This is a genomic window from Nocardia blacklockiae (genome assembly GCF_015477355.1).
Lineage (GTDB): Bacteria > Actinomycetota > Actinomycetes > Mycobacteriales > Mycobacteriaceae > Nocardia > Nocardia blacklockiae.
The window spans coordinates 115,344-230,686 of the sequence record NZ_JADLRJ010000009.1; the positions used below are offsets into that span (position 1 = coordinate 115,344).

Genomic DNA, 115,343 nt, shown 5'->3' on the forward strand with positions numbered 1-115,343 from the left:
CGCTGGGGGAGCGGGTGGCCTTGGTCTGCAGCGCGAACGGGTCGAACAGCGGCCGCGGCTCGCTGATCACGACCGACGCCTGCGGCACGTTCTCGCCGGTGAAGGCGCCCAGGTAGGTCTTCTGCTGCGCGTCGGTGCCCCACTGCGACAGCGCGACCGCGACACCCGAGGGCGCCAGGATCGGCAGGGCCAGGCCCATGTCGCCGTGCGCGAGCGCCTCGGCCACCATCGAGTTGGTGACCGCGCCGCGCTCGGCGGCCGCGCCCTCCAGCTCCTCGGGCACGTTGATCAGCGTGATGCCGAGCTCGGCGGCGCGCTCGAGCAGGTCGCGCGGGGCCTTGGCGGCGCTGTCGGCCTCGTAGGCGGCCGGGCGCAGGATCTCCTCGGCGAACTCGCGGACCGTCTCGACGATCATCTTCTGCTCGTCGCTCGGGGTGAGGTCGAAGTAGTCCTTGGTGCGGGACTCGTTGGCGGGCAGCCGCTTCGGCTGGCCGCCCCCGGCGACCTTGTTGAACGCGCGGGTGGCCTTGCCGAGCGTGCGGAAGCCGGTCTTGGTGCCTTCGTAGGTGAGCCGGTTGATCGGCTCGCGCAGCTTGTACTTCTCGGCGAGCTCGGACCCGGTGAGGGTCGTCATGACTCGCATGGCCGCGCCCATCCAGTCGCGCTTCTGCGGATTCAGGCCCACGGCGGAATCCGGACGTCGCTTCGTTGCGGTGTCTCGAGTGCTCATAATCACCAGTTTTCTCGGAGTGGGGGTGGGTGATCGGTCCCAGCATCTTACTGTCGAGTAAGGCTATCTTACTCCAGAGTAAGAAAGACGTCGAGCGGCAGCATACGGAGAGCGATCTCCGCCACAGCCACGGGTCGGCCGGCGTGCCCCGCCGTAGGGGTTCCGTGCCGATAGTGTCGGTTGATGGGCCAGTTTCATTTCGATCCCGACTCCTACGCCGAACTGATGGCCGCGGAGGTCCCCGCCTACGCGCGCCTGCAGGCCGCGGTGCGCGACGCGACCATCGGGGTGAGCCGGGTCGGCCGGATTCTGGACCTGGGCACCGGCACGGGCGTGACGGCACGCGGCGTGCTGCAGGTGCATGCCGGGGCGACGCTGGTCGGCGTCGACGCGAGCGCGCCGATGCTCGAGCGGGCCCGCGCGGCACTGCCCGTGGACGCTGAACTGCGGGTGGGCCGCCTGCAGGACCCGCTGCCGCCCGGCCCGTTCGAGCTGGTGGTCTCGACGCTGGCGGTGCACCACCTCGACGGTCCCGGCAAGGCCGACCTGTTCCGTCGCGTGGCTCGCGAACTGGTGCCCGGCGGGCGATTCGTCCTGGGGGACTTGGTGATTCCCGACGACCCCGCCGACGCCGTCACTCCCATCGATGGCGACTACGACACTCCCAGCACCGCCGCTGAGCAGGCGCGGTGGCTGCACGAGGCGGGCTTCACGGTCGAGACCGCCTGGGAGTACAAGGATCTCGCGGTGTTCGTAGGCGACCTGCGAAACTGACGCGGGCCGGGCTCCGACGCGGGCCGGGCTCCACAGCGGCCGGGCTCCACTGCGGCCGGTTCCCGGTGCGGAACGGCGGCACGTGTGGTGTGGCAGGGTTGCCAGATGTACTACGTCGCGGTGATCTTCGCGGTGGTGCTGGTGGCCGTGGCGGGCCGGTACGGCTATCACCGCGACGAGTTGTATTTTCTGGCCGCCGGGCGGCATCTGGACTGGGGATACCCCGATCAGCCGCCGCTCGTGCCCGCGCTCGCCCGTGTCATGTCGGCGATCGACCCTGATTCGCTTGTGCTCCTGCGATTCCCGGCAGTCGTGGCGGCGACGGTCGTGGTGCTCGTCACCGGTCTGATGGCGCGGGAATTGGGTGGCGGGCGGTTGGCAGGTGGGCTGGCGGCCGGTGCGGCGGCGATCTCGACCCTGGTTGTCGCGACCGGTCATCTGTTGAGCACCACCACGTTCGATCTGGCGCTGTGGTCCTCGATCGTGCTGCTGGTGGTGCGGCTCGCCGGTGGGAGAGCGGATCGACGGTTGTGGCTCGCCGTCGGTGTGCTCGTCGGGCTCGGGCTGCAGACCAAGGCGCTGCTGGTGATCCCGGTGCTCGCGCTGGTTGCCGCCCTGCTTCTCATGGGGCCGCGAAAGGTGTTCGCTACCAGATATTTTCCGCTCGGAGTGGTGTTGGCCGCGCTGACCTGGCTGCCGTACCTGTGGTGGCAGGCGCGCAACGGGTGGCCGCAATGGGAGTTGAGTCGAGCGATCGCGGGCGGGTCGTCGGGGACGTCGAATTCGCGAGGTGAGTTCGTGGCCTTGCAGTTCGTGCTGATCGGGCTGTTCCTGGTGCCGCTGTGGGGGTTCGGGTGGTGGCGGTTGTGGCGCGACCGGCGTTACCGCGCCTTCCCGGTCGCCTACGTGCTGTTGTTCGCGGTGTACCTGGTTCTCGGCGGCAAGGCCTACTACCTGGGCGGGATGTATCGGGTGCTGCTGGCGGCCGGGTCGGTGCCGCTGGCCGGGTTGGTGAGTCGGCACCGGAAGGCTTGGGCCGCAGTGGTTCCCGTGGCTATGGTGCAGGCGGCGGTGTCGGTGGTGGTGTTTCTCCCGGTGCTTCCGGTTGCCACGTTGTCCGAGTCTCCCGTTCCGGCAATCAATTACGATGTCGGTGAAACCGTGGGCTGGCCGGAGTTCGTGCGTCAGGTCGCCGCTGCCCGCCACCGCGACGCCTCGGACGCGCCGATCCTCACTGCCAATTACGGCGAGGCCGGGGCCATCGAACGCTTCGGTGCCCCATACGATTTGCCCACCCCGCACAGCGGCCACAATGCCTACTGGTGGTGGGGTCCGCCACCCGCCGCCGTCCCCGTGCTGACCGTCGGCATCCCACGCGACGAGCTCGAATCCCTCTGCGCGGACCTACATTTCGTCGCCAACCTCGACAACGGCCTGAACATCGCCAACGACGAACAACACGCCCCACTCTTCACCTGCACACCTCGCTCCTCATGGCAGCAGCTCTGGCCCCGACTACGCCGATCGGGTTGATGCGGCGTTGCGAAGCGCGCCGCTGCCCGCCGGAGTACCGCGTCGGCCTCGGGTCAGGGACGCAGGCGGGCGAGGACTTCGTCGTGGAGCGCGCTGTTGGTGGCCACGGCGCTGCCGCCGTGCGGGCCGGGAGTGCCGTCGAGGGCGGTAAAACTGCCGCCGGCCTCGCGGATCAGGACGTCCAGGGGCGCCAGGTCCCACAGCGAGACCTCGGGTTCGGTGGCGATGTCGACCGCGCCCTCGGCGAGCAGGCAGTAGCCGAAGAAGTCGCCGTAGCCGCGGGTGCGCCACACGGTGTCGGTCAGATCGATCAGCTGGTCGCGCAGGCCGAGGTCGCGCCAGCCGGAGAGACTGGAGATGGCCAGGCTGGCGGCACCGAGTTCGCGGACCGCCGACACCGCGATCGCCTTCGGCGGCTCGGCCTCGAACCGGGTCCACGCGCCGGAACCCGTTGCCGCCCACCACCGCCGGGCCAGCGCGGGGGCGCTCACCACACCCACCACCGGGACGCCGTCCGCGAGCAGCGCGATCAGCGACGCCCAGACCGGCACCCCGCGCACGAAGTTCTTGGTGCCGTCGATCGGGTCGAGCACCCACTGCCGTCCGGTGAACTCGGCGTCGCCGCCGAACTCCTCGCCGAGTACGGCATCGCCGGGACGTGCGCGCTCGAGTTCGGCGCGCAGCGCGCGCTCCACCGCCAGATCCGCGTCCGAGACCGGCGTCAGGTCCGGCTTGCTGTCGACCTTCAGATCCAAGGCGCCGAAGCGGGCGCGGGTGATCGCGTCGGCCGCGTCGGCCAAGCGCAGGGCGAGCTCGAGGTCCGCGGAATGGTCGGTCACGCGGCACACGTTAGCCGTTACCGCGGGATCTCCCAGACCGCGGGCCAGTCCTTGCCGCGGAAGGCGGCGTCGATGCCGCCGTCGCAGAACACCACCGAGCCGACGAAGAATCCGGCCTTGTCCGACATCAGGAAGCCCACCAGATCCGCGATCTCCTCGGGTCGCCCGGCCCGGCCGATCGGGGTGGCGGCGAGGAAGCCTTTCATGCCTTCGCCGATGAGGGCGTCGTCGGTGCCCTCCTGCGTCATCGGCGTATCGATCAGCCCCGGCGCGATGGCATTGAGCCGGATGCCTTCCTTGATGTACTCGGCCGACCGGGTGCGCGCGTACCAGGCCAGCGCCGCCTTGGTGGCCGGGTAGGCCTGGATCGCGCCGAGATCGCCGAACGACTCGGCGATCTCGCGCGCCCGCTGTTCCTCCCCGGCCAGGCAGGCCTCGGCGAGCTCGACGGGCCAACCCGGTTGCGTCGTAGTGGAATTCGACGACACCAGCACCACCGACGCGCTCCCGGCCGCCCGCAGCAGCGGACGCACGCCCGCGAGGACTTCGATCGCACCGAAGTAATTGACCGACACCACGAGGCCGCCCGGACGGCCGGTCGCCGCGGCCACCCCGGCGAAGGGCAGGAAACCGTCGAGCCGCCCCTCGCCGAGCCGGGTGATCTCGGCGACCGCGTGCGCGCGTCCGTCCCGAGTCCCGAGATCGGCGGTCACCTCGGCATCGCGCAGATCCACCCCGATCACCCGATGTCCGGCCTGCTCCAGCTGCGCACACACCGCCGCCCCGATCCCCGACGCGCTCCCGGTCACAGCGACAGTGCCCATCACACCCTCCTCATCGACGGCCGAACCGCCATCACACCACGCCCACCCGCCGCCCTGCGACACCGTGTCCGGTCAGCGGGTGCCACGCTTGCGACGCCCGCGCAGGCGCGCTACTCCGTGCGCATGGCGCTTCAGGCGGCGACCCGGGCCGCGGCCAATGCGCTTGCCCACCACTGCAACTGGTCGAGCATCGCGGTAGCGGCCTCGGCGGGGCCGGTGGGTTCGGTCAGGTTGCCCTCGGTGTCGAACAGCAGGTAGTAGCGGGGGAACGAGACGTAGTTGCGGACGGTGTGGGCGTTGAGTTCGTTGAACACCGAGCGCAGATGCTCGATGGCGAGCAGGCCGCCGGTGAGACCGCTGTAGCCGACGAAGCCGATCGCCTTCCGATCCCACTGCGTGAAGTGCCAGTCGATGGCGGTCTTCAACGACGCCGGGTAACTGCGGTTGATGTCCGGAGTCACGATCACGACGGCGTCGGCCCGGTCGAGACTCTCGGTGAGACCGGCCATCCCCGCCGGACGGATCGGATTCGGCTCGATCATCGGCGAGGTCGCGGGCAGCGCCAGCGGCAGCTCCGCGTCGGCGAGATCGACCACGTCGACCTCGAAACCGCCGTGCTCGCGGGCCCGCTCGGCGAACCAGTTCGCCACCACCGGGCCGAACCGCCCGTCGCGAACGCTGGCGATGATCACGGCGAGCCGCAGGGTGTTGTCGGACATTTCCCTCTCCTTCACAGGTCGTATCGCTTGGTACGACTCTGCTGCCCGCCGCGACGGTGAGGGAGCCCGCTGTGAGGGTGGTAGTGGCAGGGATACCCTTCGGGCCGCCGCCGCTGTTAACGTCGAACAGGCCATGAGTGACAACGAACTCGGCCTGTTCCTGCGCACCCGGCGCGAGGCCGTGACACCCGCCGAGGTCGGGCTCGCACCCGGCGCGCGTCGACGCACCCCGGGCCTGCGCCGCGCCGAACTGGCCACCCTGGCCGGAGTCAGCGTCGAGTACCTGATCCGCCTGGAACAGGGTCGCGACCGTCACCCGTCCTCGGCCGTCCTGTCCGCGCTCGCCGACGCCCTGCGCATGACACCCAGCCAGCGCGTGCACCTGTACCGCCTGGTCAAAGGCGCTGACCCGGGATTCCACTGCTTGGGCGGCGCCACCCCGAACCGTGTGGTGCGCCCGGCCGTGCAAGCCGTGCTCGACCAACTCGAACCCGCGCCCGCCGCCGTGCTCAACCGGCTCGGCGAGGTGCTGGCCTGCACCGACGGCTACCACCGGGTGATGGGCCCGCTCGGCCTGCTCGACGGCGGCCTGCCCGCCAGCATTCCGCGCTACCTGTTCACCGACGAGCGGGCCCGCACCGCCTACCCGGACTGGGAGCACTGGGCCGACAAGGCCGTCGCGAACCTCAAAGAGGGCCCGTTCCAATCGGATCCGCAGGTCGCCGCCTTGGTCGAAGAGTTGACCGTCACCGTCGGCGCGGAGTTCACCGGCCGCATGGAGCGCGTTCCGGGCTTCGCCGACGCCAACGGCATCGCCCGCCTGAACCACCCGGAAGCGGGTTCCCTGCGCTTCGCCTACGAGCGCCTGGACCTGTCCGCCGACGACGATCAGCACATCCTGATCAGCCTCCCCGCCGACGACGCCACCGCCGCCGCCCTGGACACGCTGATCGGCCGCCGCCCGGGAGGATTGCGGGCGGTCTCCGGCTGACCGCCGCGCGCCGCCCTGACCTGCGCGTCGCCTGCGTCCTACGCGAGTCCCGCACCGCGCCGGGCGAGTTCGCGCGCCACATCCGCGCTGACCTCGGCGTATTTCGCGCCGCTGAGCGCGACCGGTAGATTGGACAATCGTGCATCCTGACGTTTCCGCTGATCTCGCCGAACTCGACACCACCCTGAAGACCGTCGAGTCGGTGCTCGACGTCGACGAGCTGCGACGCCGGATCGACGAACTCGAGCACCAGGCCGCCGACCCGGACCTGTGGAACGACCAGGAGCACGCGCAGAGGGTCACCAGCGAACTGTCGCACTCCCAGGGCGAACTGCGGCGCGTCACCGAACTGCGCCAGCGCCTCGAGGACCTGCCGGTGCTCTACGAACTCGCCGAGGGCGAGGAGGGCGAGGCCCGCACCGCCGCCCTCGCCGAGGCCGACGCCGAACGCGCCGCCCTGCACACCGACGTGGAGGCGATGGAGGTCCGCACCCTGCTGTCGGGCGAATACGACAAGCGCGAGGCGCTGGTCAACATCCGTTCCGGCGCCGGCGGTGTCGACGCCGCCGACTGGGCCCAGATGCTGATGCGCATGTACGTGCGCTGGGCGGAGCGGCACAAGTACCCGGTCGAGCTGTACGACACGTCCTACGCCGAAGAGGCCGGGATCAAGAGCGCGACCTTCGCGGTCAAGGTGCCCTATGCCTACGGCACGCTGTCGGTGGAGATGGGCACGCACCGCCTGGTCCGCATCAGCCCGTTCGACAACCAGGGCCGCCGCCAGACCTCCTTCGCCGAGGTCGAGGTGCTGCCCGTGGTGGAGACCACCGACCACATCGACATTCCCGAGGGCGACATCCGCGTCGACGTCTACCGCTCGTCTGGCCCCGGCGGCCAGAGCGTCAACACCACCGACTCCGCGGTCCGGATCACCCACCTCCCGACCGGCATCGTCGTCACCTGTCAGAACGAGAAGTCGCAGCTGCAGAACAAGATCTCGGCGATGCGCGTGCTGCAGGCCAAGCTGCTCGAGCGCAAACGCCTGGAGGAGCGCGCGGAGATGGACGCGCTCAAGACCACCGAGGGCGCGTCGTGGGGCAACCAGATGCGCTCCTACGTGCTGCACCCGTACCAGATGGTCAAGGATCTGCGCACCAACTACGAGGTGAACAACCCCACCGCCGTCCTCGACGGGGATATCGACGGTTTCATCGAGGAGGGCATCCGCTGGCGGATGCGCCAGGGGGACGAACAGTAGCGCCGGAATTTCCACGGACCGCGCTATCACGGCGCAATCACGACGTTTCGAGCCGCGCGAACACCGTAGTAGCCTGTCTGGCGTGTATTTCGGTGGCAGCGTGATTCGTGGCGGTTTCCGGTGCACGCCGGAGAGGACGGACGGATGATCACGAATCTCGCCGCCGGCTCGGACATCACCAGCTGGTTGCGCAGCAGCGGTCTGGAGATCGTGCTGCTGGTCGTGGGCGCGATGCTGTTCAGCCGGTTCGCGACGTTCGTGCGCGACCGGATCACCCGGCGCATCGACGCCGGTTTCCAGAGCAGCGATTCGCTGGTGCGCTCGGAGGCGGCCAAGCACCGGCACGCGCTGGCGCAGGTCGTCACCTGGGTGCTGCTGTCGGTCGTCTACTTCCTGGTGGCGCTGTCGGTGTTGCAGCGCTTCGGGTTTCCGCTCACCGGCCTGGTCGCGCCGGCCGCTGTGATCGGTGCCGCCGTAGGTTTCGGTGCCCAGCGCATCGTGCAGGACCTGCTGGCCGGATTCTTCCTGATCACCGAGCGGCAGTACGGATTCGGCGATGTGGTGAGCATCGCGGTCACCGGGCAGACGGTGCCCGCGGAGGGTACGGTCGAGGACGTCACGTTGCGGATCACCACCCTGCGCAACGTCGACGGCGAGGTGATCACGGTGCCCAACGGCCAGATCGTGAAAGTGACCAACCTGTCCAAGGATTGGGCGCGCGCCGCGATCGACGTGCCGGTGCCGGCCACCGCCGACATCACCAGGGTCAACGAGATCCTGCACGAGGTGGGCACGAAGGCCTTCCAGGACCGCCGGCTCAAGACGCTGCTGCTCGACGAGCCGACGGTGATGGGCCTCGAGGATCTCACGGTCGACCAGATGAACATCAGAATGGTTGCCAGAACTTTGCCAGGTAAGCAATTCGAGGTCGGGCGGGAGCTGCGGGTGCGGGTGGCCGCGGCCCTGCGCCGGGAGGGTATGAGTGAAACCGCGTAAGTCCACCGCGATCCTCGTCACCGTCTGGGTCGCGACGTTCGTCCTGTACGTGTTCGTCAAGCCGGCTACTCCGGAGCACCCCGAGTTCACGCCGATCGCGAATACCATTCCGAAATCGGTCGTTTCGTCGTCCACCGAGCACTGACGCGAATGTGACACCGCGCGGGAATGCCGGTTCTTCGCTGGCTACACTGGCTGCTCGTGATAACCCTGCGGAACGTCACCAAGTCCTTCCCGACCTCCACCAGGCCGGCGTTGGACAATGTGTCCGTCGAGATCGACAAGGGCGAGTTCGTCTTCATCATCGGGCCATCCGGTTCGGGCAAGTCGACGTTCATGCAGTTACTGCTCAAGGATGTGAAGCCGACCTCCGGTGAGGTGCACGTCGCCGATTTCCGCGTCGACCGGCTGCCCGGCCGCCGGGTGCCCAAGCTGCGCCAGCGCCTCGGGTGCGTGTTCCAGGATTTCCGGCTGCTGCAGCAGAAGACGGTGGAGCAGAACGTGGCCTTCGCCCTGGAGGTGATCGGCAAGAACCGCAAGTTCATCCAGCGCGCGGTCCCGGAGGCGCTGGATCTGGTGGGCCTGTCGGGCAAGGCCGACCGGCTGCCCAGTGAGCTGTCCGGCGGCGAACAGCAGCGGGTCGCGATCGCGCGGGCGTTCGTGAACCGGCCGCTGGTGCTGCTGGCCGACGAGCCCACCGGCAACCTCGACCCGGAGACCAGTCAGGACATCATGATGCTGCTGGAACGCATCAACCGCGTCGGCACCACGGTGCTGATGGCCACCCACGACAACCACATCGTCGACGCCATGCGCCGGCGGGTGGTCGAGCTGGATCGCGGCCGCCTGGTGCGCGACGAGGCGACCGGCGTGTACGGGGTGGGCCGGTAATGCGCGCGAGCTTCCTGTTCGGCGAGGTCTTCAACGGCCTGCGCCGCAACGTGACCATGACCATCGCGATGATTCTCACCACCGCGGTCTCGCTGACCATGCTCGGCGGCGGCCTGCTGGCGGTGCGGATGGCCGACAAGACCGAGCAGTACTTCCTGGACCGGCTCGAGGTCCGGCTGTACATGACCGACGAGGTGTCCGCAGGCGACCAGGACTGCTCCAAGGATCCGTGCCGGACGCTGATGGCCGACCTGAAGCAGACCTCCGGCGTGGTGTCGGTGCAGTACCTGAGCCGCGAGGACGCGATCCGCGAGGCCAAGGAGAAGACCTTCAAGGACCAGCCCGAGCTGGCGGCCTACGTCAGCGAGTCGCCGCTGCCGGCCTCGCTGCGGGTGAAGATGCAGGACGCGGGGGAGTACCCGCGCATCTTCCAGGAGTTCCAGGGTCGCGAGGGCGTCGGTTTCGTCCGCAACGACAAGGATATCGTCGACCGGTTGGTGAGCCTGTTCGATGGCCTGCGCAACGCGGCGTTCGGCCTGGCGGTGCTGCAGGCGCTGGCGGCGCTGCTGCTGATCGCGAACATGGTGCAGATCGCGGCGTTCACCCGCCGCACCGAGGTCGGCATCATGCGCCTGGTCGGCGCCACCCGCTGGTACACCCAGCTGCCGTTCCTGCTGGAGGCGGTGGCGGCCGCGCTGGCCGGCTCGGTGCTCGCGGTGATCGGCCTGCTCATCGCCCGCCCCCTGGTCATCGACCGGGCGCTCGGTGACCTGTTCGCCTCCAAGGTCTTTCCCCGCCTCACCGGCGACGACATCGCGATGGTCGTGATGACGATCGTTCCGGTGGGCATCGTGTTCGCGGCGCTGACGGCCTACGGGACACTGCGGTACTACGTGCGGGAGTGAGGCGGGACCTCCGTCCTCCGGAGTGGGGCACAACCTATCCGGGTTGAGGCAGATGACGTAGGTGGCGTGCTGGGATGGCCAATTCGGCTGTAGGGGGTGCGGGAACGGGTAAAGGGTGCGGGAATTCGCGTGGGGGTCGCGCTGTCGGCGGAGATCCGTAGGATGGCCTGCGTGAGTTCCCCCGAGACGCTCGAGACGGTGGTCGACCAGCCCGGTGCGGGCGCGAAATCCGATGCGGCGCACGAGGTTCTGCGTCGCGTGTTCGGGTACGAGAGCTTCCGGGGGCTACAGGCCGACATCGTCGAGCAGGTCGTCTCCGGCGGCGACGCCCTGGTGCTGATGCCCACCGGCGGCGGCAAATCGCTGTGCTACCAGATCCCCGCGCTGGTGCGTCCGGGTGTGGGCGTGGTGATATCACCGCTCATCGCGCTGATGCAGGACCAGGTGGACGCGCTGAACGCGCTCGGGGTGCGCGCCGGCTTCCTCAACTCCACCCAATTCCCCGACGAGCGCCGCACGGTCGAGGCGCAGTTCGTCGCCGGTGAGCTGGATCTGCTGTACCTCGCGCCCGAGCGCCTGCGCATCGACTCCACACTGCAACTACTGGATCGGGCGAAGGTGTCGGTCTTCGCCATCGACGAGGCCCACTGTGTCTCCCAGTGGGGCCACGACTTCCGCCCCGACTATCTGTCGCTGTCGATCCTGCACGAGCGCTTCCCGGACGTTCCCCGCATCGCGCTGACCGCGACGGCCACGGAGGCCACCCGCAAGGAGATCGCCGAGCGCCTCGATCTCACCGGCGCCAAGCATTTCGTCGCGGGGTTCGACCGCCCCAACATCCAATACCGCATCGAGCCGAAGAACCGGCCGGATCAGCAGCTGCTGAACTTCATCAGCAGCGAGTACCCGGGCGAGGCGGGCATCGTCTACTGCCTGTCGCGCAATTCGGTGGAGAAGACGGCGGAGTTCCTCAGCCGCAACGGCATCGAGGCGCTGCCGTACCACGCCGGGCTGGACGCGCGCACCCGCGCCGCCAACCAGTCGCGGTTCCTGCGCGAGGACGGCTTGGTCGTCGTCGCCACCATCGCCTTCGGTATGGGCATCGACAAACCCGACGTGCGCTTCGTCGCCCACCTCGACCTGCCCAAATCGGTGGAGGGCTACTACCAGGAGACGGGCCGCGCCGGGCGCGACGGCCTGCCGTCCACCGCGTGGATGGTCTACGGCCTCAACGATGTCGTGCAGCAGCGCAAGCTGATCGACAACTCCGAGGGCGACGCCGCCCACCGCCGCCAGTTGCAGCTGCACCTGGACGCCATGCTCGCGCTGTGCGAGACCGTGCAGTGCCGCCGCACCCAGCTGCTCGCCTACTTCGGCCAGCGCGGCGAGCCCTGCGGCAACTGCGACACCTGCCTGAATCCGCCGGAATCCTGGGACGGCACCGTCGCCGCCCAGAAGGTGCTCTCCACGGTGCTGCGGCTCAAGCGCGAGCGCGGGCAGAGCTTCGGCGCGGGCCACATCACCGACATCCTCGTCGGCAAGGCCAACCCGAAGGTGTTGCAGCACAACCACAACGAGCTCAAGGTCTTCGGCATCGGCACGGAGCTGCGCGACACCGAGTGGCGCGGCGTCGTCCGCCAGCTGCTCGCCCAGGCGCTGCTGGCGGTGCACGGCGAGTACGGCGTGCTCACCCTCACCGAGGCCAGCCACGAGGTGCTGTTCTCCGGTCGCAAGGTGATGCTGCGGCGCGAGCCGGAACGGGCCAAGGCCGCGAAAGCCCCGCGCGCCAAGACCTCTCGCATGGCGGCGGCGGATCTGCCCCCGGCCGACGCCGACCTGTTCGAACGGCTGCGGGCCTGGCGCGCCGCGGTCGCCAAGGAGCAGGGCGTGCCCGCCTACGTCGTCTTCCACGACGCCACGCTGCGCGAGATCGCGGCCCGCAAGCCGTCCGGCCTCACCGAACTCGGCGCGATCAGCGGCATCGGCGAGAACAAGCGCGCCAAGTACGGCGAGGGCGTGCTCGAGGTGGTGGCAGGCGGGGCGGGAGAGGCATCTTCGGGCTCCTCGGCACCGGCTTCCTCCGGGAGCGCGGCATCTACCGCGGCATCCCGCGGCGCTACTGTGCCGGGCGCTACGGGCTCGCGCACTGCGGGTTCCGGCGGTGTGGGTCCAGGCGTCGCGGGATCGGGCGCTAAGGGGTCGCGCACTACGGGGCCGCGCCGAGCCATGTCCACCGAGTCGTCGGGTGGCGAGTCGGCGGGGCGCGAGTCGTCGGCCGCCGCTTCGTCGGGCGGCAACGCTGCGGGGCGCGAGTCGTGGGGCCACGAGCCGCCGCCGGACTGGAACCATGAGCCGCCGCCGGACTGGGATTTCGAGCCGCCGCCGGACGAAAACTACTGAGCGCCAGCGCCACTGGTCGTAGGATCCGAGCATGACGACCAAGCTGTCGATCACGATGCCGGACGCCACCGCGGTGGCGGCGCGCAACGCGGCGGCAGCGGCGGGCAAACCCCTGTCCACCTGGATCGCCGACGTCGTGGACCGGGCCGCGTGGCGGGCCGCGTGCGACCACGACGCGGCCGTGATCCGCGGCCACGACCTGCTCGGCGGCGAGTGGGCGCGGCGGCAGGCGGCGATCATCGCGGCGATTCGCGGCGGTCACGGGTGAACGCGCAGCGTGGCGAGATCATCCTCAGTCAGGAAACGTTGATTCCCGGCGGCATCATGTACCTGGTCGTCTCCGGCCACGACTACAACGCCGACCAGCCCGACCGCCGCATCGTCGTCGAGGTGGTCGGGCCGCAGTTCGCCGCCGCCGGCGCCTATCTCTACGACCTGGGCCCGGTGGGTGCGGCGGTGCTCGCCGCCCCGACCACCCAGCCGACGGATTGGCTGCACGGCGAGCCGATCGCCACGGTCGACGACAGGGTGATGGCCGACATCGCCGATCGCCTGTCCCGGCACTTCCGGTAGCTCCGCGGCCACGACGAGGCGTTCGACCAGGCCTTGTCGGTAGCCGAGGCGTAACGCCGCCGACCGCGTCGACCCGATCGGCGTTTATCGCGAGCCCGGATCTGGGTACCGTTCCGGTATGGCACTCGGCGACGACGACGTGAATCGAGGGGACGGTGTCGCTCCCGGCCAGGGTGCCTTCGCGCCGTCGGAGAACACGGTCCGGCTCACGCCGTCGCCGGGACAGGCGAACCCCTCGCCGGGACAGGCGACGGAAGCCGCACCCGCGACGGCGACCCGGCGAAGCGGATTCCGGCGGCGACCGCTGGGCCGCCCGCGGTGGTCGACGTTGCTGCTGCTGTCGGTGTGGGTCGCCGTGCTGGTCCTCTACCTGCAGGTCCGGCCGGGCGGATAGGAGATCCGGCAATGTTCGTGCCATACCGACCAACCGAAATGCTCGCGCGCGGCGGGCCGGGCGGATAGCGTGCCGCCATGACCCACGACCAGGGCGGCGGTGATCGCTCCGACCAGTCCTCCGACTCCGGCTCCGCTTCCGGCGACGCGCCCGACGCCGCACAGTCGGTCCCCGGCCGTCGCGCCGAGGGCACCGTCGACGCCGGCTGGCTGCGCCCGCACGCCCGGCGCGCGCTGGGCCGCCCGCGGGTGTCGACGGTCCTGCTGATCGTTCTGTGGATCGCGGTGCTCCTGCTCTATCTCCAGCTACATCCTTAGCGCGCCACGGAAATTCGCTCGCGCGGCGGCGCGCGGTTCTCTACCGTTGAGCACGGCCGTAACAAGGGGCGCTCCGGAATCTCCGGTCCGCGTTCCCCGTGTCGGTGCGGCCACGCCATTCAGGTTGGCGCAGACCTTCCAAGTCTGTCGAGGTTCGAGTCCTCTACCAGCGGCGCGTCCCGTCCGGTCGCCCGCGGTGCCGCGGCCCTGCGGGCTCTCCGTCCACGACGGGGGAGCCCCCGCCGCGCTGCCGTGACCGGGCGGGGCGTGTCCGCGCGAATGTTTGTGTGGGGGAAGGAGTTTCACCATGTTCACGACCGTGATGGATTGGCAGCGCACGCTGCTCTACCGCGACGGCAAGCTCGAGAAGGTGCTCGGGCCGGGCCGCCACCGTTACGACCAGCGCCGCTGCACGCTGGTCGCGGTCGACATGCGCCCACGCCAGATGCAGGTGACCGGGCAGGAACTCCTCACCCGCGACGGCTTGTCGCTGCGGGTCAGCTTCACCGTGAGCTGGGTCGTCACCGATCCGCTGTCGTTCACCACCGGCGCGCAGTACCCGGAGACGGTGCTGTACGCCGCCGTGCAGGAGGCGGCCCGCGACAAGGTCGCCGCGCGCACCCTCGACGAACTGGTCGCCGACCGCGCGCTGCTCGCCGGCGCCGACGAGGTGGCCGCGGCCGTCGCGGATCTCGGCATCCGAGTGTCGAGCGTGCGCGCCCGCGACCTGATGCTGCCCGGCGAACTGCGCAAGGCGGCGCTGGAGACGGTGCTCGCCAAGGAGCGCGGCCGGGCCGAGTTGGAGCGGGCCCGCGCCGAGGCGGCGGCGCTGCGGTCGCTGGCCAACACCGCGCGACTGCTCGAGGAGAACCCGTCGCTGCTGCGCCTGCGCACCCTCCAGGTCGCCGCGACCCCCGGCACCCAGGTGGTGCTGGACCCGCGCGACCGGGCATGACGGACACCCGGCGGCACCCTGCGTGCCGCCGGGTGTCGTCCGTTCCCGCCGAGCGAGCGCGTGCTGCCGGGGCTGTCCGTTCCGCCGAGCGCGCGCTTCCGGGTGTCGTCCGTTCCTGCCGAGCGAGCGCATGCCGCCGGGGCTGTCCGTTCCGCCGAGCGCGCGCTTCCGGGTGTCGTCCGTTCCTGCCGAGCGAGCGCATGCCGCCGGGGCTGTCCGTCCCCGCCGAGCGCGTGCTTCCGGGCGTTGTCCGTTCCTGCCGAGCGCATGCTGCCGGGGTGCTGTCCGTTCCGCCGAGCGCGTGGCATCGCAGGTGCGGGTAGCGCTTACCGCCTGAGCTCGGCGCCTCCGCGCGGCAGATAGGTCACGAGGGTGTGTTCGCCGTCCAGGGTGCGCATCTTGGTGATCTCGAATTCGATGCGGCCGAGACTCGGATGGTGGACCACGCGGCTGTCGGAGGTCCGCGCGGCGAGGTCCTTCCTGCGCCACAGGCGCGCGAAATCCGCACTCTCGGTTTCCAATTCGCCGATCAACTCCGCGATGCCGGGCGCGGTGACGTCGTGCCCTGTCAGGGCGCGGAAGAACGCGACCGTCTGCGCGGCCTCAGCTTCCCAATCGTCGGCTGTCGCTCGCATGTCCGCGGAGGTGAAGGTGAACCAGAGGATGTTCCGCCTGGCGTCCGGCACCTGCGACAGGTCGCCGTAGAGCGTCTCCACACCGCGATTCCAGGCGACGACGTCGAACCGGCGACTGATCAGCAAGGCCGGATTCGGATCGAACTGGTCCAGCACCGCCTGGTACCGGTCCATGCCCAGCGCACTCGAGGACTCCGCCACGCGCGGCGGCATCTCGCCCGCCAACCGGAACAGATGCGCCGTCTCGACCTCGTCCAGGCCCAGGACGTCCACCAGGCTGTTCCACACTTGGCGGGACGCGCGCAGCTGCCGACCCTGCTCCAGCCACGTATACCAGGTGACGCTCATCCCCGCGAGCACCGCGACTTCCTCGCGCCGCAGGCCCGGAGTGCGCCGACGGCCGCCGGACGGCAGCCCGAGATCCTCGGGGCGGCGGCGTTCCCGCCGGCTCCGTAGAAACTCGCCCAGTTCCCGGCGCCGATTCGCGGCAGACACGTCACCATCATCGCACCGCTGATCCTGGTGGTCTCGCTACCGGTAGAAGCGCTCTCTGGAGCCGTGCGGACGGCGGCCGCAGGATCGAGATACGGCCTCGCCGAGGCGTATTCGAGAGGGAGTGATCGTGCGCAGCGTATTCATCACGGGTGCCACCGGTGGCATCGGAACGCCGACGGTCCGCTTGCTGGCGGAGCGCGGGTACCGCGTCTTCGCCGGTGTGCGTGACGTAGACAAGGCGAAGGTCTTCGACGGGCTCGACCACGTACTGCCCGTAGTCCTCGATGTGACCGATGAGGCGTCGGTCGCCGAGGCGGCTCGGGAGGTCGGTCGCCGCCTGGGCGGGGACACCCTGGACGCGGTGGTGAACAACGCGGGCATCATCATCGAGGGCCCGGTCGAACTGGTCGAGGAGACGGAGTGGGAGCGCGAGTTCCGGGTCAATGTCTTCGGTCCGGCGGCGGTGATCCGGTCGTTCCTACCTTTGCTGCGTGCGAGCCGGGGCAGGGTCGTCAATGTGACGGCTCCGACGGCGCGCCTGGCGGTCCCCTACAACGCTCCGATCTCGGCGAGCAAGGCCGCGCTCGCGTCGCTGAGCGTCGCGCTTCGCGGTGAGCTCGCGGCGTGGGGCATCAAGGTCGTGATGGTGGAACCCACCGGCACCGAGACCCCGATCTTCGCCCTCGCCGCCGAATCGGCGGACGAGTCACGGCAGCGGGCGGACCCGCGCGTGGTGGAACTCTACGCACCGATGATCGACGCGATCAGGGCATCGGCGGCGCGCATGCCCCTGGAGAAGCCCCAGGCCATCGCCTCGGTTCTGGTCAAGGCGATCACCGCGAAGCGACCGCGAACCCGCTACACCGCGGGTCGTGGCGCCGGGCTGCTGTCCGCTGTCGGCCGCCTGCCGGATCCGATCTCCGACGCCGTCGTCGCCCGGGCCATCGGTATCGCGGGGGTGGGCGCGCGCTAACGCCTCGTTCGACCGGCGCGGAATATTTGGTTGCTCCCGGCCATTACTGTTGACCGTTATGAAGGAGCAGGGGCGCAAGGCTATCGCCACGAACCGCAAGGCGCGGCACAACTACTCGATCCTGGAGACCTACGAGGCCGGGGTCGCGCTGGTGGGTACCGAGGTGAAGAGCCTGCGCGAGGGCAAGGCGTCGCTGGTCGACGCCTACGCCACCATCGATGACGGCGAGGTCTGGCTGCGCGGGCTGCACATCCCCGAATACGGGCACGGCAGCTGGACCAACCACGCGCCGCGGCGCACCCGCAAACTGCTGCTGCACCGGCGCGAGATCGACAAGCTCGTCGGTAAGACCAAGGAGAGTTCGCTCACCCTGGTGCCGCTGTCGATGTACTTCACCGAGGGCAAGGTCAAGGTCGAGCTGGCCCTGGCCAAGGGCAAGCAGGACTACGACAAGCGCCAGGATCTGGCGCGCCGCACCGCGGAGCGCGAGGTGACGCGCGAGCTGGGCCGGCGGATCAAGGGTATGCGGTGAGCACTGCCCCCTGCCGGGAATGACCGACGAGGACGAGATGTTAGGATGAATGGCCCGGCCACCAGCCGGGAACATCTGGATCGATAGCTACGGGGCTGAACGGTTTCGACTGCGTACGTCGATTCAGGGGAAGCGTGTCGGTGCAGGCAGATGACCACCGTAAGCGTCGCTGCAACCCTATAAGCGCCGATTCTCATCAGCGCGACTACGCTCTCGCTGCCTAAGCAGTAGAGCGTGTCTGTCAGCCCGGGTTCGCCCTCGGCCCGGTCCCTGGCATCAGCTAGAGGGCTCTACCGTCCGCCTCGGTCGCGGAGGCGGACGGGACACCGAACAGCGACTGGGATCGTCATCTCGGCTCGTCCGCATGACCGAGAGATCCGAGCAGAGACACAGCGGACTGCACACGGAGAAGCCCTGAAGAAGCGGCGGAGGACCCGGGTTCGATTCCCGGCAGCTCCACCAAAGAAGGCCCGGTCCCAGGACCGGGCCTTCGTCGTTTCGACTTGTTCGGGTCCGAAAGCCCGGCGCGGCTTCAATCGTCGTGGATTCAGGCGGTGGGGTCGCCGTAGGCGGCGGCAATTTCTTTGGAGCTGCTCCAGCGGGAGTAGGTGGGGGATTGGGGCCAGTCGGTGGGGGAGTCTTGCCATTCTTCCTGGCGGCCGTAGGGGAGTAGGTCGATGAGGGCGAAGGTGTGGCTGAGTTGTTCGGTGCCGCGGCCGGTGGTGTGCCAGGTGCGGTAGACGGTGTCGCCGTGGCGGAGGAAGACGTTGACGGCGAAGCCGCCGCCGGGCGGGGCGCCGACGTCGGTGCCGAAGGGGCTGTGGGCGGTGGAGTACCAGGTCATCTTGTTGCCGACGCGCTTCTTGTAGGCGAGCGCCTCGTCGATGGGGCCCTGGGTGACGATGACGAAGCGGGCGTCGTAGTTGTCCAGGAATTCCAGGCGGGTGAATTGCGACGTGAATCCGGTGCAGCCGCCGCACTGCCATTGCTCGCCGGGGAACCACATGTGGTTGTAGACGATCAGCTGCGGTTTGCCGTCGAAGATGTCGGCCAGCCGGACCGGGCCCTCCTCGCCTTCGAGGGTGTAGTCGGGCATTTCGACCATCGGCAGGCGGCGGCGCTGGGCGGCGATCGCGTCGAGTTCGCGGGTCGCGGCCTTCTCGCGGACGCGCAGCGCGTCGAGTTCGCGCTGCCAGGTGTCGGCGTCGACGACGGGCGGTAGTGCTGCTGTGCTCATGGGTGCTCCCTCACGGTGTTCACAGATGGCGGGCTGTAGGTGTAGACGGGGCCCGCCACCCGAACTCATCGCTGCCCCCTTCGCGGCAAGCCGGCATTTCGGAATGACTGTGGCCGGCACGGGTATTGCCTAGCCATGTTCGCCATCGTCGCAGCTGTTCTGTTCGTCATCGCTCTGCTGCTGGAGCTTGCCAACGAAGGGGTGACGTCCGGCGTGGTCGCGTTCGTCATCGCGGGGTTGCTCGGTCTGGCCCTACATCAGGCCGGGTTCAGTGACCGTGTGCCCCGCGGGCAATGGCGGTCGCGCGCCCGTTGGCGTCGGTAGTCCCGACCGAATTACCCTGGGATGCAGCGGTTTACGTCCGCTCACAAGCCGACGGCCAAGGCGCGCAGCTTGTTCATGACCTCCTCGGTGGGCCAGCTGCGGGCCTCGTAGCGGGGCGGGGCCATGTCGGGAACCGGTGTGAGCCCGGCGATCTCCGCCGCGTCGGCGAACGGGATCTCGAACAGGTGCACCGGCTCGTCGCGGTGGTCGACGCCGTAGACGCTGAGGTAATCCGCCTCGGGCAGCAGCCATTCCACGCCCTTGCCCCACACCGCGACCGTGCACGGGCCGTCGTCGCTCTCCACGTAGCTCAGCGCGCCGACGTACGCCGGATCGAGATCGTAAGGGCCGTAGTCGAAGTCGCGCTCGTAGGTCTCGTTGAGCCAGTGCGTCTGCAAACCGTACTCGGTGACCGCCAGACCGCACCTGGCCCGCGCCGCCGCGGGGAGTTGCGGGTGCGGGCCGGCCCGATCGAACGGCACCACCCGGTCGTGCTCGTCGAGGGTGTAGCCCTGCGGGGAGAGCGGGCGGGTGGCCTCGCCGTAGTGCTCCTCGACCATGTCGAAGACCTGGCCCAGGATCTCGGGATCGTCCGGAGCGACGATCAAGGTGTCGTAGTCGGGCATGAAAGCCACGGGCCTGCGCTCGGGTGTCCGATGCGTCGCCAGCCAGCCGGACAGCAACGGCCAGGAGGCGACATAGCCGTCGCCGTCATCGACGTAGCGAATGAAGGTTCCGGGTTCCGTTGTCGCGGGGACAATTTCGGCCAGGTTCCGGTGCGCGGCCGCGAAGAGCTCGTCGGACGTGATGCCCCATTCCCGCAGTGTCGCTTCGAGAATGATCGAGCGCGACGCCGGCTGGTCGTAGGCGACCAGTTCGTGCACGAAAGGAAAGGCCGGACGGGAGACGGGGCGCAGGTCGGGCGGTGCGTCGAGGCCGAAGGTGACCGGCCGCAGGATCGGCCGCAGCTGCTTGCGCGCCGCGGGCCAGCCCGGCAGCTCACCGGAGCTGTCGCGCACCGCGGTGACGAAGCGGAGGATCGCGTCGTCGCGTTCGGAGTCGGGTAGCCCCCGCGTGTCCCGGAACAGGTTGGCGAGATACATGTGCGTGTCGTCGCTGAGCTGGATGGCGAACTCCGCCGGGTCGTACTGGGCGTGCGGGTCGCCGAGGTCACCCACCTGCCGCAGAACCACCGCCGCGAACCTGTCGAACTCGTCGTCGTGAGAATCCACGCGGCCGAGCCTAACCGCGGCGGTGCGATCGGTGGGGCGCTAAGTTTTTCGCCGGTGGAAAGGTTTACGCCGCGCGGGTGGTGCGGCGATGAGCGAAACACGCTGAGCCGCAGGCGATGACGTCATCGTCGGTACGCCGAAGGAGCCGTGACGAACGTAATCCGTTGGGGCCGTGGACGTCGTTGTGCCGGGGGCCGGTTCGCGGACGGTGGGCTGGCGCCGGTGCCGCCGGAGATGTTTACTGTCGCGAGAGAACGATTCCGACTGTGCGGCACGTTCGGATGATGCAAAATAGCTGACACACAGATGAATTCGTAACTTTGCGCCCGTGCCGTACAACGCCGTCGACGGGCGACAATTGCGGTCCGCCATTGGTTAATCTACCGGACTTCGCTCGGCTTTTGACGCTCACGGCTCGGGAATTGGCAGTCGTTCTTCAGAGTGCCCGCCGTATTCCGTTGTGCAGGAAAAGGTTCGGGGCTATTCGCTGGTCGGGCGGCTATTCTGAAACCAGCAACGATGTGAATCACTCGCCGGATCACCGTCGTTGGGGGACATCGGCTGCCCGACGCACTGCACGCCACCCGGAACGCCTGGCGGTCGGTACGTCGGCCCTGCGTTGAAGGTGAGCTGCAGATGGAGCGCTTGTCGACGAAAGCACGGTTCAATCTACTCTGGATCCAGAGCAATGCCGAGAGTGCTGTCGCTTTGCTACTCGCGGTAACGATGAGCGTCCTCGGCATAGTCGATCTGATTCCGGCCGATCTGGTCAGCAAGGTCATACCGCTCACCCTCGGCGTCGTCGCCTTCGCCGTGCTGCGGGATCGGTGGCGGCAGGAGAGCGTGAACGCCGAAATCCAGAACACGGTGAACGCCACCGATGCCACTTTGCGCCGTTTGCACGAAAGGCTCGACCAAGTCATGGCGATGGACGGATTGCTGGTCAGCACCCAGCGTGCCCTGGACGGCCTCGCCGCCGTGCGATTCGCGATCGGGGAGGAGGTCACGGACGCGCTGGCGCGGGCACGGGCCGGCACGGACCGCTGGTTCTTCCGCGGCGGTACGGGCACCCACGCCCGGGTCGTGACCTTGCCGGATTGCTTCCGACAGGCGCAGGAAGGCAGGCGTGAGGTTCATGTGCGCATGGAAATCCTCGACCCGACAGATCTCGACGCGTGCAACCGGTACGCGAATTTGTACCGATCGCTGGCGTGGGGAAAGGAAGACGACGCGCATTCATGGACGGGCGAGGGCACCCGGATCGAACTGTACGCAACCATCCTCGCGGCTTGCTGGTTCAAGAAGCGCGCGGAAGGCCTGATGGAAATCGAGGTGGCCCTGACGTCGTCGGTCTCGATGTTCCGATGGGAGCTGTCGTCGAACTACCTCATCGTCACGCAGCGAGGGCCGAGATTCCCGGCAATGATCTTCGAGCGGGGTCGGCCCTTCTACGACTCCTGGGCGATCGAGTTGCGTACGAGTTTCAACGAAGCTCGCCGGGTGCCACTGGAGCGGGCCTGCACGATCTCGCTGCTGCCGGAACCGTCGGTCGAAGTCGTGCCGTCCCTGTTCCGCGCGCTCGGCCTGGACCTGCCCGACGACTACGGCGACGAGGAAATCCGCCTGATCATCGAGAAGGCCCTTCGGGACGACAATCCGTCACTGCGCGGCGCGGGTGACAACCTCACATTCCAACCGGTTCGATGACAGTTGGCGACGCCGTATTCTCCGACTCCTCCACGAGGCGCTGGAGAACCGCCGCCGCGAACTGTCGGGTTTTCGCGCGGGCGAAAGGTCGGCGTTCGGTTCGGTGGGTGCGGGGATGAGGCGCATCGAGTGAGATCAGGGAAAGGTCGCAGTGGCCGGCTCGTCCCTCGCCCAACGCGAGGGTCGCGGCATGACCGTGTGCCTCTGTCGTGTGGAAGACGCCCGCGGACAGCTCATAGGGTCGATCGTGTGGATACTGCTCGACCGTGGTGGTTCTCAGTCGGACGAGCCGACCGGTGGGCCGAATCTCGTCGATGTGAGAGCTGCTGTGAATTTCCACAACTCGGTGCGTAGCACCGGTTTCGGTGTCGGAGACGCTGAAGTTCCTATTCCGGACCGAGCCGTAGAGTACGTAACTGAGCATATGCCAACTGTGTGAATGTATCTCCGAGGTGGTCAGGCGTGGCTCGAACAACGTTGTGTCCCACGCGTGTACACATGCGCCGCGCTCTGCTTCTCGTGCCAATTTGAAGCAGACGAATCCTAGCGGGTGGCCTAGGGCCGGCACGTCCGAACGACCGTCAGCGATGTCGCTGAGAAGTTGCTTTGCGAGAGCAATTAGCGTGCCTTCGCGCATGGCGCAGCGAAGGGACTCGTAGGTCGGCACGAGCCAGAAGCGTAACTGGCGCTGTCCGAAAGGCTCTATCGACACGACGTTTCCGATGCGCGCGCGTGCCGCGGAGTAGCTTCGCCGTCGCTGCCCGACCACCCGTGCTCCACCTCACACCAACTTGCAGTTTCTGAAATATTTCAGTCTGTGCTAGATTTTCCCCGTGTCCGAGGGGAAGCGTGAGTTGGGGCTGCGGGAGCAGAAGAAGCGGCAGACGCGGCTGGAGCTGTGTATGGCCGCGCGGCGGCTGACGCTCGAGCGCGGGCTCGATGCCACCACCGCCGAGGATGTGGCGAAGGCCGTGGGCGTCTCGCCTCGGACGTTCTTCAACTATTACGAGACCAAGCTGGATGCGGTGGTCGGGCCGGTGGGGGAGATCGGTACCCCGGAGTCGCGGGCGGCGTTCGTCGCCGGCGGGCCGACCGGGGTGCTGATCGACGATCTCACCTGGATGTACGCCTCGGGTTACGAGCCCGACAGTGAAGTGCGGGAAAGCATTTCGCTGGTGGCGGAGATCATCAAGCAGGAGTCCCGGGTGCTGGCGGCGTTCGTGGCCGCCGGTGCGCGGCACGAACAAGCGCTGGGCGAACTGCTGTCGGCGCGGATGGGCTCGGATGTCTCGGCTCAATTCGCCGCGGTGACAGCGCATCTCATGTCCGCATTGAGTACTCGGGCGGCAATGTCGCTGGCGGACAACCCCGATAGATCGCTAGCCGAAGCTCTGCACGACCAATGTGACCTCGCCGCCCGCCTGTTCGATCGCGGGCGTCAGTAGAAGGAGACCGAACGATGACCACGACGGCCGACGCGTCGCCGCCCCCGATCGTCCTCACCCAGAAGCGCATGTGGCTGATCTTCTCCGCGCTCATCGCGGGCATGTTCCTGGCCAGCCTCGACCAGACCATCGTGGGCACCGCGATGCCGACCATCGTCGGCCAGCTCGGCGGTGTCTCCGAAATGGCCTGGACCGCAACGTCATACCTGCTCGCCACCACGATCGTGATGCCGATCTACGGCAAGTTCGGTGACCTGTTCGGGCGGCGGTGGCTGTTCCTGTTCGCGATCGGCGTGTTCACCGCGGCCTCCGTCGGCGCGGCGCTGTCGACCGGGTTCTGGGAGTTCATCGTGTTCCGCGGCCTGCAGGGCGTCGGCGGCGGTGGCCTGATGATCCTGGCGCAGGCCATCATCGCCGATGTGGTGCCGGCCAAGGACCGCGGCAAGTACATGGCCCCGATGGGCGCCGTCTTCGGCCTCACCTCGGTGGCCGGGCCGCTGCTCGGCGGGCTGTTCGCCGACCACCTCGGCTGGCAGTGGTGCTTCTGGATCAATGTGCCGATCGGCCTCGCGGCGATGGCAATCGCCTTCCGCTACTTGAGCATTCCGAGTCACCGGCCCACGACCAAGCCCGATTACCTAGGCGTCCTGCTGATGTCGTCGGCGACGGCGCTGCTCATCCTGATCACCGACTGGGGCGGCAAGCGGTATGCCTGGGACTCGACGACGATCGTGTCGATGATCGCGGCGCTGGTGCTGGTGGTGGCGGCGTTCATCGCGGTGGAGGCACGAGCCGAGGAGCCGATGCTGCCGCTGTGGCTGTTCCGCAATCGCAGCTTCGTGCTGACCTCGGCGATCGGCCTGGTGGTCGGCCTGGTGATGTTCGCGGCGCTGGCGTTCCTGCCGACCTACCTCCAAATGGCCACCGGCACTTCGGCTTCGGTCTCCGGTCTGCTGCTGATCCCGATGATGGTCGGCATGATGGCGACGCTGACGGCGTCCATGACCGCGATCACCCGCACCGGCCGCTACCGGGTCTACCCGCCGGTGGGTGCGTTGATCATGGTGTTCGGCATGTTGTGGCTGACGCGGTTGGACGCCGACACCTCGATGTGGGTGGTCGGGGCGATGCTGTTCGTGATGGGCGCCGGGCTCGGCCTGATCATGCAGGTGATCGTCCTGGTGGTGCAGAATGCGGTGCAGCCCAACCAGATCGGCACCGCCACCAGCGCCAACAACTACTTCCGCGAGATGGGCGGCGCGATCGGCGTGGCCGTCTTCGGGTCGATCTTCACCCACCGGCTCACCGACGGGCTGACCGAGGTGTTCAAGGAGCACTACCAGGAGGCGGCGCAGTCCGGGCTGCAACCCGGCGCGCTGGTGCCGTCGGCGGTCAAGCACCTGCCCGCGGGCCTGCACGACGCGATCGTCGGCGCCTACGTCGACGCGCTGGTCCCCGGGTTCTGGTACCTGATTCCCGGTGCGGCCGTGGCCTTCCTGCTCGCGTTGTTCATCCCGCACCTGAAGCTGTCGGACGAGGCCGGCATGGTCGCCCGCGGCGAAGCGGTGCTGGACGAAGGGGAGCCGGATACGGCGGTCGCCGCCGAGCGCTGATCCGGTTCGGAGAGTGCGAAGGCCCGGTCCGTGCAGGACCGGGCCTTCGAATTACCTTGCGGCGGAGCGTTTCCCGGTCAGCGCGGAGCCATGCGGATGGCGCCGTCCAGGCGGATGGTCTCACCGTTGAGCATCGGGTTCTCGACGATGTGGCGGGCCAGCGCGGCGTACTCGGTGGGGTTGCCCAGCCGGGACGGGTGCGGGACCTGGGCGCCGAGGGATTCGATGGCCTCGTCGGGCAGGGTCGCGAACAGCGGGGTGTGGAACAGGCCGGGCGCGATGGTGTTCACGCGAATCTTCAGGCTCGACAGGTCCCGGGCGATGGGCAGCGTCATGCCGACGATGCCGCCCTTGGAGGCGGAGTAGGCGGCCTGGCCGATCTGGCCGTCGAAGGCGGCGACCGAGGCGGTGTTGATGATGACGCCGCGCTCCTCGCCGACCGGCTCGGTCGCCGAGATGCGTTCGGCGGCAAGGCGGATGACGTTGAAGGTGCCGATCAGGTTGACGTTGACGACCTTGGTGAAGTCGGCGAGCGGGAAGGCGCCCTTCTTGCTCACGGTCTTGATCGCGTTGCCGATGCCGGCGCAGTTCACCGCGATGCGCAGCGCGCCCAGGGTCTGTGCGGCGTCGAGGGCGGCGGTCACCTGCTCCTCGTTGGTGACGTCGGCGGCCGCGAACACCACGCTCTCGCCGAGTTCCTTGGCGATGGCCTCGCCGTCGGAGGACGGCAGGTCGATGATGACCACCTTCGCGCCCTGGCCGTGCAGCTCCCGCACGGTGGCCAGGCCCAGCCCGGAGGCGCCGCCGGTCACCACGGCGACGGCGTTGTTGATCTGCATGAGACCTTCCCTTCTGTCTGCGTCCGCGCAAGATTAACCGGCGGGCGCTCGCTAAGTAAATAGCGGTTCGCACTGGCTCGGGTACCTCTGTGCGCGTGAGAGCTGCGCTGTGACCTCCTATCGCACGAGGTAGAAGCCGAAAACGCAGCGCTGCGCACGTGCTGCACCGGGCGGTGATGTTCTACTGAGTTCGCCGAGTCCCAGCACTCTTCTCTAACTGAAACATGTTACAGTTTCCGAGGAGGGACGCCAAACTCGGCGCACGAAGAAGCCGGACGCCACGTCGGGGACGCGGCATCCGGCCGAACGAGAACTCAGGCGTACAGCTCGACGAAGCGATCGAGGGACCGGTTGATGTCGCCCTTCAGCGCGCGGGCCACCCCCGCGCCGATCGGGCCGAACAAGGGCCGGCCGCCCAGCTCGATGTCGACGCTGACCTGCGAGCCGTCGCCCCTGGGAGCGACGCGCAATTCCAGCCCGAACTTGGAGCCCCCCTTGCCGGAACCGCTCAGCACCAGACGTTTCGGCGGTTCGGCCGTGCGCACGGTCCAGCGCACGCGGTTGCGCAGGCCCTTCACCGAGGCGATGCCGACCAGTTCGGTGCCGGCGGTCAGCTCCTGCGGGACCTCGCCCCGCCACGCCTCGTGCATGAGCAACCACCGGTCCAGCTCGCGGAGATCGGCCGCATGCGCCCACGCCCGATCGGGGGAGATCGGAACGTCGACCGAAACCTTCAGATTAGCCACGCGAGCATGCTAACCACTGCCGTCCGGCGCGGCGTCCGGGCCGAGGTCGCGGCGACAGTCAGGCAACAAGGGGCTACCGGCGGGGCGTGGCGGGAATATCCTCGTAGGTAACCGGTCGGATGTTGTCTCGAGGTCGCCGTGGTGTTCAACGATCCACTCTCCACGCAACGCGACCTGATCTCGGGTTTCGCGGCGGAGCTGGATGCCGCCGGTTTCACGGGGGCCACCGAGATCGGTAGCGGCGGTTTCGGGGTCGTCTACCGGTGTTTACAGCCGGCGCTGGAACGCACGGTGGCGGTCAAGGTGCTCACGGCCGATCTGGAATCCGAGCACTTGGAACGCTTCGTCCGCGAACAGCTGGCGATGGGCAAGCTGTCCGGACATCCCAATATCGTCAGCGTGTTCGAGGTGGGCTCGACCGCGACCGGGCGGCCGTTCATCGTGATGCAGCATCAGCCGCACGGGTCGCTGGACGCCCGCATCCAGGACTACGGACCGCTCGAGTGGCAGGACGCGGTGCGCATCGGGGTGAAGATCGCCGGGGCGCTCGAGACGGCGCACCGGCTCGGCATGCTGCACCGGGATGTGAAGCCGGGCAACATCCTGCTCGACGAATACGGCGAACCGCAGCTGGCCGATTTCGGAATCGCCCGGCTGACAGGGGGTTTCGTGACCACGGCAGGCACCGTTACCGGGTCGCCCGCCTTCACCGCGCCGGAGGTCCTGCAGGGGCACACGCCGGACGCCACGGCCGACGTGTACGGGCTGGCGTCGACATTGTTCTGTGCCGCAACGGGTCACGCGGTCTTCGAGCGGCGCAGCGGCGAGCAACTGGTGGCGCAGTTCCTGCGCATCACCAGACAGCCGACGCCGGAACTCGGCGACGCCGGGCTGCCGCCGGACGTGACCGCGGTGATCGAGCGGGCCATGTCCCGCGAACGCGACCAAAGGCCCTCCACCGCCGCGGAATTCGGTGAGCTGCTGCGCGAGGTGCAACAGCGGCACGGGCTCGCGCCCGACGATCTGCCGATTCCGCTGCCGCCCGCGGAGCCCGCCACTCCCCGGTCTTCCACGGCGGCAACGGGTTCCGGGTGGCGGGCCGGGTCGCAGTCGAACACCACCCGCACGCCCACTCCGCCGGTGGCCGCGACCCGGTTGCGCCCGCCGGTGCCCGCGCGGACGCTGGTGGCGCGGGAGCGGCTGCTCGAGGTGCTGCGGCAGGGCCGGGACCGGCGGCTGACCGTCATCCACGGCCCCGCGGGTTTCGGCAAGACCACGCTGGCCGCGCAGTGGTGCGAGGTGCTGAGCGCCGAGTCGATCGCCGTGGCGTGGCTGACCGTGGATCACGACGACAACACCCTCATCTGGTTCCTGTCGCATCTGATCGACGCGATCCGGGTGGTGCGGCCCGGGCTGGCGCGCGAACTCGGCGAACTGCTCGAGGAACACGGCGAGGAGTCGGAGCGGTATGTGCTCACCTCGCTGATCAACGACATCGACCGGCGCGGTGAGGATCTGGTCGTGGTGATCGACGACTGGCATTGCGTGAGCGCGGACGCCGTTTCCGGTGCGTTGCGGTTCCTGCTCGAAAATTGCAGTCCGGCACTGCATCTGGTGGTGGCGAGTCGTCATCGCGCCGGGTTGCCGATGGTATCGCTGCGGGCGCGCGACGAGCTGGTCGAGATCGACACGGCCGCACTGCGGTTCGACGTCGAGGAGGCCTGGGAGTTCCTGGTCGAGCTCGGCGGGCTGGCGCTGGATCGCGGCGACATCGAGGATCTCGTCGAATCGACCGAGGGCTGGGTGGCGGCGCTGCAGCTGGCCGCGCTGTCGCTGCGCGGCAGCGACGATCCGGGGTCGCTGATCGGCCATCTGTCCGGACGGCACCACGCCATCGGCGAATTCCTCGTCGAGAACGTGCTCGACACACTGGAACCCGGGATGCTCGAATTCCTGGTCTCCACCGCGATCACCGAACGCACCTGCGGCGAGCTGGCCGCCGCGCTGACCGGCGCGGCCGACGGGCAGGAGCTGCTGGAGCAGGTCGAGCAGCAGGATCTGTTCCTGCGCCGGCTCGACGACGGGCGGTGGTTTCGATACCACCACCTGTTCCAGGACTTTCTACGGCAGCGGCTGGAACAGCAAGGCCCGCAACGCATTGCCGAATTGCACCGGGCCGCGTCGGACTGGTTCGCGGCGCATCGGCACGTCAGCGAGGCGGTCGATCACGCGCTGCTGGCCGGTGACGAGGGGCGGGCGGTGGAGATCGTCGAGCGGGACGGGATGGCGCTGCTCGAGTACGGGCAGATGGGCAGCCTGATCGGGTTGGTCGGGAAGTTGCCGGCGCGGGCGGTGGAGACGCGTCCGCGGCTGCAGTTGGATCTGGCGTGGGCCAATATTCTGTTGCATCGCGCGGAGTCGGCCGAGCGGGCGCTGTGGCTGGTCGAACAGCAGCTCGGCGGGGCCGACGGCGACGAGTCGGTGAACCTGCGCGCCGAGGCGGCCGTGGTGCGGGCGGTGGTGGCGGTGCGCGCGGACGTGCTGGGCGGTGTAGAGGAACTGCTGGCACCGTGTTTCGCTCGGGCGGAACAACTTTCGCCGTATGTGGTGGCGATCGCCGCCAACGTCGCCACGCTCGCCGCCGGATACCGCTGTGATTTCGACGAAGCGCTGCGACTACAGGAGTGGTCGCTGCCGTACATGCGGCGGAACAAGGGGTATTACAACAACATTCACGGTCTGTGCTTCATGGGGCTGGCGGCGAGTCTGCGGCTGGACATCGCCCGGGCCGAGCAGTACTTCCGGCGGGCGTTGAAGGCGGCCAAGCAATCCGGGGGCACGCACTCCTACGGGGCGCGGCTGGCGGGCTCGCTGCTGGGGGAACTGCTCTACGAGCGCGGCGAGATCGCCGAGGCCGAGCGCTTGCTGGACGAGGGGTACAAGCTCGGGCCCGAGGCGGGGGTGGTCGATTTCAAACTCGCGCGGTATGTGGTCGGGGCGCGGATCAAGGCGCTGGTCGGCGACCGTGCGGCGGCGATCCGGCGGCTCAACGAGGGAGCCCGGATCGCGCGGTCGATGGCGTTGCCGCGGCTGGCCGCCGAGGTGGAGAACGAGCGGCTGCGGCTTGGCCTGCCGCCGCATCCGGAGTTCGGGCCGCTGCCGGTGGTGGAGTACGACCACCGCCGCGAACCGGTCGACGCGATCGACGAATTCACCGTGCTGTACGAGGAATTCACCGCGATCCGTCTCCTGCTCGCCGCCGCGGACCCGGAGCGCACCGCCCTGGCCTGCCGCTGGGCGCAGGAATGGGTGGACCGGCTGGAAACCCTCGACCGCCCCCGCGAGCTGCTGAAGGCCCGCCGCCTACTCATCGCCTGCCTCGCCGCCGCCGGCCGCGCCGAGGAAGCCAAGTCCCTCCTCGCCAAGGTCTGCGCCCAGTGCGCCGAATCCGGCTCCGTCCGTTACGTACTCGACGGCGGGCCGCACGTGGTGCACACCCTGGCAGCCCTCCACGCCGATCAGGAGGCTGGGCGCTGGGATCCGGACTGGCCGCACGTGCCACCGGATTTCCTCGCCGCGTTGGTCGAAGGGCAGGCGGCTCAGCGGATTTAGGGCGTGGCTACATGGTGTGGGACATGACGCGCGTGGTGTGGGGCGTGGGCGGAAGCGTTGTGCACGGGGCGCGAGGCACGTTGTGTGGGCATGGGACGTGAGGCGCGGGGCGCGAGGCGTGCGGCGCGATGCGTGCGGCGCGAGGCGCGAGGCGCTAGGCGCGAGGCACGAGGCACGATGCGTGCGGCGCGATGCGTGCGGCGCGAGGCACGAGGCACGAGGCACGAGGCACGAGGCACGAGGCACGAGGCACGAGGCACGAGGCACGAGGCACATTGTGGTTAGCACATGGCAGTCGGTGTCGGTCGGCGGATGCGCCTTGTAAGTCGCTGCGGCGCGGACTGCGCTCGAGGGGTGGCCGGATGACTGTGATCGGTCGGCCTCTGGGTCGAGGGTCGACGGGAGCCGACCGTGCGATGAGTCTGTCGCGTGTCGCAACACTCGCGCGCCGCCGCGGCCGCTTCTCGATGGTTGGCGGTTGGACTCTGATGGTCGGTCGGGGATGTGTATTGCCCCTAGATATGCGCGGGTTGGGTGGGGGTGGGGCTGCGGTTTCGGCGGTGGTGCGGCATGGTGGGGCCGTGCACAGGATCGTCCTCGAGCAAGTCGGCGTGGTCTTCGGTGGGCGCACGCTGTTCAGCGGCATCGACCTGGCTGTCGCGGCCGGGAGGTGCACGGCCGTGGTGGGGCCGAGCGGGGTCGGGAAGACCACGCTGTTGCGGCTGCTCAATCGGCTGAGTGAACCCTCGGAGGGACGGATACTCCTCGACGGCGTCCCGATCCACGAACTCGAGGTGCTGGAACTGCGGCGTCGGGTCGGGCTCGTGCCGCAGCAGCCGGTGCTGCTCACCGACGTGGTGGTCGACGAGATCCGCGTGGGACGGCCCACGCTGACGGACGAAGAGGTCCGGGCACTGCTGCACCGAGTCGGGCTGGCCGAGACCTTCCTGCACCGGCGCTGCGCCGAACTGTCCGGTGGCGAGGCGCAACGGGTCTGCCTCGCCCGCGCCTTGGCCGTCGCCCCCGAGGTGCTCCTCCTCGACGAGCCGACTTCCGCCTTGGACGAGGCCGCCGCCGCGGTAATCGGCGACGTCGTCCGAGACCACTGCCGAGCCGGCGGCACCGCCGTCCTGGTCAGCCACGACAGCATCTTCACCGGCACGGTCGCCGACGACATCCTCCTACTGGAGGGCGGCCACCTAGCCCCCCTCGGCTCGCTGGACGTCACCCCACCCGCCTCCTACACCACAACGCCCCCCACCGAAGAACAATCTCCCGAGCCCCCACCAGGGGAAACCCGCTCTCCCGACACCGCCACGCCATCGCAAGAGTCGGCCCTGCCGCAGCAAGATTCACCGACCTCGCAGCATGTACCGGTAGCGCCGCCCCGGGGCTCAGGCGTGCCGCCGCGGGACTCCCCCGTATTGCCGCAGGACCAAGCAGAGTCGGTCCAGCGTCCGGCCGTGCCGCCGCGCGGACAGTCACAACCGCCGCAAGGTCCGGTAGCGCCACCGCACCAGCAGGCAGTGCCGCCGCAGAATCCACCAACCTCGTTGCACGAGTGGGCAGTTCCGTCGCCGAGTCGACCAGCTCAGTCGCCGGGTCCAGCAAACGCGCCGTCAGGCCCACCTGCCTCACCACCGGGGCGGAGGTTCTCGCCGTCAGCTCCACCGGTTCCACCGCCCGGGCAAAGAGTTTCGTCACAAGCTCCACCGGTTCCGTCGCGGGGAGAGGTGGTGCCGCCGCAGGGCCCATCGGTCCCGCCGCAAAATCCGGCCTTGCCGCCGCAGAGTCAACCAGCGCTTTCGTCGCAAGGACCGGCGGAGCTGCCGCAGAATCCACCGAATCCGCAGGGATGGGCCGTGCCGCCACAAGGTGGCCCGGTTGGGCCGCAAGGACCTGCGTCGCAGCCTCAGGGGCCGGCGCGGTCGTCGAAGGGGCGGTTCGGTAAGTGGTGGCGGCGCAACTCGGGCGGGAAAAGCGCTGTGCCGCCGCCTGATTCAGCCGGACCACAGCAGGGCTGGCAGGGTTTGCGACAGGCGCCCACCGCAGGTGGCACGACGCCACCAGCACAAGGCCCGTCGCAAGGTTGGCCGGGTGCGGCGTTGTCGCCGACTCCCGATGGGGCGTCCACCATGCCGCCCTTCGGTCCGACGGGTCCGCAAGGTCCACAGGGCCCGGCTCGACCACCGACTGCGGGTGAGACTCCCACCCGGCCGCCTTCTGCTCCGATGGGGCCGCACCACGGTCAGCCGAACGAATTTCAGCCGCCGGTTCCCGGGGGACCACGTCCATCCCCGCAACGGAGTTCGAGGGCACCGCAGCGTGATTCGGCGAGATCATCGCAGGACCCGGTGGGACCAACGCCGGGCTGGCCTGGCGCTGCGCTGTCACCGACCGCCGGTGAAGCGCCCGCCGCGCCACCCTCCGGTCCGGTAGGTCCGCACGACCAGCGAGGCGGACCCTGGCCTCCGACCGTGGATGGCACGAACGCTGTGCCGCCTGCGGGGTCGGCGGGGCCGCAGGACGAGCGAGGTGGAACCTGGCCGGGTGCGGATTTGTCTCCAACTGCGCGTGGAGAAACCGCTGAGCCGCAGGGGAATTCATGGCCCGGTCGTGGCGAGGCGGGTTCGCTGGATCAGGATGGTGCGGCGTCACCGGTCCCGGGATCGCCGGTCGGAGGCGACGAGGGGCGTGCGCGAGGTGGCGAAGGGCGCTCTGCTGCAGTGTCTTCGGGGACGGAAGGGCGTCAGCATGCGCCCGGACAGGATGATTCGGCGGCCGAGACTGTGGGTGGGAGTTCTGTTGCGCCGCAGGAGGTTGCGGGTTCGCAGCGAAGTGCGAAGGCGATGGATCGCGAGGACGCGGCGGAAGACGCCGAGCGCGCGGCGGGGTCGTCTGGGGCGGGGGTGCCGTGGGATCGGTCCGGGGGCGGGCGACCAGGCGAGGTGGGGGAAACCCCGTCTGGGTCGGGGCGGGCGCCGTGGGATCGGACGGGAGGCCGGTGAGTTGGTCGTCGTGGGATCGGACGGGCCCGGTGAGTTGGTCGTCGTGGGATCGGACGGGCACGGTGAGCTGGTCGTCGTGGGATCGCACGGGCCCGGTGCGTCGGTCGTCGTGCGATCGGACGGAGCTGGTGAGCTGGTCGACGAGTGGCGGGAAGAATGGATAAAACAGTGACAGAAGGTCTTTCGGTGCCGGACTGGCCGGGGGTGGCGGTGTCGCTGCTGTTGGTCGGGGTGGCGGCGGTTATCGCTTATCGGCAGCGATTGCGGCTCACGGGAGAGATGGTGGTTGCGGCCGTGCGGGCGGCGGTGCAGTTGATCGCCGTCGGCGCGGTGTTGCTGGTGTTGTTCCGGCACACCGGGTTGTGGGGTGCGCTCGGGTGGGTGGTGCTGATGGTGGTGATCGCCGGACAGGTGGCGGGGCGGCGCGGAGCCGGTGTGCCGCAGGCGATCCGGGCCGCGACGGCCGGTGTCGCCTTCGGTACCGCCGTGACGCTGGGCGCGCTGATTCTGCTCGGCGTGATCTCGACGCAGGCGCGGGTGGTGGTGCCGGTGGGCGGCATGATCGTGGCGGGCGCGATGCAGGCCACCGGGCTGGCGTTGCGTCGCGTGCACGAGGACGCGCGTGCCGCGCGCACGGCCGTCGAGGCGCGGCTGTGTCTGGGATTGCCTGCGCGCGAAGCGTTTCTGCCGTATCGGCGGTCGGCGCTGCGCACCGCGCTGGTCCCGGCGATCGACTCGACGAAGGTGGTCGGCCTGATCAGCCTGCCGGGCGCGATGACCGGGCTCATTCTCGCGGGCGTCGAGCCGCTGACCGCCATTCGCTACCAGATCGTCGTCATGTACATGCTGCTCGCCGCGGCGGCACTGGCGGCCTTGGCCGCGAGCCGCGTCGCCGAACGCGGACTGTTCGACGACGCGCAGCGGTTGGTGCCGTTGCCCGCTTGATCAGAAGGCCGCCAGCACGCACGCGCCCAGGAAGATCACCTGCACCAGCGTGCGCAGCGGCAGCGGCATGGTCTTGATGCCGAGGTCGGCGCGCGCGGCGCGGACGTTGGCCGGGAACATGGTGAGCAGCAGCACCGCCAGCAGCGCGGCGGCGACCGGCGCGACCGGCGGAATCAGCAGACCCACCGCACCCGCGGCCTCGAAAACGCCTGTCAGCGTGACCAATCCGGCCGCGGCGGGCAGGCGCGGCGGCACCATGGCGATCAGCGCGTCCCGCCGCGGCTGCAGGAAGTGCGCGCTCGCGGTGAGCAGGAACATGGCGGCCAGACCGAGGCGCGCGGCGTGCGGCCAGGAATCGAGCCAGTCGACCGCGAGCCAGCCGAGCAGGCGGGTGACTCCGGTGACGACGACGAGAACGATGAGCGGTGCCATCGGGGGCTCCTGAGGGGTTCGAGCCAATCTTGACACTGGCTAGATTAAGCACATGCCAGGAACTTGTCAATGTCTAGATTCTGCGCGACCATCGAGACGTGACCAAGACCGCCTACCACCACGGCGACCTGCGCTCCACACTGCTGCGGGCCGCGGCCGAACAGATCGCCACCGAGGGCGTCGACGCGGTATCCCTGCGCGCCCTCGCCCAGCGCGCGGGTGTCTCCCACGCCGCGCCCGCTCACCACTTCGGCAACCGCCAGGGGTTGCTGACCGCCCTCGCCATCGAGGGCTTCGAACTGCTCGCGGCCGAATTGCGCTCCGCCGCCGGTGATTTCCGCGAGGTGGCGATCGCCTACATCCGCTTCGCCCGCCGCCACCCCGGCCACTTCGACGTGATGTTCCGCCGCGACCTGCTGCGCGGCGACGACGAACAGCTCGCCGCCGCCCGCGCCCGCTCGGGTGCGGAGCTGAGCTCCGGCGTCACCCAGCTGGCCGTGAGCCCGGACGGCCGCCGCGCGGCCCAGCTGGCGGCCTGGTCCCTGGTGCACGGCTTCGCCTCGCTGTGGCGCGAAGGCGCGCTGGAGGGCTCGCAGCTCGGCGGCGACGACCCGGAGGAGGTGGCGCGGCGGATGGTCGCGGCGATCGAGTTCACCGGCTGAGCACGGCCTATCGTGGAACGGTGAGCACCGCCATGAACCATGCCGTCCGCGATCGTCGCCGGGAGGAGCTGCGGGAATTCCTGCGCAGCCGCCGCGAGCGGTTGACGCCTGCGGCGGTGGGGCTGCCCGAGGCCGGTCGGCGGCGGACGCCGGGGTTGCGGCGCGAGGAGGTCGCGGTGCTGGCCGGGGTGGGGGTGTCCTGGTACACGTGGCTCGAGCAGGGGCGGGACATCAAGGTCTCCGACGACGTGCTCGACGCGGTGGCGCGGGCCCTGCTGCTCGACGAGGTCGAACGCGTCCACCTGTATCGGCTGGCCGGGCTGAACCCGCCGCAGCGGCCGGCCGTGCCGTCGGTGCCGGCCTCGCCGCAGATGCTGCGCCTGCTGGAGAGCTGGGCTCCGCGGCCGGGTTACATCCGTGACCGGCATTGGCACTTCACGGCCGTCAACGAGGCGGCGCGGCTGGTCTTCGGCTACGGCGACACCGACCACAACTGCCTGGTCTCGTTCTTCACCAACGCCCGGTTCCGGGTGCTGCACCGGAATTGGGACGAGGTTGCCGCCGCGGTGGCCGCCAGCTTCCGCGCCGACGCCGCCCGCTACCCCGACGATCCCGAATTCGACCGCATCGCAACCGATCTCGCGCAGGTCAGCTCAGAGTTCGCGGAACTGTGGGACCGTCACGACGCGGCCGAGCACGCGACGGCGATCAAGGCGGTGGACCACCCCGAAGTCGGGCTGATGGTCTTCGAGGCGACCCTGTTCCCGCTGCCCGACCATCCCGGGCACCACCTCATCCTGCACAACCCCGCACCCGACACCGACACCGCCGCCCGGCTCGACCGATTGCTGCGCGCGCATCCTGGTGTTGCCACACCCACGATGAGCTGACACTGCCTCTCGCGTCGCCGTCGCCGCAGGATCAATGCCATGAGCGACACAGTGCAGATGACAGCGATCACCATCCCCTCCTTCGGCGCCGCCGAGGTGCTGCGGGAAGCCGTTGTCCCCGTTCCCGATCCGGGACCGGGGCAAGTTGCCGTCGACGTGGCCTACGCCGGCGCCAACTTCGCGGAAATCCTCTATCGGCAAGGCGTGGTCGACGTACCGCTGCCGTTCGTGCCGGGCATCGAGGTCTCCGGACATGTGCGGGCGGTCGGGCCCGGCGTGACGGGTCTGACCGTGGGGCAGCCGGTGGCCGCGCTGACCATCGTCGGCAGCGGCGGGTACGCCGAGGTGGTGGTCACCGCCGCGGAGCTGGTCGTGCCGATCGACGAGCGGGCGCTGTCGTTGGCGACCGCCGCCGCGCTGCCCTCCAACAGCACCACGGCGTTCCTGGTCCTCGACCGCGTCGCCCGCATCGAGCCGGGTGAGAGCGTGCTGGTGCACGCGGCGGCCGGTGGTGTCGGCAGCCAGCTCGGCCAGGCGGCGCGGCTGCTGGGGGCGGGGCGCGTGGTCGGCACCGTGGGCAGCCCGGCCAAGATCGATACGGCGCGATCGTTCGGCTACGACGAGGTGATCCTGCGCGAAAACCTCGCCGCGGCTGGCGAATTCGACATCGTGGTCGACATGGTCGGCGGCCCCGCCCGCCGCGCCGGCTTGGACCGGCTCGCGCCGATGGGCCGAATGGTGGTGATGGGCAACGCTTCCGGCGCCGAGGACGTCGGCATCTCGTCCAACGAACTGTGGTTCACCAACAAGACCGTCTCCGGATTCAACCTGGCCGCCTTCGCCGCGCTCCACCCCGCCGCGACGGGTGCCGCGCTACGCCGGGCGGTCACCGCCGCCGCGAGTGGGGACCTGCGCGTTCAGGTCGAGACGCTGCCTCTGCGAGGTGCGGTCGAAGCCCACCGGCGTATCGAATCCGGCTCGACCACAGGGAAATTGGTGCTCGAGATTGCGGCCGCATGACCCCCGCCTCGCAGCACGCGCGCCCTCGTTGCGAGGGTGTGGGTGGGGTCCGCACCGGGCCACTCCCCGGTGTGGGGAGGGTGTTCTTTTCGAATTTCCGGCGGGTGCGACTAACCTGGTGTGCAAGCTGATGCATTCCTTCATGTCGGGACGCTGGCGGGCAAGATGGACAATTGTTCTATCAGCGTGGACGTTGGTAGCAGCATATTCATGCTGAGCTTTATCAATTGAAAGGGAGAGGACGACAACCTTGAATCCGACACCCAGTTCGTCTGCATCGTCGGGCCAAGATTCCTCTTCCCTGCACATAAACTCGGATGGTTTGGCTCCCCTCGCGTCGGAAACGGGAGAGACGGGGCAAGGAACGTCGCCTTTGCACGTGAAGGCGGATCGTCTGGCTCCTCTTGCGTCGGCGACGGGAGGGACAGAGCAAGGAACGTCTTCGCTGCATATAAACCCGGGTGGTCTGGCCCCTCTCGCGTCGGCAACGGGAGGGACAGAGCAAGGAACGTCTTCGCTGCACATCAACCCGGACGGTTTGGCTCCTCTCGCGTCGGCAACGGGAGAAACGGGACAAGGAACGTCGCCTTTGCACGTGAAGGCGGATGGTCTGGCTCCTCTCGCGTCGGCAACGGCAGGAACAGGGCAAGGAACGTCCGGCACGCACATAAATGACGGAATCTGGATCGGTGGGGAGTACCGAGATCTGACGGCGCGCATCCCGGCCGCGCACGGCCAAGGTTTTCTTTTCAGCCCAACACGATGCCGCGAGAATTGCAGTCCTGGTACGGAAAGCTGGCCAGTCTGATAGGAAATATTTGGCACATGTTCGGAGATCCGGACAGTGCGGGGTCACCACCGCAAACCACGATCCCGTCACAGGTCGATGCGGTGCCCGAATTGGCCGGGACAACCGCGCAACAGTACGGTTCTCTTGCTCAGCAGTTGAAAACGGACCTGGACTACTTCGTCCACAACGAGAACTTGGTGGCAGGCCTGGTCGTGGAAGGCAAGGAAAATATTGCGAAGGGACGAAAAGCCGTCCTCGATCTCGTCGACAGCATCAATGGTTCCATGTCGACGTCGGCAGGGGTTCCTGCGATGTACCAGACGATCGACAACGCAATCACCTCCGCCAACACGACTCTCACTTCGTATCTGAACGATCAACGCCAGATCGCCGAGAAAGTTCATCCAATCGCAGTCCAGGAGTCGTCGTCAGGCGCAGGGCCGGAAACGTCGCCCATGCATATAAGCGCGGATGGTTTGGCTCCTCTCGCTAGTGTGGCAGGGGAGACGGGGCAGGAAGCGTCGCCGATGCATATAGGTGCGGATGGTTTGGCTCCTCTTGCCAGGGTGGCGGGGGAGACGGGGCAGGAGACGTCGCCCATGCATATAAGCGCGGATGGTTTGGCTCCTCTTGCTAGTGCGGCGGGGGAGACGGGGCAGGAAGCGTCGCCGATGCATATAGGTGCGGATGGTTTGGCTCCTCTTGCTAGTGCGGCGGGGGAGACAGGGCAGGAAACGTCCCCCATACACATAAGCGCGGACGGTCTCGCTCCCCTCACGCGGGCAACAGAGCAAGAAACGCCCACTCCACGCACACCATGGAGTGCTCGGTGACTGTCACGAGAGACGGTAACCGTCCTAGCTCGTCGTGATCACCCACGAGTCGCGGTGCGCCGGACATGTGGCTGGCCGAAGGTGAATTCCTGAACCGGTTGTGATGTTGCGCACGCGCGTTAGTCCGTCAGGCCCGTTGCGGCACAGAGCATTTCGGAATCTGCGCGGCGCTGCGAACGGAGCAAGCCTTGCACCCCCGTTCACCGAAACCCCACCGCCGACTGCTGCTCCGCATCCACCCGCGGCCCCCAGAAGTTCAGGTGGTTGGCCGAATGCCGGAGAGCTGTTGTGCCGGGGAGGATTTCGCGCACGGCGTACTTGTCGTGCGGGTAGTGCTGGAGGAAGGTGGCCAGGGTGGCGGCGGTGATGCCGGCCTTGCCTACCACCAGGGCCGGGTCCTCGCCGAGGCCCGCGATGACGTCGCGCAGCGGGCCGCGCAGCAGGCTGTCGGTGCAGCCGGCGATCATCGCGAACGGGTCGGTCAGTGGCAGGTCGATGGCCAGTTCGTAGGCTCGCGCCAGGTAGGTGTCGGCGAGGTCGGTGTCGCCGTAGAGGTCACCGGGCAGGCAGTAGTCGAACCAGTCGATGGTCCCGGTGTCGGTGCACGGATCGCCCGAAATGCCTTGCCCCGCCAGCTGATTGCCGAGGGGGAAGGTGTGGCCGGGCGCGCGGTGCGGCGAGGCGAGGGTGTGCAGCCAGTGGCACTGCGGCAGCCGGTTTCGCAGCGTGCCGGACACCAGCTCCCGACCGACCAGCGACGCCACCGCTGCCCCTTGCCCGTAGCCGAGAATGCCGAAGCCGCCGCGGTGTTCGCGGATCAGCCGGGTCAGTTCGGCGACGCCCATGTCGCGGGCCGCGCGGTAGGACGGCTGCCCGAGCACGTCGAGCAGGCTGTCACCACCGCCCGCCAGCGGCCCGAACGCCACCGGATAGTTGAGATAGACGACGTCGAACACGCGCCGGTCGAGCAGATCGGTGACACCGGTGAGCATGCCGATCTCGGTGCGCGGTTCGATCCGCCCGAATTCCTCGGCCGCCGTGACGGCCTCCCAGATTCCCGGAATGCAGAAGAGTTTGTGCTGTGCCACCTTTCGAGGGTGCGCCGTGCGCGACCGCACGGCGCGAGTAGCGCAATACTCGAATCCGCCGACCGGTCAGTCCACGGCCGGCTGCATCACCTTGTCCGCACTCGTCCGCGTGGTATCGGGCGCCTGCCGCTGCTTCGCTTGCGCCTCCAGCAGATCGCGGATCTCGATCAGCAGTTCGGTCTGCGTCGGGTCGGCCTTCTTCTTTCCGCCGAACCGCTTCTTGAGGTGGTTCATCGGCATGATCAGCACGAAATACAGCACCGCCGCGACCATCACGAAGTCGAGACCCGCGCTGATGATCGGCCCGACCGCGATGAAGGTGGCGGGCTTGCCGGGCACCAACTGCACACCCAGGCCCAGCTGGCTGTTGCTGCCCAGCACCGCCAGTAGTGGTTCCACGACTCCCTTGGTGACGGATTTGACGATCGCGGTGAACGCCGTGCCCATCACCACCGCGACCGCCAGATCGATGACGTTCCCGCGCATCAGAAAGTCTTTGAAACCCTTGAGCATGGCGCCCTGCAACCCCAATCCGAACCGTTTACGTTTATCTCTTCGGCGTTCCACGATAGCCAGCGAACGATCGGCAATCGAGCGCGGTCCGTGGTCCGCACGGATTGTCGCAGGGGGAGGCGGCCGCTGTCGTCTCGGCCGGATCAGTCCAGGTGCATGGTGATGGTCGCGGCGATCGCGTCGGTGTGCCGGTCCAGCGCCTCGGCGATGATGGGCGCGCGCTGATTGTGCAGGATGCGGTAGCGCCGCCGGCGCGGCTCGATGCGCGGCAACAGCACGACGACTTGCAGGTCGGGGGCGGTGATCCGGCGCGCGTAGTCGACGATCGGCTCGACCATGCCGTGCTGCGGGCTGGGCAGCACCCGCAGCTCGAGCCCGGGATCCCAGGCCCGCCACTGTTCGACCAGCCGCGCGGTGGTCGCCGGATCGATGTCGACCGCGATCGGATGCACCTGCTCGCCCAGGCTGAGCGCGGCCTCCAGCGCCCGGCGGGTGAGCCCGCTGACCGCTACCACCGGCACGACCACCACGGTGCGCTTCGTCGGATCGCGGCGCGGCACCGGCACGGCGGTGCCCATGCCCAGTTCGGCGGCGACGTCGCGGTAGTAGTGCTCGGTGCGGTCGAACAGCAGCATCAGACCCGGCACCAGGAACAGCAGCAGCCAGGCGCCGTCGGTGAAGCGGCCGAGGAAGAACACCACGGCCGCCACGGCGGTGAGCAGCGCGCCGAACCCGTTGAGCAGCGCCTTCCAGCCCCAGCGCGGTCCATGGTCGCGGACCCAGTGCCGCACCAGGCCGGATTGGCTGATCGTGAAGCCGATGAACACGCCGATCGCGTACAGCGGCAGCAGATGATCGACCCGCGCGTCGACGAGGATCAGCACCAGCCCCGCGAGCACGCCCAGCGCCGCGACCCCGAACCGGTACACCGGGCGCTCGGCGCGCAGCGCGAACAGATGCGGCACCCGATGATCGTCGGCGAGCCGGCTCAGCAGCACCGGCAGCCCGCCGAAGCTGGTGTTCGCCGCCAGCCCGAGCACCCCGGCGAAGGTCACGTTGGCCACGTAGAACAGCACCCCGGTCCCGAACGCGGCCGCCGCCAGCTGCGCCAGCACGGTGACGCCCTCGCGCGGCAGCACCTCGTGTGTCGCAATCACTTTCGCGACGCCGAGCAGCAGCACGCCGAGCAGCAGGCCCATGGCGACCTCGGGGTGCTGCGCGCGGCGTACCGACGGGGTGCGGAAGGACGGGACGCTGTTGGCGGTCGCCTCGATTCCGGTCACCGACGAGCCGCCGGCCGAGAAGGCCTTCAGCAAGATGAGCGGGCCGATCACGCCGGGGGCGTCGCGGAAGGTGATCGGTGTGCCGATCGTGGCGACCGGTGCGTCGCGCAGCAGGCCGATCACGATGATCGCGCCGACCACCACCAGATACAGCACGACCGGAGCCATCAGCACTTTGGCCGATTCGGCGATGCCGATCAGGTTCACGGCCGTGAGCGCGGCCAGCGCGATGAGCTCGGTCGCCAGCAGGTGATCGGCGATCAAGGGGAAGAGGCTGCCGAGTGCGGCCGCGCCCGCGGCCAGGGCGACGGCCACGGTCAGCACGTAGTCGATCACCAGCGCGGCGGCGGCGAGAAGGCTTGCCGGACGGCCGAATTCACGCTTGGCCACCGCGTAGGACCCGCCGCCGTCGGGGAACGCGGCGATCACCTGGCGGTAGGAGACCACCAGCACCAGCAGCAGCACCGTGATCGCGACCGCGACCGGCACCGTGTAGCGCACAGCCCCCGCACCCGCGGTAACCAGCACCGACACGATCGCCTCCGGACCGTAGGCAATGCTGGACAGCGCGTCGAGCGACAACGCGGCCAAACCACCGAGGGCCGTGAGCCGGTAGGCGTCACCGCGGTGATGGCGGCGCAACCGGCGATCACGGACCCGATAGCCCCCGGCGGTGTAGTCGGGGCCGCGGGGGTGGGGTGGCCGCCGGATCACGAGCGGTGTGCGAGTCGATCCACGAGCGGTCTCCTCGGTCTGCGGGGCGGGCAGGGTGGAGCGGGTGGTCGGGGTGGGTCCCGGGTTGCGGACGGGCGGAGTCGGGACCAGGGTGGGGCGGTCGGTTGGTGCGGGTCCCGGATGATGGCCGGGCAGATCGGGACCAGGGTGGGGCGGTCAGTGCGGTCTCGAATGCGGGCGGACGGAGCCAGGACGGTGTGGAGTGGGTGGTCGGTGCGGGTCCCGGATTATGGCCGGGCGGGGTTGGCACGTGGGTGGAGCGGTGGTCGGTGCTGGTCCCGCGTTGCGGGCGGGGGTTCGTACGTGGGTAGAGCGGTAGTCGGTGCCGGTCCGGGGTTATGTCAGGGCGGCGTCGGGACCGGGGTCGAGCGTGGTCGGTGCGGGCTCGGGTTTCGGCTGCGCGGGTCGGACCGGGTGGGGCAGTGGTTGATGTGGGTTTCAGGTTACGGGGGCGTGGGGGCGGGACATGGGTTTGTGTCGGCGTGGCGCGCTAGTCTCGGGCGGGTGGAGAGCCGTCGGCCGGGCGCGTATCGGGAGCGGCCGTCGCCTGCTGTTGCGGGGGCGGTGGTGTGGTCGCGGAGCATAGGGGGCGGGGTGGATTCGCCGGTGCTGCCTGACGGTTGTATGGATGTGTTGTGGCTCGGGGAGCGGTTGGTGGTCGCGGGGCCGGATACGCGTGGTTACGTGGCCACCGCGTCCGCCGGGGGTCGGGTCGCGGGTATTCGATTCTTTCCAGGCACCGCGCCCGCGCTGCTGGGCGTGCCCGCGCACGAGCTGCTGGACCGGCGGGTGCCGCTGGCGGAACTGTGGTCCGTCGGCCGGGTGCGGAAGCTGACGGCTCTGGTCGCTGCGGCTCCCGATCCCGTGCGGGGTCTGGAGGAACTGGCCCGCCGCCGCGCCGCAGAGACGGGCCCGGCCGATCCGCTGCTGAACCACGTCGTGCGGCGGCTCGCGGCCGGGCACCCGGTTGCCGACATCGCCGACGAAGCGGAGCTGGGCGTCCGGAAATTGCATCGAATGTCGCTGTCCGCCTTCGGCTACGGCCCCAAGATGCTGGCACGAGTGCTACGCCTGCAACGCGCCCTCACCCTCGCCCGCGGCGGCACCCCCTTCGCGGAGACCGCCGCGCGCGCCGGGTACGCCGACCAGGCGCACCTGTCCCGCGAGGTTCGAGAACTGGCCGGGAAACCGTTGGGCCAGTTGGTGTCCCGTAGCGACCGGTGAGCGGCGGGAAGGGGGCGACCGGCGTCCCGCGCCGCTCAGGTGAGTGGTGCGTAGAGGTCGACACCGTTGCCGTCGGGGTCGTGGACGGTGGCGTAGCGCTGGCCCCAGAAGGCGTCGAAGGGTTTGAGTTCGCCGTGGTAGCCCGCGGCGGTGAGTTCGTCGAACAGTGCGTCGACCTCTGCGGGGGAGTCGCATTGGAAGGCCAGGCCGATGCGGCCCGTTTCGCCGCGCAGGTTCGCGGCCGCGTTCGGGGCGAAGGAGCGGATGTTCTCTTCGGTGTCCAGGGTGAGCCGGAAGCCGCCCGGCAGCGTCGCCTCCACGTGGCCGCCGAGGTCCTCGCCGAACTCCAGGCCGAGGCGGCGGTAGAAGGCGAGCGCGGGCGCCAGGTCGGCGACGATCACGCCGATTACATTGAGTCGAGCAGTCATGACGGCACTGTAGGACGGCGCGCGGACCGCGGTCTTGAACGAATCGGACAGCCGCGCAATCGCTTGCGGACAAAGCCGTGTAGAGGTGTTGACAACCACATATGGTTCGATTCGGAGAGCGAAACGACCTGTGCGATATAGCGTTTGTGTATAGACCTTTGCTTGTGCAGCCACCGGGCAGGAGGGGCGTTGGGGACGGACCAGACACTGCTGCATCGTTTCGTGTTGTCGCAGCTCACGGCGGCCGGCGCCGACCGTGATCGAGTGCTGCGCGAGTGCCGCGTGCCGGAGTGGACGTTGACGGGGTCGGGTGTGCAGCTCCCCAGCGACACTTTCTCCCGGCTGTGGGAGGTCGGGGAGCGGGCGCTGGACGACCCCAGCGTGGCGCTGCGCGTCGCGAGCCGATACCAGCTGCCCGCGCTGCGCCTCTACGACTATCTGTTCGCCAGCGCGCCCACGGTCGGCGCCGGGCTGGCCACCTGCGGTCCGTACATCACGGCGGTCACCACCAACCACCGCTTCGACCTGGTCCCCGAGAACGAGGGCGAGACCAGCCTCTACATCGACATGATCGACGGCGAGGGCCGCGGCCGCGACCACACGCAACTGTGGGGGCTGGTGGCGGTGCTGACCCGGACCCGGCAGGTCGTCGACGCGCCGCTGAACCCGATCCGGGTGGCGCTGCGGCAGCGGGCCCCGCGCGATCGGCGGCCCTTCGTCGACGTGTTCGGTACCGGCGCTATCGAATTCGGCGCGCCCGTGGACGCGATCACATTCCGCGCGGCGGATATGGATCTCCCGCTGACCACCGCGGATCCGGTGCTGGCCGAGGTGCTGGCGCCGCTGGCCGCCGCACTGCCGCCACCACCCCCGCTGGCGGCGGCGTGGCCGGAGCGGGTGGCCGCGGCGCTCGCGCAGGCGTTCGCGGAGGGCGAGGTGTCACTGGAGTCGGTCGCGCGGCGGCTGGCGACCAGCCCGCGCACGCTGCAGCGGCGCCTGGCCGAGTCGGGCACCACCTGGCGGCTGGAATTGGATCGAGCCCGGCTGGCCCGGGCGGCCGCGGCGGGCCCGGTGAGCCGGGAGCGCCAGGCGGAACTGCTCGGCTACGCCGACGCCGGGTCGATGCGCCGCGCGGCGCGCCGATGGTCGATGGTCGCGCGCGCGGGCCACATCGAGGAGCTGGATCGTCAGCTCTAGATCTTCAGGTTGCTCGCGGCGATGTTCCAGAACGTGCTGCGGTCCATCGAGCGCAGGTCCCAGGTCTCGGCGATCGCGTGCGAGGCGTTCACGATGGCCGGGACGTCGAAGTCGTCACGCGTCGCGGTGCCCTTCGCCTCCAGTTCCGCGATGACGTACGCGGTGGCTGTCTCGAGAGTGTTCAACACTGTGTTCTCTCCAATCGGTCGTAGGTCTCTCGTACGGTCGATCACGGATCGTGTTGCCGCGGTGCGTCTCTGCGGCGTGCACCGAACCGACACCGCGCGGGCGGTCCCTGTCGTCCCCGGACCTCGTGCTTCTGGTGGAGGGGTGAAGCACCTCCACGGACGACAGGACCCGGTGCCACGCGGCGGGCACGGTGCCAGTCTTATCTCTCCTTTCAGGATGAACCAGCGCCGAACACGCCACACTCGGGCAAACGCGCCAACTTCCGTCGGCCGTGACGCAATCGATGCTGTTCTTTCCGGCGAGTTGTGGTGAACCGACCGGCGCGCCGCGGGCAGGCCGCCCGGTGGACGAGCGAATACCGTGCAACACGCCGGTGTTATCCGGCCGTCGGCGGCAGCAGGTCCTCGTAGCGGTACTCGGTGTCGATGGGGGTACGCAGCGCGTGCGCCTCCTCCTCGCGGCGGCGGAGCTCGACGCGGCGGATCTTGCCCGAGATGGTCTTCGGCAGTTCGGTGAACTCCACCCGGCGCACCCGCAGATACGGGGCGAGGTGGTCGCGGGCGTAGGCGAGGACGGCCCGCGCGGTGTCGGCGTCGGGCGCCCAGCCGGCCGCCAGCGCCACGTACGCCTTGGGGACGGCGAGCCGGGTGTCGTCGGGTTGCGGGACGACGGCGGCCTCCACCACCGCCGGATGCTCGATGAGCACGCTCTCCAGCTCGAACGGCGACACCTTGTAATCGGAGGACTTGAACACGTCGTCGGTGCGGCCGATGTAGGTGATGTAGCCGTCGGCGTCGCGGGTGGCGACGTCGCCGGTGTGGTAGTAGCCGCCGGCCATCGCCGCCGCGTTCCGCTCCGGGTCGTCGAGGTAGCCCGTCATCAGATTCACCGGTCCCGCGGCCAGATCCAGGCAGATCTCGCCCTCGTCGGCGAGTTCGCCGGAGATCGGGTCGACCAGCACCACGGGGACGCCGGGGGCCGGGCGGCCCATCGACCCCGGCTTGACCGGCTGGCCCGGTGTGTTGCCGACCTGCAGGGTGGTCTCGGTCTGGCCGAAACCGTCGCGAATGGTGAGGCCCCAAGCCTTTTCGACCTGGGTGATCACGTCCGGGTTCAACGGCTCACCGGCGCCGAGGATTTCGCGCAGACCCTCGGGGCGGGTGCCGAGATCGGCTTGGATCAGCATGCGCCACACCGTCGGTGGCGCGCAGAAGGTGTTCACGCCCGCGCGGTGCAGCTGGCCGAGCAGCGCGGCCGCGTCGAACCGGGCGTAGTTGTAGACGAAGATGGTGGCTTCGGCGATCCAGGGCGCGAAGAAGCAGCTCCAGGCGTGTTTGGCCCAGCCGGGCGCGCTGATGGCCAGGTGCACGTCGCCGGGCTGCACGCCGATCCAGTACATGGTGCTGAAGTGGCCGACCGGGTAGCTGATCTGACTGTGCCGCACCATCTTCGGCTTGCTGGTGGTGCCGGAGGTGAAGTACACCAGCAGCTCGTCGGTGACGTCGGTGGCCGCCTCGAACGGGCCCGCGGAACGCACCCCGTCGGCGTCGGCGTAATCGTGCCAGCCGGCCACCGACCCGCCCACAGCGATGCCGCTGTACTCGCCGTCCACGTCCGCGAACTTGGCGGTGTCGGCGGCGTTGGCGATCACGAAACGCACTGCGCCCCGGGCGATCCGGTCGCTCAGGTCGGCCGGACCCAGGGCCGCGGTGGTCGGCATGACGACCGCGCCGAGCTTGATGATCGCCAGCATCGACTCCCACAGCTCGACCTGGTTGCCGAGCATCACGATCACCCGATCACCCTGGCGCACACCGAGTTCGGCGAGCCAGGTCGCGACCTGGTCGGAGCGCCGCGCCATCTCGTCGAAGCTCACCCGACGCTCGCGGCCGTCCTCCTCGACGATCCACAGCGCGGTGCGGTCGCTGCCGCGGGCGATCACGTCGAACCAGTCCGTGGCCCAATTGAATCGGCCCGCCAGCGGGGGCCAGTCGAACAGCGCGCGGGCCGCGTCGTAGTCGGCCGAGGTGCCCAGCAGCCGGTCGCGGGCCGCGCGGTACAACTCGGTGTTGGTGGTCATGCCGATGCTCCTGTTCTGTCGATGTCCGCCCGGTCGGGGCCGAACAGCCGCGCGGAGATCTCGCGCATCTCGACCTTGCGGATCTTGCCGGTCACCGTCATCGGGAACTCCTCGACGAGGTGCACGTAGCGGGGGATCTTGAAGTGCGCGAGCTGCCCGGAACAGAACTCGCGCAAGGCTTTCGTGTCGAGCGCCGGCGCGCCCGCGCGCAGCCGGATCCACGCCACCAGTTCCTCGCCGTACTTCGGGTCGGGCACGCCGACCACCTGGGCGTCGAGGATGTCGGGGTGGGTGTAGAGGAACTCCTCGATCTCGCGCGGGTAGATGTTCTCGCCGCCGCGGATGACCATGTCCTTGCTGCGGCCGGTGATCGCGACGTAGCCGTCGTCGTCCATGGTCGCCAGGTCGCCGGTGTGCATCCAGCGGCCGGAATCGATGGCGGCGGCGGTCTTCTCGGGTTCGTTCCAGTAGCCGAGCATCACCGAGTAGCCGCGCGTGCACAGCTCGCCGGTCTCGCCGCGCGGCACGGTCAGGCCGGTGACCGAGTCGACGATCTTGATCTCCAGGTGCGGGCCCACCCGGCCCACGGTCGCGGTGCGCTGGGCGAGGGTGTCGTCGGCGCGAGTCTGCGTGCTCACGGGGGATGTTTCGGTCATGCCGTAGCAGATGGCGACCTCGCTCATGCCCATGCGCTCGATCACCTGGCGCATGATCTCGACCGGGCACGGCGAGCCGGCCATGATGCCGGTGCGCAGGGTGGACAGGTCGTAGGAGTCGAAATCGGGTTCGTCGAGTTCGGCGATGAACATCGTCGGCACGCCGTACAGCGACGTACATCCCTCGGCGGCAACGGTTTCCAAGGTGAGGCGCGGATCGAACGCGGGGGCCGGAATGACCATCGCCGCGCCGTGGCTGGTGGCGGCGAGGTTGCCCATGACCATGCCGAAGCAGTGGTAGAACGGGACCGGGATGCAGATCCGGTCGGCCTCGGTGTAGCCGCACAGCTCGCCGACGAAATAGCCGTTGTTGAGGATGTTGTGGTGCGAGAGTGTCGCGCCTTTCGGGAAACCTGTTGTGCCCGAGGTGTATTGGATGTTGATCGGGTCGTCGGGGGACAGCGCCGCCTGCGCCGCGGCCAGCACGTCCGGGTCGCCGGACCGGCCGGTGGCGAGCAGGTCGGTCCAGTCGGGTCCGTCGAGCAGGATGACCCGTTCCAGCTCCGGGCAGTCGGGGCGCACCTCCTCGATCATCGCGGCGTAGTTCGAGGTCTTGAACTCCCTGGCCGCCACGAGCAACCGGACGCCCGCCTGGCCCAGGACGTAGCGCAGCTCGTGCGCGCGGTAGGCGGGGTTGATGTTGACCAGGATCGCGCCGATCCGCGCGGTCGCGTACTGGACCAGGGTCCATTCGGCGCGGTTGGGGGCCCAGATGCCGACGCGGTCGCCCTTGCCGAGGCCGGCCGCGAGCAGCCCGTGCGCGACCGCGTCCACCTCCGCGGCGAACTCCCGGTAGGTCCACCGCGCGCCCGTGCCGCGGTCGACGAGCGCCGGCCGATCGCCGTGCCGGGCCACGGTGCGGTCGAGATTCGCTCCGATCGTGTCGCCCAGCAGCGGCACGTTCCATGCTCCATGCGTATAACTGGCCTGCCGGTTCCGGCCCGTCGTCGAACTCACAAGAATTAGGATCCAGGTCACATTCGCCCGGCCACTACCCCCGGAAAGGGGTACCGACATGGAACTGCTGCGCCCCCGCGACGCCGACGCGTTGCGTGCCGAACTGCGCCGGGTCGCCGCCGACTCGCGGATGCCGGTGGTGTTCGGCGGGCATGTGCACGGGGAGACGCTGATCCTGTCCGAGTTCTTCGGGACTCGCACCGCCGCCATGCGTGGGCTGGCGGTGTCGCCGTCGTCGGGGGTCGGGGGTGCGGCGGTGGCCAGCCGGCGGCCCGCCTCGGTCGCGGACTATCGGGTGGCGTCCACCATCACCCACCACTACGACCAGCCGGTGCTGACCGAGGGGTTGCGGGCGGTGGTGGGAGTGCCGGTCGTCGTCGGGGGTGAGTCGCGCGCGGTGCTCTACATCGCCAGCCGCGACGCGGGGCCCATCGGCGGTCGTGCGGCGGACCTGGCGGTGCAGGCGAGTCGGCGGCTCGCGATCGAGCTGGCCGTCCGCGACGAGGTGGACCGGCGGCTGCGCCTGCGCGAGGCCGCGAGCACGGCCCCCGCGGTGACGGATGCCGTTGTCACCGAACAACTTCGCGACATCCACGCCGAAATGCGCGGCATCGCCCAAACCGTCGCCGACCCCACCGCCCGCACCCGCCTGCGCGAACTGTCCGAACGCCTGGCCCGCCTCCTAGCCGGCCCCGAAATCCCCAGCGACGCACCACCATTGTCCCCCCGAGAACTCGACGTCCTCTCCCACATCGCCCTCGGTTGCAGCAACAACGAAGCCGCCCAACGCCTTTCACTCCGCCCCGAAACCGTCAAAAGCTACCTCCGCAGCGCCATGACCAAACTCGGCGCCCACACCCGCCACGAAGCAGTAGTCCGAGCCCGCCGCGCGGGGGTCCTCCCTTGATCACATTCCGTTGCGACCGAGCGGGATACGGGAAATGATGGCGGCTAGCGCCTGATTCGGGAAGTGGTGGCGGCTAGCGCCTGATTCGGGAAATGATCGCGGCCGGGCCGGATTTGGGAATGATGGTGGTTAGCGCGGGATACGAGGCTCAAGGTCTTTGGCCGCGTTAGTCTCCCTATTTCCCGTATCCCGCGCCCCCTAGGGCGCGGGATACGGGAGCGCGCTAGGCGCGGTGGAGGGCCAGGACCGGGATGGTGCGGATGCCGGCGGTTTTGTCGGCGTATTCGGCGAAACCTGGGTAGCGGCGGGATTGTTCGGCGTAGATGCGGTCGCGGGGCTCGCCGGTGATTTCCTCGACGGTGACGTCGTATTTGTCGGTGCCGCGTTCGATGGTGGCGGTGCCGGCGGCGGTGAGGTTGTGGTACCAGGCCGGGTTGGTGGGGGCGCCCGCCTTGGAGGCGAAGATGTAGAGGACGTCGGGGTTCTCCGGGTCCGGCAGGTACATCAGGGGGGTGACCGACTCGCGGCCGGACTTGCGGCCGCGGTGGTGCAGCAGCAGCATGGGGGCGCCCTCGAACGGGCCGCTCACCCGGCCCTCGTTGGCCCGGAACTCCGCGATGACATTGCTGTTCCAGTCGTCGGCACTGCTCATCGGACTCCCTTCGTGGGACCGATCACGGGCGGCCGGCCGGGGCGCTCGGCCCGCGGCCGCCACCGCGCGTGACACTAGTCCTGCGGCTCGATGAGCTGGATGTCCAGCTCGATGGCGATCTTGTCGCTGAGCATAGCCGTGGGCAGCGCGGCGGCCACGTCGAACTCGCTGCGCTTGAGCGTGCCGGTCGCGGCGAAGCCGGCGTGCCGGCGGTTGTCACCGGGGAACTCCTGCACGCCGCCCCACTCGACCTCGAGGGTGACGGGCTTGGTCACGCCGCCGAGTGTCACCTCGCCGGTGACCTCGAAGTCCTCGGCCACCCGCACCGGCTCGACGGCCTTGAAGTGCAGGGTCGGCCGTTTCTCGACGTCGAGCAGGTCGGCACTGCGGACATGCGCGTCGCGCTGGGCGTTGCCGGTGTCGAACGAGTCGAGCTGGATCGTGGCCTCGATGGTGGCCGTGCCCGCGTCGTCGACGACGAAGGTGGTCTCGAAGGAGTTGAAGCGCCCGCGGACCTTGGAGATGCCCAGGTGGCGGACGGTGAAGTTGACCGAGGAGTGCGCGGCGTCCAGTTCCCAGGCGCCGGTCTTCAGAGGGGTGTTGGTGGAAGTCGTCATGCCCACAAGATTTCCGGACCACGGTCCGCTTGTCCACGCCGCCGCTATCCTGGCACTGCCAGGGCGCGGATAACGCGCCCGGGATCGGACAGGATGGTGGCGTGGCACAGTCGGAATTCGGCGAATTTCTCATCGCCCGGCGCGCGCAGCTGCAGCCGGAGGACGTCGGGCTGCCCGCGGGCCGGCGTCGCCGCACGCCGGGCCTGCGTCGCGAGGAGGTCGCCGCCCTGGCCGGGGTGAGCGTCGACTACCTGGCCCGCCTCGAGCAGGGCCGGGATACCAATCCCTCGATGGCGGTCCTGGGCGCGCTCTCGGACGCCCTGCGGCTCAACGAGGTCGAGCGCCACCACTTCGGCAAGCTGGCGTTCGGGCTGGAACACGCGGCCGGCGGCTGCCCCTCGCCCGGCCGGGCCGAGGACCAGGTCTCCGAGACGCTGCAGGCCGTCCTCGACGCCCTGCACCCCACCCCCGCCCTGGTGCTCGGCCGCTGGCAGAACATCCTCGCCGCCAACGCCGCCTGGCGTGATTTCGCGGAGCCGCTGGGCGTCTACGACGACGGCATCGACGGCAACCTGGCCCGCTACGTCTTCGCGCACCCCGAGGCGGCGCGGCGCTGGCGCGACTGGCCGGTAGCCGCCGACATGATGATCTCCGCGTTGCGCGCGGCCCGCTCGGTCTGGCCCGACGAGGCCGGACTCGAGGAGTTGATCACCGCCCTGCGGCCCTACCCCGAGTTCGCCTGTCGCTGGCAGGAGCACCGGGTCGGCGAATTCCGCACCGGCACCGTGCACCTCGAGCATCCGCAGCGCGGCGAGATCGAGGTGGAGATCGAGACCCTCAACCCGGCCGCCGACCAGTCGATCCAGGTCTGGCTGGTCGATCGCCGCCAGGCCCGCGCGCCCGGCCTGCGTCTCGTCAACGAGTAACCTCCCACAGCGAACCTCAGGCGAATCGTCCACGCTGTCTACATCCCTGCATTTCGGGTATTCGGACTCCACCCGATGACGCTCGAGCAACCGATGAGACAACGCTCACGAGAATTCCCGCGTGACGATTCCCGCTCGCCGGTGTCGATCGGACGAGCAGCGGAGGAGGTGCTGTGTGACCACGACGGCTACCGCGCCCGAGGCAGCGCTGGACGACACGACCCTCGCGGGCCGCGCGCGCGACGGCGACGTCCGCGCGTATGAGCAACTGGTGCTGCGCTACCAGGGACCGATGTTCCGGCTGGCCGCGAAGATGCTGGCCGACCGCGGCGAGGCCGAGGACGTCACGCAGGAGGTCTTCCTGACCGCGTGGCGCCGGATGGCGCAGCTCCAGGACGATTCCGCGTTCGCCGGATGGCTGTACCGCACGACGACCAACCGCTGCCTCAACGTGATCCGATCCCGGCAGCCGTCGGCCGATGTCGACCCGGACACCACCCCCTCGCCCCGCACCGACACCCGCCCCGAGCACGCGGCGCAGGTCAACGGCCAGCTGGCCGCCCTCACCGCGGCCCTGCAGCGGCTCACGCCCGAGCAGCGCGCCTGCTGGCTGCTGCGCGAGGTACACGGCCGGTCCTACGAGGAGATCGGCGACATCGTCGGCACCAACAGCACGGCGGTCCGCGGCCGGATCGCCCGGGCCCGAGCGCAATTGGCGGAGGTGATGCAGCCATGGCGGTAACGCAGAGCACCGACAGCGACTATCTGCTCCCGTGCGGCCGCGGCCTGGAACAGGTGTGGGAGCGGCTCGACGCGCTCGACGCCGGGCTGGCCGACGAGCACGAACGCACCTGCCCGCACTGCGCGGCCGCGCGCGAGAGCCTGCTCACGCTGCGCGGCGCGACCCGCGAACTCGTCGACGAACCGGATCCGCCGCCGCCCGCGCTGTTCGGCCGGATCATGACCGCGGTGCGCACCGAGGTGCGGCGCGGCCGGACCGTCGAGCTGCCCACCGCGGAGCCCGGCTCGATCGAGGTCAGCGAGCAGGCGGTGGCGGTGGTGCTGCGCTACGCGGCCGACACCGTGGACGGCGTGCGGGCCCGGCACTGCCACGTGCGCTCGGCCGGGCCGGGACCCGACGGCGAGACCGCGGTCGAGGTGGAGATGACGATCGCGGTGCGAGCCGGCGGCCGGCCCGTCGAGCGGCTGGTCGCGCAGGTGCGCGAGCGGGTGCGCGCCGCGGCGTCGGCGCGGATCGGATTGCTGGTGCAGCGCATCGACATCGGTGTCGCCGATCTGTACGAGGAGGACCGGTGAGCGCTCCCGTCACCGAGGTGGTCGTCGCCGACCCCGTGCTCGCCGGTGTCGCGGCTCGTGCCGCGGCCGCCGTGCCCGGCGTGCTGCGTCTCGAACCCGGCGTGCTCGGGCTGGTCGGCCAGCTGGCTCGCTCCGGACGGCAACTGCTGACCGGACAGGAATCCGTCCCGTCCGGCGGCGTGCGGATCCGCCGGGCCGGCGAGTGGCTGAAGATCTCCGTCGATCTCACCGTCGCGGCCGGCGGTCACGTCGGCGACGTGTGCCGCGACGTGCAGCGATCGGTCGCCCGCGTGGTGACCGAACAGACCGGCGTCACCGTGGACGAGGTCTCGGTGACCGTCCTCGACATCGAACCGAGCCGCTCGTGACGGCAGAGGGGAAGCTGATCGATGACATCGTCGGCGCGATCGAATCGGTGGACGGCGTGCGACCCGCGACACCGCTCGCCTCGCAGAACGCGACCTGGCTGCCGCTCGCCGGCAACCGCTACGCCGTCGACCTCGCCCCGTCGGTGGTCGAGATCCGGGTGGTGGCCGCGGCGCTGCCACTGGCACCGCTGGTGGACAAGGTCGCCGCCGCCGTCCGGCCGCTGCTGAAGAGCACCCCGTGGGCGCGGGCGACGCTGCGGGTGGTCGTCGCGGATCTCGCCGCCGAGGCCTTCGACGACGCCGCGGTTACCTGAATCACGCACGCGCCGCCGTGACGAACCGCCCGGCGCGGTGTCTTACCGAGGAAAGGTCGTTATCCGCTGTACCGCAAGGGAATCGGAGGAAATCATGAGCAGCACCGCAACCGAGAAGTCGACCGGTAGCGAGAACACCAAGGCCGACGGCACCGCGACCGCGGCCGGCAAGGCCGAGCGCAACGGCACCGGCCGCCCGGACGCGCTGGTGACCGACCAGGGCACCACCACCATCGCCGACACCGTGGTGCAGAAGATCGCCGGCTTGGCCGCCCGCGAAGTGCGCGGCGTGCACGAGCTGGGCGGCGGCGCGGCACGCGCGTTCGGCGCACTGCGCGACCGCATCCCGGGCGCGTCGGCCAGCGTGGGCCAGGGCGTCACGGTCGAGGTCGGCGAGCGGCAGGCCGCGGTCGATCTGGAACTCGTCGTCGAATACGGCGTGGCCATCGCCGAATTGGCGCGGGTCGTGCGCCGCAACGTCATCACCGCCATCGAGCAGATGACCGGGCTCGAGGTGGTCGAGGTCAACCTCAACGTCAACGACGTCTACATCGAGGGCGACGACGACGATCAGCCACAGCAGCAGCAGCCGAGCCGCGACCGGGTGCAGTGACATGAGCGCCACCACGATCTGCCTCGTCTGCGGGTTGGCACTCGGCTTCGCCGCGGCCTTCGGCGGCTTCGGCGCCTTCTTCGTCGTGTTGATCTTCGGCGGACTGGGCCTGTTGATCGGCCGCTGGCTCGACGGCGACGTGGACCTCGCCGGACTGGTGCGGTCGGCGCAGGATCGGAGCCGCCGATGACGGCCGCCGCCGCGGAGCCGCCCGCCGCCGAACTGCGCGGCGTCACCGTGGTGGGTGAGCGGGCGGTGCGGCGCATCGCGACCAGGGCCGCCCGCGAGGTGGCCGGGGTGGAACCCGACGTGCAGGTGATCGCCCGGGTGGCCGGGGACACGGCGGTGCTGCGGGTGCGGCTGCCCGTCCGCTATCCGCTGCCGGTCGGCCGGGTCACCGATGCCTGCCGGGCGCACCTGATCGAACGCACCCGGGAGCTGTCCGGGCTGGCGGTGCCGCGCGTCGACATCGAGGTGTCGGCGCTGCCGACCGCTGCCGAGCACGGGCGGGTCCGGTGAAGCGCCGCCCGCGCCGCGTCGTCCCCGCCGTCGCGGTGGCGCTGGCGCTGCTCGTGCTCTGCGTGCTCGTCGCCGTGTCGACGATCCAGAAGATCAGCGGCACAAAGGAACTCGTGTCCTATCACAGCGTGACCACCCGGCTGCACGACACCACGTGGGGCAGCGGCTGGGTGCTCGGCGTCGGCATCGCGGCGGTGGTGGTGGGACTGCTGCTGCTCGCCGTGGCACTGTGGCCCGGCCGCGCGGTGGTGGTGCCGCTCGCGTCCGAGGACGGTGTGGACGCCGGCATCGCCCGGCGCAGCCTGCGTGCCGCGCTCGAGGACGCGACCGATGCGGTCGACGGACTGGAAGCGGCGCGAGTCCGGCTGGGCCGCAAGAAGGTTCGGGTCAAGGCCCGCACCCACCGGACCGCGTCGGACATCGACGCCACCACGCGCGCGGCGATCGACCGCCGCCTGGCTCTGGTGGGACCCCGGGAGCCGCACACGGTCACCACCCGGGTGCGCCGGCTCGAGACAGGAGGAGCCCGATGAGCACGGTCAACCGTCCGGCTCGGCTGAACCGCACCCTGCTCGCGCTGCTCGGCGTGGCGCTGGCGGCCGCGGGCGGGTATCTCATCGTCGCCTGGACCGGGCGGCTGAGCTGGGCCGATCAGAACGGCACGCTCGTCCCGGGGACCGCGGCTCCGCCCCTCGGTGTGCTGATCGGGATCGCGGCGGGGGCCGTGCTGCTCGGCCTCGTCCTGTTGCGGTGGCTGGCCGCGCAGACCACCCGCCTGCCGCGGTGGACGAGCTGGCGGATCGGCGACACCGACGCCGCGGGCACCACCGTGCTCGATTCCGGGATCGCGGCCGAACCGGTGGTGGCCGATATCGAGGGCTATCCGCAGGTGCGTTCGGTCACCGCGCGACTGTCGGGACCGTCGGGCGCGCCGGAACTTCATCTCGTCGTCACGGCCGAGCCGGACGCCGACCTGGCGGCGCTGCGCCGACGCATTCTCGAGCACGCCGTGGCCCGGCTGCGGGAGGCGCTGGAGGTCGAGATCGTGCCTGTGACAATGGAATTGCGCCTGGCCGATCGCGGACGGCTCGCGCGGACCCGGTAATCGCGCATCGGCTCGCGACGTCCGTCGCGAGCCGATGCCGTCGAGCTCCTACCTGCCGAGCTTCTCCTTCGCCCGGCGCGCGGCCTCCTGCATGTCGTCCCGTGCGGCGCGGGCGTCGCGCTTCATACCCGCGCCCGTGCGGTCGGCGTCGCGCTTCATTCCGGCGCCCATGCGGTCGCCGTCGCGCTTGCGGGCCGAATCCGTCCGGTCCATGTCGCGGTCCATGTCGTCGGTCATGCCGTCGACGTCGCGGTCGCGACGGTCCCGGTCCTTCATGGCCTTCTTGTTCCTGCCGGAAACCTGGCCGGGTTTTCGGCCGGTGGAGCGATCAGACATCCGAACCTCCGTGGTCGGTAGGTCTCACGTCCGAACTTGCGAGAGAGGACGAGCGCGGCTCGTCCGTCGTGCCGTACTGCGCTGCCGGGCCCGGTGTGGGCGCGGCAACCTTTTCCAGGCAGCAATCGTTCAGAAAACGATCGCGGTCCTAATCCTGCCCACTTCCGGTCGGCGGTGTCAATCGAAATCCGCTGTTCAAATGCGCTACGGCGCGGGGTGGGATGCCTGTTGCGGGACTGCCCGGCGCGTACACCGGCATTCCCGGCGAACCAGCAGTTAGTGTTGCGCTATCACCGGGGGAAGCGAGCTGTTCCACACCGAACCTGGAGGATGGCATGACGAGCACGGTGACCGCGATCGAGCCCGCCACGGCGCCGCCCGTGCCCGCCGCGGAGGTGGATGCCGCGGCCGTGCGGCGGGTGGTGATCGAGGCGGCGCGGGAGATCACCGGCGTCGCGCACGACGTGCAGGCGCACGCCAAACTCGTGCGCGGGGCGGCGGTGCTGTCGCTGCGGCTGCCGATCCACTACCCGATGCCGATCTGGCAGGTGGCCACCGTCTGCCGGGCGCACGTGCTGCGCCGGGTGCGCGAACGCACGGGAATGCCGGTGCGGCGCTTGGAGATCGATGTCGCCGAACTACCGGAGACGGGGCGGTGAAGCGGCGGCCGAACCGGGCCGTACCGGCGGCGGTGCTGGCGCTGACGCTGTCGGCGGGCTGCGTGGTCGTCGTGCTGTCGCTCGTCCGATACCTCACCGGCGCAACGGGTCCGGTGTCCTACGACGCCGTCACGGAGCGCCTGCGAGAAACCACCTGGGCCGACGGCTGGGTGGCCGTCTTCGGTGCCGCCGCGTTGCTGGCGGGCATCGTGCTCCTCGGCCTGGCGGTCCTGCCGGGACGCGCGGTCGTGCTGCCCCTGGACTCCGACGACGTGCTCACCGCCGGCGTCGTCCGCCGCGGCCTGCGCGCCGCCCTGCGCGACGCGGCGCAGTCGGTCGACGGTGTGCACTCGGCGCGGGTCCGTCTGCGCCGCAAGGCAGTTCGCATCACCGTCCGCGCGCCACGAGCGCATCGCGCCGACCTCGCGGAGACCGTGCGAGCAGCGGTCGACGAGCGCGTGGCCTGCATCGGCCCGCAGCGCCCGCCGCGTGTTTCGGCCCGCCTGCGAGCTACCGGGAGCCTGCGATGAAGGCGGTGCGGGCGAATGGTCTTCGCCAGGGAACTGCCGTGAACGCGTTGCGGGCGAATGGTTCTCGCCGGGCGACTGCGGTGAACACGGGCGGCCACATGGTCATCACCGGGAGGTTGCTATGAGGGCGGGCGGGCGCACGGTTCTTGCTGGCGGTGGACGGCTCGAGGGGGTCGAAGCGCGGCGGGGTGCGGGGCGTGGTGAGGGGATTCGGCGACGGCCGCCTGCTGTGGTGAACCGCGTGGGCTTGGGGTTGGTAGGGGTGGTGTTGCTAGGGGTTGGTGGCGTTGTGCTGGTGGCGCATGTCGATCTGCTGGGTGGGTTCGATGCGGGTTCGCCGGTGCTGTCCGGCCGGTCCCGGCCGCCGACGTGGCTGCTGTGGGTGATCGTGGCGGTGGCGGGCGTGCTGGGCCTGATCTGCTTGCGCTGGGCTACGGCTCAGGTCACCCGGGTGCCGCCGGTCGTGCGCTGGCGGGCGCGCCCGGCCGAGTCCGACGATCGCATCGACCTGCACGCCGCGGCCGTGACCCGGCCCGTGGCGGACGATCTGCGGAGCTGTCCGGGAGTGCGCTCGGCCGTCGCCTGGTTGTCCGGCCCGGCGCGATCACCGGAGCTGTTCCTGGTGGTGACCGCCGAGCCCGACGCCGATATCGGTGCGCTGCGCGCCCGCGTGCTCGACCACGCGGTGCCCCGGCTCCGGCAGGCGCTGGAGACCGAGAACGTCTCGGTCGCAATGGAACTGCGCTTCGCCGGGCGCGGGACTCGATCGCGTCAGCCGACCGGCCCGAGCACCCGTTCGACGTAGGCGTTGGTGAATCGGCCCTTCGGGTCGAGGCGGCGGCGCACCTCCTGGAAGCGGTCCCAGTCCGGGTACCGCTCGCGCAAGGTCCGCGCCGTCTGGAAGTGCCGCTTGCCCCAGTGCGGCCGCCCGCCGTACTTGTCGAAAACCGCTTCGCACGCACGGAAATACGGCTCGTAGGCCATCCCCCGGTACTGGTGCACGGCGATATAGCAGGTGTCGCGCCCGCCCGCCGGGGACAGGAACGCGTCGTCGGGAGCCACCCAGCGCACCTCGATCGGCATCGGGGTGTCGAAACGCTGTGACAGCTCCTTGATCTCGCGAATCGCCGCCACCGAATGCTCACGCGGAATGGCGTATTCCATCTCGGTGAACCGAATCAGCCTGGGCGAGGCGAACACTCGATAGGACCGGTCCACCTGGCGGCGGTAACTCCCGGCGTAGGCGGCCCCGCGCTGGATCCACGGAATAAGCTGCGGCCGTAGGCGGCACAGCCGGGCCAGGGCGTCGAAGGTGTGATTCGACACGAGGATGTCGGCGAACCAGTCCACCGCCTTGCCGCGCGGCTGCTCGGGCAACTCCACCCGGTTGTTGCGCTTGGTCATGGCCAGCGGGCTGTGCGCGAACATGTAGAACTCGAAATGCTCGTTGCCGTCGACGTATTCGTCGAGATCGGCGAGCACGTCGGCCACGGGCACGGGCCGCTCCACGCCCTCCAGGACGAACGACGGCACCAGCTCGAGGGTGACGGCGGTGACGATGCCGAGCGCGCCGACGTGCACCCGCGCCGCCCGCCACCCGTCGGGATCGGTGCGCTCGTCGAGTTCCACCCGGCTGCCGTCGGCGAGCATCAATTCCACCGAACGCAGTGCGGCGGAAAGGTTCTGCAGCGTCGCCCCGGTGCCGTGGGTGGCGGTCGCGGTGGCGCCGGCGATGGTCTGCACGTCGATGTCGCCCAGGTTCGGGAAGGCCAGGCCGAGCGGATGCAGCGCCTCGCTCACCGCGTTGAGCGTAGCCCCGGCCTCCACCCGGACCAGTCCGGCCGCGCGGTCCACGTGCAGGATCCGGTTCAGCCGCGACAGGCTCAGCAGGGTGCCGTCGGTGAGCACCGCCTCGGTGAAGGAGTGGCCCGCCCCCGCCACGCGCACGGTCCGATCCTCGTCCTCGGCGCGCGCGAGCAGTTCCGCCACGTCCTCGAGGGAGCCGGGCGCGGCGAACGTCGCCGGTGCGCACTGCTGGTCCCCGGCCCAGTTCACCCACGAGGAGTTGGTCATGTGACCAACTTTAGGGCATCGAGTGTGACGGGCGCTACCCGATGCGGATTTCCGAACTCAGCGGCGGCGGCAGGCGAAGGTCTCGGATTTCGCCTGGTCCACCTCGTCGTCGCCCAGCGGCGGCACGGTCAGCGGCTGGCGCGGCACCGAGTCGGCGCGCATGCCGTCCAGGGCGATGGCGAGATAGCGCCGCCAGACCTGATCGTTCACCGGCTTGGCGAAGGCGGCGATCGACTCGACCATGTTGATGACCGCGAAGAAGTCCGAGGCCTCGATGCCCGGGCGCAGCACACCCGCCGCGTGCGCGCGGTCGACCAGCCGCGCGATCTGCGGCTTGATCCGCTCCCGGACGGACTCGAAACGCTCCATCGCGTCCGGCAATTCGAGCATCACCTCGCTGAATCCGCGATTGCCGGCGAAATGCTCACAGGCCCACTCGAACAGCTCCACCACGCCGGACCACAGGTCCGGGTTCCGGTTGGCCCGCTCGGTCGCCTCGGCCATGGCCGCGACGGTCTGCTCGAAGACCTCGATGATCAGTTCCTGCTTGTTCGCGAAGCGCCGGTACACCGTGCCCACGCCGACGCCGGCCGCCTCGGCCACGTCGTCCAGGGTGACCTCCAGGCCGCGCTCGGCGAACAGTCTGCGGGCGGCCTCGACGATCCGCTGCTGGTTGCGGGCGGCGTCGGCGCGCAGACGCCGAGGTGCGGGCATGGTGGTGGTGCGATTCACACCTTCATGCTATCAAGCATCGGGATTAAGTGGAGGCGTTCTCTCCGTTATGGTGGTAGCTTTGCAACCAAGCGGAGGAGCGCCCTCCGCATAAGTCACCGGCCGAAGGGGACCCATGACTACCGCGATCGACCTGGAAAAGGATGCGGCGACACGATCGCCGAATGCGGGCCGTCGCGGCTCGCACGCACTGCGCTGGTGGGTGCTCGCCGTTCTCGGCGTCGCCCAGTTGATGGTCGTGCTCGACGCGACCGTCGTGAACATCGCGCTGCCCGAGGCGCAGCGCGACCTCGGATTCTCCAATGGTGACCGGCAGTGGGTCGTCACCGGCTACGCGCTGGCCTTCGGCAGCCTGCTGCTGCTCGGCGGTCGATTGAGCGACCTGTTCGGGCGGCGCAACACCTTCATCGTCGGCCTGGTCGGATTCGCCGTCGCCTCGGCGGTCGGCGGCGCGGCCAACGGCTTCGAGATGCTGGTGGCGGCGCGCGTGGCACAGGGCGTGTTCGGCGCGCTGCTGGCTCCCGCGGCGCTGTCGCTGCTGACGGTGACCTTCACCCATCCTGCGGAGCGCGCCAAGGCCTTCGGCATCTTCGGCGCCGTCGCGGGTACCGGCGGTGCGCTCGGCCTGCTGCTCGGCGGCGCGCTCACCGAGTGGGCGTCGTGGCGCTGGGTGATGTACGTGAACCTGATCTTCGCCGCGGTCGCGCTGGTCGGCGCGGTGCTGCTGCTGGCCAAGCACGTGACCACCGAGCGGCCCAAGCTGGACATCCCCGGCACCGCCGTCGTCACCGCCGCGCTGTTCGGCATTGTGTACGGCTTCTCGCACGCCGAGTCGCACGGCTGGTCCAACGGCGTCACGCTGGCGTTCCTGCTTGGCGGCGCCGCGCTGCTGGCGGTGTTCGCGTGGCTGGAGACCCGGGTCGCGCACCCGCTGCTGCCGCTGCGCATCGTGCTCGACCGCACCCGCGGCGGGGCCTACATGACCGTGTTCGTCATGGGCATCGGGATGTTCGCGATCTTCCTGTTCCTGACCTATTACATGCAGCTGACGCTGAACTACTCGCCGATCGTGACCGGTGTGGCGTTCCTGCCGATGGTGGCGGGCATGGTCGCCTCGTCGACCACCGTGCCGTCGCTGCTGCTGCCGAAGGTCGGCCCGAAGGTCACCGTGACGGCCGGCTTCCTGATCGCCGCGGTCGGCATGGGCTGGCTGACGCAGATCGGCCTGGACACTGGGTACGCCACGCACATCCTCCCGGCGCTGATCCTGATGGGCATCGGTCTGGGTGGTTCGATGTCGACGGCGTTCCAGGGCTCGACCGCGGGCGTGCACCACGACGACGCGGGCGTGGCCTCGGCCATGGTCAACACCAGCCAGCAGGTCGGCGGCTCGATCGGCACCGCGCTGCTGAGCACGATCGCCGCCTCGGCCGCCACGGACTACCTGTCCACCCGGTCGGCGAGCAACCCGCTCGACGTGGCGCAGTCGGCCATCGAGAGCTACACCACCAGCTTCTGGTGGGCGACAGCGATCTTCGTGGTGGGTGCCGTGCTGGCGGCGATCGTCATGCCGAACACGGTTCCCGCTCCCGCCGAAGGTGAGCCGGTCATCGTGCACTGAGTACCGGTGCGTGCCAACCGAATACACTGTGCCCCAGCTGTTCTGCTGGGGCACAGTGCTTTTCGGTGCCGTGTGGAGTCGGCTGTCTGGCTTTGGGTTGTCGCGCAAGCCTCGGGACGCCGGTTCTCCCGCTGCGCGCTGGCTCTCGTGTCGGTGACGTTCAGCAGTTGCTGGGTGCCGGGAGACCGGCGAAGCGGTCGGCCAGGTAGCCGAAGGCGTTCGCCGAGCCCGGGGCGATTGCGGCGGTGTGGTCGGCTCCGGGGATGATGTCGAACTGCACCGGCGTGCCGGCGGCGCAGTACCGGCCCGCGACATCGCGTGCGAGCCAAGGGTTCACGACGTCCGCGCCGCCGTGCCACTGATACACCGGGGTGCGCGGGACGCCGGTGAAGATCTCCAGGCTGTTCTCGTGCAGCACGCCGATCTGCGCGGCGGTCACATCGTCCACGCCGCCGGTGAGGTAGTCGGAGAAGCTGCGACCGGCGGCCGCGCCGATGATCTCGTCGGTGCAGGCGTTGGCGATCCGGTCGCGCAATTCGATACCGGCCGGAGTCATCCGCTCGTCCAGCGACATCACGTCCGGGTACTCCCGTTCCAATCCGTTGGCGGCCGCGAAACCCAAGCCGAACAACGGATTCGGGGCCGCGCCCACGTCGAGGGCCAGCTTGCCGATATTGACCGGCACCCCGCCCATGGCGGTCCCGACGATCGGCAGTTCGGGCGCGTACTCGGGGGCGAGCGCGGCCGCGAATCCGGTCGCCATGCCGCCGCCGGAATAGCCGGCCAGCCCGACCGGACTGTCGGCCAAACCGGCGGGCGCGAAGCGCTTCACCGCGCGCACCCCGTCCAGGGTCAGCCGCCCGCCGAGCCGCGCGGCACCGTAGGCGCTGGTCGGACCGAGATGATCCGGCACGGCCACCGCCCAGCCCCGCGCCAGCAGCAGATTCAGCGCCGGCGCCTCGCGCAGGCTGCCGTCGAACAGGCTGTGCGAGGGCGCGCACCGCAGGCCCAGGGAATTCACGAACGGCTGATACGAGACCAGCGGCCGATTCCCACCGCCGCCGGGAACGAGCACCGTCGTTACCGCCGTGATGGGCCGCCCGGCGGAATCGGCGGAGCGATAAGCCAATTGCCACGCCGTCGCGCCCGGGAACCCGGCCGCCGGCACCGTGCGACTGCGCACCACGTCGCCGGGTTGATACGCCCCGATGTCCGGCGGGGCCCAGTAGAACGGGTCCGGTTCGGGGATCGGGTAGACGGCGGCCTGCGCGGGCGCGACGCTCAGGGAGGTCGCGACCGCGGCTGTCAACGCGGCGAGCGCGGCCGCGCGACGGAACACGGAAAGCCCCCGCAACGGCAAGATGTGGCGCACGCCGCCACTCTGCTCCCGCCGGGCGACGGCGGGGCCGGATCGCGGCAGGAGGTCCCGATCCCGCGAGCTGCCGCCCGGCCGCGGGGTGCGTGAGAGGTCGGAGTGCGGTAGCGGGAATCGTTGTCGCCGTATGCCGCGTGGCAGCCGAACAATCGCCATCATCGCTCCTGGTCTCCGAGGCGGGCGGGGTCGGCCGCCGGGGCGTGCCGGGCTTGTGTGCGTCGCAGCCGAATTGCGTCCGGGCCCGCTTGCCGGGGCAGGCCGCGCCACACGCGCAAAGAGGTCGACGTCGGCTGCCGAACACTGGTTAGCAAACAATCGGCAAGCGGGTTGGGCGGTGCTATTACAGCAGTCGGTCCCGGTCCGGAGGCGACGGCGCGCCGGAGTGCGCGCGGCGACACGGTCGAATCGGACGCGGCGCACGCGACGCAATGGCCTCGGTGACGTGTCGGTATGCGAAGCGCCGAGCGCGGTCGTCGTGCTGCCGCGCGTGTCGGCGGCGTGGCGGATTATCCGCCGGTGGCCGGGCGGGTCGCCGCGCGTCGATCGCTGCGGGATCGCTGGCGGTTAGCATGGATCGACAGGTATCGGACTCAGGCAGGAGGGCTACCAGGTGGATTCGCGAACCGGCGCCCGGGTGGGAGGAGTCGCCGGTGCGGTCGGCCGACCGGCCGATCGCCGACCCGTTCGACGCGGCGAGTCTTTGCCCGCCACAAGCGAATCCGATACGCTGGACAACTCTCGCGGCCAACGCCGCCGGGCGCGGGGCGCTTGCGGCGGCGCCGGTGTCCGGTGTCGGCGGGCCGATGGTGCGCAGGTGGCGGCGGCCGCGCGGTGGCGGTGTGCTGGGTGGTTTCACCCCTTGTCGGTGCGCCCCGGCGAGGTTCGTAAACTGCTCGAATCGGATGCGCCGGCGAGGTGGCGCAGGGGCCGGTGGTTGCGCTGGGTGAGGTCGTGCTCGGGGTCGGCGCGACGGGACGGACGACGAGACGGCACGACGATTGGGGGCAGTGATGAGCGAGGCACCTTCGGATCCGGTGGTCCAGATCGTCACGGAAGCCGATGCCTGGCAACCCGATCCGAGGTGGCGGTCGGCGGCCCGGCTGACCGTGCTGCTCGGCGAGGACGACCACTGGAAGCATCGCCCCCGCTATCACGAGATCGTGCGACGCGCCCGGGACGCCGGGCTCGCCGGAGCCAGCGTCTGGCGCGGCGTGGAGGGCTACGGGGTGTCCTCGCGCATCCACACCACCCGCATGCTGGACCTGGCCGAGAACCTGCCCGTGATGGTCATGATCGTCGACGACGCCGAACTGCTGCGCCGCTTCGTCACGGCCAACGCGGAGCTGTTCGACAGCGGGACCGTCGCCTTGTCGCCGGTCCAGGTGTGGGCTTCCGGAGCCCGGCGATGACGCAGGTGATGGTCGTGCGCGGGCAACGCGCCGGGCGTCCGGCCGATCGTTCGATGTCGGTGCCGTTCGATACGGTATCCCTCCTGGACAAGCAGCGGGGGTGGCCATGATCGTGATGACCAGCCCCAGCCGGACGGCGCCGATACGGAAGGGAGGCCCGAGCATGGCCCATGATCGAGCCGGGCGACCGGCGCGGGCCTCCGATCTGGAAGACCTCCCGCACCTCGTCACGGCCTACTACAGCCGTATCCCCGACCCGTCCGAACCGGCGCAGCTGGTGCAGTTCGGCACCTCCGGGCATCGCGGCTCGAGCCTGGACTGCGCGTTCAACGAGGCGCACATCCTGGCCATCACCCAGGCCATCGTCGAATATCGCGCCACCCGCGGCATCACGGGTCCGGTGTACCTGGCCCGCGACACGCACGCCCTGTCCGAGCCGGCGTGGAGCACCGCGCTGGAGGTGCTGGCGGCCAACGAGGTCACCGCCATCGTCGACGCGCGCGGCCGCTACACGCCCACGCCGGCGCTGAGTCACGCGGTGCTGCGGCACAATCGGGGCGGCACCCGGCATCAGGCCGACGGCATCGTGGTCACCCCGTCGCACAACCCGCCGCGCGACGGCGGCTTCAAATACAACCCGCCGCACGGCGGCCCGGCCGACACGGTCGCCACCGACGCCATCGCCGACCGCGCCAACGAACTGCTGCGCGGCGGCCTGGCCGGGGTCAAGCGCACCACGCTGCAACACGCCCTGGACACCAGCGTCGAACGCTACGACTTTCTCGACCACTACATCGCCGACCTGCCCAGCGTCCTGAATCTGGATGCGATCCGCGGCGCGGGAATTCGGCTGGGCGCCGATCCGATGGGCGGCGCCAGCGTCGACTACTGGGAGGAGATCGGGCAGCGCTACGACCTCGAACTCGAGGTCGTCAACCCGTTCGTCGACCCCACCTGGCGGTTCATGACCCTCGACAGCGACGGCAAGATCCGCATGGATCCGTCCTCGCGCTACGCCATGGCCTCCCTGGTCGCCATCCGCGACGACTACGACATCTCCACCGGCAACGACGCCGACGCCGACCGGCACGGCGTGGTCACTCCCGATGCGGGACTGATGAATCCGAACCACTTCCTCGCCGTCGCGATCGAGTACCTGATCGCGAACCGGATGGGGTGGGACGCCCTGACCAAGATCGGCAAGACGGTGGTCACGTCCTCGATGATCGACCGGGTGGTCAGCGTGCTGGGCCGCCAGGTGCACGAGGTGCCGGTCGGGTTCAAGTGGTTCGTGCCCGGATTGTTCAGCGGCTCGCTGGCTTTCGGCGGCGAGGAGAGCGCGGGCGCGTCGTTCCTGCGGATGGACGGCACGGTCTGGTCCACCGACAAGGACGGCATCCTGCTGGCGCTGCTGGCCGCCGAGATCACCGCGGTGACGGGGCAGAGTCCGTCCGCGCGCTACGCCGAACTCGAGAAGCGTTACGGCAGTCCGGCATACGCCCGCATCGACGCCGCCGCGACCGCCGAGCAGAAGTCGCGGCTGGCGGCGCTGACGCCCGACGACATCAGCGCCACCGAGGTGGCGGGCGAGCCCATCACCGGCATCCAGACCCGGGCGCGTGGCAACGGCGCGGCCCTCGGCGGCGTCAAGGTGACCACGGAGAACGCCTGGTTCGCGGCGCGCCCGTCCGGCACCGAGGACAAATACAAGATCTACGCCGAATCGTTCGAGGGGCCCGAGCATCTGGCGCAGGTGCAGTCCGCCGCCGAGGAAGTGGTGGGGCGGGCGCTCGGCTGAGCCCGCTCAGTACTCGTCGCGTTTGCGGGGCCAGCCGTCGAAGGTGTCGCCGCGGCCGCGGGGCGCGCGGTCGAGCAGCTGCCAGGTGGCGTTGAGGGCGTCCGTGCCGCGGTCGTAGGTCGAGTAGGTGTGGTAGACGACGCCGTCCTCGAGCGCGAAGCAGCTCAGCGCCATCAACTCCATGACGTCGAGCATGTTGCCCGGCCGGCGCGGTGTGTCGATGCGCATGATGTCGAAGAAGTCGTCGTTGAAACCGTTGTCGCCCAGCGAAACCCACTCGATGTCCCAGCCGAAGCGGCGCTTGTAGTCGTTCAGGACGGGCAGCGCGGAGCGGGAGGCCAGCAGGAACGTGACGTCGCGGTGGGCCAGATGCGGCACCGCGCCCACGAGATTGTCGGTCTCGAACGTGCAGCCGGGGCAGCCCGCCGGGGTCTTCGGGCCGTGCATGAAGTGCCGGATGATCAGCTGGGAACGTCCGTCGAACAGGTCGGCCAGCGTCTTGGTCCCGGCGTTCGTCTCGAACAGGTACTCCTTGGTCACCGGGACCCAGGGCAGCTCCTGCCGCTGCCGGGCGAGCGCGTCGCTGCGCCGGGTGAGTTCCTTCTCCTCGGCACGCAGCGCTTCGTACGCCTTGCGCCACTGTTCCCGGGTGCCGGCCGCGGGTGTAGACATGGCATGGTCCTTCCACGAAGAGATCCGTCCTTCGATAGGACCGGGCGGGCGCGCCGAATTCATCGGCGTCGGCCGGGAAGCGACGGTCGCCGGAACGGGCGGCCGGTAGTCGCCCCGGCCGCCCGTCGGGAAGCGACGGTCGCAGGAACGGGTTGAAGTGGTGCGTGAACGAACGGCGGGTGCGGTGAGCGGCGGGCGGCCGGGGCGACTACCGGCCGAGATCTGGGTGCTGATCGGCGCGGCGTTCATCATCGCGCTCGGGTTCGGGCTGGTGGCGCCGGTGCTGCCGCAGTATGCCCGCAGTTTCGGGGTCGGCGTGGCCGCGGCGTCGGCGATCGTCAGCGCGTTCGCCCTGATGCGGCTGGTGTTCGCGCCGGTCAGCGGGCGGTTGGTGCAGCGTCTGGGGGAGCGGTCGGTCTACCTCGGCGGACTGCTGATCGTGGCGTTGTCGACCGGGGCGTGCGCTCTTGCGCAGGGATACTGGCAGTTGATCGTGCTGCGCGCGCTCGGCGGGATCGGCTCGACCATGTTCACCGTCTCGTCGCTGGGGCTGGTGATCCGGTTGTCCCCGGCCGGGGAGCGCGGCCGGGTGTCGGGGTTGTGGTCGACCAGCTTTCTGCTCGGCTCGCTCGGCGGGCCACTGGTCGGCGGGGCGCTGGCCGGTCTCGGCCTACGGATGCCGTTCGTGATCTACGCGGTGGCGCTGCTGGCGGCGAGCGGTGTGGTGTTCTGGAGTCTGCGCGACTCGGAACTGGCCGCGCCCGAGACCGCGGGCGACATCCAGGTCATGACCTTCGGTCAGGCGCTGCGGCAGCGCACCTACTGGGCCGTGCTGTGGTCCAACTTCGCGAACGGGGCGGCGGTGTTCGGCGTGCGGATGGCGCTGGTGCCGTTGCTGGTTGTCGAGGTGCTGGGCGAGTCCGGCGGGGCGGCAGGGGTGGCGTTGACGGCGTTCGCGGCCGGTAACGCGGCCGTGCTGTTCGCCTCGGGGAGGTTGTCGGATCGGTTGGGGCGCAAGCCTTTCCTGGTCACCGGCACGCTGGTGTGCGCGGTGGGCACGATCGGGCTGGGGCTCGCGCCGAATCTGGGGTGGCTGCTGGTGGCGTCGGTGGTGGCAGGGCTCGGTTCGGGCATGTTCACGCCGGCGCAGCAGGCCACCGTCGCCGACCTCATCGGGCCGAATCGCCGCGGCGGGCCGGTGCTGGCCGGCTTCCAGATGGCCGCCGACCTCGGCACCGTGCTGGGGCCGGTGGTGGTCGGCGCTCTCGCGCAACGGCTTTCGTTCGGCTGGGGGTTGGCGGTGACCGGTGCGCTGCTGGTGCTGGCGGCCGCCGGCTGGTCGTCGGTGCCCGAGCCATTGCGGCGGCCGGCCGTCGTGGACGCGGTCCCCGCGGAGGGCACCCGCTGACCTCCCGTGACGCACATGGGTCATTTCGACGTGTCGACCCGCGTCCGATTCGGGTGGGCGCAGCCGCTTTGGCAGAGTAGACCCGTGAATTCCTCTTCCGGAACGAAGTACACGCCGCGACCGATGTCGAGCCGCACCAGTTACGCGCTGGGCGCCGTGGCGCTGGTGGTGATCGCGGTGATCGTGGTGCTGGTCGTGCGGTGGAACAGCGACAACACGCTGAAGGTGCGCGACGACGGGTACGGACCCGTGCACGATCCGGGCGTGCACGCGCTGCTGGACTCCGACGGTGCGATCGTGCTGGGCAAGCTCGATGCCGCCAAGACGGTCGACATCTACGAGGATCCGCTGTGCCCGGCCTGCGGGTCGCTCGAACACCTCTACGGCCAGGAGATCGCGCACAAGATCGACGAGGGCAAGCTGGCGGTGCGGTACCGGCTGGTCAACTTCCTGGACTCGAAGTCGGGCTCCAAGGACTATTCGTCGCGCGGTGTGGCGGCCAGCGAGTGCGTGGCCGACGACGGCGACGGCCCGGTGTATTCGAAGTTCCACGAGCTGCTGTTCACCACGAAGCAGCCGAGCGAGGACGGCGGCGATCTGAGCAACGACCAGCTGGCGGCCGTGGCGAAGGAAGCCGGCGCGCCCGACGCGGTGCTGCAGTGCATCACCAAGGGCCAGCGGATCGATTCGGCCCGCAATCATGCCGACGCGGCACTGACGGCCATGAAGTCCGCGTTGGGTGGCAAGGTGCAGACACCCACGGTGCTCGACGGCGCCGAGGAGATCGACGTCAACAACGAGAACTGGGTCGCCGACCTCGCCGGATGAGTCGGTGATCTCGTGGGAGGGACCGTGCCCGGGCGGGATCCCCATCCGCCCGGGCCGGGACCCCGGTCGTCCGCGGAGGCTGCGGACGTGCGCGGACTAACCGGGGTCGGACTGCTCGGGCTCGTCCCCGAGCAGCGTCTCGTAGATGCGGTTGCGCGCGTCGGCGATCGCGTTGATCGTGTCGCGTAGCTGATGCGCCATGGCGGCGTAGGCGCACCCGGCCTCGGCCTTGTCGAGTTCGGACTCCAGCCGGCGGCGGATGTCCTCCAGGGCGGCGATGCGTTCGCGTTCCACGCCGACGTCGATGACAGTGGGGGCCGGAGGACGGTCCGGGTGTTCCATGACTTGCCGTGTCCTCGTGAGTCGATGACGGGCCGGGTGCGCCCGGTGGATGGTGTTCAGCGGAAGTCCTCGGGCGCGACGGTCGACAGCGGGCGGTGGGCGACGGGGTGGTCGATCGGGTAGGTCAGGTCGACGACGGACGGGTGCGGCCGCTCCGGAACGGCTGTGGGAGAAGGCCAGTCGAGCTCGGGGGCCTCGGCATCGTGGCGCGGGAACAGGTAGCGGGCGCCCTCGCGGACCGTGGTTTGCTCGTCTCCCGCCGGGCTGGTCCAGCGCAGCCGGTCGACGTCGGGGTGGTGTAATCGCCACCGCAGTGTTCCGTTGTCCACCAACGACTTCAGGCGGCCGTGGCGGGCGCACAGCACGGCGAGGTTCGCCATCACCGTGCCGCCGCCGCTGCCGGGATGGGCGATGTCGAACGGCTCGAGGTGGGCGACCTCGGATTCCGCCGCCGGCATCGTGCATCCGGGGAACCGGCAGCCGCCGTCGAGCGCGCGAATCTCCCGCGCCAGCCACGGCGACGGTTCCTCCCGCATCGACTCCGCGGTCGTGGTCGGATCGTCGGGGCGTTCCGGAATCACCTCGAACTGCGCGTACTCGGCGATGCGCCGGGCGAGTTCGGCGTCGAGCGGGCCGTAGCCCGCCAGCAGCGCGGGATGGTTGCCGCCCAGCAGCGTGTCCACCGGCACCCCGATTTGGATGAGTGGTCTGCGCGGCGCGGCGACCGCGGTCCGCGTGGCCGGGCATTCGCTGCCTCGGCCGCACTCGCAAGCGAGCCGCCCCGACCCGTCGGCGAGCGCGACGAGCGCATCCGCCCGCCGCTGCGGCATGCTCCGCGAATCCTCCTCGCACACTTGCCGACTCATCTCCCGCAGGCGCATCGCCACGGTCTGCGCGCCGGCCGCGGGCAGTAGGCCGTCGAACACCGCCATACCGTCCTGCACCGCCGTGATACGAACATCGCGGTCGTGCTCGCGACGCTCGCGGCGGCGCTGCTCGCCCTCGGGATCCAGCTTGGCCACCCATCGCCGCGCCGTCTGCCGCAGCCGCGCCGGCGTCGACCGCGCCGCCGCCTCGATCAGCTTCTGCTCCAACTCCTCCAGCACCTCGGCCGGTAGGTCGCGCGCGTTATCCGCGATGACCTGGGCCCGCGCCAGATCGATCAGCCCCGAAGCGAACGCCTCCCGCGTCCGCGGCAGCCGATCCAGCGCCATCCCTATATCGATGAGCGCCGCCGCCACCTGCTCGGAGATCTGCACCGCCACCGCCGCCTCGGTAGCCGCGAACTCCCCACCCTCCACCTCCGCCGCCCGCTGCCGCCGATACAGCTCGCGCACCGCCGCCACCTCCGCCGCCTGCGCGAACGCCGCCGCCCCGTGTGCCCGCCGCAGCGCATCGATCAGCCCCTCGTCACTCATCGTCTGAAGCTCTCCGCTGTCGAACATGTGTTCGAGATTACTCTTCGAACACCAGTTCTACCACCCCTCCTGTCCAGCCGATTTGGTTCCGTGAACAGCCGTGGTGTAACTTCGTTGAGGCCGCAGGGGAACACTCCGGCAGCCGAAAACTGAACAAGGGGCTATGGCGCAGCTGGTAGCGCACCACACTGGCAGTGTGGGGGTCAGGGGTTCGAGTCCCCTTAGCTCCACAGAAATCGCAGGTCAGGCCAGGTTTTCAACCTGGCCTGACCTGTTTCGTTCGGCCCTACCCCACGATTCGCATCGTGTATGTATCGGACTCTGCGGGCGGGTCGGTGAGAGTGCTTTGACTCGAGGGCAGTTCTGGCCGGAAACACAATGCGCGCACTCGGTCTCGCCCGGCGCGATGAAACTTCTTTCGACGGCAGCGATGAGTTTTCCGGACCGCCTCCGTCCGTACTGGTGAATCCGCCACCAACCCGGCGCGACCAACCCAGAAGGAACGAGACATGACCGCCATCACCGCCACCCAGACCACCGCCGCTGTCCGCCCCGGCAAGATCCGCAACCGGGTCCTGTGGACCCTGCAGATCGTGCTCGGTCTGTTCTTCGTCATCGCCTCCGGCGGCCCGAAGCTCGTCATCCCGCAGACCCTGATGGAAAACAACGCCACCGCCTTCTCGATCCCGTTGGCGCTGCTGGTCTTCATCGGTCTCGCCGAGGTCGCGGGCGGGATCGGACTCATGGTGCCCCGCCTGACCGCGGCCGCCGCGATCGGCCTGGCGATCGTCACCTTCCTCGCCGCCGGCTTCAACGCCTTCCTGGCCGACACCCCGGGATTGGCCCCCTTCCCCTTGGCGCTCACCGCGATCTTCGCCTGGATCGCCTACGAACGCCGCGCCTCGCTCACCGCCCTGCGCACGCTGATCAAGCGATGACCCCCGCATAACGCCCGGCTACCGACGGCCTCCAGCCGCCGGTAGCCGCGTTGTGCTTTACGGGGACGGCCCGGTCGGGTTGGTCGGGCTGTCCCCTCGGAGCCGCGGGGCGGGCTCACCGGTCAGGCCGCCCGCCCCGCGTCCTCGAAGTCATGTGATGCCAGTCTTCTCTCCGCGTCGGGCCGGTTTGATGCCCAGGCACCCCAGTCGCCACCCCGGCGAGCGTACGTTGTCTCGCCCGAATCTGCGGCCCGCCCATGCGCTCCGGCGACCTGCCCGACGCGGGGATTACAGGGGGCTGGTTCGTCTGCGGTGTGGGCTATTTCCGCCCGATCTCGGCCCTCTACTGTGATCGTATGCGTTCACCGATCACGGGCACCGCCGCCGGCGTGCCGTTCACCGCACTACCGCCTGCCAGCGAAAGTGCCACCACACTGATCGTCACCTGGCACATGCTGGACGCGCCGAGGTCGGATGCCGCCTTCGCCGCCGCGTTGCCGATGCACGACCTACCGGCGTGGCGAGTGCATCTCGGTATGCCCATGTGCGGGGCGCGCATGGTCGACGGCCGCACCGACGCCATCGTGGAGCTGGCCACCAAAGATCCGCTGATGCTGTATCTACATCCGTTCGTGCGGCAGGCGGTCGAGGAATTCCCGGCGGCACTGGAATCGCTGCGCGACCAGTTGCCGGTCGACGACGGCCCGATCGGTGTGCTCGGCGGCTCCCTCGGCGGCGCGGTCGCGTTGCGCATTCTCGCGGACAGCGAGATCCCGATCTTCGCCGGCGCCCTCGTGAACGCCGCCATCCGGATGCGTTCGGTTGTCGACCTGTTCGGGGGCGACTACCCGTACGACGCCGAGTCCGAAAAGGTCGTCGACGCACTGGATTTCGTCTCCCGGGCCGAGACCATCGCCGAGCGCGCGCCACTGCTGATCGTCAGCGGCGAGGACGACCACCCGGCCCTGCGCGCCGACGCCCTGCGGCTGGCGGACGCACTGGGCCACCGGGCCGAGCTGCTGTCCATCCCCGGCCTGGCACACCCACTCGCCGACGAGCCGGGCATCGAGCCCGCACCCCAGACGCCGCTGGCCCGCGAGGTGGACGCGGGCCTGACCGAATGGTTCCGCCGCCGGCTCGCAGCGGCAAACTAGGCAACGGCCGTCGCCACGCCGGGTCACTACCGCATCCGCATGCGGGAAGGGCTTGCGAATGGGCACCTTTCACAGTCGAACCAGTGACCGACCGACCCGGGCCGAGCGGGCTGCCGCCTCTGCCGCTGCTGCCGGAAGCCTGCCCGTATCGTGAGAGATTGTCAGTGCTGCCGCGCTTCCCACGCCCGAGCCGAACGCCTGGAAGAGCCTCCCATCGATGCTCGTTGTCAGGCCGGGACGCATTCCAGACGTGAAGGATCGTAGTACTTCGCGCGGGCACGTTCGCAGGCGTCCCAACTCGGATACGGTCCTGGATCGAATCCCGGTTCGGCGGCGACCGAGCCCGAGGCGACGCGGCCGGTAACGCCCGAAAGACGGCCAGTGCCCGTGGATGCGATCAATGCCGCCGGAGCCGCTGTCACCGGAACGGGAGCGGCCGCGGCAAGACTGGTACCCGCCCACGGGGCCGCGAGCAGTACGCCACCGGCGACGGCCAGCTTGGTTGCGAAGTTCATGACACTCCTCTGCCGTAGGAAAGCCGCCGCACCGTTTCGCCGAAACGGTTACGGCAGACCCGAACCCGGAGATTGTGTGCGGCCGGTCTCGGGACCGGTCCCGGACGGCATGTCCTGGTGGAGCGGGGTCCGCGGGTCAAGCTCGCCGTGCCGACCCGTTCAAATTCAGCGGGGCGGACGGCGGGAAGGTGACGGGCAGTGTGGTCAGGGCTCGATGGAAGGGGCCCGGCCGCCAAGCCGGTGCGCCGTCCGTCACGTCGAGGGTGATCTCGGGCAGGGCGTCGAGGAGTTGGTCGATGGCGTCCTGGGCGATCAGGCAGGCGAGGGTCTGGGCGGGACAGGCGTGTGGGCCGATGCCCCAGGCGAGGTGGGAACGATTGCCCGTTAGGTCACCGGTTCGGATGGCGGGATCGTTGTTGCAGGCCGCCATGCTGATGACGACCGGCTGATGGGCCGGCAGCCAGACGTCGTCGATGAGGATCGGCTGGCGAGGGTAGGTGATCAGCAGGTTCGCCAGCGGCGGGTCGTCGAACAGCACCTCGTCCAAGGCGTCGCGGGAGGACAGGCTGCCGCCCAGCACGCTGTCACCGAATCGATTGTCGGTGAGAATGACCAGCAGGGTGTTGGTGATCAGATTCAGTTCGAATTCGATGCCGGTGCCGTAGACCTGGGACACATGATGCGATACCTCGACATCGTCGAGCGCGGACGAATGTTGTTGCAGCACAGTGGTGATGTCGTTGCCCGGTTCCGTGCGTTTGAGAGTCACCAGACTCATCAACGCCTCCCCGAGTATCCGGTTCCCTTCCTCGGCGTCGACGCCCTCGAGCAGCGCGGCGGTACCGGCGGCGACCTGCTGGCCGATCTCGGGCGGGCAGCCGAGCATGTAGTTGACGACCTCGAACACCAGCGGGTACACGTACTGGCTGATCAGCTCGGCGCGGCCGTTCTGGCAGAAACCATTGATCAGGGGAATCGCGATCTCTTCCACGATCCCGTGCAGCGCATAGAGATCCACGGTGTCGATGCCGGCGGTGATGGCCTGGCGATACCGCGCGTAATCCGTGCCGGTACTCCTGCTGGCCATCGGGCGCCATTCCAGTAGCGGCAGGATCGGGCAGTCGGCGGGCACGGACTGCTGCCAGACGCGGGGGTCCGCGGGAAAATGTTCGGGATCGTTGAGGATGCGCACCGCGGTGCGGTAGCCGATCACCAGTGTGGCGGGCACGCCGGGCGCGAGGTCGACCGGCGCCAATGCGCCGTATCGCTTCCGCATGTCGCGGTACACCGCGTGCGGATCGGCGGCGAATTCGGGTGCGTACAACGCCACCCGGGGGCCGTCGGAGGCTATCGGCGAACTGTGAATTACGGGGCACGAGCGTGCCCCGGACTGCGACGTGTTCAACACGCGACTCCAGACTGTGACGTGAAAGGTGTTGTTGCCGTGGGTCAGACGCCGAGCGCTGTCAGCGCATCGTGGTCGTCGATCGCGGTGGTGATCCTCTTCAGCAACGTCAGACAGGTTTCGGTGGACTGCATCCGGGGCTGGTAGGCCGCTCGTCCGATGGTGAAAGCCCAAGCGGCGTAGGCGAACAGCGATTGCTGCCGGTATAGCAGCCAGGCGTCGTCGAAGGACGGCGCCTCGCCGCCCGCCTGTCCCAGTTCGTCGAGATATGCCGCCAGCAGGTCGCGGTCCCACGCGCGCCGGTCCTCGGGCTCGCACCCGGAGTTCACGGCGTAGGCGAAATCGTGGGCCCAGCCCCCGCGCATCACCACCTGCCAGTCGACATGGCCCATCCGGCCGTCGCGGGTCACGTAGGTCTGCCCGATGTGCGGGTCGCCGTGCAGCAGGGTCGGGGGAATGTCGTCGGTGGCGATCGTGATCGCGCGCTCGACGCCCGCCCACAACCGTTCGCTCTGACCGTGCAGCGCCTCGGGAACGACCTCCGCCGCCCGCTCCAGGCCGACCTCGCAGCGCTTCTTCATATCGATCGCGGCGAGGTAGACGTCGAGCATGTAGGCGGGGGTGTTCAGGACGGCGATCGACGGATCCGCCCAGAAGGTGCGGTGCAACCGGGCGAGATTGCGGACCAGGTCTTCGATCTGCTCGCGGCCGATCGGGGCGGTCGGCTCGCTGAACACGGCCCCGCGCGTCGCCTCGATGTTCTCCATCAGCGCGATCGATCGCCACGACGACGCCTCGGAGTTGCCCCAATATCCGATGGGCGCCTCCATGTCGACTCGCGGGCGGAAGTCCCGGAAGAAGCGGGTCTCGCCCTCGATCATCTGGCCGCCGCCGAGCAGGATGCGCTGACTGAACGCGGTGGTGGTCTTCGCGAAGAGTTCGGTGGGCAGGCCCGCCGCGGTGCCCGCGTCGTTGTACTCGACCCGGATCGCGACGCGGGTCGAGGTGCCACGACTGCCGTCGGCGGTATCGAAGGACAGCACCTCCGCTCCCGGAACGTCTCGGCACAGGACCGCCGTGAGCCATTGCGGGGTGATCGTCTCGCCCGAAACCGGAACATCTTCGATGGACCGCGCCTTCGGCCGAGTGATCTTCTCGCCTAGTAGGTGAGCACCGACCACGACGGACCGCCCGAGCAACCAGAGCTTGTGGTTCATGTGCACGCCTCTGTTCCGAAGTACGACAACACTGTCCGAGCAACCCGCGGGTGGATCACAGTGGCGCGGGGCTCGGACATGGTAGCTCGTCGGTCGCGGAAGGCTGTGTACAACAACACATTGCCCTGCTGGGGCGCGGTATCCCCAGCGTTGGCGGGTTCTCCGACCGGTGGGTCCGTATCGTGGGAGGTGCGCTCGGATGGGTACCGGCGTTCGCTCGCCGAGCTCGTCGGCGTACTCCGGTGGCGCGCTGCCTTTTTCGGCGCTGCCGTGCGTTGTTTGTCGTCCGCTGGTGGTATCGAAACGAGGATTGACGATGACATCTCTCCGATTGCACGAGAAGTTCGACGTGGCGTTCGACCCGGCCGGGAACCTGGAAGACGAAGTGGCGGAGTTCATTCGGTTGCAGGACATGCACGACACCCGGGTGGCTTCGATCGGCACCGCGTTCAGCTACTTCCCGACCTGCTGTTCGTGACGGTGGCGGCACCGGCGCGCCGTGGCGGGTGATGCGCGGGCCGCGCAGGAGGCTGTGGACCGGTTGACGCGCTGGCGTCGCGCGGTGCCGTTCGAGGTCGACGAGTCGAACGGCACCGCGATTCCCGGCGCGGTGCTCGACGGGGGTGACCTGTGGCGGCTGCGCCTTTCGACAGCCGGGCTCGACGAGGATCGGCTGCTCTCGCTGTTGGCCTGCCCGCCCGCCGAGCACGACGCCGCGGCGGCGATCGACACGTTGTGCCGTGGCACCTCCGCGCCCGGCGATCACCGGCGTCCGTTCCTGACCGCGACGGGTGATCTGATGGATCGGCTGCGTGGCGATCTCGCCGCGCGAGCGCGCGAGTTCATCACGAGGTCAACGTATCTCGCGGAAATGGTGCCGGATCCCGACGCCTTGGTCGCAGGACTGGTGGAGCAGGGGATCGCGGCGGCCGTCGACACCATGCTGCACCGCAGCATGCTCGCGGAGATGGCACGCGCCCGCGCCGCGCGGACCTTGATCGGGAGCACGTCCGCGCAGCGATTCGATTCCTTCACAGCGGGTTTCGCCGATCCGGACCGGCGACGATCCTTCTACGATGAGTACCCGCTGCTGGCACAGCGGATCGTCGTCGCGGCCGAGTTGTGGCGCGAAGCCACCGACGAATTCCTGACACGCTTGCTGACCGATCTGCCGGACGTTCTCGAAAAGCTCGGCGCGCCGGCGGAAACCGGGCCGCTGGTTGCTGTCACCACAGGATTGGGAGACCTGCACCGGGGGGCCCGGTCGGTGGCGCAACTCGAGTTCGCCTCCGGCTGGAAGGTCGTGTACAAGCCGCGGCCGTTCGGCGTGGACGCCCATTTCCAGGACTTGGTGGCGTGGATCAACGCCCGGGTGGACGGACTCGCGTTGCGTACCGTCCGATGTCTCGATCGTGGCTCTTACGGCTGGATGGAGTTCGTCGAGTCGCGTCCGTGCGAGAGCACCGGTGAGTTGCGTGCGTTCTATCGGCGGCAGGGCGCGCTGCTGGCGCTGCTGTATGTCCTGCACGCCAACGACATCAGTGCCGAGAACCTGATCGCCGCGGGCGACCAGCCGGTGCTGATCGACCTGGAGACCCTGCTGCAACCACGGCTGGACGCCTTGCGCCACGCCGACCGGACGCCCGCGGAATCCGCCGCCACCGACCTGGTAACCAGCTCCGTCATCCACGCGGGCCTGTTGCCCTCGGGCGCAGCGGGTTTCGCCGATCTGTCGGGCATGAGCCTCGACGACGGGACGCTGAGCTCGGTGCGCATCGCCCACGTCGAGGCCGGCGGCACCGACCGCATGCGAGTTCGGTTGCGGCAGGCCGAATTACCGCGCAACCGCAACCAGCCGCATCGGGTGGCGGGCACGGTGCGCCTGCGTGACTACGCCGACAACGTCGTGACGGGCTTCCGCGAGGTGTACGACGTCCTGCGCCGCCACCGGGCCGAACTGACGGCGCATGGCGGACCGCTGGCGGCGTTCCGGCACGACGAGGTCCGCGTGCTGCTCCGCGACACCAGCACCTACGGAATGATTCTCGGGATGTCGTTCCATCCGCGGCTGCTGCGCGACCGCTGGGACCAGGAGCAGCATCTCGATCTGCTGTGGCGGGAGGTCGCCACGAAACCGGGACTGGCCGCGGCCACCGAGAGCGAGCGAGCAGCGTTGTGGCGCTGCGACATTCCCGCGTTCGCCGTGCGGGTCGACGGTACCGAAGTGCTGGACGATCGCGGTGCGGTCGTCCTCGACAGCGGTGTCACCTCGGGCTGGCAGGTGGTCGGCGAACTGCTGGATCGCCTGGGCGAGGACGATCTCGCGCGCCAGATCTGGCTGATCCGAGCGTGTCTGCTCACCAACGGCGTGCGCTGGGATCAGCCGGCGGTCATGGCACGGGACGCCCACACACCCGCACGCGCGCCCGTCGAGAACGAGTCGCTGCTCCGGGTGGCGCAGCGCGTCGCCGAGCGGCTCGGCGAACTGGCCGTGGAGGATTCGGAGCACGCGGTGTGGCTGGGGGTGCACACCAGCGCCGGGACCCACTGGGAGGTCGGCGTGGTCGGCCCGGACCTCTACTCCGGCGGTCTCGGCATCGCCCTGTTCCTCGCCCACTACGCCGAGATCAGCAGCGACACCACGCATCGCGACCGCGCACGCCGAGCCGTCGCGGCGGCACTGCGGCAGATCGAGCGAGGACGGCTGGCGCACGGCGGCGGAGAATTGGGACTGCTCGGCCTGGGCGGCGCGGTCTACGCGTTGTCGGAGTTGGGTGCGCTGTGGCAGCGTGACGAGTTGCTGTGGGCCGCAATCGTTCTCGCGAAGTCCATGCCGCGCCTGGCGGAGGCGGACGAGGAGTTCGCGGTGCTCGACGGTTGCGCGGGCGCACTTCTCGGCCTGGGTGCGCTGGCACGCGCCGGTCGCGGCGGGGCGATTCGCGATATCGTCCGAGGTGTAGCGGACCGCCTGGTGACGAGCCAGGGCACAGTGGCCGCGGCGTGGCTGCCGCGGCGGATGCGTGAGCTGGGTATCGTCCATCGCCCCTTGGCCGGGTACGGTCACGGCGCGTCCGGGGTGGCCTCGGCACTGGCTACAGCGAGCGAAATACTCGGTGATACAGGCTATCTCGACGCCGCGTTACGTGCAGTGCGGTACGAGCGCACCCTCTTCGACAGCGAACGCGGCAACTGGCGCGACATCCGTGCCCTCCCCGACACCGCGGGCATTACGGTCGAACGACGCGGCGATTGGGCGGGCACCGAGGGCAATTCGATCGCCTGGTGTCACGGCGCGGCCGGAATAGGACTGGCCCGTCTTCATCTCCTGCGCCACTGCGAGCGCGCCGACCTGCGCGCCGAACTCGATACGGCGCTGGAGACGACCCTGCGCGGCGGCTTCGGCAACGGACACTCGTTGTGCCACGGCGACTTCGGCAGTCTGGAGCTGGCCGTGACCGTCGCCGCCGAACGAGCCGACGACGCACTGTGGCATCGCCTTCGCCGGCATGCCGCCGCCGTCGTCGACGACATCACCCGGAACGGCCACCGCTGTGGTCTCTATCGCGACCTCGAGGTGCCGGGGCTGTATACGGGGCTCGCAGGGATCGGGTACGGGGCGATGCGCGTGTGCGGGTTGGCGGGCGGACCCGTACCGCTCATCGGTCCCGCTCGCTGAATCTTATTCGGCATATCGACCTCGAGAGCCACGGAGTTCCGTTGACGAGTGCTGCGCTGTTGCGCAATCGGATTACGTACGGGATTTACCGATGTCTCGGAGGTACGTAGGTAATCAAGCTGGGAGGGTGGGTTTCCGCCCTGGCGGCGCCGTGTGGTGTCGCTCCCGAGAGAGAGAACGGTCGTTGCCGGACAACAGCTTCGCCGACTCGCAGCGGAAGTGTCGTCGCATGACCAGAGTGCGGGGGCACGGCGGGGCGTGCGCCGGTGGCGCAGGCGGGGAGCAGCGATGAGCGGGTCGATGTGGGTCGATCCGCAGCATTTGCGTGCGCGGGGTGTGGCGTTCGGGGTGATCGGTGATGAGGTCGAGCGGGTGTCGGAGCGGTTGGATCAGGCGCTGGCGCGGGAAGGAAAGTGGTGGGGGGACGACGAAGCAGGCGTTGAGTTCGAGAAATCGTATGCGGGAGACGCCGAGCGGGCGATCGCCGCGCTACGGGAACTGGCGCGGGCCCTGCGCGGATTCGGTGGTCAAGTGGCGGCCGCCGCCGACACGGTCGAGGAAGCGGACCGCGTCGGGCGGCAGGCGATCGAGCACGGGGTCGGTTTCGATCCGGGGCTGCCGTACTCCGGGCCGGTGCCGGCCGAGGCCCGAAACACTGCGCCCGCGGCGGCCGGGTCGACGCCCGCGGAGGCCGTACGCGCGGCTTCGATGACGCAGCCGGAACCGCTGATCGCGCATGGCGGGGGGACCGGAGCGACTCTGTATCGGCCCACCGGGGGCGGTGAATCGCGGCCGGACGCGTCCGGCGCTGCGAAGGGCCATGCTCCCGGCTCGGCGAACGGAGATACGGGTCACGCTCCGAGCGATACGAGGGGCGGCGCGAGTGGTGAGTCCGGGGACGCTGTCAGTGGCGGGACCACGGGCAGCGCCGACCGCAAGGCAGGGGGTCCCGATGACGACGCCGCAGGCCGAGAACCGGGCGGTACCCCTGGTATCGGGGCGGGCGGCACTGCGGGCCGCCGCGCGAGTGGCGTGGCGGATGGCGAAAGGAACGGGCCTAACGGCGCACCCGGCCGGTCGGCAGTCGCCGCGCCGGAAGGCGCTGCCCGCCAAGCCGATACATCGCCTGCATCGAACGCCTCGGCACCGACCACGAGCGTGCCGCCCGGCGGACGGAACCGGCGTCCCAGCGGGGTGAGCGTGCGCGCGGATCGGAAGCCGCCCGGAACGCCGTGGTCTGCGAGCGACGGCACCGCCGGCGGATCGACACCCGCCCGGGGGCTGGCGCGCGGAGCCGCAGGCGCGCCTCCCTCCGACCGGAACTCGAGCCGCCCCGAAGCGGGCACCGGCGCGGACGGAAGAGACCGTGCGCCGACTTGGGCTCGACGACCGGCCGAGGCGGAGACCGCGCTTGCCCGGGCGGCCCGCGCACTGGGCCATCGGCACGCCCTGGCGGTCTCGGGTTTCGACGGTCCGGAACTGGACGCGGTCGTGGTCGGTGAGTTCCTCGCCGCAGTCGACGACGTGCTGGCCCGGTGGCCCGTGATAGCCGTTCGTCGTGTCGCGGTCGCATCCCTCGGTGCTTCGGCGGTTGTCCGCGTTGCCTTGGAACAGGCTTCCGACTCCGAGGCACCCGGTTGGTACGTCACTCTCGACGAGGACGCGGCCGCCGACCCCGGCCTGCTGGAGGAGATGCAACGCGCCCGGCACCGGCCGGGTGCCGCTGTTGCGCACGCCGACGAGCGCCCGGTCTACGCGGCAACCGTTCGGGAATTCGGGCGCGCCTTGGACCTCGCGGGTGGCGAGCAGGCGCGCGGGCGGGCGCAGCGCTGCCTGATCGGTGAGTACTTGCGCGGCGGTAACCGCGCGGCCGGACTCGGTGCCGTGGTAGCCGGATACAAGCGGTGGCGTGATCAGCTGAGCGGCGCGAGTTTCGACCGCGGCCGCTTCGATCCGGGCGCGGCGCTCGCCGACGCCTTCACGGACGTGATGCTCAACGGGGACAGCGCTTCCGAACCCGCCAAGACGCTGTGCGGTCTGCTCACCGACACCGTGGCCGTCGCCGCAGGACCCGGAGACCGGTTGTGACAGTGCGTAACTCGACAATGAGGTGGTCCGATGAAGTCCTCCGACGCCGAAGACGCCAACACGGACGAAGCGCCCACGCCGACCGTGGACGACGAGATGCTGCGGTCGGCGCAGGCGATCGCGGCGGAGATCGCCGCGGTCGGCCCGCCCGGATGGCAGTCTCTGGCAGCGGGTTTCGCGCTCACGGTCGCGGCGGAGGCTGTCGACATCGTGTTCACCGTGGACGGCCGTTCCGTGCGGATGGACCCGCCGGAGGCGATACTCACCTCGGCACGGCGGCTGCGGGAGCTGTCGGCCCGGCTCGAGTACGGGCCGTGGTGGCGGCTGCTGGTGTGGTCCTCGGAGGCAGGGGAGCCGGAATTCGGGTACGACTACGGCGATGAGCCGTTTCCGGAAGGTCAGCTGTTCGCCCCGGAGGTGTACCGTGCCGACCTGGAAGCTTTTCCGCGCGAACGGCTTCCGGTGTGGCTGGCCGCGTACATCGGCCACGGTGACCGGCAGACGCGCAGCCCGCGGTCGGCGGTGCTCGCGGTGCGCGCCGATCGGGCCGCCGGGGTGCGGGCGGAGACAATGGAGAACCAATTGCCGGATCTGCCGGTGATGTGGGCGCGGTGGGCCGTGCTGTCGGCGGCGTTCGTCGCGGTCGGATCCGCGCTGGGGCCGCGCATGCTGCCGTCGCTGGGCTGGTTCGAGAGTTCCCGGCGGGCCGGGTCGACCCTGTACGTGCTGCCGGGCGGGCGGGCGGTGCTGTCGGGCGGAGTGTGGAACGCACCGGAATTGGATGCGGTGTACAACGAGGGCGCGCCGATGCCGAACCACTATGCGGGAGCGCCGGAGTGGGTGGCCGATCCGGTGCTCAACCCGCGGGCGGCGACGGGCATGCTGTCGTTCTGCTATTGGTGGGACGAGGGCAGGTGGTGCCGTGGCGAGTCGCCGTCGGCCGACCGGTGCGGTACCGCGGTGCCCGGGGTGTGGACGGCCGATACCGTGGTCGACGTGGTGCTGGGTCTGCTGCCCGACCGCGACGACGAGGGCAGGCGCGCCGCCGCCGAGGCACTGGTGTCCGCTGCGCAGGCGGGCATCGTCACGCGGGCGGCGGTCTCGGCCGTGTTCGGCGAGGACGATGTCGACATCGAGGCCGCGCTGTACCAGTTCTCCATCGCGGGTGTGACGGCACGGGAAGTGCCGCAGGCTGTTTCGGCGAGCGAGGCGGTCGACCGGGTGCGCACCTACATCCTCGATCGCGGTCTGGATACGACCGGCTATCCCCTCGACCGACTGACCGCCGACCGCGTCGACGTCGGCTGGATGGTGTACGTGCCGGTGCCGCGCGGCGAGATCGCGATCGGCCGGGCGATCTTCTATGTCGCGGACGACGGTGTGGTGGAGCATTCGACGTCCTCGGTGGCGCCGTCGGTGTATGTGGCCGGTTTCGAGGAGCGGTACCGGCGTCGGCAGGGGGCACTGACCTGATTCGGGTCGAGGCGATGGGTGCTGAGTGGGGGCCGTGGTGAGCGCGGCGTTGCAGCTGCTGTCCGAGCTTCCGGCGCCGGTGCAGGCGGTGGTGTTCGGCGGTGAGGTGCCGCGCATGGACACCGATGCCGGGCGTAGGACGAGTGCCGAATGGCGCGCGGCCAGTGCGGAATTGGAGCGGCTGACACAGCGGCTCCAGGAGGAGATCGCCGCACTGCCGGAGGCCGCGCGCGAGGCGCTCGGCAGCCGGATCGCCGGTGTCGCGGCGTCATTGCGCACCGGCACCGCGGGCTGCGGCCAATACTGCGCGCACATGGCCGACTACACCGACAGCAGCACCGCCGACACCGACAAAGAGGTGTACACCATGTACGCCTTCGGCCTGATGACGGTGTATCAGCTGTTGCTGGCCGGGGGTTGGCATCCGTTGCGGGCGATGCAGGTGCTGTCGAAGGCGCGGTCCGTGCATCTGTCCCGCTTCGCGGCATTCGTTGCCGAGCGGGCGGGTGCGGGTGCCGCCGCGGTGGCCGAGCGCGTGGGCCTGCTGACCTTGCAGGTCGGCGGGTTCGCGGCGCTGACCGGCGGCGTCGACCTCGGTGTGCAGGTGGGGCAGATGCTCGGGCTTCTGGACGGGCACCGCGAGCAGGTGGATTGGCATTCGGTCGCGACGTCGGCGGTGGCGGGCGCCGGCGCGGGCATCGGCGGCGTGGTGGGCGGGCGCGTCGCGCATGCGATTGTGCCGCAAGCGAGTTCGGCGCTGCTGGGACGCGCGGTGGTGGCCGCCACGGCGGGGGTGTCGGGTGTCATCGGTGGCGCGGCGGCGGCCGCCGGGATGAGCGGGCGGTTCGAGGTGACCTTGTCGGCGCTGGCGAGTGGGGCGGCGGTGGGTATGGCCGCGGCGCACGCCCAGGCGCGGACGCACGCCGAGGGCGCGCCGCCCGATTTCGCCGAAGGTGTATCGCGCGATCTTGCCGAGGGGACGATTCCCGACGGGCTCGCGACGGATCGCCTCACCCAGGAAGTGCGAGAGTACGGTGCGCGCGCCGGGGCGGAAGCGGCGGAGTACCGGCGGATGCACGGTTTGCGGGAACAGGAACTCGCCGAGACCCGGGCGGACGCCGGAACCGAGAACAGGGCCTCTGTCGGTGACACCGCGAGTGCGCCCCGCGCCGACGCGGCCGAGCTGGCTCGGCGGATCGCGGACCGGGACGCGGCGCGAGCCGAGTTGGCGCACGCGCTGGACATGACGCCGGAGGAACTGCGCTCCTGCGGACGGCCCGCTCTGGAAAAAGCTGTCGGAGAGGTGGATTCGTGGCTGCGCTCCCTCGGTCACGAAGGCTGGTCCCGATTGGATCCCGCGATTCGCGACGGCGTGCTCGGCGAACTGAACCAGCGAGTGGCGGCCCGCGCCCGCGCCATCGCGGTGGGCGAACAGGATTCGGCGTCGGTGCACGAATGGCTGCGGCAGAAGGGTCTCGCGGAGCCCGCGCCTGACGGTGGCCCGGCGCAGTGGTCGGCGGTGCGGCGGATCGCTGAGGCGCACCAGGCGGAGCACGTGATTCGTGTGCTGGACGCGTTCGAAAGGTACGGGGCCGCCGACGCGGAGGTCGGCGTCCTCGATCGCCATGCGACGGACACCGCACCCCAAAGTGCCACGGCTGCTGGCGAAAACGCGAGCCGCGCCGTGGGGACAGGTCAAGGCCCGGATCGTGCTGCGAACGTGGGCGAGAATGCGGGCCGTGCCGCGGGTGCCGAGGAGCGTGCGGGTCTCTCCGCGGGTGCAGGTGAGAGTGCGGATGGCTCGGCGAACGCGGGGCAGCAGGCGGAAAACCCCACCGGCGCAGGTGAGAACGCGAGCCGCGCCGTGGGTGCAGGTCATAGGGGGGATGGCTCGGGGAGTGCAGACGAGTACGCGGGGCGTGCCGTAGGTGGGGATGCGGGCGAGGGTCGCTCCGTGGGGACCGGGGCGAGGGATGGCGTGGTGGTCGGTGAGCGAACCGGTGTTGTGGCGTCGGACGGGGTCGGCCTTCGGTCGGAGGGTGAGGCTCGTGCGGCGAAGATGGATTCGGATGCGCTGGAGCGGTCGGTTCAGGAGTTGGGGGTCAAGGAGGGGGCGGAGGCGGTTGCGCGGGCGCGGGCTGCGGATTTTGCAGTGCTGCAACGGGAGTCGGTGCGGTCGGGGGCCGCGCTGGCGGAGTGGCTGGGTTTGTCGGATACCGAATTCCATTCGATGACGCCGTCGCAGTTGCGGGCGGCGGTGGAGCATTGGGTCGGGCGTGTGGAAGGGTCGCCCGAGTTGGGTGCGCAGGCGCGGCCGCATGCGGGCAAGCTGATCGGGGATGAGGTGCGCCGCGCCGTCGAAGCCGACAAGAGCAGTGGTCGTGCGCTCGTCGGTGGCGATGAATTGCCTGCGGCGCAGGCGGTTCCGGGAGAGTTGCTGGGCAGGTTGCGGGAGTGGGTCGGAGGGGACACGGCCGCTCTGGAGCGGTGGACCGACGCGCACGCCACCCTCGACCGCATGCTGTCGTCCCCGAACACGCTGCTGCGGTTGGATGCGGGCGAGGCATCCGCCCCGGTGAGCCCGACACTGCGCCGCGCACAGCACTTGTACGAACTCGAGTTGGCGGAAACGGCAGCGACAGACGGCACGGCCCTGACACCCGAGGCTGCGCGGGCGCTGGCGGCGGCGGGCCTGCCCCTCCCAGCTTCGTCGCACTCGGCACACGGGGATATGTCCGCCCTGTCACCCGCAGCGGTGGATGCGTTGGCGGCGGCGGGTTTACGGCCGTCCCTCCCGGGAGCGGGCCACGGCGGCTCATCCGCCCTGACGCCTGCGGCGGCGGAGGCATTGGCTGCGGCGGGTCTGCGACCTTCGGCACCGCCCGAGGCGGCGGCCGGCGGTGGCGGGAAAGGCGATGGTACGAGCCCCGTTCCAGACCAGACGGCTCCTGGACGCGAAATCGGCGGCACCCGAGGGCCGGGGAATGCGGACCGCGTGCATCCTCCGGAGGGCGAGGGTGGCGGTACCACGCTCACCCCTGCGGCGCGTGATGCGTTGGCGGCAGCGGGGCTGCGGCCGTCGGCGGATGCGTCTGCGGGGAGTTCTGGCGAGCAGACTGCGGCGGGGGGAGCGAAGAACGATGGCACAGGGCGATATTCGGCCCCCGACTCCACCTCCGCGCCGGAATCCTCGCCCGCCGGTAGGTCGAATCGCGGTTCGGTGCAGGTTCTCGAACAGGAGGCAGCTGCCCAGTCGGCACCTGTCGATCCGGTGAAGGAAGCCGCGCTGGCCGACGCTCGGGAATCGTATCGGCGGGAGGTCGACGAGACCCAGCGGGCGGGTGAATCGTCCCGGGGCACACCGTTGTCGGGCGAGTCCGCGCCCGCTCCGCATACCGGGCCGGCCGAGGCCGCTGCGGATACTTCTACTGGGCCGGCTGAGGCTGCTGCGGATGCTTCTGCCGGGCCGGCCGCGACCGCTGCGGATACTTCTACCGGACCGGCCGAGGCTGTTGCGGATGCTTCTGCCGGATCGGCCGAGGCTGCTGCGGATGCTTCTGCTGGACCGGCCGAGGCTGCTGCGGATACTTCGACCGGACCGACCGCGACCGCTGCGGATACTTCTGTGGAAACGGCAGGACCGGAGGTCGCGCGGAATTCGTCCGCGCCGGGAACCGCGACTGCTGCGGCTCACCCGGTTGATCCTGCCGATGCACCTGTGCGGCAAGCGAACAACGGCCGCCCGTCGGCGGCCGACCAACGGCCGCTGATACCTGGTGCCGCGATGCTGGGTGCTGCCACTGCGGCGGATGACAATGACACCCCGAACGCCGCTGCACCGCAGATGAATTCGATTCCGAACGCGGAATCTACCACAGCCGGTGCGACATCGGATTCCGCCGCGCCCGGCTCGCCCTCTGCCGAGGCATTGCCCTCCGACGAGACAGGGACCTCTCACCGCACGGCATCTGAGTCCTCCGCCCACACGGCACCTGAGTCCTCCACCCGCACGGCACCGGTCGACCCGGGCGCATCCGGCGGCGTAGCGGCACAGGAGGATCCGGCGGTGGCGCGGCAGGAGTATGCCGAGGCGACCGCGGCTGTGGCGGAGTTGTTGGGGATGACGCCGCCTGAGCTGCGGGTCTCGGGATGGCGGTTGCTGACGGCGGCGGTCGACCGGGTGGAGGCCGCGTTGGCGGCGCTGGGCAACCAGGGGTGGGGTGTGCTGACGCCCGACCTGCGGTCCGCGCTGCTGGCGGACTTGGGCGAGGTGATCGGGCGAGAACTTCGCGACCAAGGGGACCCGCGCCGAGGAACGGCCGCTGTGCTGGAGTGGTTGCGCGAGAACGACTACGGCCCGGAGGGGACGGCTCCGCCCACCGGGCAGCGATTCTCGTACTTGCGGCAGCTTGCCGGGGAATACCCCGAGTCACCCGTCGGTCGGCTGGTCGAGGCACTGGACCGCTTCCTGGCGAGCGATGCGCAGTTCGAAATCTTGTCGCCCGCACCGTCCGAGGAGGCACCGGCGCAGAGCCGACCCGCCGAGGACCCGCGTCCGGCGGAGACCGCGCCCACAACCGGGAGACGCAAGCTGGAGCTGGGCGGGTCCGGCTGGCTCGGTTCGCCGCTACGGGCCGAATGGATCCGGTTGGGCATGGCGCGGGCGGCCCTGGCGTGGGAGCTGGCACGGGAACACGGCCTGGAGTTCGATTACTGGGCACTGCGTCCCGGATCCGCCGAAACCGAGCGACTGCACACCGAACTCGACACCGCGACAGCGGAATTGGCCGACCTGCTCGCCGTGGATCCCGTAGAACTGAGTCCCGGGCGCATCGAGCAACTCCTGTCGGAATCCACGGCGGACGAACCGGATACCGAGCGCCTCGACGCGATCGCGCACCGATGCCTGCTCCTCTCCGAGCTGCTGGACACAGCGGCGGCCTTCGAGCGAATCCACGCGCGCGCGATGGTCGGCGGCACCACAAGCGCAGGCCCGGAACGCAATTGGCTGCAACGGTTGATCCGGATGGATTCGGGTGAGCTGAGCCGACGCTGGCAAGCGCTCCGAGCGACCCCTGCCCGTGTCCGTGCGCCGGGCATGTCGAGCCGCTACACAGGCCCACCGCCACCCCTGCGCTGCCTGCCGGTGGGCCAATGGCAGAGGGCGAATGACGGGTCGGACGATCCGCGATCCCGCGGTGTGACGGCACCCGGGGCGCCTGATGTGCCGCGCCCTCCGACGCCGATCGACTGCGCACCGGTGGTCACGGGGTACCTGCTCGAGGAGAACGGCAGCGCGGCCGTGGCGCGGAAGCTCGCGGACACACCGTTGACACCGAGTGCCGACCTCGGCGGAACCACTGTCGCACAGGTGGAGTCGGTGCTGGGTGGCAGATTCCGGCCGTTCGCGAGCTGGCAGGAACTCGGCGAAGAGTTGGCCGGGATGGCGCCGGGCGCGGCCGCGGTCATCACCACCGAGAGCGATCCGGCGCGGGCGGTCGCCGGTCATGGTCACGCCCAGTTGGTGTTTCACGACCGTGCGCAGCCCGGCGTGGTCAAGATACGCGACCCGGAGAAGAACGACGGCGCGAAGCAGGTGTTCGAACCCGCGAAGCAGCCGTCGGGTGTGCGCAAGTTTCTGGTCGTGCTCGACGCATCCGGCAACGTGGTGCGCAGACCCGCGCGCGAGCCGGGAAGCGTTGTGCGAGGGCGCACCCCATTGCTCGCGATGGCGGGCACCGACGAGCGCGACGACACGCCGCCGCCGTCCGCCACCGCGCACGAGCCGCCGCGCCCGCTCGAGGCGACTCTCGCCGCCCTCGGCAGACTCTCGAAAGAGGTTGTCGTTGTGGGCAGTACAGCGATGTCTGTCGTGTTCCCCGGTGTGATGCGCCTGCCGAACGACACGGACGTCTCGGTGTCGGAAGAGGGGTTTCGGCACCTCCGTGCGCAGGGGTGGTCGGAACAGCGATTCTCGGATGGCTTCGTTGTGCTCACCAACGGTGAGATCGAGGCCTCCGTCGGGCGCAGCGGCGTCTCCCACGAGGACTTGGTCGCGCGCGCGTGGCGAACCGAAAGCGGCATACAAGTCGCGGGACTGTCCGACATCACCGCGGCGAAATGGCGGCGAGGCCTGCCGAAGGATTTCCGCGACCTGGACCGGATCCGGTCGGTGCTACTCGATCGGGAGCGAATTCCCTTGCCGGAATTCGTGCTCGGCCGCCAGATACGGAAAGTTCGAGCGACACTGCCCGAATGGGTCCTCGAACATCCGTACGCGCCGGTGGCGGTGCGGCTCGCCGCCGACGGGATGTACGCGGTGAACGCGATGTACGGCGACCCGGAGGTCGGTGCGATCCTGCAGATCGTCGGCGAGTGGGAGCGGCCCGAATTCCTTGTTCCGGCGTCGTATCACAACGGGTTCGGACTCGTAGACGACCTGCGGCGGCTGCAAGATCACATGGAGAATATCCGGGCCGGCGCTCTGGACCGTCTTCTCGCCATGGCGGCTGATGCCAACAGCGACCTGAAGTTCGGCGGCGGCCGGATGTCGGACCGACCGGAGGCATACGACGAACTGGTGTCGGCGACGATCCTGCGGCAGCGGGCGCTCGCACTAGCGCCGGAGGCACGGGACGAAGCGCAATTGCTGTTCGAGGCCGTCGAGAACACCGCGTTCGATCAAGCTACCGGGGAGCAGCGAGGGCGATTCCATCCGAATCCGGTGGTGCGCGCCGTATGCGGCATAGATCTGCAGCATTTGTCCGAGTACGACGCTTTGGCCGTAGCGAGCTCGTTGGCGCCCGAAGACCTCGCCTCCCGCCGTACGGCCAAGTTCTATGCCCAGATCTACAGCCGTGCACTGATCCAGACATCGGCTCGCATCACGTCCCTGGCGGAGGCCGCGCAGTTTCTGCACGAGAATCGCGACCTGCGCCCGATCATGGACAACGGTGAGCCCGCAGATCTCAGCCTGTCCCAGGCCTTGGGAGCTTTCTACCGCTCCAACGCCACATTCGTGCACCCGTACCTGGGATATCGGTACCCGATCGGGTGGAGTTTGGAGAAAGAGGAGGAAGTGGAGCTGCGCCTGGAGCATTCCAAACGGTCGCGGCTCATCGGCGAGAAGCTGCTGTCCGGGAGTTGGACGCCGCGCCGCGCCGAGGAGGAGATCGCGGAGCACACCGAGATCATGCGGCGGCGGGCTCAGCGTCACCGAGAACGGAAGGTACCGCGTGCCACGACGGTGCGCGCCGACCGTCCGGACAGCACAGCCGACGCTGCCCGGGACGCCGATCTCGCCAGGTTGGAAAGCGATATGGCGGCCGGTGACCCCATGGCGGCGCTGGTGTACGCGAATCGCTTGGCCGATACCCGGACGCGACGCGGCAATATCGCGGCACGGCGGGCGCTGGACGCGGCCCGGCGTGCCGCCGAGGAGCGGGTGGAGAAACTGTCGGCCGAATTGGATTACGCGGCGCGGAGACAGGGAGCGCAGGTCGACCGACTGCTCCCGAATTCGGACTATCTCGACCACTGGCTGTGGGAGTTGGAATCGAAGACGAGCGAATTGGCGGAAGCGCTGCTGGCGGCGTGGCGCCGAAGTCCCGATCCGAGGGGGCATGGGCATTGGGATCAGCCCGACAGCCTCGAGCGGCTTTCCGGTTACCTGAGCCGGCATCGCGGTGGACCGCAGTCGGTGCATCGGGCCGTCGCTTTCTTCCAGCAGGGTCTTCGAGACCTGAGACCCGGGCATTTGCAGCGACTCCTCCGGAACGCCTCCGACGGTGGACTATCGCGCCTGCCCGGGTGGCTGATGCGCGCGGTTGTCGACTCGTTCGAAGCATTGAGTCTTGCCGATGTGCTCGATCTGCCGGGTCCGGTCATCGAGGAGAACACCGAGCACGCCTGGATCGCCGATGCGATGCCCGAATGGCGTGCGCTGGGCGAGGCGCTCGGCCGATCGTCGGAATCGGGCCACCTGATCGAGACGGTGACCGAATACCTTGAACTCGCCCGAGTGGTCGATATCCCGTCCCGCCTGGACAACGAACGGCGTGTGCTGGCCGCGATCGACGAGATGGAGCGCGAACTCGAGGTGATTCCGGTCCCGCCGAACAACGAGGCGCCGGGCACGCATGCGGCGGAAACCCTGTCGCACGACATCGATACGCTGGCCCGGGTCCGCGGCCTCCGTGACCTCTGGTCGGAGCTCAGCGGCATGAATCAGGATTATTCGGTCGAGGAGTTGCGATCCGAACTCCGGAAGCTGCGGTACGACCTCACTCGGGATCTGCGCCGAGCCGGATTGCTGGACTCGGATGCCGAAGTCACACTCGAACTCGCGCGGCGCGTGGAAACCGACGATGACGCCGTGCGACAGCAAGCTTCGCCGGGCATCGTCAGGAAGAAGGGGACAGCGGCACCGGCCGATATCGCCGAGCGTGCCGCGCGGTTCCGCCGGATTCGGCAGGCGCTGGAATATGCCGACGAATGCGAGCGGCTGGAGGTACGAATCGACGCCGGCCTCCGGTCGTTGGGCGTCGTTCGTGAAACGTCCGTCGCCGGAGCCGAGCCGGCGGAGCAAGACCGACAGCGCTGGGTGCCGGTGGCCGATCCGCGGGAGTTTCGGCTGGAAGGCGTTACCGAGCCGCGTGAGTGGGGCGAGCGGATCGCGGCGGTATCCCGCGTGCGGCGCCGCCTGTTCGAGGTGGCGGTCCGGCGGGCCCGGCGGCTCGGTGTGGACAACCCGGAGCAGTCGAGTCCGCGCGGACTGCGCCGCGCGGTGGACGAACTCATCGAGTGGGCCGACGATTTCCGTGCCGCGGGACCACACCCGCCAGAGGTCGAAGGCGAGCGGATCGCGGCGGCGCGTGTCGTTGCCTCCGGTGACATCGTTCGTCGCGACCTCGCGCTGCTCGATCACGTGCTCGCCGTCGAGCGTCGCACGCGGGCAGAGGCGTCCGCGGAGATCGCACAGCTCGTGCTCTCGCACGAAATTCTGTTCACCGCGGGCGCGCGCTGGCTGACATCTCAGGTGATGGTGGTCGAAGCGGAGGGCGCCCCGACCGAGGTCTACGTCGCCGGGGCGGCGGGGGCGCTGGAACAAGCCCTGGACAGAATCCCGCCCGACGAGCGTGCCGAGTTGTCGGAGCGAGACGTGCGCTTCCATTACACCGAGGTGACGGTCGACGAGGCGGGGCGGGTTTACCTTCGCGAGGTACAGCCCGCAGCCGAACATGCTGTGCCGGAGGGCGTTCCGCGCTCCGGGCCGTCCGCTGAGCCGACGCCGGACGCGTCCGCCGAGCCATCGCGAGACCGCGTCCCGGAGGAGGAATGGGCCGCGGCCCGCGCGGCCGTCGAACGGCAGCTCGAGACCTGGCGGCTCGCGGGTGTCGAGGGTGAGCGGATCACCGACTGTGTCGCGTTCCTGCCGGCGGGCGAGGGCGGACAGCTCGTCGTCGCCGCGCCCGCGGGCATGCACCGCCGAGTGCTGCTGGACGTGGTGACCAAGGACGCGAGATTCGTTGCGGCGCGGTGGCATCCGAGTTTCGACCGGCAGTATGTGGAGGTGCGGCCCGGCCCCGACGGCCCGGTCGCGGCGACCATCTCGGCTCGCACCGCCGAAGGCCGGTTCCGCGAGGCGACGGACGCCGAACTCGAGGGCATCCTGCTCGACGAGTATCTGCGTTTCCGCCGGGTCGGCCTGATCACCGCGTCCTTCCGGGACTGGCTGGGCGAGCTGGGCAAGCAGGTCTTCTACGGGCGGAAGGACGCTCGCAGATCGCGTGCCACCCGCGCACCGGTGGTCGCCGGTCGACTCAAGCGTGACGGCACGCTGCAGGCGTTCGCCTATGCGGCGGCCGAGTCGAAACCTGAACTGCACGCGGACCTTCCGCACCCGTTGGCGGTGCTGATCCGGGCGGTCACGCGGCAGATCCCGCTGCCCGCCGAGCCGGATCCGGGCGGGCCGGGACGCGTCGTGCTGCGCGCCGAGATCGATCTCGGCGCGCTGGCGCCGGTGGTCGAGCTGGTCGCCGACGGACTGCTCTGGCGCGTCGCGCCGCCGCGCGGGCACGGCGACGCGGGCGATGTGCTGAACCGGTGGTTGCAGGGCATGTCGGACCGCGATCCCGACCGGTTGCTGCGGCGGATCGAGGAGGCGGCGGCCGCGGGCGAGGTGCCCGCGACGACGCGGGTGAGTGCCGTGGTCCCGCCGCGTCACTACTGGGAGGTCTCCGCGACGACACGTTCCCAGGCGTTCACGGTCAATGTGACGCAACGCGAGGACGGCTGGTACGCCGTGCCGACGGCCGCACGCGAGGGCGCGCTCGAGCCGGTCGTCGAACCCGACCTGCCGTCGGTGATGTGGCGGGTGGCCGCGCAGGTGCGCGACGCGGGCCGCGACTCGACCGTTCGCGCACCCATCGACCTCGATATCACCTTGTCCCCCGAGGAGATTCGTCGATACGACGATCTCGTCCGCGCCGCCGATGCCGCCGCGGACGAGGTGGACGCTCGGCGTCGGGCGAGTGCGGCGATGGCCGTCCGGCTGGGCGTTTCCCAGCACGATGCTCTGGATTCTGATTCCATTGCGGCGCTGTGGGAAACGGTGCGCAACGCGCGCGAGAGGCTGGCCGACGACCTCGGGGTCGGTCCCGCGGAGGTGGAATCTGTTTTCTTGCCCGACAACGAGTTCGCCGCGCGGCGAGACGAAATACTGCGCCGTGAAGCCGATTTGCGCGAGTATGCCGAGCTGCGATCCCGCCATGCGGGCGCGGCGGGCGAGTTGTCCGAGGCCCAGCGCCGTCGCGACAGCTTCCTGACCGACCGGGTGGTGACGGCCGATCTGGGCCTGCGTGGCACGGGGCAAAAGGTCGGCGAGGGAATCGGATACGTGCCCGACGGCGCGGGCGGTCTGCTGGTGGTCGCGGCACCGCGGGCCGGCCATCTGGTGAGTCTGTTGCGACTGGCGGCCGAGCGCCCGGAGTTCGCCGACGCCCTGTGGCGCGACGGACTCGAGAAGCGCTATCTGGAGGTCACCGCGGGTGCGGCGGGTCGCCTCGAGGTCCGCACGGTGCGGGCCGACGAGGCGGAGGGCCATCGCCGCCGGCAGTCCGGCCCCGAGATTCGGGCGCAACTGCTCGACCATTACCTGAGTTATCGGGCGGCCGGTGCGGTGGTGCTGGGCTTCGACCGCTGGCTCGGGCTGCTGGCGGTCGAGGACCCGCTCGGCGACCCGGAACGGCTGGCCTGGCTGGGCCACCAGATGGTCCGGGCCGAGCCCGCGATCGAGCGGACGCACCCGGCGCACGTGCTGCACCGGTTGTGGACCCGGCAGGTCCCACCCCTGCCCGGGCCGCCCGAGCTGTCGGGGCGGCCGAATATCGTTTCCGCAGAAGCGGATCTCGGCGACACGATGACGACGCGGGTACTGCTCGAGCACGAGGACGGCATGTGGCGTCTCGCACCGGGCGGTGGCTCCGAGCTCGGCGATGTGCTCGCCCGGCACTTCCCCGGCCTGTCCGCCGTCACCCCGGACGCGCTGATCCGCAGTATCGGTGACTTCCTGCGCGAGAACGCCACGTGGGACGGCGCTGCCGCGCACCAGCTGTCGACGGTACCGGGCGCGTGTTTCCCGGTGGCCGCCCTCGCCGCGATGCACGCCCCCGGCCCGCGACTGCGGTTCGATATTCCCGGGGAAGTCCTGGACGGCGTCGTTCCCACCGCCGGATTCGACGGCAGGGACATCTCTCGCTGGACGCACGCGAACTGGCATCCGAAAGGGTTCCGCGACGCGGCAGCGATCATTGCGCACGTGCGCCGGACCGGCGGAACCCTTTTGGGTGCGGTGGATTTCGGTGTACTCGGCGCGCACGCGTTCGCGGTGTGGCGCGAAGCGGGTTTGACTGTGGTCGTGGAGCAGGTCGCGCGCCTCGATGTCGGCGGCGTAGTGCACACCTCGACCCGGATCGTGCGTGGCGAGGAGGCGGTGGACGCCTGGGCGGCCGAACTGACCCGGACCGTGGGCGAGGGAGCCACATTCCACGGCGTGGGGTTCAAAGCCGATGGGACACCGGAACTTCCGCTGCTGCCCGATCAGGAGCCCACCGGTCGCCGGGGCCGCGAATTCCCGATCCGCCCACTGCGCGGGCGTCCGCCCGAGCGGGGGCCGCCCGAGGGCGAACCGGGCGGCGAGCGGGACCTCGCCGCACGAAATCTCGACGAGGCTCGGCAGCAGCGGACGGTGGCAGTCGATCGGTTGCGCGCCGTGACAGCGCGACTGGGAATGGCGTCGTTCGAACCCGACCCCACGGCGCTCGACGCGGCCCGGCAGCGGGCGGGGCGTGCGCGCGAGACGTTGGCCGGTCTGCTCGCGGTCGACCCGTCGGAGCTGGCGGACCGCGAATATCTCGCGGAGCCGGTCGCACGGATGCAGGGCCATCTGCGCGCGCTCGACGACGCGGGACGGATGCGAGCCGCGGCCGATCCGGCGGCTCTGCGGGCATGGCTCGCCGACGCGGCGCGTCTGGAGAAGGACACGCAGGAGGCGACCGCCCGAGCCATCGAGGGCGACACCGCTCCGGCCGCCGCGCTGCCCGCGCGTCGTGCCGCTGTCAGCACCCGGCTGATCGAGCTCACCGGCGCGCCGAGACCGGTCGCACCGCCTCCCGCCGCCGACGACCCGTGCGCCGAACTCAGAGAATTGTCCGCCGTCGCCGGTCCCGAGACCGCGCGGCTGGCCGCCGCCGTAGTCGAATTCCTCGAAACCTCGGCGATGACAAACGTTCTCGCCGAATGTATTCAACTGGATCGGCTAATCGACAGCTACAGCGCCGACCTCAACCCTCTACTGCATCGCGAGGGTCCGTGGGATTCGCCGCGGTTGGATCGCGTCGAGGTCGACCACATCGTTCCGGCCGCGGAGCACGCGGTCGAACTGTGGCTGGCGGAGATGGCCGTGGTGCGGGAAATGATCGCGGACACCGATCGCTGGTCCTTCGACGAGATATTCGACCGCTATCTCACGGCCGGCTCCGAGGTCCGCCCCGTGGTGTTGACGGCGCGTGTTCTCAACGTCTCGGATCCCGACGGACATCCCGGCATCCGTGACGCTTGGACGCGGATTTCCGGGATCGTGGCCGAGGCCCGGCAGCGGATTCAGACCGACCCGGCACTGGGCGCCTGGATCAAGGACATGTACGAGCGCCGCGAAACCGCGGTCTCGGATCCGCGGCGGCGCGCGTTGCTGGAGCGGGTGTACCGCGAATTCCAGGCCGTCGGCATGGATCTTCCGGAGGCAGGCAGAGCGAGGATCGCTCGCATCGACGCCAGAGTCGAGGAACTGAAGACTCGCTTCCAGGAGAACAAGGCCGCAGCGCTCGCGGCGGCCGCCGTGCCGGTCACGGAGAGCGAACTCGACGGGGTTTCCGTCGGTGATCCGGGAATAGTCGCCGACGGCGCGGGCGGCTACCTGCTGCGGCTCGAGAACCTGATGACCGGCAGTTTTCAGCCGTGGCTGACACGGTTGCGCGACGGCTCCGTTCGTCAGCGGGTGTACGAAGCGTCGACAGACCTCTGTCGCGGCGGAGAATACGACAACACGCATATCGTGACGGAGATCGTCGCGTTGCGCGCCGAACGCGCCGCGCTGCTGGGATTTCCGCATCACGCGGCGTTCGTAGCAGGCCAGGAACCGGTCGATCCGGAGACTGCCGGCGCGGTCCTGGAGAGACTGACACCGTACGTCGTCTCGAAAGTTCGCAGGGAAGCGCGGGAGGCCGCGGTGGCCCTCGGCCGCAATCAGGTGGAGCCGTGGGATGTTCGTTACGGGCGCGAAGTCGTCATGGAGAGAAGGTCCGGAAACGACGACCGGGCCGTCGGCCGGTACCTGGAACTCGAGCAGGTCCTCACCAAAGGCGTCTTCCGGCTCTACGAGCGACTCTTCGGCTTGACCTTCCGCGAACGCGACGACCTACCGGCCTACCACCCCGACATCCGTGCCTTCGACGTCGTGAACGCGGACAACGAGCCGGTCGGCCTCGTGTACTACGACCCGTACCAGCGGCCGGGAAAGCAAGGCGGCGGCATCACCTATCCGCTCATCGACAAATTCGAGCCCCTCGGGCGCCTCCCGGTGTCCATGGTCTTCACGAATATCGCGAAACCGGGCGGCGAGAACGCGCCGACCTTCCTCACCTGGTTGCAGGTGCTGTCCGTATTCCACGAATTCGGGCACGCCGTGAACGACATACTGGGTGAAGGTGGCCACGAGGTATCGGGCCGCCGCATTCCGCGGACCTGGGCGGAAGGGCCCGGAATGCTGGCCGAGGTCTTCGCGGAGTTGTGCCTTTCCGACTACGCGTTCCGGTACGACACCGGCGAGCCGATGCCCGCCGACATGATGGCGAAGATATGGCAGTCGACGCGGGACTATCGCGGATTCGAACTGGCCGCACAGATCGCGCTCGCGCTGCTGGATCTGGCTTGGCACCGGCTCGCACCGAACCGGCTGCCGTCGGGCGCGGATCTGCGAACGGCGGTGCGAGAGTTCGAGACTGCCGTGCTGGCCGCCGCCGGACTCAACCTGCCCGGGCTGATCGACGTAGGTCCGCTCCAAACTTTCGGTCACATGTTCGTCCTGGATTACCCGGGTACCTACTTCACCTACCAGTGGAGCGAAATCTTCGCCGATATCGTGCGCGGCGAGTTGGAGCGTCGGGTCGAAGCGGCAGGCGGGTTCAACCGGGAGGTCGGTGATTGGCTGGAAGCCAACGTCTTCCGGCACCAGGAGCTGTTCCTGGAGGAAGCGATCGCGAATTTCCTGGACTCCGATACCGATCTGCGGCCGTATCTGGAGGCCAACAACCTGATCGAGGCTCCGGCCCGGCCGCTTCGCGCCGCCGAAACCGATCCGGCCGCCCGGCTGGCGGTGGCGCGCCGCGTTCGCGAGCGAGCGGCGCAGCGGTTGCGGGAACTGGCCGGGCTGGTTGCTGCCCAAGGTATCGAGCCCGCCGAACTGCTGCGGGCAGGCTCACCCACGTGGAGTGAGTGGTTCGCTCGATACCAGGAGGTGCGCGGATCTCTGGCCGACATGCTCGGGTTCGCGCGCGGCGGGGCGGTAGACGACGGTCGGATCCTCCATGTGCTGGCGGAGGACAGCGAAAACAGTCGCCCCGCAGGCGAATTCGCTGAGCTGGCGCGAGCGTTCACGGAGAACGCGCGCGTCGCGGAACTCGTCGACGAGATCCAGCGACTGGAGGGCTGGGCGGACACGATCGAGGCGGTGGAAGCGGAACTGGCGCGGCCGGCAGGCGCGACCTCCGCGACGGGACGGCGCACGGCGGCGCTACAGCGGCTGGCGGAACAGGCACGCGATCTCTGCGCTCTCGCAACGACTCTCGAAGCCTACGAGCAGGAGTCGTCTCGGCATTCGCTGCCCGAGATCTTCGCGGCGGCCCGGGGTTTCCGCTCGTCGTCGTGGGAGTCGCGCGAGGGCCTTCTGCTGCTGGACGCTCGGGTGCGGCGGCTGCTGGCCGAGCCGGACTCGTTCGGCGTCGTATCGGCCGCCGACGTCGAACGGTTGGAGCGGTTGGCGCCGCGGGTTGCGGCGGCCGTCGAGCACTACGACACGGTGCACCTGCTGAAGACCGATCTGGATAGTGCTCTCGCGCTGCTGAATCGAGCGCTGGCCGGTATCTCCGTCGTAGCGGACGGGCCGCTGTGGCGTGGTCGTGAACTCCCCGAGGACGCGGGACTCGGCGAGATCCTGGCGGCGCTGCGTGCGGACGTCTTGCACCGCCGCCGACGCGCCTTCACCGCGCTGCTGGACGGGCCGAGCGGTGAATCAGCCTTGGATATCGCGGCTTTGGACGAGCCTGGTGGCGGCGCGTACGACCTGAGCCGGCTGACCGCGGTGCCGCCCGGAGAGTCCGAGAGGGTCGACACCACCATCCACCTGATCCACGAACTCGGCCGTGGACGCAGGCGATCGGCGCAGATCGACACCCTCGTCGCGGGGATCGATGAAGCCGACCACCGCATGCGGCTGGGGGAGCGGCGGCTCGCGCGCCTGGTGGCGGAACATCTGCGGCGATTCCCGCTGGATCACCGGATCGCCCGGGGCGCACTCGAACCCGATCGGTCGACGATGGTCGCCGCGATCCGCGCCTGCGAGGCCGAGTTGCCGGGCGACGGGTGGGACTCGCCACTCGAGGAGGTGCGCCGCCGCGTCGCCGACCTGCGGCAGGATCCGGAATCGCCGCGCGCGGCGTATCTCGCCGAGCGCTACCTCGGGCTGCGCAGGCTGCTCGACGCCTTCGACGACGAAAGCACCTGGAGCGGCTGGTATTTCTCCTTGGAGCGGCACGTGCGGCGACTCGCTCGGCTGCGACGCGACCGGGCCGACGTCGAGGTGCAGCGCGAGGCGGCCGAGCACCGGCTGCGCACACTCGCGCCGAAGGTCGAGGCGGACCCGGATCGGTGGCAGCCGGTGGCGAATACCGTTGCCGACACGATCAAGGCCCGGACCGCCGCGCTCGAACGGTACGACGCGGAGCTGGACAACGCGCTGTACGCGGCAGTCGAGACCGTCGGCGACGTGGGGTGGCGCGAGATAGGACCTGACGCGGGGACTACCGAATACATTGCTCCGGAGGGTCATTCGGCCAGTCAGTGCGTGCCGTTGACCGCGGCGTTGCACAAGGCCCGGACCGGCAACGAAAACGTCGCGGTGCCACAGGATGTCGGTCTCCGAGGGGTGTCCCTCGACACCTATACGCAACTTCTGCAAGGGATCCCGCAGCGGTTCGTCATCGACCCGGACCGTCCGCATCGGCGGGTCGTGCAGTCGCTGCTGGAGGCGGTCGCGGAGTTGCCCGCCGAGCAGCGTGCCGGGGTGTCGGTCGTCGTGGTCGACGTGGCGGGGGCCGTGGACGAGCACGGCATCGGCGCGCACACCTATCGCTGGGAGTACCACTGCGACGAGCACGGCGAGAACGGCTGGGTGGAGCAGCAGGATCCCGGCCGTGGGCTGCGGCGGCCGTGGGAAGACGTCGGCGCAGCGGCCGACCTGGAGAGCATCTGGGTGATGGGTTTCGACCGGTTCGGCAACTCGATGCGCCTGCCGGGTGCGGAGCCGGGGACCACTCCGCCGGATGTGCGGGTCGGCCGGGACGATCCCGGGGTGCGGCCCGCCGATCCGGCGGCGGCGACTCCGCTGACCGAACTGCTGGCCGTGAGCGAGCCGGACAACGATTTGCTGCTGCGGCGGCTCGGGGGACTGGACGGGCGGTACGGGCGTCTCGAGTTCCGGGTCACCACAGCCTATTACCGGATGACGGAAGTTCCCGCCGGGTCCCCGGCGAGCGGCCTCGGACTGACCTTCGCCGGCGAGATCACCGATCCGGCAGCCGGCCGGGTGGTGTGGTGGCCGAGGTTCGAGATCGATCGCGACGAGCGTGGCGAAACCGTGATCCGGTTCGTGCCGGGCGTGCACAACGAACGCAATTATCCCGTCAAGGTGTACAGCTCGTTCCTCGCGCGACTGGACAACGAGTATTTCGGGCCTGGGGCGGACCGTATGGAATTCGTCCCGGAAATCGAGGCCGCCGTGCTCGTCGCGGCGGAACCGGGTGTGCGATGGGATCCGGCGGGAGTCCGATTCGAACGGGCTGTCGAAGCGCTCCGCGCCGCGGGCCGAAGACTGATCGCCGATATCACGCCCGCCGATCGCCGACGGCTGGCCGCCTTCCTGCGGCGGATCGAACTGGCAGGTCACGCGGGCTCCACACCGGCCGAGGTGGTCGAATTCGCCGGCGAGGACGATCCCCAGCTCGGCAAGCGGCTGTTGAGCGTGGCCAACGTGGACCTGATACGCGACTACAGCGAGTACATGGCCGCCGATCCCGCCACGCGTACGGCCGCACCGGCGTCGGCCTCGTTCGACTTCTATCCGCCAATTTCCGCCGAGCCGATGCGAGAACTTTCGTTGCGAGAGTTGTTGACGCACGAGGAGCCCTACAACGCGCTGCTGCGCGGCGTGCTCCCCGGCGATTGGCAGTGCGGGCCGTATCGGGTGCGGGCCACGACGGCGCAGTACACGGCAGGCTGGCAGTTCGCGGAGGACACGGTCGACGAATTCGAGATGCGCCGGCCCGGAGCGGACGACGACACGGAGCTGGACACCGCCAGTTTCACCGTCTACGCCGAAATCGTCGACGACAGCGACAACGGTGTCGGATTCTTCAATCTGGACATCGAAATGGACGAGGCGGGAGCAATCGTCGTCACCGACTTCACCTATCTCGATGAGGGAGTACCGGACAACGGGTTCCACGCGGCCTTGGCCGAACGGACGGACGGCTACTTCAGGGAGAGCGGAGTAGACCGGATCAACGGAACAACTCTGTCCGAATACGGTGTAGCGGCAATTCGATTGGGCGCGGAATGGCCGCTCGACGACCCGATCGCCCGGCACGAAGGATTGCGGAGTCTGCGCTGGGCGGCGAGGAGACTGCGTCGGCACAGCACCGAGGCCGATCGAGCGCTGCTGGATGAGGTGGCGCGTCGGCTCGCCGGCCGGCCGGCCGACTTCCCGAGCCCGTCCGCACTGGTCGAATTGGCGGGGGACAACCCGCAGCTCGGCCGCGACCTGGTTGCCGAGGTCCCCTGCGAGATCACCAGACGACTGCGGCCGCGCGTACCCGATACCGGCCCGGCGGCCCGATCGGCGGTCGCTCGCCGCGTGGCCGCCGAGGCCGAGCGGCTGCGGCGAGATTTGGATGCGCGCTTGTGGCGCCACCCGGTCGTGGCGGCGGACCTGTTGCTCACCGGCTCACCGGCTTGGGAGAGCTGGTTCTCTCCGTACTACGCGACCCGGGATCGGCTGCGGCGGCTGCTCGGAGTCGAGGACGGCAGGGCCACCGACGAGTGGATCGCGCGAGCTGCCGACCGAATACGGTCGAGTGGCCCCGCCGCGCCTGAAATAGCCGCTGCGGCAAACCGTTTCGGCGACTTCCAGCCGATCGCTCAGCTGATCGACGACATCCACCGCCTCGAACGGTGGGCGCGGACGGTCGACGCGGTCGAGGAGGAACTGTCTCGGCACAGCGCGGCGCTGTGCCGGACGCTGGCACGGGCGCACGGCCTGAGGGCCGGCATCGGGGTCGTACCGCACGGCGTGCTGCTCGAGGGGCTCGGGACCGTGCTGGCACGAATGGTCGAACAGGCGGCCGCAGTGCGGCGCTGGGCAGGTCGAGCGCGTCGGCTGTATCAGCTCGGCGCGGCTCTGGAAGAGCTCGACGCGCAACGGATTTCACTCGAGTGGAGCGCGGATCGGCTCGGTGAGGACGCCAGGGACCGGGGCCTGGCGCAGTGGGAACCCCGCGCGATATCGCTGGCGATCCGTGAACGCCTGCGGCGCATGCCCGTCGACACGGCCGAGTCCGACGAAGCCCAGGAGCTCGGGGATATGCTCTGGGACGCGGAGCAGCTCGCCGAACTGAACGACATGTCGCATCGGCTGCAAGAGGACCTGTATGACGTCCTGTCTCAACTGAATTCGGAACTTTCCGGGCATTCCGCTCCCGCCGTCGGGGCGTCCGACGCATCGGCTTGCGGACGGCTGGGGGCGGATCTGATCCCTCCACGGGACACGCTCGTGGACCGGCGACGTGCGCTGATCGACGAGTTGGCTTCGGCAGGAACGGAATTCGACGTCGACTCGACCCGCTTGGATGCCGGCGTTGCCGGCGCGGACGAACTGACCCGATTGAGCGGGTCGCGTCAGCGAATGGCCGCGGACGGTGCTCACCCGGACCGGCTCGATCGGCTCGACCGCGTGCTCGACAACGCGCGTCTGCTGGTCGGCGCGACGGTGCGAATCGACCGAATCGACGCGGTGGCAGCGGCATACGCCGAAGCCGAGCAGCAGATCCGCGCGGTCGACGACCGGCTGTCCGGCTTCTTGGAGGCTCACCTCCGGGATTTCCCGCTGGACCGCAACCTGTTTCGCGGAGACCCCCGCGACGCGCGGTCACAGTTGCGCGCCACCGTGCTGCGGTCCGGAATGTGGCTGAGTACGCGGGGGTGGGACGTGCGACACGACAGTGCGTCGCCGCGCTCGCCCGAGATCGCCCGGAGCGACGACGATATCGTGCGCGCCGACGTCGTGGCCCGCCGTTATCGCGCGCTGAGCCGTGCCCTGGATCTGATCGACCAGCGCGGCCGGTGGCTCGATTACCAGGACCGCTTGCGGGCGGCCGTGAAAACGCTTCCGGACCGGATCACTTGGATACACGAGGTCGAGTCGGGTCTGGTGGAGGCGTCGGGCGAGTTGCGCCGGCTCGCCGCCCGCACCGGTGTCGATCTCGACGATCTGGGGCCGAACGCGAAACACCCTGCCGCCCTGCGCGTCCTGCTCGGCGGAGAACTGCGTCGGGCCGTGGCGGCGCTCGGCACGAAAGCTTCGATACGACTGCACAGCCTGGCCGAGGCCCCGGCCGCGAAGCTGGATCCGGAAGAAGTGAGCGTGGCCGTCGAGCACGCGCTGCGGCAGTTGCGAGACCGAGTCCCCCGAGAGCAGTTGGACCTGCTCGTCCGTTGCTCCTTGCTCCGCGAGATGGTGGACGCGGCGGAGACGAGAGCGGTGTGGAGCAATGAACTCGCTTTTCAGAACGAACAATTCGACACGCTGCCCGCAGTCACGATGGCTCCGCCGTTCGCGGAGCCCACCGGGAGCGACGGCTCCGCGCCCTACCGGCCGACCGATGCGCATGTCGCGAACCGGTGCGCTCCGCTGACGGCCGAGCTGCACCGAGAACGCACGGGCAGAAGCGATGTCGTCGTTCCGGAAACCGTCGGTCTCAGCGGGATTACCCTGCGGGTCTACGCCGAGGCGTTGCACGGAGACCCGCAGCGGTTCGCCATCGATCGGGTCAATCCCCATTTCGGTCTGGAGCGATCGGCGCTCGCGGTCATCGACGCACTGCCTCCGGACCAGCGTGACGGGGTCTCCCTCGTCATGGTCGACGGGACACACGAGGTCGACGAGCACGGCGTGAGCGCGCACACCTATCGCCTGGAATACCGGTACGACGAGCACACGAACACCGGCTGGTTCGAGCAGCAGGATCCCGGTAGGAATCTGTTCGGGTACTGGCACGATACGACGCGTCCCGCCGAACTGGCCGCTGTCTGGGTGATGGCCTTCGACCGCACGGGTCGTTCGCTGTCACTGCCGGGTGCCGAAACCGACACTCCGCCAGCGGAATTGCGTATCGGTAGCGAGCGGAGCGGTCTGACCAGCACGGACGACGAGGCGGAAGTCCGGTCGGCGGTCGCTCGTCGGGTCGACGACCGCGCCGCGCTCCTGCGGGAAGAACTGGTAGAGCTGCTGCGACCCCACGACATCGACGCCGGTGAATTGTTGCGGGCCGATTCGTCGACGTGGGAGAGCTGGTCCGGCAGGCATCGGCGGCTGCGCGGCGAGGTGAGCGACATGCTCGGCGTCGAGCCCGGCCGGACGGTGGACGACGCGTGGCTTCGTCAGGCTCTGACAGAGTGGCGGGAGCAGCACCCTGCGGCAACCGAGTTCGTTGCCGCCGCAGCGGCTTTCGCCGATTCGCATGCTGTTGTCAGGCTCGTCGAGGATTTCCGTGGTTTGGACGACTGGGCTCGAGCGGTCGACGCCGTGGAGGCGGCGCTGGCACTCCGAGTCGACGAAGCGCGCCGGCGGCTCGCCGCGCCGCTTGCCCGCCTGCGCGGGATTGTGGCCGCGTCCGCGGGCTTCCGGCCGCTGGGCGCGCTGGTGCCGGTGATCGGCTCGATCCTTGCCACCGTGAGTCGAGAGGTTGCCGCCGCGCAACGCCTGAAATGCCAGGCGGTCGCGCTGTACAGCCTCGGAACCGCGCTCGAGGACTACGAGCGGGTACTGCGGTCGCACGAGCCGTCGCATCGTCGGATCCTTTCGGAGGCAGCGCAATACGGGTTGCCCGCCTGGGATTCACGCACCGGTATGGCGCTGCTGCTCGCGCGGCTTCGGCACCTGCTGACTGCCGCCCGCGCGTCGGATGACGAGGACCGCGCCGAGAATTTGCACCGGTTGGTGCAGCGGACGACCATGGCCGTCCAGCTCCACGACACGATCCACCTGCTGAATTCCGATATGGCCGCGGTGATCCAGCACGTAACCGCGCCGACCGATGACCTCGCCACCGTGAACAAGACACCTGATCACGTTCGTGGACCGTCCGGTTCCGCGCCGTTGCGCGAGTATCTGACGACCCTGCGAGACGATGTCGCGAGTCAGCGACGAGACAGGTTCACCGCCCTGCTGGACGGACCGGTCGACGAATTCGATCTCGATATCGCCGCGCTGGACGAATTCGGTTGGGGTGGGCATGAACTGATGCGTTTGATGAACCTGCAAGCGACGAAATCCGATCGGCTCGTCGCCGCCATGCGTATCCTCCGCGCGATAGCCCGCGCGAACACGCTGCTCACCCGGCTCGACACGGCGATAGCGGCGCTGGACGACGCTGACGTCGGGGTACAGCTGGAAAAGAAGCAACCGCCTCCGGACATCGACCGATACGACTCGGATTTCGACGAGTGGCTGGATTCGGTTCTGGAAATCGTAGGCACGGTCGGCGAATCGTCGGTACCGTCCGACTCCGGCGACCGGGAGACCACTGTCGATCTGGAACGCGCGGACATAGTCACGCTGCAACGCGCCATGACCGACGGCGTGGTCACCTCCGTGGATCTCGTCGAAGGTTATTCGCGCCGTATCGAGCTGTCGGACAGCGTGTACCCACCGCTGAATGCGGTGCTGGCGCTGAATCCGAACGCTGCCGCCGAGGCCGAGCAGCTGGATGCCGAACGTCGGCAGGGGCACGTGCGCGGCCCGCTGCACGGAATACCGATCCTGATCAAGGACAATATCGATGTGGCGGGCATGCCGACCACCGCCGGGTCCGTGGCCCTGCGCGATTCCTATCCCGCCCGGGACGCGTTCATCGTGCAGCGGCTGCGGGAGGCCGGGGCGGTGATCCTCGGCAAGACCAATATGACCGAGTTCGCGAGCTTCATGTCCGAGGGAACGCCCGCCGCATGGAGCGCGCTCGGCGGGCATGGGCACAGCCCTTACGGTCCGCGTGCCGTCCTGGGCGGATCCAGCAGAGCGGATCCGGTCGCGGCCGGCCTGGCAGCGGCGGTCATCGGGACCGAGACGGCCGGCTCCATCGTCTCGCCCGCGGTGCACACCTCGGCGATCGGGGTCAAACCGATCGACCTGGTGAGCCGGACCGGGATACTGCCGGCCTCGGGCACCCTGGACACCGCGGGTGTGCTTGCCCGGACCGTGCGCGACGCGGCGATCCTGCTGACCGTGATAGCGGGCCCGGATCCCGAGGATCCACCGACCGAGCGCACTGCCGATCGAGCGGGCACGGACTACGCCGCAGGGCTGACTCGCGGAGCCCTGCGTGGTCGTCGCATCGGAATGATCGGAGCGCCGGACAATTTCGGCGGCGCGGCGGTGACCTTCAGAGCGTTGGGCGCGACGCTGATCCCGGTCGAGGTGCATGAGGCCGGCCTACCCGAGCCGCTGTTCACCTGGGAACTGAAGCGCGATTTCGAACGGTACCTGGCCCGATTGCCCGCCGGCGCACCGATCAGGAAACTGGCCGAGTTGATCCGATTCAACGACGAGAATCTCCTCGGGGAGGGAACTGCCACATACGGACAGGGCAGATTGCGCGAAGCCGATGCCATCGACCTGAACGATCCGGCGGTGCTTGCGGAATACCACGCTCATCGCGAACTCGTGTTGAGGACGGCGCGGGAGCGGCTCGATTCGGTATTCGCCGCGAGTGGAGCGGACGCGTTGTTGTTCTTCCACGACACCGCACACAAGGTGTACGGCCGGGCCAAGTACCCTGCGGTCACCATCCGGCTCGGATACGACCCGCGCACCAATCAGCCGCTCGGCGCGACATTGGTCGGCACCCCGGGGACCGAGGCCGCGCTGCTGAACATCGCTCACGACTACGAGGAGGAGGCGCGGGTGTGGCGGCCGCCCTCCGAGTTGAACCCGGCATTGTTCAAAGGCTCCGGCTGGAAGGAAAATCTATGGCGGAACCGGGCCCGGACGACCGACAAGGTCACGACTTCCCGCGACAGGTCCGTCGCGGTGCGGTCCGAAGCCGACGACCGGAGTCGGTGTGCGCGAATTATCGCGATGCATCGGTACCGGACGGGTCGATCCCCGATCGCCGTGGCGGACATCGTCGGGGCGAACGGCTGGTCGGTGAAGAATGTCGTGGAGGCGTCCGGCGGGCGTCCGCAGCGGGCGCCCGTCGATCCGGAACAGCCGTACCGGTGGGTCGAGCAGTCGTTTCGTGAACTGGTAGCGGGGGTGGATCCGCAAGAGCGCGACGGGATGTCGTTGATCGTCATCGACACGACCGGACCCGGCGGACCCGGGGCGGTGGGTGAGGTTTCTCGGTGGGAATACCGCTACCACGCGCGCACCCGGGCGGACTGGTTCGAACTGCAGGACTCGGGGACGGCGTCGGGCGATCATCACGCCCACCTGGCGACCGACCGCGAAATACAAGGCATTCTGGTCATGGCCTTCGATCGGCACGGCGAATCCTTGCTGCTGCCCGGCGAGAAGATGGTTCCGGCCGGTGCGTCGCTGCCGGATCTCCCGATCGGGCAAGACGACCATCCGGCGGAAGCGCAGGCGGAAGCCGTTGGGCCACTGGGTAATCCACGGGTAGTCGCGTTCGGCAGCGCCACGATCGATGTCGTCGTCGATTACGGCGAACTCCCAGCCGACGGTGAATACCGCGATGCCCGATCGATTCGCGAAACGGCGGGCGGCAAGGCGCTCAACCAGGCGGTCGCCGCCGCGCGGCTCGGTGCGAAGGTGGACATCGTGACCGCCGTCGGAGCCGACGGCCACGATATTCGAGAGGCCTTGCGCCGCGAGGGAATCGGCAGTCGCGGGGTCCGGGTCGAGGACGGTGTCGAGTCCGAGAAGGTCGCGTGTCTCGTCGGTCCGGACGGCGAGCCGTCGTTCAAGAACCACGCCCCCCGTGAACTGGAACTGACCGCCGACGACATTCGAGCGAACCTCGAAGCGATCGAGAACGCCGATGTCGTCCTGCTGACCGCCCAGCTGTCCCCCCCGATCGTCGAGCTGATCGCCACCACCGCCCACGAACACGGCGCGAGGGTCGTCCTGCAACCGGCTCCTCAACCGAGTTCGCTCGACGCGATACGCATGGCGGACATCCTGGTGCCGAACGAGCTGGAAGCGCGGGCGCTGCTGTCCGCCGCGTCGGTCGACGCGGAAACTGTTCCGGCGGAACAACTCCCGCAACGACTGTTCGATCTGCTGGGCGTCCCGCTCATCGTGGTCACGCTCGGCGCGGCGGGCTGCGCGGTGCACCACCACGGCCGCACGGAGGTGTTCCCGGCACATCCGGCCACGGTGGTGGACGCGACCGGGGCGAGCGACGCGTTCACCGCAGCCCTCGCCATGGGAATCGCCGCCGGACTACCCGTGGACCGCGCGGTTCAGGCCGGTTTGTCCGTGGCCGCGCACACGGTCGGCCATTCCGGCGGCGCCGAGTCGATGCCCTACGCGCATGACCTTTCCGCGGCGCTCCCTCAACTGTCGGCCGGTCGAGACGAAGTGCCGGACGCATCGCGAGTCGTCTCCCCGCTGTCTACTCCGTGGTCCGCACGCACACCCGGGGTGCAGGCCGAGACGGCTGATCCGCCACTTTCGACACCGTGGTCCGGCGGTGCGCAAACTTCTACTCCCTCCGGTGAGCACGGAGGCGACGAGAACCCCGGAAGAACCGGTGCGGAGGAAGTCGATCCCGTCTATCTCGACATGCGGGAGCGGATGTTCGTCCGGGGAGACCGCTTGGCACGGGAGGCTTTCGGTCGCGAACTCCGGGAATTGACGGCTCTCGATTATGGGACTCAGGCGGATATCCATCTGACGCACATCCTCGGCCAGCCGCCGTATCGGTACCACCAGATGCCGTCTTCGGAAAGGCCGCACGCACCGTTCGACGGGTTGTCGCCGACGCTGGGACCGGAGACGGGAATCATCTACCCGGAGCCCTCTCGACTCGTATATCTGGCACCGGTCTCCGACGCATTGCAACTCACCGCCGACGACGTTCTGTACGACCTGGGTTCGGGCCTCGGGACGGCCGGACTCTTCTTCGGCGCATTCACACCGGTCGGGCAGGTGGTCGGACTCGAGATCCAGCCCGCCTACGCGGACCACGCCGAAACCCGCGCCCGCGCATTGGGTCTGGCGCACGTGCGCTTCGTCAATCAGGATGTCCTCGAAGCGGACCTTTCCGACGGCACCGCCTTCTACTTCTACAATCCGTTCCGCTCGACCGAAGACCGCGACACCATCGGTCTGCTCGCAGACCGATTGTCGGCGCTGGGTGCTCGAAAACCCATCCGGATCGCCGTCAACAGCGCGGATCTCCGCGCGCGGCTGGAACGGAGCGGCGTCTTCTCCGCGGAAACAATCCTGCGGGACCCGGCAGTCTGGACCATCTTCAGAAGCCTGCCGAGCACACACGGCCGCTCGGTCGGCAAGGCGACGCCGGTCGAGGCCGTGCCGAGCGAAGCCCCCCCAGGATTGCCGCCTGCGGGGGACCGCCTGGCGGTCATCGAGTACGACGCCGACGGGGTGGTGGTTCCTGCCGGTGGCCCGACCCTGCTACCGGCAGTGCCGATCGGGGATACGGCGCGGGAGCGAGTTCTCGCTGCTGCTGGTAACCCGCCGTGGTCGGGGGACGAATCCTTCCGCTCCGTTGTCGCGCGTGCGGAGATTCGCGCCGGCGCGGTCTCCCGGAGCGACCACAAACCTGGTCACGTCGTCGACGGTATACGGCGGTTCGACTCGCATCGTCTCGCCCGGATGTACGGCGAAGAGTATCTGAGCGCGCCGTTCCGCGGCCTTCCCGACGACCAACGGTCGGCCGTTCTCGAATGTGTCGCCAATTCGTATGTGTATCAATATTTTCTGCGGCCGACCGGAATCATCGACCCGGTGGTTGTGGAGCGGAAGCTGGCTGAGTTCCACGGCGATGTCAAGGACGGGTGGAGTCTTTTCGAGCTGTACGACAGGGTGCCCACGCTGTCCGATATCCGCCGAGCGGCGATACGGCCGGATCTGACTCCCGTGCAACGGGATATCGTCGCGCGCGTCCTGGGCTCCGCGAACCCTTGGCGCGACTTGCAGAAAACGATTCGCAGGCCGGGCTCGGCGGGAATGCGTGGGGCGCTGACCGCGGCTTTCGGGAAGTGGCCTACTGTCGCCGACCTGCTGGAGCGCATCGAACTGCTGAACAGGGCGGTGCGGCATCCCTTGCCGGAGGGGCTGGAAGTCCATCGCGGCCTGCGGGAGGTGGCGTTCATGGTAGGCGGCGGCAGTCCGTACGAGCTGGTGGGCACCACCTGGATCGAACCCGGCTTCACCTCCGCGACCTTGGGTAGCGGTCCGGTTCCTGTCGCGGACACCGACCCGGCGGTGGAACTCCATATCGAGGTGCCGAAAGGCGTGGAGGCCTTGTGGGTCGGGCCGAACGGGCCGTATCCGGAACAGAACGAGGTGCTGTTCGGGCAAGGGCTGGAGATTCGAATCACCAAGGTTCGCAGAAGTGGCGGAAAATGGCACCTCTTCGCGAAGGTGGTGGGATACGGGGTGGTGCCCTCGTCGGCCCGCGCGATGACCGGAGCGGTGGTAGACGTCCGAACCCCGAAATCCCCTGAGGAACAGCAATTCCTGGAGTGGTATCGGGGGCGGGCCGCCGGGTCGGCGGGTACGTCCCGACTCTCGCTCTCCGGTTACCGCGACATGCGGCGGTTGCTTCCCGAGCAGACAGAGCGGTGGATCGCCGATTCGGGACTCCCTCCGGCGGACGAGGAGGTTTCCGGGCCATTTCCGCGCCCCGGCGAGAACATAGCCGCATGGCCGGCCGCGGTGCGGCACTATCTGGGTTTCGTCCCCGAACGCATGGACGAACTGCTCGAAGCGCCGCCGGGCACTTGGGACGATGCCGAACAGGGACGAATCCCGTTGAGCGTCCGATATGTTCGGGCACTGCTGCGAAGGGTGCCAGGCGCCCGTGACGCCTACGCCGACCTCGCTCGCCACTACTCCGAACTGGTCACGTCGGACGGCGCGCCGGACTGTCCCGAAGGCTATGCGCGCATCGGTGACTACATCTGGCACGTTCGCGAATCCGCGGGCCTGAGCCGTCTGCAGGTGGCTCGGCTGCTGGCCACATCGGACACCGGTCTACGAAAATGGGAGCTCGGCGAGAATCGACCGCCGAAAGAAATCGTGCAGGCATTCGCACGACTGCAGCTTGCCGGGCCGTCTGTAACGTACGGTGAACTGGCCGAGGCATTCTCCTATTCGCCGGAGGAACTGGTGTTCCCCGGCCCTTACGTGGCCGCGTCGTATCGAGAATATCTCCGGTACTTCCGCCGGATCAACAATCTCACCCGGCCGGAGATGGAGCCGATATTCGGCGGAGGACGTCGATTCTTCGGGGCGGACCCGGATCCGGATATCGTGTCACACGAGCTGAGTGTGTTGAAGGCATACGATCGAGCGCTGCACCGTGCGGGACCGTGGAACGACATAGCTGCCGCCTGGGGATACACCTATCGTATGAATCCGGCCGGTGAGACCGATCCCGAACTCGCCGATTATCGTTCGATTCGGGATTGGTTCCGGGCACTGCGCCTCTACCGGCGGCTGAGTCAATCGGAGTACCCGAAAGCTATCGGTCTCGAGGAACACCGACAGCACATCGCGCACCTCGAAACGCGTGCGTCGCCGAGTGCTGAATTCCTCCGCATATATTGTCACGCGGCGGGCGTGCCATTCGAAACGTTCACCGCGGTGTTGCACCGGATCTGCCTGATCTCGCCGGAGCGAAAGCGTTTCCTGGAGTGGTATCGGGCGCGCTCGGCCGTTTCCGACGAAACGCCACGCCTCACCCTCGACCAATACCGGCACATGTTCGGACTTTCGCGAGAACAGGTGTCGCGATGGTTGGACTACGCCGGTCTCACCGTGCCGGACCCCGACACCACGGATAACGCTGCGCCGTTTCCCCGCCCCGGTTTCGCGAACGCGTCGACATGGCTCACCGAGATACGCCGATACCTCGTGTTCACGCCGGAGAGAATGGACCATCTGATCGGCGCGCCCGCCGGCGCCTGGGCGCGCGCCGAACAAACGGCCGACCTTCCCCTCGATCATCTGCGTGCGCTGTTGCGACGGGTGCCCGGCGCCCGTGACGCCTACCTCGACGCCGCGCGCCACTATCCCGGCCTGCTGACTCCGGCCGGAGTCGCCGCCTATCCCGAGGGCTATACCGATATCGCCGATTACTGCCGTTTCCTCCGCGACGAAGCAGGCCTGACGAGGCGGCAACTGGCTGAACTGACCGGCTTGTCACCGGCTGGGGTGATCGTCGCGGCCGAGTGCTCGTCGTCTCGACCGACAGTGACAACGATGCGTGGCTACTTGCGTCATACTGCGCCGCAACGGCGAGTCGACTACGAGGAAGTCGCGGAGTGTTTCCGATACTTGCCGCGGGCATCATTGGTCTTTCCCGATACGCGGGACACGGAATCCTTCGGTGAGTACCTACAGTATTTTCGCCGGGTGAATCGATTGAAACACCAAGATGTTCGCGTGACCTTCGGAATGTCCGACCATCATTACCGTAATCACACGAGCAGACCGGCAGCGTCGCCGCGAATGTCGGAACTATCGATGCTGCAATATTATGATCGCATACTGTACCGGGCCGGACGCTGGAACGATCTGGCGGACGCCTGGGGTTATTCCTACCGTATGAACAGCACCGGAGAAACCTGGCCCGACCCGGACGATTATGTATCCATACAGGGTTGGAAGAAGGCCCTGCGACTCTACCATCGAATGACCAGAGTGGAGTTTGCCGAACGTACCGGGGTATCAAAGTTCATAATTGCCAAGGAAGAAGTTCGGGCCTGGGGACGGCTCGTCAATATGCGACGGGTGCGTGACGCCGGCATGATGCCGAATGAGTTGATGACGTCCGCATTGCGGCGCTTTTCCAGATATCCTCCCGGTCCGCCGGTGAGGGTCGAGTTAGAGGACTTGTGCTGGAACCTGATAGCCACACCGGTGGGGAGCGCCGAGGAAAGAGTTCTTCGGAACCGTATCTATGCCCGGTTCGACGAGACGTACGGTTGGGTGGTCCCGGCAGTGGTTCGTCGGTTTCACTTCGACCGCAGTTCTGCAGAAGAAGCACGACAACGAGCGCGCGAAGCCATCCTTCGCGCAATCTCCAATTTCACCCCGCCGGGTGACCTCTTATCCGCCGCCTGGGCATCGGCGCACTATGCCGCGCTCGAAACCTATTTCGAGCTCCGGTTTCCCGATGTTTCTCCCGGCATGCGCAAACATTGTGTCAAAGTCAACAGCTACCTCAGGTCGCGAGTCGAGCAACTGGGCCCAGGCGGCTCTGCGGATGCGATCGCCGATGACGAGATTGTGCGCGCACTCGATCTCCCCAAACCCATCGTCGCCGACGCCCGAGCATTGATCGACCGTCGCGCCGTCTTCTCGGACGCACCTGTCCTCACCCGCGCCGGGAGTATGAACCGCCAGTTCGCCGACAGCACCGCGGCCACGCCGTTCACGGATGTGGACTTCATCGCCAGCGTGCGCACCGCGCTCGCCGATCTGCCCGACCCGGAGATCGCCGAACGCGTTCTGCTCCTGCACTTCGCCGAAGGACTTCCG

The 115,343-nt window shown here is 69.2% G+C and carries 84 protein-coding genes, 1 tRNA gene, 1 other RNA gene and 1 pseudogene (2 of these 87 cut by a window edge); 57 read left to right on the forward strand and 30 right to left on the reverse strand.

The features are described 5' to 3' along the window. Positions 1 to 736, reverse strand: partial view of an acyl-CoA dehydrogenase family protein gene (locus tag IU476_RS25365; RefSeq protein WP_438944069.1) — the 5' portion only. It extends 656 nt beyond the left edge of the window; 736 of the gene's 1,392 nt are visible here — the first part of the coding sequence; the start codon lies at positions 734 to 736; its stop codon lies beyond the left edge, outside the window. Between the two features lie 177 nt (positions 737 to 913). On the opposite strand from IU476_RS25365, the gene IU476_RS25370 reads away from it, so the two are divergent. Both IU476_RS25370 and IU476_RS25375 read left to right on the forward strand, forming a co-directional pair. Then, on the forward strand, positions 914 to 1,504 hold the full coding sequence (locus tag IU476_RS25370; RefSeq protein WP_195104134.1) for a class I SAM-dependent methyltransferase: 591 nt from the start codon (positions 914 to 916) through the stop codon (positions 1,502 to 1,504). Between the two features lie 105 nt (positions 1,505 to 1,609). Beyond that, positions 1,610 to 3,037 (forward strand): glycosyltransferase family 39 protein, encoded by a 1,428-nt coding sequence (locus IU476_RS25375; protein WP_195104135.1) that lies wholly within the window; start codon positions 1,610 to 1,612, stop codon positions 3,035 to 3,037. 53 nt (positions 3,038 to 3,090) lie between these two features. On the opposite strand, the gene hisN is transcribed toward IU476_RS25375, so the two are convergent. The 3 genes from hisN to IU476_RS25390 form a co-directional block, all read right to left on the reverse strand. Next, entirely contained in the window at positions 3,091 to 3,876 is a 786-nt protein-coding gene (gene hisN, locus IU476_RS25380; protein ID WP_195104137.1) for a histidinol-phosphatase, read from the reverse strand. 17 nt (positions 3,877 to 3,893) lie between these two features. Continuing rightward, positions 3,894 to 4,700 (reverse strand): SDR family oxidoreductase, encoded by an 807-nt coding sequence (locus IU476_RS25385; RefSeq protein WP_195104139.1) that lies wholly within the window; start codon positions 4,698 to 4,700, stop codon positions 3,894 to 3,896. 131 nt (positions 4,701 to 4,831) lie between these two features. Continuing rightward, entirely contained in the window at positions 4,832 to 5,419 is a 588-nt protein-coding gene (locus tag IU476_RS25390; RefSeq protein ID WP_195104141.1) for an NADPH-dependent FMN reductase, read from the reverse strand. A 133-nt stretch (positions 5,420 to 5,552) separates the two neighbouring features. Here IU476_RS25390 and IU476_RS25395 point away from each other — a divergent pair, with 133 nt between their 5' ends. From IU476_RS25395 to IU476_RS25450, 12 genes and pseudogenes are all read left to right on the forward strand, one after another. Continuing rightward, entirely contained in the window at positions 5,553 to 6,410 is an 858-nt protein-coding gene (locus IU476_RS25395) for a helix-turn-helix domain-containing protein (protein WP_195104143.1), read from the forward strand. Positions 6,411 to 6,549: 139 nt separating this feature from the next. Then, a complete protein-coding gene (prfB, locus tag IU476_RS25400; protein ID WP_195104145.1) occupies positions 6,550 to 7,668 on the forward strand; it encodes a peptide chain release factor 2 in 1,119 nt (372 codons plus the stop codon). A gap of 144 nt (positions 7,669 to 7,812) precedes the next feature. Further along, on the forward strand, positions 7,813 to 8,664 hold the full coding sequence (locus tag IU476_RS25405; RefSeq protein ID WP_195104147.1) for a mechanosensitive ion channel family protein: 852 nt from the start codon (positions 7,813 to 7,815) through the stop codon (positions 8,662 to 8,664). Continuing rightward, positions 8,651 to 8,809 carry an Rv3103c transmembrane domain-containing protein gene (locus IU476_RS25410; protein ID WP_195104149.1) on the forward strand — a complete coding sequence of 53 codons (159 nt, stop codon included), beginning with the start codon at positions 8,651 to 8,653 and terminating at the stop codon, positions 8,807 to 8,809. The genes IU476_RS25405 and IU476_RS25410 overlap by 14 nt, the downstream gene beginning before the upstream one ends. Before the next feature lie 56 nt (positions 8,810 to 8,865). Continuing rightward, positions 8,866 to 9,555 (forward strand): cell division ATP-binding protein FtsE, encoded by a 690-nt coding sequence (gene ftsE, locus IU476_RS25415; RefSeq protein ID WP_195104151.1) that lies wholly within the window; start codon positions 8,866 to 8,868, stop codon positions 9,553 to 9,555. Continuing rightward, positions 9,555 to 10,460, forward strand: a complete 906-nt coding sequence (gene ftsX / locus IU476_RS25420) for a permease-like cell division protein FtsX (protein WP_195104153.1) — start codon at positions 9,555 to 9,557, stop codon at positions 10,458 to 10,460. Before ftsE ends, ftsX begins: the two co-directional genes overlap by 1 nt. A gap of 162 nt (positions 10,461 to 10,622) precedes the next feature. Further along, positions 10,623 to 12,494: pseudogene (recQ, locus tag IU476_RS25425) on the forward strand (DNA helicase RecQ); the annotation flags it as partial. A 397-nt stretch (positions 12,495 to 12,891) separates the two neighbouring features. Next, positions 12,892 to 13,128 (forward strand): hypothetical protein, encoded by a 237-nt coding sequence (locus tag IU476_RS25430; RefSeq protein ID WP_195104155.1) that lies wholly within the window; start codon positions 12,892 to 12,894, stop codon positions 13,126 to 13,128. After that, a complete protein-coding gene (locus tag IU476_RS25435) occupies positions 13,125 to 13,433 on the forward strand; it encodes a hypothetical protein (RefSeq protein WP_195104156.1) in 309 nt (102 codons plus the stop codon). The genes IU476_RS25430 and IU476_RS25435 overlap by 4 nt, the downstream gene beginning before the upstream one ends. A 118-nt stretch (positions 13,434 to 13,551) precedes the next feature. Further along, complete coding sequence (locus IU476_RS25440) at positions 13,552 to 13,827, forward strand: WLR motif membrane protein (protein WP_195104157.1); 276 nt, start codon at positions 13,552 to 13,554, stop codon at positions 13,825 to 13,827. Positions 13,828 to 13,904: 77 nt separating this feature from the next. Next, positions 13,905 to 14,144: a WLR motif membrane protein gene (locus IU476_RS25445; RefSeq protein ID WP_195104158.1), complete on the forward strand. Its 240-nt coding sequence runs from the start codon at positions 13,905 to 13,907 to the stop codon at positions 14,142 to 14,144. Positions 14,145 to 14,451: 307 nt separating this feature from the next. Beyond that, on the forward strand, positions 14,452 to 15,099 hold the full coding sequence (locus IU476_RS25450) for a slipin family protein (RefSeq protein ID WP_195104159.1): 648 nt from the start codon (positions 14,452 to 14,454) through the stop codon (positions 15,097 to 15,099). Positions 15,100 to 15,425: 326 nt separating this feature from the next. On the opposite strand, the gene IU476_RS25455 is transcribed toward IU476_RS25450, so the two are convergent. Further along, positions 15,426 to 16,229: a helix-turn-helix transcriptional regulator gene (locus IU476_RS25455; protein WP_195104160.1), complete on the reverse strand. Its 804-nt coding sequence runs from the start codon at positions 16,227 to 16,229 to the stop codon at positions 15,426 to 15,428. Between the two features lie 127 nt (positions 16,230 to 16,356). Between IU476_RS25455 and IU476_RS25460 the strand changes: the two genes are divergently transcribed. From IU476_RS25460 to ssrA, 3 genes are all read left to right on the forward strand, one after another. Then, a complete protein-coding gene (locus IU476_RS25460) occupies positions 16,357 to 17,202 on the forward strand; it encodes an SDR family NAD(P)-dependent oxidoreductase (RefSeq protein ID WP_195104161.1) in 846 nt (281 codons plus the stop codon). A 58-nt stretch (positions 17,203 to 17,260) separates the two neighbouring features. Continuing rightward, entirely contained in the window at positions 17,261 to 17,734 is a 474-nt protein-coding gene (smpB, locus tag IU476_RS25465) for an SsrA-binding protein SmpB (protein ID WP_195104163.1), read from the forward strand. 91 nt (positions 17,735 to 17,825) lie between these two features. Beyond that, positions 17,826 to 18,196, forward strand: a transfer-messenger RNA (tmRNA) gene (gene ssrA / locus IU476_RS25470). 85 nt (positions 18,197 to 18,281) lie between these two features. Here ssrA and IU476_RS25475 read toward each other — a convergent pair. Then, positions 18,282 to 18,971, reverse strand: a complete 690-nt coding sequence (locus IU476_RS25475) for a DUF899 domain-containing protein (RefSeq protein WP_195104166.1) — start codon at positions 18,969 to 18,971, stop codon at positions 18,282 to 18,284. 135 nt (positions 18,972 to 19,106) lie between these two features. On the opposite strand from IU476_RS25475, the gene IU476_RS25480 reads away from it, so the two are divergent. Beyond that, positions 19,107 to 19,295, forward strand: coding sequence for a hypothetical protein (locus IU476_RS25480; RefSeq protein ID WP_195104168.1), 189 nt, complete (start codon positions 19,107 to 19,109; stop codon positions 19,293 to 19,295). A 41-nt stretch (positions 19,296 to 19,336) separates the two neighbouring features. Here the strand turns inward: IU476_RS25480 and IU476_RS25485 are convergent, their stop codons facing one another. Beyond that, positions 19,337 to 20,527, reverse strand: coding sequence for a DUF1444 domain-containing protein (locus IU476_RS25485; protein ID WP_195104170.1), 1,191 nt, complete (start codon positions 20,525 to 20,527; stop codon positions 19,337 to 19,339). A 636-nt stretch (positions 20,528 to 21,163) separates the two neighbouring features. Here IU476_RS25485 and IU476_RS25490 point away from each other — a divergent pair. Then, complete coding sequence (locus IU476_RS25490) at positions 21,164 to 22,234, forward strand: hypothetical protein (RefSeq protein ID WP_195104172.1); 1,071 nt, start codon at positions 21,164 to 21,166, stop codon at positions 22,232 to 22,234. Here IU476_RS25490 and IU476_RS25495 read toward each other — a convergent pair. After that, on the reverse strand, positions 22,212 to 22,658 hold the full coding sequence (locus IU476_RS25495) for a hypothetical protein (RefSeq protein ID WP_195104174.1): 447 nt from the start codon (positions 22,656 to 22,658) through the stop codon (positions 22,212 to 22,214). The genes IU476_RS25490 and IU476_RS25495 overlap by 23 nt on opposite strands. A 409-nt stretch (positions 22,659 to 23,067) precedes the next feature. Here IU476_RS25495 and IU476_RS25500 point away from each other — a divergent pair, with 409 nt between their 5' ends. Together IU476_RS25500 and IU476_RS25505 are read left to right on the forward strand one after the other, a co-directional pair. Further along, entirely contained in the window at positions 23,068 to 23,679 is a 612-nt protein-coding gene (locus IU476_RS25500) for a TetR/AcrR family transcriptional regulator (RefSeq protein ID WP_324194293.1), read from the forward strand. A gap of 14 nt (positions 23,680 to 23,693) precedes the next feature. Next, on the forward strand, positions 23,694 to 25,292 hold the full coding sequence (locus tag IU476_RS25505) for an MDR family MFS transporter (RefSeq protein ID WP_195104175.1): 1,599 nt from the start codon (positions 23,694 to 23,696) through the stop codon (positions 25,290 to 25,292). 77 nt (positions 25,293 to 25,369) lie between these two features. On the opposite strand, the gene IU476_RS25510 is transcribed toward IU476_RS25505, so the two are convergent. Together IU476_RS25510 and IU476_RS25515 are read right to left on the reverse strand one after the other, a co-directional pair. Continuing rightward, positions 25,370 to 26,131: a 3-hydroxyacyl-CoA dehydrogenase gene (locus tag IU476_RS25510; RefSeq protein WP_195104176.1), complete on the reverse strand. Its 762-nt coding sequence runs from the start codon at positions 26,129 to 26,131 to the stop codon at positions 25,370 to 25,372. 314 nt (positions 26,132 to 26,445) lie between these two features. After that, a complete protein-coding gene (locus tag IU476_RS25515; RefSeq protein ID WP_195104177.1) occupies positions 26,446 to 26,877 on the reverse strand; it encodes a type II toxin-antitoxin system Rv0910 family toxin in 432 nt (143 codons plus the stop codon). Positions 26,878 to 27,015: 138 nt separating this feature from the next. Here IU476_RS25515 and IU476_RS25520 point away from each other — a divergent pair, with 138 nt between their 5' ends. From IU476_RS25520 to IU476_RS25530, 3 genes are all read left to right on the forward strand, one after another. Then, positions 27,016 to 30,489 carry a protein kinase domain-containing protein gene (locus tag IU476_RS25520; protein WP_195104178.1) on the forward strand — a complete coding sequence of 1,158 codons (3,474 nt, stop codon included), beginning with the start codon at positions 27,016 to 27,018 and terminating at the stop codon, positions 30,487 to 30,489. 521 nt (positions 30,490 to 31,010) lie between these two features. After that, the gene (locus IU476_RS36330; protein ID WP_228824344.1) at positions 31,011 to 33,497 is read left to right on the forward strand and encodes an ABC transporter ATP-binding protein; all 2,487 of its coding nucleotides are present in this window, start codon (positions 31,011 to 31,013) and stop codon (positions 33,495 to 33,497) included. A 168-nt stretch (positions 33,498 to 33,665) separates the two neighbouring features. Beyond that, on the forward strand, positions 33,666 to 34,442 hold the full coding sequence (locus tag IU476_RS25530) for an ABC transporter permease (RefSeq protein WP_324194295.1): 777 nt from the start codon (positions 33,666 to 33,668) through the stop codon (positions 34,440 to 34,442). Here the strand turns inward: IU476_RS25530 and IU476_RS25535 are convergent, their stop codons facing one another. Continuing rightward, the gene (locus IU476_RS25535) at positions 34,443 to 34,874 is read right to left on the reverse strand and encodes a DoxX-related protein (protein WP_195104180.1); all 432 of its coding nucleotides are present in this window, start codon (positions 34,872 to 34,874) and stop codon (positions 34,443 to 34,445) included. 98 nt (positions 34,875 to 34,972) lie between these two features. Here IU476_RS25535 and IU476_RS25540 point away from each other — a divergent pair, with 98 nt between their 5' ends. The 4 genes from IU476_RS25540 to IU476_RS25555 all read left to right on the forward strand — a co-directional run bounded on the left by IU476_RS25540 (position 34,973) and on the right by IU476_RS25555 (position 39,069). Then, on the forward strand, positions 34,973 to 35,536 hold the full coding sequence (locus IU476_RS25540) for a TetR/AcrR family transcriptional regulator (RefSeq protein WP_195104181.1): 564 nt from the start codon (positions 34,973 to 34,975) through the stop codon (positions 35,534 to 35,536). Between the two features lie 20 nt (positions 35,537 to 35,556). Beyond that, positions 35,557 to 36,426: a helix-turn-helix transcriptional regulator gene (locus IU476_RS25545; RefSeq protein ID WP_324194297.1), complete on the forward strand. Its 870-nt coding sequence runs from the start codon at positions 35,557 to 35,559 to the stop codon at positions 36,424 to 36,426. Positions 36,427 to 36,465: 39 nt separating this feature from the next. Continuing rightward, entirely contained in the window at positions 36,466 to 37,446 is a 981-nt protein-coding gene (locus tag IU476_RS25550) for a quinone oxidoreductase family protein (protein WP_228824317.1), read from the forward strand. Between the two features lie 825 nt (positions 37,447 to 38,271). Continuing rightward, positions 38,272 to 39,069 (forward strand): hypothetical protein, encoded by a 798-nt coding sequence (locus tag IU476_RS25555; RefSeq protein ID WP_195104183.1) that lies wholly within the window; start codon positions 38,272 to 38,274, stop codon positions 39,067 to 39,069. Between the two features lie 200 nt (positions 39,070 to 39,269). Here the strand turns inward: IU476_RS25555 and IU476_RS25560 are convergent, their stop codons facing one another. The 3 genes from IU476_RS25560 to IU476_RS25570 all read right to left on the reverse strand — a co-directional run bounded on the left by IU476_RS25560 (position 39,270) and on the right by IU476_RS25570 (position 42,667). After that, entirely contained in the window at positions 39,270 to 40,157 is an 888-nt protein-coding gene (locus IU476_RS25560) for a hypothetical protein (RefSeq protein ID WP_195104185.1), read from the reverse strand. A 66-nt stretch (positions 40,158 to 40,223) separates the two neighbouring features. Beyond that, positions 40,224 to 40,724: a large conductance mechanosensitive channel protein MscL gene (gene mscL / locus IU476_RS25565; protein WP_438944070.1), complete on the reverse strand. Its 501-nt coding sequence runs from the start codon at positions 40,722 to 40,724 to the stop codon at positions 40,224 to 40,226. Positions 40,725 to 40,813: 89 nt separating this feature from the next. Further along, positions 40,814 to 42,667, reverse strand: a complete 1,854-nt coding sequence (locus IU476_RS25570) for an APC family permease (RefSeq protein ID WP_324194298.1) — start codon at positions 42,665 to 42,667, stop codon at positions 40,814 to 40,816. 588 nt (positions 42,668 to 43,255) lie between these two features. Between IU476_RS25570 and IU476_RS25575 the strand changes: the two genes are divergently transcribed. Further along, positions 43,256 to 43,912, forward strand: a complete 657-nt coding sequence (locus tag IU476_RS25575) for a helix-turn-helix domain-containing protein (RefSeq protein WP_324194321.1) — start codon at positions 43,256 to 43,258, stop codon at positions 43,910 to 43,912. A gap of 35 nt (positions 43,913 to 43,947) precedes the next feature. Here IU476_RS25575 and IU476_RS25580 read toward each other — a convergent pair whose 3' ends face one another. Then, complete coding sequence (locus IU476_RS25580) at positions 43,948 to 44,340, reverse strand: VOC family protein (RefSeq protein WP_195104189.1); 393 nt, start codon at positions 44,338 to 44,340, stop codon at positions 43,948 to 43,950. Between the two features lie 189 nt (positions 44,341 to 44,529). Here IU476_RS25580 and IU476_RS25585 point away from each other — a divergent pair, with 189 nt between their 5' ends. Next, the gene (locus IU476_RS25585; RefSeq protein ID WP_195104191.1) at positions 44,530 to 45,537 is read left to right on the forward strand and encodes an AraC family transcriptional regulator ligand-binding domain-containing protein; all 1,008 of its coding nucleotides are present in this window, start codon (positions 44,530 to 44,532) and stop codon (positions 45,535 to 45,537) included. On the opposite strand, the gene IU476_RS25590 is transcribed toward IU476_RS25585, so the two are convergent. The 3 genes from IU476_RS25590 to IU476_RS25600 all read right to left on the reverse strand — a co-directional run bounded on the left by IU476_RS25590 (position 45,534) and on the right by IU476_RS25600 (position 49,479). Then, on the reverse strand, positions 45,534 to 45,725 hold the full coding sequence (locus tag IU476_RS25590; RefSeq protein ID WP_195104193.1) for a hypothetical protein: 192 nt from the start codon (positions 45,723 to 45,725) through the stop codon (positions 45,534 to 45,536). The genes IU476_RS25585 and IU476_RS25590 overlap by 4 nt on opposite strands. A 377-nt stretch (positions 45,726 to 46,102) precedes the next feature. Continuing rightward, the gene (locus IU476_RS25595) at positions 46,103 to 47,806 is read right to left on the reverse strand and encodes an AMP-binding protein (protein ID WP_195104195.1); all 1,704 of its coding nucleotides are present in this window, start codon (positions 47,804 to 47,806) and stop codon (positions 46,103 to 46,105) included. Further along, complete coding sequence (locus tag IU476_RS25600; protein WP_438944071.1) at positions 47,803 to 49,479, reverse strand: AMP-binding protein; 1,677 nt, start codon at positions 49,477 to 49,479, stop codon at positions 47,803 to 47,805. Before IU476_RS25600 ends, IU476_RS25595 begins: the two co-directional genes overlap by 4 nt. 58 nt (positions 49,480 to 49,537) lie before the next feature. Between IU476_RS25600 and IU476_RS25605 the strand changes: the two genes are divergently transcribed. Then, positions 49,538 to 50,386, forward strand: coding sequence for a LuxR C-terminal-related transcriptional regulator (locus IU476_RS25605; protein ID WP_195104199.1), 849 nt, complete (start codon positions 49,538 to 49,540; stop codon positions 50,384 to 50,386). A gap of 223 nt (positions 50,387 to 50,609) precedes the next feature. On the opposite strand, the gene IU476_RS25610 is transcribed toward IU476_RS25605, so the two are convergent. Both IU476_RS25610 and IU476_RS25615 read right to left on the reverse strand, forming a co-directional pair. Further along, complete coding sequence (locus IU476_RS25610) at positions 50,610 to 51,038, reverse strand: nitroreductase/quinone reductase family protein (RefSeq protein WP_195104208.1); 429 nt, start codon at positions 51,036 to 51,038, stop codon at positions 50,610 to 50,612. A 74-nt stretch (positions 51,039 to 51,112) separates the two neighbouring features. Then, positions 51,113 to 51,655 carry a YceI family protein gene (locus IU476_RS25615; protein WP_195104210.1) on the reverse strand — a complete coding sequence of 181 codons (543 nt, stop codon included), beginning with the start codon at positions 51,653 to 51,655 and terminating at the stop codon, positions 51,113 to 51,115. A gap of 101 nt (positions 51,656 to 51,756) precedes the next feature. Here IU476_RS25615 and IU476_RS25620 point away from each other — a divergent pair, with 101 nt between their 5' ends. From IU476_RS25620 to IU476_RS25665, 10 genes are all read left to right on the forward strand, one after another. Further along, a complete protein-coding gene (locus IU476_RS25620; RefSeq protein ID WP_195104212.1) occupies positions 51,757 to 52,581 on the forward strand; it encodes a helix-turn-helix domain-containing protein in 825 nt (274 codons plus the stop codon). A gap of 175 nt (positions 52,582 to 52,756) precedes the next feature. After that, entirely contained in the window at positions 52,757 to 53,323 is a 567-nt protein-coding gene (locus IU476_RS25625; RefSeq protein WP_195104214.1) for an RNA polymerase sigma factor, read from the forward strand. Further along, positions 53,314 to 53,898 (forward strand): Asp23/Gls24 family envelope stress response protein, encoded by a 585-nt coding sequence (locus tag IU476_RS25630; RefSeq protein ID WP_195104216.1) that lies wholly within the window; start codon positions 53,314 to 53,316, stop codon positions 53,896 to 53,898. The genes IU476_RS25625 and IU476_RS25630 overlap by 10 nt, the downstream gene beginning before the upstream one ends. Next, positions 53,895 to 54,266 carry an Asp23/Gls24 family envelope stress response protein gene (locus tag IU476_RS25635; RefSeq protein WP_195104218.1) on the forward strand — a complete coding sequence of 124 codons (372 nt, stop codon included), beginning with the start codon at positions 53,895 to 53,897 and terminating at the stop codon, positions 54,264 to 54,266. Before IU476_RS25630 ends, IU476_RS25635 begins: the two co-directional genes overlap by 4 nt. After that, positions 54,263 to 54,580, forward strand: a complete 318-nt coding sequence (locus IU476_RS25640) for a hypothetical protein (RefSeq protein ID WP_195104219.1) — start codon at positions 54,263 to 54,265, stop codon at positions 54,578 to 54,580. The genes IU476_RS25635 and IU476_RS25640 overlap by 4 nt, the downstream gene beginning before the upstream one ends. Before the next feature lie 94 nt (positions 54,581 to 54,674). Beyond that, positions 54,675 to 55,193, forward strand: a complete 519-nt coding sequence (locus IU476_RS25645; protein ID WP_195104220.1) for an Asp23/Gls24 family envelope stress response protein — start codon at positions 54,675 to 54,677, stop codon at positions 55,191 to 55,193. A 1-nt stretch (position 55,194) separates the two neighbouring features. Further along, positions 55,195 to 55,383, forward strand: a complete 189-nt coding sequence (locus IU476_RS25650) for a hypothetical protein (RefSeq protein ID WP_195104221.1) — start codon at positions 55,195 to 55,197, stop codon at positions 55,381 to 55,383. Continuing rightward, positions 55,380 to 55,712: an Asp23/Gls24 family envelope stress response protein gene (locus IU476_RS25655; protein WP_195104222.1), complete on the forward strand. Its 333-nt coding sequence runs from the start codon at positions 55,380 to 55,382 to the stop codon at positions 55,710 to 55,712. Before IU476_RS25650 ends, IU476_RS25655 begins: the two co-directional genes overlap by 4 nt. Next, on the forward strand, positions 55,709 to 56,245 hold the full coding sequence (locus IU476_RS25660; protein WP_195104223.1) for a DUF6286 domain-containing protein: 537 nt from the start codon (positions 55,709 to 55,711) through the stop codon (positions 56,243 to 56,245). The genes IU476_RS25655 and IU476_RS25660 overlap by 4 nt, the downstream gene beginning before the upstream one ends. Then, a complete protein-coding gene (locus IU476_RS25665; RefSeq protein ID WP_195104224.1) occupies positions 56,242 to 56,817 on the forward strand; it encodes an alkaline shock response membrane anchor protein AmaP in 576 nt (191 codons plus the stop codon). The genes IU476_RS25660 and IU476_RS25665 overlap by 4 nt, the downstream gene beginning before the upstream one ends. 48 nt (positions 56,818 to 56,865) lie before the next feature. Here the strand turns inward: IU476_RS25665 and IU476_RS25670 are convergent, their stop codons facing one another. Continuing rightward, a complete protein-coding gene (locus IU476_RS25670) occupies positions 56,866 to 57,153 on the reverse strand; it encodes a hypothetical protein (RefSeq protein ID WP_195104226.1) in 288 nt (95 codons plus the stop codon). Positions 57,154 to 57,488: 335 nt separating this feature from the next. Here IU476_RS25670 and IU476_RS25675 point away from each other — a divergent pair, with 335 nt between their 5' ends. The 3 genes from IU476_RS25675 (at position 57,489) to IU476_RS25685 (ending at position 59,147) form a co-directional block, all read left to right on the forward strand. Then, positions 57,489 to 57,812, forward strand: a complete 324-nt coding sequence (locus IU476_RS25675) for an Asp23/Gls24 family envelope stress response protein (protein WP_195104228.1) — start codon at positions 57,489 to 57,491, stop codon at positions 57,810 to 57,812. Beyond that, positions 57,809 to 58,342, forward strand: a complete 534-nt coding sequence (locus IU476_RS25680) for a DUF6286 domain-containing protein (protein ID WP_195104230.1) — start codon at positions 57,809 to 57,811, stop codon at positions 58,340 to 58,342. The genes IU476_RS25675 and IU476_RS25680 overlap by 4 nt, the downstream gene beginning before the upstream one ends. A gap of 289 nt (positions 58,343 to 58,631) precedes the next feature. Continuing rightward, a complete protein-coding gene (locus IU476_RS25685; RefSeq protein ID WP_324194303.1) occupies positions 58,632 to 59,147 on the forward strand; it encodes an alkaline shock response membrane anchor protein AmaP in 516 nt (171 codons plus the stop codon). On the opposite strand, the gene IU476_RS25690 is transcribed toward IU476_RS25685, so the two are convergent. Continuing rightward, positions 59,114 to 60,415 carry a D-arabinono-1,4-lactone oxidase gene (locus IU476_RS25690; RefSeq protein ID WP_195104232.1) on the reverse strand — a complete coding sequence of 434 codons (1,302 nt, stop codon included), beginning with the start codon at positions 60,413 to 60,415 and terminating at the stop codon, positions 59,114 to 59,116. The two genes, IU476_RS25685 and IU476_RS25690, sit on opposite strands and share 34 nt — an antisense overlap. Before the next feature lie 57 nt (positions 60,416 to 60,472). After that, positions 60,473 to 61,147 (reverse strand): TetR/AcrR family transcriptional regulator, encoded by a 675-nt coding sequence (locus tag IU476_RS25695; RefSeq protein ID WP_324194304.1) that lies wholly within the window; start codon positions 61,145 to 61,147, stop codon positions 60,473 to 60,475. A 115-nt stretch (positions 61,148 to 61,262) separates the two neighbouring features. On the opposite strand from IU476_RS25695, the gene IU476_RS25700 reads away from it, so the two are divergent. Then, a complete protein-coding gene (locus IU476_RS25700) occupies positions 61,263 to 62,768 on the forward strand; it encodes an MFS transporter (RefSeq protein WP_195104234.1) in 1,506 nt (501 codons plus the stop codon). Between the two features lie 160 nt (positions 62,769 to 62,928). On the opposite strand, the gene IU476_RS25705 is transcribed toward IU476_RS25700, so the two are convergent. Then, positions 62,929 to 64,140 carry a lipase family protein gene (locus IU476_RS25705; RefSeq protein WP_324194305.1) on the reverse strand — a complete coding sequence of 404 codons (1,212 nt, stop codon included), beginning with the start codon at positions 64,138 to 64,140 and terminating at the stop codon, positions 62,929 to 62,931. 1,013 nt (positions 64,141 to 65,153) lie between these two features. Between IU476_RS25705 and IU476_RS25710 the strand changes: the two genes are divergently transcribed. Beyond that, on the forward strand, positions 65,154 to 65,552 hold the full coding sequence (locus tag IU476_RS25710) for a DUF190 domain-containing protein (RefSeq protein ID WP_195104239.1): 399 nt from the start codon (positions 65,154 to 65,156) through the stop codon (positions 65,550 to 65,552). Between the two features lie 163 nt (positions 65,553 to 65,715). Next, positions 65,716 to 67,350, forward strand: coding sequence for a phosphoglucomutase (alpha-D-glucose-1,6-bisphosphate-dependent) (pgm, locus tag IU476_RS25715; RefSeq protein WP_195104240.1), 1,635 nt, complete (start codon positions 65,716 to 65,718; stop codon positions 67,348 to 67,350). A gap of 6 nt (positions 67,351 to 67,356) precedes the next feature. Here the strand turns inward: pgm and IU476_RS25720 are convergent, their stop codons facing one another. Beyond that, on the reverse strand, positions 67,357 to 68,022 hold the full coding sequence (locus IU476_RS25720; protein WP_195104241.1) for a DUF899 domain-containing protein: 666 nt from the start codon (positions 68,020 to 68,022) through the stop codon (positions 67,357 to 67,359). A 160-nt stretch (positions 68,023 to 68,182) separates the two neighbouring features. Here IU476_RS25720 and IU476_RS25725 point away from each other — a divergent pair, with 160 nt between their 5' ends. Together IU476_RS25725 and IU476_RS25730 are read left to right on the forward strand one after the other, a co-directional pair. Then, positions 68,183 to 69,430: an MFS transporter gene (locus IU476_RS25725; protein ID WP_324194307.1), complete on the forward strand. Its 1,248-nt coding sequence runs from the start codon at positions 68,183 to 68,185 to the stop codon at positions 69,428 to 69,430. Between the two features lie 84 nt (positions 69,431 to 69,514). Then, positions 69,515 to 70,258: a DsbA family protein gene (locus IU476_RS25730; protein WP_324194308.1), complete on the forward strand. Its 744-nt coding sequence runs from the start codon at positions 69,515 to 69,517 to the stop codon at positions 70,256 to 70,258. Positions 70,259 to 70,354: 96 nt separating this feature from the next. Here the strand turns inward: IU476_RS25730 and IU476_RS25735 are convergent, their stop codons facing one another. Beyond that, complete coding sequence (locus IU476_RS25735) at positions 70,355 to 70,600, reverse strand: hypothetical protein (protein ID WP_195104242.1); 246 nt, start codon at positions 70,598 to 70,600, stop codon at positions 70,355 to 70,357. A 56-nt stretch (positions 70,601 to 70,656) separates the two neighbouring features. Further along, complete coding sequence (locus tag IU476_RS25740; protein WP_195104243.1) at positions 70,657 to 72,018, reverse strand: HNH endonuclease signature motif containing protein; 1,362 nt, start codon at positions 72,016 to 72,018, stop codon at positions 70,657 to 70,659. A 157-nt stretch (positions 72,019 to 72,175) separates the two neighbouring features. On the opposite strand from IU476_RS25740, the gene IU476_RS25745 reads away from it, so the two are divergent. The 3 genes from IU476_RS25745 (at position 72,176) to IU476_RS25755 (ending at position 74,110) form a co-directional block, all read left to right on the forward strand. Then, positions 72,176 to 72,248: transfer RNA gene (locus IU476_RS25745), tRNA-Ala, on the forward strand. A 279-nt stretch (positions 72,249 to 72,527) separates the two neighbouring features. Then, a complete protein-coding gene (locus IU476_RS25750; protein ID WP_195104244.1) occupies positions 72,528 to 72,956 on the forward strand; it encodes a DoxX family protein in 429 nt (142 codons plus the stop codon). 356 nt (positions 72,957 to 73,312) lie between these two features. After that, positions 73,313 to 74,110 carry an alpha/beta hydrolase family protein gene (locus tag IU476_RS25755; protein ID WP_195104245.1) on the forward strand — a complete coding sequence of 266 codons (798 nt, stop codon included), beginning with the start codon at positions 73,313 to 73,315 and terminating at the stop codon, positions 74,108 to 74,110. Positions 74,111 to 74,337: 227 nt separating this feature from the next. Here the strand turns inward: IU476_RS25755 and IU476_RS25760 are convergent, their stop codons facing one another. From IU476_RS25760 to IU476_RS25770, 3 genes are all read right to left on the reverse strand, one after another. Then, positions 74,338 to 74,625, reverse strand: coding sequence for a hypothetical protein (locus IU476_RS25760; RefSeq protein WP_195104246.1), 288 nt, complete (start codon positions 74,623 to 74,625; stop codon positions 74,338 to 74,340). Positions 74,626 to 74,761: 136 nt separating this feature from the next. Beyond that, on the reverse strand, positions 74,762 to 75,955 hold the full coding sequence (locus IU476_RS25765; protein ID WP_324194309.1) for a cytochrome P450 family protein: 1,194 nt from the start codon (positions 75,953 to 75,955) through the stop codon (positions 74,762 to 74,764). A gap of 119 nt (positions 75,956 to 76,074) precedes the next feature. After that, positions 76,075 to 77,247 (reverse strand): aminoglycoside phosphotransferase family protein, encoded by a 1,173-nt coding sequence (locus IU476_RS25770; protein WP_195104248.1) that lies wholly within the window; start codon positions 77,245 to 77,247, stop codon positions 76,075 to 76,077. A 316-nt stretch (positions 77,248 to 77,563) separates the two neighbouring features. On the opposite strand from IU476_RS25770, the gene IU476_RS25775 reads away from it, so the two are divergent. The 5 genes from IU476_RS25775 to IU476_RS25795 all read left to right on the forward strand — a co-directional run. After that, positions 77,564 to 77,725 (forward strand): hypothetical protein, encoded by a 162-nt coding sequence (locus IU476_RS25775; RefSeq protein WP_195104250.1) that lies wholly within the window; start codon positions 77,564 to 77,566, stop codon positions 77,723 to 77,725. A gap of 54 nt (positions 77,726 to 77,779) precedes the next feature. Then, positions 77,780 to 80,923, forward strand: coding sequence for a type 2 lanthipeptide synthetase LanM family protein (locus IU476_RS25780; protein WP_195104252.1), 3,144 nt, complete (start codon positions 77,780 to 77,782; stop codon positions 80,921 to 80,923). 1,200 nt (positions 80,924 to 82,123) lie between these two features. Beyond that, a complete protein-coding gene (locus IU476_RS25785) occupies positions 82,124 to 83,011 on the forward strand; it encodes a hypothetical protein (RefSeq protein WP_195104254.1) in 888 nt (295 codons plus the stop codon). Between the two features lie 30 nt (positions 83,012 to 83,041). Beyond that, positions 83,042 to 84,484 carry a hypothetical protein gene (locus IU476_RS25790; protein ID WP_228824319.1) on the forward strand — a complete coding sequence of 481 codons (1,443 nt, stop codon included), beginning with the start codon at positions 83,042 to 83,044 and terminating at the stop codon, positions 84,482 to 84,484. A 25-nt stretch (positions 84,485 to 84,509) separates the two neighbouring features. Then, positions 84,510 to 115,343, forward strand: partial view of a PfkB family carbohydrate kinase gene (locus IU476_RS25795; RefSeq protein ID WP_195104256.1) — the 5' portion only. Its footprint extends 105 nt past the window's final position; only the first 30,834 of its 30,939 coding nucleotides appear in the window; the start codon lies at positions 84,510 to 84,512; the stop codon falls past the right edge of the window.

Coding starts and splice junctions, on each gene's coding strand:
- IU476_RS25370 (WP_195104134.1), top strand. CDS start 914: ATGGGCCAGTTTCATTTCGATCCCGACTCCTACGCCGAACTGATGGCC.
- IU476_RS25375 (WP_195104135.1), top strand. CDS start 1,610: ATGTACTACGTCGCGGTGATCTTCGCGGTGGTGCTGGTGGCCGTGGCG.
- IU476_RS25385 (WP_195104139.1), bottom strand. CDS start 4,700: ATGGGCACTGTCGCTGTGACCGGGAGCGCGTCGGGGATCGGGGCGGCG.
- IU476_RS25390 (WP_195104141.1), bottom strand. CDS start 5,419: ATGTCCGACAACACCCTGCGGCTCGCCGTGATCATCGCCAGCGTTCGC.
- IU476_RS25395 (WP_195104143.1), top strand. CDS start 5,553: ATGAGTGACAACGAACTCGGCCTGTTCCTGCGCACCCGGCGCGAGGCC.
- IU476_RS25405 (WP_195104147.1), top strand. CDS start 7,813: ATGATCACGAATCTCGCCGCCGGCTCGGACATCACCAGCTGGTTGCGC.
- ftsX (WP_195104153.1), top strand. CDS start 9,555: ATGCGCGCGAGCTTCCTGTTCGGCGAGGTCTTCAACGGCCTGCGCCGC.
- IU476_RS25430 (WP_195104155.1), top strand. CDS start 12,892: ATGACGACCAAGCTGTCGATCACGATGCCGGACGCCACCGCGGTGGCG.
- IU476_RS25440 (WP_195104157.1), top strand. CDS start 13,552: ATGGCACTCGGCGACGACGACGTGAATCGAGGGGACGGTGTCGCTCCC.
- IU476_RS25445 (WP_195104158.1), top strand. CDS start 13,905: ATGACCCACGACCAGGGCGGCGGTGATCGCTCCGACCAGTCCTCCGAC.
- IU476_RS25450 (WP_195104159.1), top strand. CDS start 14,452: ATGTTCACGACCGTGATGGATTGGCAGCGCACGCTGCTCTACCGCGAC.
- smpB (WP_195104163.1), top strand. CDS start 17,261: ATGAAGGAGCAGGGGCGCAAGGCTATCGCCACGAACCGCAAGGCGCGG.
- IU476_RS25475 (WP_195104166.1), bottom strand. CDS start 18,971: ATGAGCACAGCAGCACTACCGCCCGTCGTCGACGCCGACACCTGGCAG.
- IU476_RS25480 (WP_195104168.1), top strand. CDS start 19,107: ATGTTCGCCATCGTCGCAGCTGTTCTGTTCGTCATCGCTCTGCTGCTG.
- IU476_RS25490 (WP_195104172.1), top strand. CDS start 21,164: ATGGAGCGCTTGTCGACGAAAGCACGGTTCAATCTACTCTGGATCCAG.
- IU476_RS25495 (WP_195104174.1), bottom strand. CDS start 22,658: ATGCTCAGTTACGTACTCTACGGCTCGGTCCGGAATAGGAACTTCAGC.
- IU476_RS25505 (WP_195104175.1), top strand. CDS start 23,694: ATGACCACGACGGCCGACGCGTCGCCGCCCCCGATCGTCCTCACCCAG.
- IU476_RS25510 (WP_195104176.1), bottom strand. CDS start 26,131: ATGCAGATCAACAACGCCGTCGCCGTGGTGACCGGCGGCGCCTCCGGG.
- IU476_RS36330 (WP_228824344.1), top strand. CDS start 31,011: ATGCGCGGGTTGGGTGGGGGTGGGGCTGCGGTTTCGGCGGTGGTGCGG.
- IU476_RS25535 (WP_195104180.1), bottom strand. CDS start 34,874: ATGGCACCGCTCATCGTTCTCGTCGTCGTCACCGGAGTCACCCGCCTG.
- IU476_RS25550 (WP_228824317.1), top strand. CDS start 36,466: ATGAGCGACACAGTGCAGATGACAGCGATCACCATCCCCTCCTTCGGC.
- IU476_RS25555 (WP_195104183.1), top strand. CDS start 38,272: ATGTTCGGAGATCCGGACAGTGCGGGGTCACCACCGCAAACCACGATC.
- IU476_RS25580 (WP_195104189.1), bottom strand. CDS start 44,340: ATGACTGCTCGACTCAATGTAATCGGCGTGATCGTCGCCGACCTGGCG.
- IU476_RS25595 (WP_195104195.1), bottom strand. CDS start 47,806: ATGACCACCAACACCGAGTTGTACCGCGCGGCCCGCGACCGGCTGCTG.
- IU476_RS25605 (WP_195104199.1), top strand. CDS start 49,538: ATGGAACTGCTGCGCCCCCGCGACGCCGACGCGTTGCGTGCCGAACTG.
- IU476_RS25610 (WP_195104208.1), bottom strand. CDS start 51,038: ATGAGCAGTGCCGACGACTGGAACAGCAATGTCATCGCGGAGTTCCGG.
- IU476_RS25615 (WP_195104210.1), bottom strand. CDS start 51,655: ATGACGACTTCCACCAACACCCCTCTGAAGACCGGCGCCTGGGAACTG.
- IU476_RS25630 (WP_195104216.1), top strand. CDS start 53,314: ATGGCGGTAACGCAGAGCACCGACAGCGACTATCTGCTCCCGTGCGGC.
- IU476_RS25645 (WP_195104220.1), top strand. CDS start 54,675: ATGAGCAGCACCGCAACCGAGAAGTCGACCGGTAGCGAGAACACCAAG.
- IU476_RS25650 (WP_195104221.1), top strand. CDS start 55,195: ATGAGCGCCACCACGATCTGCCTCGTCTGCGGGTTGGCACTCGGCTTC.
- IU476_RS25655 (WP_195104222.1), top strand. CDS start 55,380: ATGACGGCCGCCGCCGCGGAGCCGCCCGCCGCCGAACTGCGCGGCGTC.
- IU476_RS25665 (WP_195104224.1), top strand. CDS start 56,242: ATGAGCACGGTCAACCGTCCGGCTCGGCTGAACCGCACCCTGCTCGCG.
- IU476_RS25670 (WP_195104226.1), bottom strand. CDS start 57,153: ATGTCTGATCGCTCCACCGGCCGAAAACCCGGCCAGGTTTCCGGCAGG.
- IU476_RS25675 (WP_195104228.1), top strand. CDS start 57,489: ATGACGAGCACGGTGACCGCGATCGAGCCCGCCACGGCGCCGCCCGTG.
- IU476_RS25690 (WP_195104232.1), bottom strand. CDS start 60,415: ATGACCAACTCCTCGTGGGTGAACTGGGCCGGGGACCAGCAGTGCGCA.
- IU476_RS25700 (WP_195104234.1), top strand. CDS start 61,263: ATGACTACCGCGATCGACCTGGAAAAGGATGCGGCGACACGATCGCCG.
- IU476_RS25710 (WP_195104239.1), top strand. CDS start 65,154: ATGAGCGAGGCACCTTCGGATCCGGTGGTCCAGATCGTCACGGAAGCC.
- pgm (WP_195104240.1), top strand. CDS start 65,716: ATGGCCCATGATCGAGCCGGGCGACCGGCGCGGGCCTCCGATCTGGAA.
- IU476_RS25720 (WP_195104241.1), bottom strand. CDS start 68,022: ATGTCTACACCCGCGGCCGGCACCCGGGAACAGTGGCGCAAGGCGTAC.
- IU476_RS25735 (WP_195104242.1), bottom strand. CDS start 70,600: ATGGAACACCCGGACCGTCCTCCGGCCCCCACTGTCATCGACGTCGGC.
- IU476_RS25740 (WP_195104243.1), bottom strand. CDS start 72,018: ATGAGTGACGAGGGGCTGATCGATGCGCTGCGGCGGGCACACGGGGCG.
- IU476_RS25750 (WP_195104244.1), top strand. CDS start 72,528: ATGACCGCCATCACCGCCACCCAGACCACCGCCGCTGTCCGCCCCGGC.
- IU476_RS25755 (WP_195104245.1), top strand. CDS start 73,313: ATGCGTTCACCGATCACGGGCACCGCCGCCGGCGTGCCGTTCACCGCA.
- IU476_RS25760 (WP_195104246.1), bottom strand. CDS start 74,625: ATGAACTTCGCAACCAAGCTGGCCGTCGCCGGTGGCGTACTGCTCGCG.
- IU476_RS25770 (WP_195104248.1), bottom strand. CDS start 77,247: ATGAACCACAAGCTCTGGTTGCTCGGGCGGTCCGTCGTGGTCGGTGCT.
- IU476_RS25775 (WP_195104250.1), top strand. CDS start 77,564: ATGACATCTCTCCGATTGCACGAGAAGTTCGACGTGGCGTTCGACCCG.
- IU476_RS25790 (WP_228824319.1), top strand. CDS start 83,042: ATGAAGTCCTCCGACGCCGAAGACGCCAACACGGACGAAGCGCCCACG.